This is a genomic window from Faunimonas pinastri (assembly GCF_900110915.1).
In the GTDB taxonomy this organism is placed as follows: Bacteria; Pseudomonadota; Alphaproteobacteria; order Rhizobiales; family Afifellaceae; genus Faunimonas; species Faunimonas pinastri.
Genome location: NZ_FOFG01000010.1, coordinates 54,745 through 150,469 on the forward strand (window position 1 = coordinate 54,745; position 95,725 = coordinate 150,469).

Annotated in this window: 91 protein-coding genes (1 of these 91 cut by a window edge); 29 read left to right on the forward strand and 62 right to left on the reverse strand. The window is 65.2% G+C overall.

The genetic code is table 11. The annotated features are described in order from the left end of the window. From BMY25_RS13640 to cysP, 6 genes are all read right to left on the reverse strand, one after another. Positions 1–545, reverse strand: the 5' portion of a protein-coding gene (locus BMY25_RS13640) for a HupE/UreJ family protein (protein WP_092497451.1). 46 nt of this gene lie to the left of the window's left edge; only the first 545 of its 591 coding nucleotides appear in the window; it begins with the start codon at positions 543–545; its stop codon lies off the left edge, out of view. 22 nt (positions 546–567) lie between these two features. Next, complete coding sequence (locus tag BMY25_RS13645) at positions 568–870, reverse strand: urease subunit gamma (protein WP_092497453.1); 303 nt, start codon at positions 868–870, stop codon at positions 568–570. A 22-nt stretch (positions 871–892) separates the two neighbouring features. Then, the gene (locus BMY25_RS13650) at positions 893–1,735 is read right to left on the reverse strand and encodes an urease accessory protein UreD (RefSeq protein ID WP_092497455.1); all 843 of its coding nucleotides are present in this window, start codon (positions 1,733–1,735) and stop codon (positions 893–895) included. 176 nt (positions 1,736–1,911) lie between these two features. Then, complete coding sequence (cysW, locus tag BMY25_RS13655; RefSeq protein WP_238858336.1) at positions 1,912–2,766, reverse strand: sulfate ABC transporter permease subunit CysW; 855 nt, start codon at positions 2,764–2,766, stop codon at positions 1,912–1,914. Further along, positions 2,750–3,559 carry a sulfate ABC transporter permease subunit CysT gene (gene cysT, locus BMY25_RS13660; protein WP_092497459.1) on the reverse strand — a complete coding sequence of 270 codons (810 nt, stop codon included), beginning with the start codon at positions 3,557–3,559 and terminating at the stop codon, positions 2,750–2,752. The genes cysW and cysT overlap by 17 nt, the downstream gene beginning before the upstream one ends. An 89-nt stretch (positions 3,560–3,648) precedes the next feature. Then, positions 3,649–4,659, reverse strand: a complete 1,011-nt coding sequence (cysP, locus tag BMY25_RS13665; protein WP_092497461.1) for a thiosulfate ABC transporter substrate-binding protein CysP — start codon at positions 4,657–4,659, stop codon at positions 3,649–3,651. A 508-nt stretch (positions 4,660–5,167) separates the two neighbouring features. On the opposite strand from cysP, the gene BMY25_RS13670 reads away from it, so the two are divergent. Further along, positions 5,168–6,223 carry a sulfate/molybdate ABC transporter ATP-binding protein gene (locus BMY25_RS13670; protein WP_092497627.1) on the forward strand — a complete coding sequence of 352 codons (1,056 nt, stop codon included), beginning with the start codon at positions 5,168–5,170 and terminating at the stop codon, positions 6,221–6,223. Positions 6,224–6,378: 155 nt separating this feature from the next. Further along, positions 6,379–7,269 carry a type 1 glutamine amidotransferase gene (locus tag BMY25_RS13675; protein ID WP_092497463.1) on the forward strand — a complete coding sequence of 297 codons (891 nt, stop codon included), beginning with the start codon at positions 6,379–6,381 and terminating at the stop codon, positions 7,267–7,269. A gap of 92 nt (positions 7,270–7,361) precedes the next feature. Here the strand turns inward: BMY25_RS13675 and BMY25_RS20855 are convergent, their stop codons facing one another. From BMY25_RS20855 to rpoZ, 17 genes are all read right to left on the reverse strand, one after another. Next, positions 7,362–7,529 carry a hypothetical protein gene (locus BMY25_RS20855; RefSeq protein ID WP_177176861.1) on the reverse strand — a complete coding sequence of 56 codons (168 nt, stop codon included), beginning with the start codon at positions 7,527–7,529 and terminating at the stop codon, positions 7,362–7,364. Between the two features lie 161 nt (positions 7,530–7,690). Then, positions 7,691–8,542, reverse strand: coding sequence for a pyridoxal kinase PdxY (gene pdxY / locus BMY25_RS13680; protein WP_092497465.1), 852 nt, complete (start codon positions 8,540–8,542; stop codon positions 7,691–7,693). 36 nt (positions 8,543–8,578) lie between these two features. Continuing rightward, a complete protein-coding gene (locus BMY25_RS13685) occupies positions 8,579–9,787 on the reverse strand; it encodes a lytic murein transglycosylase (protein WP_092497467.1) in 1,209 nt (402 codons plus the stop codon). A 113-nt stretch (positions 9,788–9,900) separates the two neighbouring features. After that, a complete protein-coding gene (locus tag BMY25_RS13690; protein WP_092497469.1) occupies positions 9,901–10,230 on the reverse strand; it encodes a hypothetical protein in 330 nt (109 codons plus the stop codon). A 414-nt stretch (positions 10,231–10,644) separates the two neighbouring features. Further along, entirely contained in the window at positions 10,645–10,956 is a 312-nt protein-coding gene (locus BMY25_RS13695) for a ribbon-helix-helix domain-containing protein (RefSeq protein ID WP_092497471.1), read from the reverse strand. Beyond that, on the reverse strand, positions 10,940–11,629 hold the full coding sequence (locus BMY25_RS13700; protein WP_092497472.1) for a ParA family protein: 690 nt from the start codon (positions 11,627–11,629) through the stop codon (positions 10,940–10,942). Before BMY25_RS13700 ends, BMY25_RS13695 begins: the two co-directional genes overlap by 17 nt. Before the next feature lie 247 nt (positions 11,630–11,876). Then, on the reverse strand, positions 11,877–13,355 hold the full coding sequence (gene gatA / locus BMY25_RS13705) for an Asp-tRNA(Asn)/Glu-tRNA(Gln) amidotransferase subunit GatA (protein WP_092497474.1): 1,479 nt from the start codon (positions 13,353–13,355) through the stop codon (positions 11,877–11,879). Continuing rightward, positions 13,355–13,642 (reverse strand): Asp-tRNA(Asn)/Glu-tRNA(Gln) amidotransferase subunit GatC, encoded by a 288-nt coding sequence (gatC, locus tag BMY25_RS13710; RefSeq protein ID WP_092497478.1) that lies wholly within the window; start codon positions 13,640–13,642, stop codon positions 13,355–13,357. Before gatC ends, gatA begins: the two co-directional genes overlap by 1 nt. Positions 13,643–13,784: 142 nt before the next feature. Further along, complete coding sequence (locus BMY25_RS13715) at positions 13,785–14,483, reverse strand: metal-dependent hydrolase (RefSeq protein WP_092497480.1); 699 nt, start codon at positions 14,481–14,483, stop codon at positions 13,785–13,787. A 35-nt stretch (positions 14,484–14,518) separates the two neighbouring features. Next, complete coding sequence (gene recO, locus BMY25_RS13720) at positions 14,519–15,253, reverse strand: DNA repair protein RecO (protein WP_092497482.1); 735 nt, start codon at positions 15,251–15,253, stop codon at positions 14,519–14,521. 32 nt (positions 15,254–15,285) lie between these two features. Further along, positions 15,286–16,326 (reverse strand): GTPase Era, encoded by a 1,041-nt coding sequence (gene era, locus BMY25_RS13725; protein ID WP_428976969.1) that lies wholly within the window; start codon positions 16,324–16,326, stop codon positions 15,286–15,288. Between the two features lie 2 nt (positions 16,327–16,328). Beyond that, positions 16,329–17,030, reverse strand: a complete 702-nt coding sequence (rnc, locus tag BMY25_RS13730) for a ribonuclease III (RefSeq protein ID WP_092497484.1) — start codon at positions 17,028–17,030, stop codon at positions 16,329–16,331. Next, on the reverse strand, positions 17,027–17,797 hold the full coding sequence (lepB, locus tag BMY25_RS13735) for a signal peptidase I (protein WP_092497486.1): 771 nt from the start codon (positions 17,795–17,797) through the stop codon (positions 17,027–17,029). The genes rnc and lepB overlap by 4 nt, the downstream gene beginning before the upstream one ends. 135 nt (positions 17,798–17,932) lie before the next feature. Next, positions 17,933–18,334: a holo-ACP synthase gene (gene acpS, locus BMY25_RS13740; protein ID WP_092497488.1), complete on the reverse strand. Its 402-nt coding sequence runs from the start codon at positions 18,332–18,334 to the stop codon at positions 17,933–17,935. Beyond that, complete coding sequence (locus tag BMY25_RS13745; protein ID WP_092497490.1) at positions 18,331–18,939, reverse strand: DUF2062 domain-containing protein; 609 nt, start codon at positions 18,937–18,939, stop codon at positions 18,331–18,333. The genes acpS and BMY25_RS13745 overlap by 4 nt, the downstream gene beginning before the upstream one ends. A gap of 45 nt (positions 18,940–18,984) precedes the next feature. Then, complete coding sequence (locus BMY25_RS13750; RefSeq protein ID WP_092497492.1) at positions 18,985–21,183, reverse strand: RelA/SpoT family protein; 2,199 nt, start codon at positions 21,181–21,183, stop codon at positions 18,985–18,987. A 244-nt stretch (positions 21,184–21,427) separates the two neighbouring features. Continuing rightward, the gene (rpoZ, locus tag BMY25_RS13755; protein ID WP_092497494.1) at positions 21,428–21,805 is read right to left on the reverse strand and encodes a DNA-directed RNA polymerase subunit omega; all 378 of its coding nucleotides are present in this window, start codon (positions 21,803–21,805) and stop codon (positions 21,428–21,430) included. Positions 21,806–21,975: 170 nt separating this feature from the next. Between rpoZ and BMY25_RS13760 the strand changes: the two genes are divergently transcribed. Together BMY25_RS13760 and BMY25_RS13765 are read left to right on the forward strand one after the other, a co-directional pair. Beyond that, complete coding sequence (locus BMY25_RS13760; protein ID WP_092497496.1) at positions 21,976–22,599, forward strand: LabA-like NYN domain-containing protein; 624 nt, start codon at positions 21,976–21,978, stop codon at positions 22,597–22,599. Then, a complete protein-coding gene (locus tag BMY25_RS13765; protein ID WP_092497498.1) occupies positions 22,596–23,309 on the forward strand; it encodes a uracil-DNA glycosylase in 714 nt (237 codons plus the stop codon). The genes BMY25_RS13760 and BMY25_RS13765 overlap by 4 nt, the downstream gene beginning before the upstream one ends. Here the strand turns inward: BMY25_RS13765 and BMY25_RS13770 are convergent. From BMY25_RS13770 to dapA, 3 genes are read right to left on the reverse strand one after another with little or no spacing between them, the layout of a single operon-like run. Further along, positions 23,261–23,839 carry a GNAT family N-acetyltransferase gene (locus BMY25_RS13770; RefSeq protein WP_092497500.1) on the reverse strand — a complete coding sequence of 193 codons (579 nt, stop codon included), beginning with the start codon at positions 23,837–23,839 and terminating at the stop codon, positions 23,261–23,263. The two genes, BMY25_RS13765 and BMY25_RS13770, sit on opposite strands and share 49 nt — an antisense overlap. Positions 23,840–23,862: 23 nt before the next feature. Next, complete coding sequence (gene smpB / locus BMY25_RS13775; RefSeq protein WP_092497502.1) at positions 23,863–24,336, reverse strand: SsrA-binding protein SmpB; 474 nt, start codon at positions 24,334–24,336, stop codon at positions 23,863–23,865. Between the two features lie 2 nt (positions 24,337–24,338). Then, the gene (gene dapA / locus BMY25_RS13780; RefSeq protein ID WP_092497505.1) at positions 24,339–25,217 is read right to left on the reverse strand and encodes a 4-hydroxy-tetrahydrodipicolinate synthase; all 879 of its coding nucleotides are present in this window, start codon (positions 25,215–25,217) and stop codon (positions 24,339–24,341) included. Positions 25,218–25,352: 135 nt separating this feature from the next. Here dapA and BMY25_RS21355 point away from each other — a divergent pair, with 135 nt between their 5' ends. Together BMY25_RS21355 and BMY25_RS13790 are read left to right on the forward strand one after the other, a co-directional pair. Further along, on the forward strand, positions 25,353–27,626 hold the full coding sequence (locus BMY25_RS21355; protein ID WP_177176862.1) for a lytic transglycosylase domain-containing protein: 2,274 nt from the start codon (positions 25,353–25,355) through the stop codon (positions 27,624–27,626). Between the two features lie 54 nt (positions 27,627–27,680). Continuing rightward, positions 27,681–28,568, forward strand: coding sequence for an alpha/beta fold hydrolase (locus BMY25_RS13790; protein ID WP_092497509.1), 888 nt, complete (start codon positions 27,681–27,683; stop codon positions 28,566–28,568). Between the two features lie 93 nt (positions 28,569–28,661). Here BMY25_RS13790 and BMY25_RS13795 read toward each other — a convergent pair whose 3' ends face one another. Both BMY25_RS13795 and BMY25_RS13800 read right to left on the reverse strand, forming a co-directional pair. Beyond that, on the reverse strand, positions 28,662–29,873 hold the full coding sequence (locus BMY25_RS13795) for a porin (protein ID WP_092497511.1): 1,212 nt from the start codon (positions 29,871–29,873) through the stop codon (positions 28,662–28,664). A gap of 408 nt (positions 29,874–30,281) precedes the next feature. Further along, positions 30,282–31,493 carry a porin gene (locus BMY25_RS13800; protein WP_177176863.1) on the reverse strand — a complete coding sequence of 404 codons (1,212 nt, stop codon included), beginning with the start codon at positions 31,491–31,493 and terminating at the stop codon, positions 30,282–30,284. 380 nt (positions 31,494–31,873) lie between these two features. On the opposite strand from BMY25_RS13800, the gene BMY25_RS13805 reads away from it, so the two are divergent. The 13 genes from BMY25_RS13805 to BMY25_RS13865 all read left to right on the forward strand — a co-directional run bounded on the left by BMY25_RS13805 (position 31,874) and on the right by BMY25_RS13865 (position 47,716). Continuing rightward, on the forward strand, positions 31,874–33,148 hold the full coding sequence (locus BMY25_RS13805; RefSeq protein WP_092497515.1) for an allantoate amidohydrolase: 1,275 nt from the start codon (positions 31,874–31,876) through the stop codon (positions 33,146–33,148). Positions 33,149–33,241: 93 nt separating this feature from the next. Next, entirely contained in the window at positions 33,242–34,174 is a 933-nt protein-coding gene (gene puuE, locus BMY25_RS13810) for an allantoinase PuuE (protein ID WP_092497517.1), read from the forward strand. Positions 34,175–34,321: 147 nt separating this feature from the next. Beyond that, a complete protein-coding gene (gene xylF / locus BMY25_RS13815; protein WP_238858338.1) occupies positions 34,322–35,374 on the forward strand; it encodes a D-xylose ABC transporter substrate-binding protein in 1,053 nt (350 codons plus the stop codon). Between the two features lie 75 nt (positions 35,375–35,449). Continuing rightward, positions 35,450–36,796 (forward strand): sugar ABC transporter permease, encoded by a 1,347-nt coding sequence (locus tag BMY25_RS13820; protein WP_428976970.1) that lies wholly within the window; start codon positions 35,450–35,452, stop codon positions 36,794–36,796. 11 nt (positions 36,797–36,807) lie between these two features. After that, complete coding sequence (locus tag BMY25_RS13825) at positions 36,808–37,620, forward strand: ATP-binding cassette domain-containing protein (protein WP_092497519.1); 813 nt, start codon at positions 36,808–36,810, stop codon at positions 37,618–37,620. A gap of 45 nt (positions 37,621–37,665) precedes the next feature. Further along, entirely contained in the window at positions 37,666–38,922 is a 1,257-nt protein-coding gene (locus tag BMY25_RS13830; protein WP_092497521.1) for an ROK family transcriptional regulator, read from the forward strand. A 14-nt stretch (positions 38,923–38,936) separates the two neighbouring features. After that, complete coding sequence (gene xylB, locus BMY25_RS13835) at positions 38,937–40,394, forward strand: xylulokinase (RefSeq protein WP_092497523.1); 1,458 nt, start codon at positions 38,937–38,939, stop codon at positions 40,392–40,394. Continuing rightward, a complete protein-coding gene (gene xylA / locus BMY25_RS13840; protein WP_092497525.1) occupies positions 40,391–41,704 on the forward strand; it encodes a xylose isomerase in 1,314 nt (437 codons plus the stop codon). The genes xylB and xylA overlap by 4 nt, the downstream gene beginning before the upstream one ends. 179 nt (positions 41,705–41,883) lie before the next feature. Beyond that, positions 41,884–43,401, forward strand: a complete 1,518-nt coding sequence (locus BMY25_RS13845; RefSeq protein WP_092497527.1) for a sugar ABC transporter ATP-binding protein — start codon at positions 41,884–41,886, stop codon at positions 43,399–43,401. Continuing rightward, complete coding sequence (locus tag BMY25_RS13850; protein ID WP_092497529.1) at positions 43,385–44,401, forward strand: ABC transporter permease; 1,017 nt, start codon at positions 43,385–43,387, stop codon at positions 44,399–44,401. The genes BMY25_RS13845 and BMY25_RS13850 overlap by 17 nt, the downstream gene beginning before the upstream one ends. Before the next feature lie 44 nt (positions 44,402–44,445). Then, positions 44,446–45,402 carry an ABC transporter substrate-binding protein gene (locus BMY25_RS13855; protein WP_092497531.1) on the forward strand — a complete coding sequence of 319 codons (957 nt, stop codon included), beginning with the start codon at positions 44,446–44,448 and terminating at the stop codon, positions 45,400–45,402. Positions 45,403–45,489: 87 nt separating this feature from the next. After that, a complete protein-coding gene (locus tag BMY25_RS13860; protein ID WP_092497533.1) occupies positions 45,490–46,545 on the forward strand; it encodes a sugar phosphate isomerase/epimerase family protein in 1,056 nt (351 codons plus the stop codon). A 10-nt stretch (positions 46,546–46,555) separates the two neighbouring features. Beyond that, positions 46,556–47,716: a Gfo/Idh/MocA family protein gene (locus BMY25_RS13865; RefSeq protein ID WP_092497535.1), complete on the forward strand. Its 1,161-nt coding sequence runs from the start codon at positions 46,556–46,558 to the stop codon at positions 47,714–47,716. 49 nt (positions 47,717–47,765) lie between these two features. Here BMY25_RS13865 and BMY25_RS13870 read toward each other — a convergent pair whose 3' ends face one another. From BMY25_RS13870 to uraH, 7 genes are all read right to left on the reverse strand, one after another. After that, a complete protein-coding gene (locus tag BMY25_RS13870) occupies positions 47,766–48,053 on the reverse strand; it encodes a DUF1467 family protein (RefSeq protein ID WP_092497537.1) in 288 nt (95 codons plus the stop codon). A gap of 88 nt (positions 48,054–48,141) precedes the next feature. After that, positions 48,142–49,365 (reverse strand): urate hydroxylase PuuD, encoded by a 1,224-nt coding sequence (locus tag BMY25_RS13875; protein WP_092497539.1) that lies wholly within the window; start codon positions 49,363–49,365, stop codon positions 48,142–48,144. 9 nt (positions 49,366–49,374) lie between these two features. Then, positions 49,375–49,854 (reverse strand): nucleoside deaminase, encoded by a 480-nt coding sequence (locus tag BMY25_RS13880; protein WP_092497541.1) that lies wholly within the window; start codon positions 49,852–49,854, stop codon positions 49,375–49,377. Then, positions 49,844–50,842, reverse strand: coding sequence for a xanthine dehydrogenase accessory protein XdhC (gene xdhC / locus BMY25_RS13885; protein ID WP_092497543.1), 999 nt, complete (start codon positions 50,840–50,842; stop codon positions 49,844–49,846). Before xdhC ends, BMY25_RS13880 begins: the two co-directional genes overlap by 11 nt. Continuing rightward, a complete protein-coding gene (gene xdhB, locus BMY25_RS13890; RefSeq protein WP_092497545.1) occupies positions 50,842–53,235 on the reverse strand; it encodes a xanthine dehydrogenase molybdopterin binding subunit in 2,394 nt (797 codons plus the stop codon). The genes xdhC and xdhB overlap by 1 nt, the downstream gene beginning before the upstream one ends. Next, positions 53,228–54,700, reverse strand: a complete 1,473-nt coding sequence (gene xdhA, locus BMY25_RS13895; RefSeq protein ID WP_092497547.1) for a xanthine dehydrogenase small subunit — start codon at positions 54,698–54,700, stop codon at positions 53,228–53,230. Before xdhA ends, xdhB begins: the two co-directional genes overlap by 8 nt. Beyond that, entirely contained in the window at positions 54,700–55,047 is a 348-nt protein-coding gene (gene uraH, locus BMY25_RS13900) for a hydroxyisourate hydrolase (RefSeq protein WP_092497549.1), read from the reverse strand. The genes xdhA and uraH overlap by 1 nt, the downstream gene beginning before the upstream one ends. 164 nt (positions 55,048–55,211) lie before the next feature. Here uraH and uraD point away from each other — a divergent pair, with 164 nt between their 5' ends. Further along, positions 55,212–55,700, forward strand: a complete 489-nt coding sequence (gene uraD / locus BMY25_RS13905; protein ID WP_092497551.1) for a 2-oxo-4-hydroxy-4-carboxy-5-ureidoimidazoline decarboxylase — start codon at positions 55,212–55,214, stop codon at positions 55,698–55,700. On the opposite strand, the gene BMY25_RS21200 is transcribed toward uraD, so the two are convergent. Continuing rightward, positions 55,697–56,344, reverse strand: coding sequence for a BA14K family protein (locus tag BMY25_RS21200; RefSeq protein WP_092497553.1), 648 nt, complete (start codon positions 56,342–56,344; stop codon positions 55,697–55,699). The two genes, uraD and BMY25_RS21200, sit on opposite strands and share 4 nt — an antisense overlap. 186 nt (positions 56,345–56,530) lie before the next feature. On the opposite strand from BMY25_RS21200, the gene BMY25_RS13915 reads away from it, so the two are divergent. Beyond that, on the forward strand, positions 56,531–57,448 hold the full coding sequence (locus BMY25_RS13915) for a bestrophin family protein (RefSeq protein ID WP_092497555.1): 918 nt from the start codon (positions 56,531–56,533) through the stop codon (positions 57,446–57,448). A gap of 49 nt (positions 57,449–57,497) precedes the next feature. Here the strand turns inward: BMY25_RS13915 and BMY25_RS13920 are convergent, their stop codons facing one another. Both BMY25_RS13920 and BMY25_RS13925 read right to left on the reverse strand, forming a co-directional pair. Beyond that, positions 57,498–59,555: a M3 family metallopeptidase gene (locus BMY25_RS13920; RefSeq protein WP_092497557.1), complete on the reverse strand. Its 2,058-nt coding sequence runs from the start codon at positions 59,553–59,555 to the stop codon at positions 57,498–57,500. Between the two features lie 200 nt (positions 59,556–59,755). Next, the gene (locus BMY25_RS13925; protein ID WP_092497559.1) at positions 59,756–61,012 is read right to left on the reverse strand and encodes a TIGR03862 family flavoprotein; all 1,257 of its coding nucleotides are present in this window, start codon (positions 61,010–61,012) and stop codon (positions 59,756–59,758) included. A gap of 212 nt (positions 61,013–61,224) precedes the next feature. Between BMY25_RS13925 and BMY25_RS13930 the strand changes: the two genes are divergently transcribed. The 4 genes from BMY25_RS13930 to minE all read left to right on the forward strand — a co-directional run bounded on the left by BMY25_RS13930 (position 61,225) and on the right by minE (position 64,941). Beyond that, positions 61,225–63,030: an ABC transporter ATP-binding protein gene (locus BMY25_RS13930; protein ID WP_092497561.1), complete on the forward strand. Its 1,806-nt coding sequence runs from the start codon at positions 61,225–61,227 to the stop codon at positions 63,028–63,030. Positions 63,031–63,131: 101 nt separating this feature from the next. Then, entirely contained in the window at positions 63,132–63,836 is a 705-nt protein-coding gene (minC, locus tag BMY25_RS13935; RefSeq protein WP_092497563.1) for a septum site-determining protein MinC, read from the forward strand. Positions 63,837–63,853: 17 nt separating this feature from the next. Next, complete coding sequence (gene minD / locus BMY25_RS13940) at positions 63,854–64,672, forward strand: septum site-determining protein MinD (RefSeq protein WP_092497565.1); 819 nt, start codon at positions 63,854–63,856, stop codon at positions 64,670–64,672. Next, positions 64,669–64,941: a cell division topological specificity factor MinE gene (gene minE / locus BMY25_RS13945; protein WP_092497567.1), complete on the forward strand. Its 273-nt coding sequence runs from the start codon at positions 64,669–64,671 to the stop codon at positions 64,939–64,941. The genes minD and minE overlap by 4 nt, the downstream gene beginning before the upstream one ends. A gap of 18 nt (positions 64,942–64,959) precedes the next feature. On the opposite strand, the gene BMY25_RS13950 is transcribed toward minE, so the two are convergent. Next, positions 64,960–65,757, reverse strand: coding sequence for a TrmH family RNA methyltransferase (locus BMY25_RS13950; RefSeq protein ID WP_092497569.1), 798 nt, complete (start codon positions 65,755–65,757; stop codon positions 64,960–64,962). A 119-nt stretch (positions 65,758–65,876) separates the two neighbouring features. After that, on the reverse strand, positions 65,877–66,065 hold the full coding sequence (locus tag BMY25_RS21205; RefSeq protein WP_092497571.1) for a hypothetical protein: 189 nt from the start codon (positions 66,063–66,065) through the stop codon (positions 65,877–65,879). Between the two features lie 199 nt (positions 66,066–66,264). Here BMY25_RS21205 and BMY25_RS13960 point away from each other — a divergent pair, with 199 nt between their 5' ends. Continuing rightward, positions 66,265–67,092 (forward strand): aldo/keto reductase, encoded by an 828-nt coding sequence (locus BMY25_RS13960; RefSeq protein WP_092497573.1) that lies wholly within the window; start codon positions 66,265–66,267, stop codon positions 67,090–67,092. Between the two features lie 21 nt (positions 67,093–67,113). Here the strand turns inward: BMY25_RS13960 and BMY25_RS13965 are convergent, their stop codons facing one another. The 3 genes from BMY25_RS13965 to BMY25_RS13975 all read right to left on the reverse strand — a co-directional run bounded on the left by BMY25_RS13965 (position 67,114) and on the right by BMY25_RS13975 (position 69,095). Beyond that, positions 67,114–68,043 carry a bifunctional methylenetetrahydrofolate dehydrogenase/methenyltetrahydrofolate cyclohydrolase gene (locus BMY25_RS13965; RefSeq protein ID WP_092497575.1) on the reverse strand — a complete coding sequence of 310 codons (930 nt, stop codon included), beginning with the start codon at positions 68,041–68,043 and terminating at the stop codon, positions 67,114–67,116. Positions 68,044–68,199: 156 nt separating this feature from the next. Continuing rightward, positions 68,200–68,370: a DUF1328 domain-containing protein gene (locus tag BMY25_RS13970; protein ID WP_092497577.1), complete on the reverse strand. Its 171-nt coding sequence runs from the start codon at positions 68,368–68,370 to the stop codon at positions 68,200–68,202. Positions 68,371–68,492: 122 nt separating this feature from the next. Beyond that, a complete protein-coding gene (locus BMY25_RS13975; protein WP_092497579.1) occupies positions 68,493–69,095 on the reverse strand; it encodes an NUDIX domain-containing protein in 603 nt (200 codons plus the stop codon). 145 nt (positions 69,096–69,240) lie between these two features. Here BMY25_RS13975 and pepN point away from each other — a divergent pair, with 145 nt between their 5' ends. Beyond that, positions 69,241–71,880: an aminopeptidase N gene (gene pepN / locus BMY25_RS13980; protein WP_092497581.1), complete on the forward strand. Its 2,640-nt coding sequence runs from the start codon at positions 69,241–69,243 to the stop codon at positions 71,878–71,880. A gap of 123 nt (positions 71,881–72,003) precedes the next feature. Next, positions 72,004–74,343 carry a PAS domain-containing sensor histidine kinase gene (locus tag BMY25_RS13985; RefSeq protein WP_092497583.1) on the forward strand — a complete coding sequence of 780 codons (2,340 nt, stop codon included), beginning with the start codon at positions 72,004–72,006 and terminating at the stop codon, positions 74,341–74,343. Between the two features lie 66 nt (positions 74,344–74,409). Here BMY25_RS13985 and BMY25_RS13990 read toward each other — a convergent pair whose 3' ends face one another. The 10 genes from BMY25_RS13990 to BMY25_RS14035 all read right to left on the reverse strand — a co-directional run bounded on the left by BMY25_RS13990 (position 74,410) and on the right by BMY25_RS14035 (position 86,622). Beyond that, positions 74,410–75,081 carry an EF-hand domain-containing protein gene (locus BMY25_RS13990; RefSeq protein ID WP_092497585.1) on the reverse strand — a complete coding sequence of 224 codons (672 nt, stop codon included), beginning with the start codon at positions 75,079–75,081 and terminating at the stop codon, positions 74,410–74,412. Between the two features lie 56 nt (positions 75,082–75,137). Continuing rightward, positions 75,138–78,155 (reverse strand): bifunctional [glutamine synthetase] adenylyltransferase/[glutamine synthetase]-adenylyl-L-tyrosine phosphorylase, encoded by a 3,018-nt coding sequence (locus BMY25_RS13995; protein WP_177176864.1) that lies wholly within the window; start codon positions 78,153–78,155, stop codon positions 75,138–75,140. Continuing rightward, complete coding sequence (locus BMY25_RS14000) at positions 78,148–79,590, reverse strand: sensor histidine kinase (RefSeq protein ID WP_092497589.1); 1,443 nt, start codon at positions 79,588–79,590, stop codon at positions 78,148–78,150. Before BMY25_RS14000 ends, BMY25_RS13995 begins: the two co-directional genes overlap by 8 nt. Next, a complete protein-coding gene (locus BMY25_RS14005) occupies positions 79,568–80,245 on the reverse strand; it encodes a winged helix-turn-helix domain-containing protein (protein ID WP_092497591.1) in 678 nt (225 codons plus the stop codon). Before BMY25_RS14005 ends, BMY25_RS14000 begins: the two co-directional genes overlap by 23 nt. 90 nt (positions 80,246–80,335) lie before the next feature. Then, positions 80,336–81,814 (reverse strand): Do family serine endopeptidase, encoded by a 1,479-nt coding sequence (locus BMY25_RS14010; RefSeq protein ID WP_092497635.1) that lies wholly within the window; start codon positions 81,812–81,814, stop codon positions 80,336–80,338. Between the two features lie 287 nt (positions 81,815–82,101). Next, on the reverse strand, positions 82,102–82,569 hold the full coding sequence (locus BMY25_RS14015; protein WP_092497593.1) for a cytochrome c-type biogenesis protein: 468 nt from the start codon (positions 82,567–82,569) through the stop codon (positions 82,102–82,104). Positions 82,570–82,595: 26 nt separating this feature from the next. Next, on the reverse strand, positions 82,596–84,593 hold the full coding sequence (locus BMY25_RS14020; protein ID WP_092497595.1) for a heme lyase CcmF/NrfE family subunit: 1,998 nt from the start codon (positions 84,591–84,593) through the stop codon (positions 82,596–82,598). Next, the gene (gene ccmE / locus BMY25_RS14025) at positions 84,593–85,051 is read right to left on the reverse strand and encodes a cytochrome c maturation protein CcmE (protein WP_092497597.1); all 459 of its coding nucleotides are present in this window, start codon (positions 85,049–85,051) and stop codon (positions 84,593–84,595) included. Before ccmE ends, BMY25_RS14020 begins: the two co-directional genes overlap by 1 nt. Then, complete coding sequence (gene ccmI / locus BMY25_RS14030; RefSeq protein ID WP_092497599.1) at positions 85,048–86,232, reverse strand: c-type cytochrome biogenesis protein CcmI; 1,185 nt, start codon at positions 86,230–86,232, stop codon at positions 85,048–85,050. Before ccmI ends, ccmE begins: the two co-directional genes overlap by 4 nt. Before the next feature lie 84 nt (positions 86,233–86,316). Further along, positions 86,317–86,622: an RT0821/Lpp0805 family surface protein gene (locus BMY25_RS14035; RefSeq protein WP_143061974.1), complete on the reverse strand. Its 306-nt coding sequence runs from the start codon at positions 86,620–86,622 to the stop codon at positions 86,317–86,319. Between the two features lie 258 nt (positions 86,623–86,880). Between BMY25_RS14035 and BMY25_RS21475 the strand changes: the two genes are divergently transcribed. Beyond that, positions 86,881–87,120: a twin-arginine translocase TatA/TatE family subunit gene (locus BMY25_RS21475; protein ID WP_092497603.1), complete on the forward strand. Its 240-nt coding sequence runs from the start codon at positions 86,881–86,883 to the stop codon at positions 87,118–87,120. A 42-nt stretch (positions 87,121–87,162) separates the two neighbouring features. Here the strand turns inward: BMY25_RS21475 and BMY25_RS14045 are convergent, their stop codons facing one another. The 9 genes from BMY25_RS14045 to BMY25_RS14085 form a co-directional block, all read right to left on the reverse strand. Then, positions 87,163–87,390, reverse strand: coding sequence for a hypothetical protein (locus tag BMY25_RS14045; RefSeq protein WP_092497605.1), 228 nt, complete (start codon positions 87,388–87,390; stop codon positions 87,163–87,165). Between the two features lie 34 nt (positions 87,391–87,424). Then, complete coding sequence (locus tag BMY25_RS14050) at positions 87,425–87,757, reverse strand: cell wall anchor protein (protein WP_238858340.1); 333 nt, start codon at positions 87,755–87,757, stop codon at positions 87,425–87,427. Positions 87,758–87,821: 64 nt separating this feature from the next. Next, the gene (locus BMY25_RS14055) at positions 87,822–88,529 is read right to left on the reverse strand and encodes a glycoside hydrolase family 108 protein (RefSeq protein ID WP_092497607.1); all 708 of its coding nucleotides are present in this window, start codon (positions 88,527–88,529) and stop codon (positions 87,822–87,824) included. 324 nt (positions 88,530–88,853) lie between these two features. Next, positions 88,854–89,633: a hypothetical protein gene (locus BMY25_RS14060; RefSeq protein ID WP_092497608.1), complete on the reverse strand. Its 780-nt coding sequence runs from the start codon at positions 89,631–89,633 to the stop codon at positions 88,854–88,856. Beyond that, entirely contained in the window at positions 89,633–91,960 is a 2,328-nt protein-coding gene (locus BMY25_RS14065; RefSeq protein ID WP_092497610.1) for a hypothetical protein, read from the reverse strand. The genes BMY25_RS14060 and BMY25_RS14065 overlap by 1 nt, the downstream gene beginning before the upstream one ends. After that, positions 91,953–92,300, reverse strand: coding sequence for a hypothetical protein (locus BMY25_RS14070; RefSeq protein ID WP_092497612.1), 348 nt, complete (start codon positions 92,298–92,300; stop codon positions 91,953–91,955). The genes BMY25_RS14065 and BMY25_RS14070 overlap by 8 nt, the downstream gene beginning before the upstream one ends. Before the next feature lie 32 nt (positions 92,301–92,332). After that, on the reverse strand, positions 92,333–93,325 hold the full coding sequence (locus tag BMY25_RS14075; protein WP_177176865.1) for a DUF2793 domain-containing protein: 993 nt from the start codon (positions 93,323–93,325) through the stop codon (positions 92,333–92,335). 10 nt (positions 93,326–93,335) lie between these two features. Further along, complete coding sequence (locus BMY25_RS14080) at positions 93,336–94,307, reverse strand: GTA baseplate fiber-binding domain-containing protein (RefSeq protein WP_092497616.1); 972 nt, start codon at positions 94,305–94,307, stop codon at positions 93,336–93,338. Then, positions 94,304–95,725: glycoside hydrolase/phage tail family protein (locus tag BMY25_RS14085; protein WP_177176866.1), on the reverse strand; the 1,422-nt coding region annotated here is incomplete at its 5' end. The genes BMY25_RS14080 and BMY25_RS14085, both read right to left, overlap by 4 nt.

The following is a 95,725-nucleotide window of genomic DNA, read 5'->3' on the forward strand; positions in this document are numbered from 1 at the left end:
CCGAAACGGATCACGTTGCGCCAGACCTGCCCGCGCGAAGCGAAACCGGCGGCGATGCCGACGCCGTGTAGAGCAGCGGTCGCGAGCGCGAAGCCGAGCGCATAATGGACCGCCTGGCCCGTGGCCGGCATCTCGGCGCCATGCGCATGACCGTGGAACAGCGCGAAGACGCCGATCAGCACCGCGCCGATGGCGACCGGCACTTCTGCCGCGCTGGCAACCAGCAGGCCCAGAACGACGATTGAAGCGGCGATGCCCGGCTCGACGAGCGGCATCGGAATGCCGGCCATGCCGAGCGCCCCGCCGACCAGCATGACGCCGACGAATGCCGCCGGCCATGCCCAGAGCGCCTTGCCGCCCTTCAGCGAGGCCCAGAGGCCGACCGCCACCATGGCGAGGATGTGGTCCAGGCCCGTCAGCGGATGCTCGGCGCCGGCCATGAAGGACATGACATGGTAGATCGCGGGATGGGCGGAAGCGATGCCGGGGATCGCGGCGGCGGTAAACGTCGCGCCGGCGAGGGTTGCGAGTTTGGTGCGGGTCATCGGGAGGTCCTTGATTCGGTTCTTAACGGATCGGCTGGTGCACGGTGACGAGCTTCACGCCATCCGGAAACGTGGCTTCGACCTGCACGTCATGGATCATCTCGGAGATGCCGTCCATGACCTGATCGCGGCCGACCACATGCGCGCCCGCCTCCATCAACTCGGCCACGCTGCGGCCGTCGCGCGCGCCTTCCACCACAAAATCGGTGATCAGCGCGATCGCTTCCGGGTGGTTCAGCTTGACGCCGCGTTCAAGCCGCTTGCGCGCCACGACGGCTGCCATCGAGATCAGCAGCTTGTCCTTCTCGCGCGGAGTAAGGTTCATGGTTTCGTTCTCTTCATGTCGTTCAGATGTGCCAGACTTTGGGAAGCGGCGCTCCGTCGGCAAGCACCGCGAGGAGCGGAACCAGAGCCCGCCGGAGGCTGAGCGTATCCATCGAGATGATCCTGGCAACAAGTTTGCCGTCGAAGGCGGTGACGCCGCCGGATTCGCCGACGGCCTCGCGCGCCCGCTCCAGATAATCTTCGGCGTTCTCAGCGACATAGACGACCGTCGCCACCGCACGCCCCCCCGCGAGCACCGCCGGGTGCGACGCGATGTCGGCAACCGACCCGTCGATTCGCGTGTCGTCGGCGAAGACCAGCCGGCCGTTGCGGCGGATGCGCCAGCGCTCGTGAAAGGAGCCGGAGGCCACGACCTCGCCCATCGCGATGCGCCCGAACACCACGGCTTCCAGCGCCAGCAGCGTCGCGCCATCGGCGAGGTCCGCCTCCAGGCGGCGGGACAGCCGGGCCCGATTGAAGAGAATCGTTTCCTGCGGCAGCCAGTCCAGCCGCGCATGGGCGCCGACACTGAGCCGCGACGCCACCTGCGCCGGGCCGGAGGACGACTTGTAGATCTTTTCGCAGGCCTGCGTGGTGACGACCGCATGGGCACCATCCGCCACCTCGACCTCGAACGCCATGGTGTCGCCGCCGGTCAGACCGCCCGCGGTGTTGATCAGCACCGCCTCTGGCGGCCGACCCGGCTCCGGCCTGGGCAGGCGGATCTTGGCCGCGCCCTGCTGATACAGACGGTCCAGCCGCGCCGCCCCGTCACGGACGTGAAAACGGATCCGGCTTTCCCCGGAGGTCCGCTGCATCCCAACGCCCTCGGGGACATTATCGACGATTTCGAGCGCAGTCCGCATGCATCCTCATCTGCCACGCCGGCTCACCCGCCGGCCTGTCCGCGATCACGCAATCACCGTGCCAGAAAGGATACAATTGTAAGAAGCTGCTTCATCGCCGGGCAATCGGGCCTCGGGCGGTGAAGTGTTCAGCGCGCGGGCAGGATCGCTGCCTGCTTCTTAGGCGAATGCCGAACTCAGTGCCTGCCGCGTGAAGCGCCGGCGCCGCGAATTTCGAGAACGTACTTCAGCACCAGCGTCACCATGGCGATCAGCGCCAGCACGGTGGAGGCGGAGAAGGCGCCTACGACGTTGTAATCGTTGAAGAGTTGTTCGATCTGCAGCGGCAGCGTGTTGGTCTGCCCGCGGATTGCGCCTGAGACGACGGACACGCTGCCGAACTCGCCCATCACGCGGGCATTGCATAGCACCGCGCCATAAAAGAGCGCCCAGCGCATGTTGGGCAGCGTGACGTGGAAGAACATCTGCCAGCCGCTCGCGCCGAGGCTCAGCGCCGCCTCCTCCTCGTTCCCGCTCTGTGTCTGCATAAGCGACAGGAGTTCGCGCGCGACGAACGGCGCGGTGACGAAGAGGCTGACCAGGAAGATCGCCGGCGGGGCGAACATGATCTGGATGTTGTGGGCGGAAAGCCATGGCCCGAGCAGGCCCTGCGCGCCGTAGAGAAACAGGTACGAGACGCCCGCCACGACCGGGGAAACCGAGAACGGCACCTCCACCAGCGTGATCAGCAGCTTGCGGCCAGGAAAGCTGAAGCGGGAGATCAGCCACGCGACCGCGACGCCGAAGACGATGTTGACGGGCACGCAGACCAGCGCCGTCAGAACAGTCAGCCAGACCGCATGCAGCGTTTCCGGCTCGATGATGCTGGAGGCCCAGGCCCCGACGCCGGTCCTGAGCGCCTCGGTAAAGACGATCGCCAGCGGCAGGCCGAGGAAAAGCGCGGAGCCGAGGATCGCCAGAGCGATCATCACGATCTCGCTGGTGGAGCGACGATGCCTGGGGGATGGGAGGGCTTCAGCGTGCGCCGACATAGCGGGTCTGCCAGATCTGGAGGCTGTTGGTGATGAAGAGCATCAGGAAGGCGGCAAGCAGCAGCACGGTCGCGAGCGCCGCCGCGCCGGCATAGTCGTATTCGTCGAGGCGGATCACGATCAGCAGCGAGGTGATCTCCGTCTTCATCGGCAGGTTGCCGGCGATGAACACCACGGCCCCGAACTCACCGATGCTGCGGGCGAATGAGAGCGCACAACCCGCCAGGAAGGACGGCATGATGGTGGGCCAGATCACCAGCCGGAAGATCTGCCAGGAATTCGCGCCGAGCGACTGCGCCGCCTCCTCAAGCTGCCGGTCCATGTCTTCCAGCACCGGCTGCACCGTGCGCACGACGAAGGGAATGCTAGTGAAGGCCATGGCGATCGCGATACCCGGCGGCGCATAGGCGACCTTCAAGCCCAGCGGTTCCAGCCAATGGCCGATCCAGCCGTTGCGGGCGAAAAGCGTGGTGAGCGCGAGGCCCGCGACCGCTGTCGGCAGCGCGAAGGGAAGATCCACCACCGCATCGAGGAAGCGCTTGCCGGGGAACTCGTAGCGCACCAGCACCCAGGCCAGCAGCAGCCCGAACAAGGCGTCGATGACGGTGGCGAAGAAGGCCGACTGGATCGTGATCCGGAAGGTCGCAAGCGCCCGTTCCGAACTGACGATGCGCCAGAAATCCGCAAAGCCCATGCTCGCCGTCTTCATCAGCATGGCGGCGATCGGCAGGAAGACGATGATGGCGAGATAGACGAGCGTGATGCCGAGCGTCAGCCCGAAGCCCGGCAGCACGCGCTTGCCTCTCGATCGGCGGAAGAACGGTATCAATGTGGTTGAGGCCCCGAGCAAAACCGGCGGCCGCTGCCGCCGGTCGTTCCGTTCTAGTGCTTCACGAAGACCTGATCCAGCAACCCGCCGTCGCCGAATTCTTCCTTGTTGGCCTTGTCCCAGCCGCCGAATACATCCTCGACGCGAACCAGCCGCACCTCGGGAAACTGCGAGGCGTACTTCGCCTTCACGCCCTCATCGACGACGCGATTGTAGCGCTTGGCCAGGATTTCCTGCCCCTCGGGCGTATAGAGGAACTTGAGGTAGTCTTCCGCCAGCGCCCGCGAGCCGCGCTGGTCCACGACCTTGTCGACCACGGTGACCGGGAACTCGGCCAGCAGGCTCATCGGCGGCACCACGACCTCGTACTGGTCCTTGCCGAACTGATCGCGCGTTCCGTAGCACTCCGCCTCGAAGGTGATCAGCACGTCGCCGATGCCGCGCTGGACGAAGGTCGTCGTGGCACCCCGGCCGCCGGTGTCGAACACGGGCACGTTGGCGAAGATCTTCTTCAGGAAATCGGTCTGCTTCGCCTGATCGTCCGGGAACTTCTCCTTGGCGAAGGCAAGCGCCGCCAGGAAGGTGTAGCGCGAATTGCCGGAGGTCTTCGGGTTCGGGAAGATCACCTGCACGTCGTCGCGGGCGAGATCCGACCAGTCCTTGATGTGCTTCGGGTTGCCCGCGCGCACCAGGAAGGCGGGCAGCGAATAATAGGGCGAGGAATTGTTGGGCAGGCGCTTCTGCCAGTCTGCCGGGATCAAACTGCCCTTGTCGTGCAGCACCTGAACGTCGGTCACCTGATTGAAGGTAACGACATCCGCCTGCAGCCCCTCCAGGATCGCCCGCGCCTGCTTGGACGAGCCGTCATGCGACTGCTTGACCGTTACGGTCTGGCCGGTCTCCGCCTGATGCTTGGCGGTATAGGCCTTGTCGATGTCGGCGTAGAGCTCGCGGGCGATATCGTAGGAGACGTTCAGGAGCGTATCCGGGCCGGAAGGCTGGGCGGCCCAGCCGGGGGCGTTTCCGAGAGCGGCCAGAACGGCCGCAAGGATCAAGCGACGCATCGAAACCTGCTGGTGTTGGCCGGCGGCGCTCCTGCGCCGCGCTGGCTGAAAAGAGGCTTCATTGTGGCAGCTGGCCCCGGCGCCAGCAAGGCAACGGACCTGAAACGAAAGGCTTTTCCGCTTTCCGGTCGCTCGCCGGAACCATCGTTCGGCCCGTCGCCCTGGAACGGGTAGAAAAGCCTTCCCGGGCGCTGGAACGAAGCAACGCGGCGCCCGACCAGAGGGATCGAGGGAGCCTACCGGCCCTGCCACCCGTCGCCGTATCCTGTGGATATGCTTGTTTCAGGCCCGCCTTGAGGAAATTCGTTCGCCTCCCTCGCGTGCGTGAAACAAAAGCCTGCCGGAAACCCGTTCGGCGCAAGCTCGGTCGGCCGAGCGGCCGGCGCTTCGGCCGTGAAGAGCGCTTCAGGCGCGCACTGGCGTCCTCAATGCTCCGTTGCCAGCCGCTGCAATTGTGTCCCGGCGCACTTCATGCATATCCATGTCCGAAGCATTCAACGGAAGCCGCATGGAAATCCGCATCAGCAACATCCGGAAGCAGTTCGAGCTTTACCCGGCCCTGCACCAGGTCTCGCTGGATATCCGCTCCGGCGAGTTGATCGCGCTTCTCGGACCCTCCGGCTCCGGCAAGACCACCCTGCTCCGCCTGATTGCCGGGCTGGAGATCCCGACCAGCGGCTCCATCTTCTTCGGCGACGAGGACGCGTCGCGCAAAAGCGTGCAAGAACGGAATGTCGGCTTCGTCTTCCAGAACTATGCGCTGTTCCGGCACATGACGGTCGCCCAGAATATAGGCTTCGGGCTGCGCGTCCGGCCGCGCGGACAGAGACCGGCGCGGACGGAGATCCGTCGTCGCGCCGAGGAGATGCTGGAACTGGTGCAGCTTCCGGGTCTCGGCTCGCGCTTTCCCTCGCAGCTTTCCGGCGGTCAGCGCCAACGCGTGGCCCTCGCCCGCGCGCTGGCGATCGAGCCGCGGGTGCTGCTTCTCGACGAGCCCTTCGGGGCGCTCGACGCGCGCGTCCGCAAGGATCTCCGAAAGGGTCTTCGCGATCTTCACGACCGCACCGGCCACACCACCGTCTTCGTCACGCACGACCAGGAGGAAGCGCTGGAACTCGCCGACCGCGTGGTCGTGATGAGCCAGGGCCGGATCGATCAGGTCGGCACGCCGGACGATATCTACGAGGCTCCCAACTCGGCTTCCGTCTTCTCCTTCATCGGCGAATCGGTCGAACTGCCTGTAACCGTCGGCAACGATACCGTGCTGCTTGAGGGCCGCTCCCTCAGCCTGCCGACCGGCGACGCCGCCAAGGGGCCCGCGCGGCTCTTCGTTCGTCCGCATGATTTCGAGATCGTACCGGACGGACCGGATACGATCGCCGGTACCGTGGTCGCGCAGCGTCCGCAAGGCGGGCTCCGACGCGTGGAGATGGCCATTGGCGGCGGGAACGGCCGGCGGATCGAGATCAACGTGCCCCGCGATTTCGATGAGCCGCTCACAGGAGAGATCCGGGTGCGGCCGAAACGCTTCCGTCTCTTCCCCGCCGAGGCCGCCACGTCCTGACGCGACTGTGACCGGCCTTGCCTGTTTCGTGAAAGCGGGAAAGGAACGACCGCACCATCTCATGGCTTGAGGGCTGGACGCGAGGCGGCGAGCCGCTGCCTCCTCCCTGCCGGCCACCCCTGCCGGTATTCCGAAACCCCGTCGGTGTCGATCCCATGAATGCTGCCGCTTCCCGTCGGGGCCGCCCGCTCCGCTTCCTCGTGGCCGACAGCGAGCCGCCGGAGGCCCGCGACCAGCGCCGCAGCAATGTCGGCTGCAGTTCCGGCGAAACCTATATCGAGACGTTGAAGGCGCTCGCGCCGGATGCGGTCTTCTGGCAGATCAAACCGGCCGACTCGGACGCGGTACTGCCAGATCGGGCGACCCTTGCCGATTATGACGGGGTGTTTCTGACGGGCTCGCCCCTGCATCTCTACGAGCCGACCCCCGAGGTTCGGCGGCAGATCGAGTTCATGCGCGCGCTCTTCGCGTCGGGCACGCCCAGCTTCGGCTCATGTGCGGGCCTGCAGGTTGCGACCGTGGCCGCCGGCGGTTCGGTTCAGCCGAACTCATCCGGCATCGAGGCGGGCTTCGCGCGCAAGGTGACGAAAACGCGGGAAGGCGCAGAGCACCCTCTCCTCGCCGGCAGGCCCATGGCCTTCGACGCGCCGGCAATCCACACCGACGAGGTCAAGGAACTGCCGGAAGGCGCGACGCTGCTCGCCTCCAACGCGATCACCTCGGTGCAGGCCGCAGAAATCCGGTCAGGAGAAGGTGTCTTCTGGGGCGTCCAGTACCATCCGGAAATCTCGCTCTACGAAGTAGCCGGCGCGCTTCGTCGCGATGCGGACAGTCTCGTCAAGAACGGAACGGTGCGCGACCGGGCGGACCTCGACCTCCAGATCGAGCGCATAGAGGCGCTGGATCGCGAACCGGATCGTCAGGATCTCCGATGGCTTCTGGCCCTCGACGATCAGGTCGCCAATCGCGATCTGCGCCAGGCAGAGATCCGAAATTTTATCGAGAAGCTCGTGAGGCCCAAGCGCACCGAGCGAGGGCGCGGCTGAGGAGTCGGGTTAGCTTTCGCCCGTAGGCTCAATTTTTTTCCGGGGGGCCGGAAGTGGCCGCAGCCACGGTACCAAAAGGATTGGTAACCCGATCAGCCGAACGAATGGGCCGTGGAATGCGCGGTGACATCGGCCGTGGGGAGCACGGCCCTCATGGCGGCGCCGGCGTGATCCGGCAGCACAATGAACAGAAAAGTCGGTGCGGCAACCGCAACCGAAAGCGTTGCGGCGGCAGCGCCCGCCAGCAGAAACTTCCGCATGGAACACATCCATCCTCAGACTGGATGGTTAACGGGGCAGAAGTGAAAGCGGTTCCGGCAGAGCCGAATCTATTGTTAACGCACTATAAGAAACAAACCCCGCGAAATATTTCCCGTGGTCCTTCTTTCCTGATGATCAGCCGGCAATAAACCTCGGCAGATCAGTCGAGCGACATTGCTTCGAACTGCGTCGTCGGCGTCACGAACTCATCCTGCGCCGCGATGGTCAGGATCTCCGGAGAATTCGCCTCCGCCGTCCGCCGCAGCAGGCCGTAGATCGAGGATCCCGCCTTTTCCAGCGCCGCCACGGGACCGCTGCCCTTCAGCAAGTGAACGAAGAACAGCGCCGCGATCGCATCGCCCGCGCCATTCACCTTGGCCGGCAGGAGCGGCGTGCGGATGCGGGAAATTCTCCCCTCGCCCGAAACGGCGATATCGATGGCATCGTCGGGCGTGCCATCGATGTGGAGGCTCGTCACCAGGATCGTCTTCGGCCCCTTCTTGTGGAGGGCGTCCATGGCGCGGCGGAGTTCATCCCGCGTGCGGATCTCGGTGCCGGTCAGGAACTCCAGCTCGAAATGGTTGGGCGTGATGACGTCGGCGCGGGTGATCGCGCGATCCCGCATGAATTCCGGAATGCCCGGCCGCACGAAGAAGCCGCGCCCGACATCGCCCAGCACGGGGTCGCAGCAATAAAGCGCCCGGGGATTTGCCGCCTTCACCTGCTCCACCGCTTCCACGATGGCCTCGCCGATGCCGACATCGCCCATGTAGCCGGAAAGCACCCCATCGCAGGAGGGCAGCACGCCGCGATCGGCAATGCCCGCCACCAGTTCGCGGATCGTGTCGCCGGCAAAGACCTGCCCGCGCCACGCGCCATAGCCCGTATGGTTGGAGAACTGCACCGTATGGATCGGCCAGACTTCCACGCCGAGCCGCTGCATCGGGAAGATGGCGGAGGCGTTTCCGGCATGGCCGTAGGCGACATGCGACTGGATGGAGAGGACGTTCATCGTTCGCGATCCGGGAGTTGGAAGAACAGGCGGCTTCTAGCGTCCGGACCGGAGCTTGGCCAGCAACTCGGCCGTGGGATAACCGTCCTGCGGCAGTCCGAAGCGGGCCTGCGCCTTCTTGACGCCGTCGCGGGTGGTCTCGCCCAGTCGGCCATCGGGCTCGCCGCCATCGACGCCCATACCCCGCAGCCGCTGCTGCACTTCCTTCATCTCCGCCGCGCTCAGGATCGCCGGAGCATGGCCGCGATCCAGCGCCGGCGCGCCCGCAAGCCGCGTCGCGAAATAAGCGGCGGCAAGCGTGTAATTGGACGACTGGTTCCACTTCCAGAAGATGCCGAAATTGTCATAGGCGAGGAAAGCCGGGCCGAGCCGGCCCATCGGCAGGATCAGCGAAGCCGGCAGCGAATCGCCAGGCAGCGGCCGGCCGTCAGCCTGGCGAATGCCTGCCTTTGCCCAGAAGGATCGCGGATGCCGGATGGCCCGTGCGGATTCGCCCCAAGGCACGGTGTCCGAAACGCGCACCTCCTCCAGCCACGGCTGGCCGCGCTTCCAGCCGAGGGAGCGGAGGTAATTGGCCGTGGAAGCCAGCACGTCCGGCACGCTGCGGACGAGATCGCGCCGACCGTCGCCATCATAGTCGACGGCGAATTCCAGATAGCGAGAGGGAATAAACTGCGTCTGCCCGAGTTCGCCCGCCCAAGCCCCCTTCATTTCCGCAGGGGAAAGATCGCCGCGGTCGATCAGGCGCAGCGCGTTCATCAGCTCGCCCGTGAAGAAGTCCGGTCGTCGGCAGTCGTAGCCGAGCGTCGCCAGCGCCCTCAGCGTATCGAAGCTGCCCTGGAAGGTGCCGAAATTCGTCTCGAAGCCCCAGAGCGCGACGAGCACCGGACCCGGCACCCCATAATCGCGCTCGACGCGGGACAGGACCTGCCGGTTCGCCGCAATCAGGCCGCGGCCCTTGGAGAGCCGGTCGGAGGTGACCATCCGGTCGGAGAACTGCAGGAAGCTTTGGGAAAGGCTCGGCTGGCCGCGATCCTGGTTCAGCACCTTGGGGTCGGGCGTCAGGCCGTCGAGGACCGCGAGCGTGCGGGGGGAGAAGCCCTGCCGGGCCGCCTGCCCCTTTATTTGGCCCAGCCATTGCGGAAAACCCGCGCCGCCGTGGCAGCTTGCATCAGCCCAGGCTGCTCCGGACAACGTCACGCCGATAAGCAGGATAGAGCTGGAAAGCAGGGACTTCAGGCGCATGGAGGGCTCCTCGACGTCGGATCGCCCGGTGTTCTGACCAGAGTCCCGCCGAAAAGGCCAGCTTTCGATCGTCGGCCGGACTCAGCCGACGAAGGCGCCAGCCCGTTGGCCGCTCAGTGGCAGCAATATTCCGGCGGCGGCGGAACGGCGCCCGGAAGCAGTGTCGTGCCGGTCACGCAGGTATAATAGGGCGTGCGCCCCGGCGCGGTGGGACGCCCCTCGGCGTCGGACAGCTGAACTTGCTCCAACGGCCGACCGCAACTGCCATAGGCAGGCCCGGCGACCCGGACTTCCTGATACTGCCCCTGGTAGCGGGCGACCTCCTGCTGCGGAAGATCCGCGGCGTGCGCGCCGCTCGCCGCGAGCATCGCGGTAATCGCCATGGCGGAGATCGCCGCCGTGGCCAGCACCTGTCGCGTCAGGTTCGAAATCGAATGTCGCATGGCTGCACCCCTTCCCGATAGCCAAGGGATAACGGTCTGCGGGCACGAGAAACGTTAAGCAAAACCGCCGGGATCAGTCGATTTCATCGCATGGTTAGTTTTGGCTGAAGCGCACGATGCCTGGCGCCTTTCCGGAAATTTAACCACGTCGCGGCAGAAGAACCTCCGAGCATGATGCAGCGGAGTAGGCTGTGTTGCCGACCGTCGGGTGAGGTTACGGCCCGGGTGGCCGCAACTCCGCGGGTTTTCTCCGCCCCCTGAGAAAATGATTGAGGCGCGCCGACTTTCGTCAACGCGCCCCGTGGCTTCCCGAGAACATCTCGTCTGGCGGATGAGGCTCTTCATCTTTCGGGAGAGCTTCAGCCAAGGCTTGCGTCATTTCAGAACAACGCGGCACAAGCTACTGATCTCGTTCTATCCGCGCTTTTCCAGTTCGCGAATGGAAGGAACGCCGCGCTGGGTGAAGAGCATGTCGAGCGCTTCCAGCATCAGCGTGTGGATCTTGCTGCGTTCCGTATAGGCGAGGTCGCGAAGCTGGTCGTAGACCGGCGGCTCCAGATAAACCGAGAGTTGCTTGGCGCGCTGCTTCAGCGTCGTCTTCGCTTTGTCCTGCGGCGCGGCTTCGGTGGCCGTCTGCAGCCGCACGACCGAGCTCTCGCCATGCAGCGGGATCGGCTGCGAGGCCGCGACGATGGATTTCAGGTTGGGCTTAAGCGGCTTGGGCATGCTTCGTTACCGTTCGTGTCTGCCGGGTCTTCGGCGCGGTGGCCGGCTTGGCCTTGTCGGCCTGGGCCCGCTTCTCCATCCACGACCAGAGGCGGCGGATCTCGTCGGCGGCGGCGCCGGTCGGGTTGAATTCGGTGACGCCCTGCCCCAACCCGATCGCGTCCTGATGATCGTTGCGGAGCACGATGTTCACGTCCGGGAGGATGCCGAGAACGGCGAGCCCTTCAGCCGCATCGCGGACGCGGTAGCTGCGCGGCGGAGTCTGGTTCAGCACGAAGGCGAACTTCTTTTCCAGCCGGTAGATCGCGGCGAGCGTCGGCCTGAAGGCGCGAAGATCGGCCGGCGTCGGCCGGCACGGGATCATGCAGAGATCGGCGGCGCGAATCGCAGCCAGCGTTCCCTTGCTGTCCACGCCGGGCGTGTCGATGAAGACGTAGTCGTAATGGCACTTCTGCAAGCGGCGAAGAACGTCTTCCACCTGCGTCTCGCCGACCTGCGCCACCTCGGGCTGCTCGCTCTCGCGATGCTCGGCCCACTCGCTGATGGTAGCCTGCCGGTCCATCTCCAGGATGCAGACGGAACGCCCGGCTTCCTGCGCGGCGATGGCCAGATTGATGCAGAGGGTGCTTTTCCCGCTGCCGCCCTTCTGAGTCACGAAGGCGATCGACTTCATGCTCCAACCCCCATTGCTGAACCCCGGAAGGGGTCTCTGTCACAGGATCACGTGATGCCCGGTTCTCCGGATCATGAGATCCTGTGGGCCGGTGATCCTGTTATGAGCAGCGATGGTTAACGTCGGGTTAACCAGCCTTAACGAAAGATGGCCGGCGCCGGCGGAAAGGCTGTTGCCAAAACGAAAACGCCCCGGTCGAAGCCGGGGCGCTGCAATCATTCAAGGGTAACTGTTCAGATCGGGCGGCTTACCACCATTTCGGCGCGGCGAAGCTCCCGGCTGCATCCTCGATCACCTGCCCCACGCGGAACAGGGTCTGCTCGTCGAAGGGGCGGCCGATCAGCTGCAGTCCGAGCGGCAGGCCGGAGGAGTCCAGCCCGGCCGGCACCGCGAGGCCCGGCAGGCCCGCCATGTTCACCGTCACCGTGAAGATGTCGTTCAGGTACATCTCGACCGGATCCGCGTCGGCCATGGCTCCGATCCCGAAGGCCGATGACGGCGTCGCCGGCGTCAGGATCGCATCGACGCCCGCCTCGAATGCCAGCTCGAAATCGCGCTTGATCAGCGTCCGAACCTTTTGCGCCCGGACGTAATAGGCGTCGTAATAGCCCGCCGAAAGCACGTATGTGCCGATCAGGATACGACGCTTCACCTCGCGCCCGAAGCCCGCGGCGCGCGTCTTTTCGTACATGTCGATGATATCGTCGCACTCGACGCGGAGGCCGTAGCGCACGCCATCGTAGCGGGCGAGGTTGGACGAGGCTTCCGCCGGGGCCACGATATAATAGGCTGGCAGCGCGTATTTCGTGTGCGGCAGGGAGATATCGACGATCTCGGCACCGGCCTGCCGGTACCAGTCGATGCCCTGCTGCCAGAGCTTCTCGATTTCCTCCGGCATGCCCTCGACCCGATACTCGCGGGGAATGCCGATCTTCAGGCCCTTCACCGTCTCGCCGATCGACTGCTCGTAATCAGGCACGGGCAGATCGGCGGACGTCGTGTCCTTGGGATCGACCGATGCCATGGACTTCAGCATGATCGCCGCGTCGCGAACGGTGCGGGCGATCGGACCGGCCTGGTCGAGCGACGAGGCGAAGGCCACCGTGCCCCAGCGCGAGCAGCGGCCATAGGTGGGCTTGATGCCGACGGTGCCGGTGAAGGCGGCCGGCTGGCGGATGGAGCCGCCGGTATCGGTAGCGGTCGCGCCGGCGCAGAGATGCGCGGCGACGGCCGAGGCCGAACCGCCGGACGAACCGCCGGGCACGATCTTCGCGTTCGAGCCTTCGCTCCGCCAGGGGCTGACGACCGGGCCGTAATAGCTGGTCTCGTTGGAGGAGCCCATGGCGAACTCGTCCATGTTCAGCTTGCCGAGCATCACCGCGCCGTCGGCCCAGAGATTGGCGGTCACGGTGGATTCGTACCCGGGCTTGAACCCGTCCAGGATGTGGCTCGCCGCCTGCGTGTGCACGCCTTCGGTGGCGAAGAGATCCTTGATGCCGAGCGGCACGCCTTCCAGCGGACGCGCCTCGCCGGCGGCAATCCGCGCATCGGAGGCGCGCGCCATGTCCAGCGCTTTGTCCGGCGTCACCGCGACATAGGCGTTGAGGCTGGGATTGGCTGCCTCGATGGCCGCGACATAGGCCTCGGCTACCTCAACGGCAGAGGCTTGCCTGCGGCCCAGCGTATCGCGAAGCTCGGCGATGGTGAGTGCTGTCAGTTCCGTCATTACTCGACTACCTTCGGCACCAGGAAGAAGTTGTCCTCGGTCGCCGGCGCATTGGCGACGACCGCCTCGGCCTTGGCGCCATCGGTGATGGCATCCGCGCGCTTGCGCATCGCCATGGGCAGGACCGATGTCATCGTTTCCACCCCGGACACGTCAACCTCGTTCAGCTGATCGACGAAGCCCAGAATGGCGTTGATCTCGCTCTGAAAGGATTTGGCTTCGTCATCGGTGACGCGGACGCGCGCGAGATGCGCGACACGCTTCACGGTCTGGATATCGACGGACATGGATTTCCCGGGATCGGCTGCGAAAACACTCTTCCCGCCTATAAACTGCCGGACAAGGGCAGACAAGGAAGGGCTGAGACGGCGGCTGTTCGTCGACCGCCGCCGCCCCCTCTCACGCCGGCCATTCAGACTTCGTCGGGCCTCAGACTTCGAACGGCTTGCCGTGCTGGGCCAGCACGACCTTCGAGGCGTCGTCGCCCATCTCGGACAGGAATTTCTCGGCTGTCTGGTCGATCATCGGAAAGGTACCGAAGTGGCAGGGCACGATCGCACGGAAATCGAAGAAGCGACGGCAGGCCAGAGCGGCACCGCGCGCGCCCATGGTGAAGCGGTCGCCGATCGGCACGAGACCGACCTCCGGGCGGTGAAATTCGTTGATCAGCGCCATGTCGCCGAAGACGTCGGTGTCGCCCATGGCATAGACGACCGGCTGGCCCTCGCCGCGGATGATCAGCCCCATGGGGTTGCCGAGATAGAGCGGGCGGCCGTCCACGTTGGAGCTGGAGGAATGCAGCGCCTGCGTGAAGGAGACAGTGAAACCGCCGCAATCCACCGTCCCGCCCATATTGCCGGGGTTGACGTTCTGGACGCCCTGGCCATGAAGATGGCCGCAGATTTCTGGATTGCTGACGAGCTGCGCGCCCGTTTCGCGGCAGATCGCGGCGGTGTCGCCGATATGGTCGTCGTGGCCGTGCGTCAGCAGCACATGGGTGCAGCCTTCCGCCGCCTGCAGCGCATCGCCGGAAAACACCGGGCTGCCGCTCAGGAACGGATCGATCATGATCACCGAGCCGGAGAATTCGAGGCGGAAGGCCGAATGGCCGAACCAGGTAATCTGCATGGGAAACTCCGTCACGAAGCTGGCGCCAGACTGCGTCAGCGTTGAGGTTTAGCCAGAACCGCGCGCTCGAAACTGGAGCGGACGTCCGGCAGGGAAAGACTGCGCGGTGCGAAGAGATGTCGCTCCAGAAAGAAAGCCGTCAGCCGCAGCGCGTCCGCGACCGCTTCAAGATCGGGCGCGGCATCTCTTCGCGCCTCCACGAGAAACGCCGGAAGCGGCAGCAGTCGGTCATGGTAGGCCCGGCCCGCGTCGTGGCTCACAGCGCGGCCGGACTTCGGCGAGACATAGCCGAGGTCCTCGGTCGCTCCGGTCGCGGCGCATTCCGACAGGTCCAGCCCGAAGCCCATTTCATCCAGAAGCAAAAGCTCGAATCGCGCCATCAGTTCGGCCGCGAGCGGTATGTCGTCCAGATATTCCACCAGAAGCGCAAGGGCTTCGTAGAGGCGCGGATGCGGATCGCGCTCCGGGATCAGCCGGAGATATTCGCCGAGGAGCTGCAAGCCGAAAATGGCCGAGCCGGAGGCCATCAGGGTGCCCGCCCGCTCGGCGATCGGCTCCACGCGAAAATTGCCGAGATGTTCGTCGAGCCGTGCCCGCCAGGTGACGGAGAGCGTGTTGCCTGGTTGAACCACGGGCCGAAGCCGGCGGGAACGCGCGCCCCGGACCATGCCGAGCCACCGCCCCTTGTCGCGGGTCATGACCTCCAGAATGGCGTCGGTCTCGCCGAGGCGGCGGGTTCCGATCGCGATCGCCTCCCCGCTCCATTCCACCCGCCGACCGCCTTTCCTGTTGCCTCAGATCCTCAGCGCGGAAACTCGATTCCCATCTCGCGGTAGCGCTCGGGATCGTTGGACCAGTTCTCGCGCACCTTGACGAACAGGAAGAGATGCGCGGGCCGGCCCAGCATCTCGGAGATCTCCTTGCGCGCGGCAGTCGAAATCGCCTTGATCGTCTGGCCGCCCTGCCCCAGCACGATCTTGCGCTGGCTGTCGCGCTCCACATAGATCGTCTGCTCGATCCGCGCGCCTTTCGGCGTTTCCAGCCACTGCTCCGTTTCCACGGTGGAAGCGTAGGGCAGTTCCTCATGGAGGCGGATCATCAGCTTCTCGCGTGTGATCTCTGCGGCGATCCAGCGAAGCGGCAGGTCCGACATCTGGTCTTCCGGATAGAGCCACGGTCCTTCCGGCATCGTGCCGGCGACGTAATCCAGGAAATCGTCGAGACCGCTGCCGGTCAGCGCGGAGACCATGAAGGTCCGATCGAAATTGACCTTCTCGTTCGCGGCAGCGGCCAGCCCCAGCAGCGATTCGCGCTTCGTGACATCGACCTTGTTGAGGATCAGGATCCGGGGCCTGCTCTTCGGATAGGTCGAAAGCCTTTCAAGGATGACCTCAACCTCTTCGTTCAGCCCCCGGCGGGCGTCGATCAGCAGCGCGATGAGGTCGGCATCCTGTGCGCCGCTCCACGCGGTCGTCACCATGGCGCGGTCGAGCCGGCGCTTGGGCGCGAAAATGCCGGGCGTGTCCACGAAGACGATCTGCGACTGGTCGTGGATCGCGATGCCGCGCACGAGGGCGCGGGTGGTCTGCACCTTGTGCGTGACGATGGAGACCTTGGAGCCGACGGCCGCGTTCAGCAGCGTCGACTTGCCGGCATTGGGCGCCCCGATCAGCGCCACGAAGCCGGCGCGGGTGGTCGGCGCGTCCTCAGCGGAGGCGTCATTTGCCGAAGCATCATCCGGCGCGGCATTCTCCGGAGAGGACGCATCCGTTGCGGTGTTCTCCAGCTCCGGCGTTTCCGCCTCGAAAGCCTCGTCGCCGCCTGTCTTGTCAGTCTCGCTCAAATTCAGCTCCACACGCCTTCACGGCGCAAAACAGATGCGGCCGCTTCGTGCTCCGCCTCCCGCTTGGAACGCCCGCGACCCTGCCCCGGCTCGAAACCGGTGCCCTTGACTTCGATTTCGAATTCCGGCGCATGGTCGGGGCCGGAACGCTGCAACTCGACATAGAGCGGCGTCTCGTGGCCTCGGCGATGAGCCCATTCCTGCAGTTCGGTCTTGGCGTCGCGCAGCGGTCCGCTCATCGTTTCCAGGCGCGCGCGCCAGAAATGCTCGATCACCCGGCGCGCCGGCTCCAGCCCGCCGTCGCGATAGATCGCGCCGATGACGGCCTCGCAAGCATCCGCCAGCACGCCGGCGGTCGCCTTGACCCCGTTGCGCTGCACGCTGCCGCCGGTCCTCAGATGCTTGCCGACCTCCATCTCCACGGCGACCTTGGCACAGGTCTGCCCGCTGACGAGGCGCGCAAGGCGGCGCGAGAGCTCCCCCTCCGGCGCCTTCGGGTAATGCTGGCTCAGCATGTCGGCGATCACCAGCCCGAGCACCCGGTCCCCCAGGAATTCGAGCCGCTCATAGGAGTTCAGCGCATCCGGGCCGACATTGGTGATCGCGCTGGCATGCGTCAGCGCCCGCACCAGGAGCGCGGGCGTCTCGAAGGAATATCCCAGCTTCTTCTCGAAGCTTTCCAGTTCGGTCGCGGGCAGGCTCATAGCTTGGTGAAGATGCGTCCCAGCCGCAGCGTCCAGGGCCAGCGCCAGAATTGCCAGGCCGGGGCCTTTTCCGAATCGACGGAGAAGAAGATCCGCTCGGCGCGGCCGACCAGGTTCTCGGCCGGCACATAGCCGACGACGTCGAGATAGCGGCTGTCTTCGGAATTGTCGCGGTTGTCGCCCATCATAAAGTAATGGTCCGGCGGAACCTCGTAGACGAGCGTGTTGTCCATCTCGCCATGGTCGGTCATGTCGAGGGTGTCGTAGCTCACGCCATTCGGCAGGGTCTCGCGGTAGCGCCGGATCTTGCCCTGCTGGCCATACTGGTTACGCCCGTCGAAATCGGCTTCCTGCTCGCGCTTCACCGGCTCGCCGTTGATGTAGAGCACGCTGTTGCGCATCTGGATCTTGTCGCCGGGCAGGCCGATGCAGCGCTTGATGAAATCGGTATCGGGGTGGCTCGGTTCGCGGAAGACCACGACATCGCCGCGCTTCGGCTCGGAGCCGAAGACCCGCCCGTGGATGAAGGAGAAGTCCACGGGGAAGGAATAGCGGCTATAGCCGTAGCTGAACTTCGACACGAACAGGTAGTCGCCCACCTTGAGGGTCGGGAGCATCGATTCAGATGGGATATTGAAGGGGTGGAAAAGAAAGGTCCGGAAGACCAGTGCGATGACGAGCGCCTGCACGATGACCTTGATGGTCTCGCCGATGCCCCCGCTGTTCTTTTTCGCCTCGGTGTCGGCACGACGTTCCGCCACGCTCATGATCCGTCCTGTTCTAATGCTGTTCCCGTTTAGCCGCATGCGGCGGCTGCCGCAATCGTCCCGAGACGGCAACCATCGACGGCAGGCACGCGAGACCCTGTCGGAGCGCTCTCTGGGCCCGCATAAAGGCACGAATTAGGCCTGCGGGACCGCTTCGATGATCACGAATGCCTGCGCCAGCGGAAAGTCGTCGGTGATGGTGAGGTGGACCACCGGCTGGTGGCCTTCGGGCATCATGCTGGCGAGGCGTTCGGCCGCGCCGCCGGTCAGCCGCATGGTCGGCTTGCCGGAGGGCAGGTTGACGACCCCCATGTCGCGCCAGAAGACGCCCTGGCTTAGGCCGGTGCCGAGCGCCTTGGCGCAAGCCTCCTTGGCGGCGAAGCGCTTGGCGTAGGAAGCGGCGCGCTCCTTGCGGCGGTCCGACTTGGCGCGCTCCACCTCGGTGAAGACCCGCTGCGTGAAGCGCTCGCCGTGGCGCTCCAGCGTGTTCTCGACGCGCCTGATGTCGATGAGGTCGCTGCCCAGTCCGATGATCATGTTCTGACCTGAAGTTCCGGCGGCTGGTCGCCCAGCGCCTTGTGCTTGTCGGCGATGCGTTTTTCCCGCGCCTTGGCGAAGCGCTCGCGGCGGCCTGCCTGATAAACCTTCACACCCTGGTAGACCAGGAGATAGACGAGCGCGCCGGCCGCCAGCCCGATCAGGCAACCGCCCACCGTCATCGGCTTGAGGATGGGCCACAGGCGGTCGAAGGACTGGTGCAGGAGGTGATGCTCAAGCTGCGGGGGAACATGCTCGCCACCCTCGCCGCCGCGCAGGATGAACTGTCCGAGTTTGTAGGAAACCGGCCAGAGCACGGCATAGACGACCGGGTTGCCGACCGTGGTGCCCATGATCCCGCCGATCATGTTGCCGCCCAGAAGCCAGCAGAGTGCGAAGGTAAGGACGAAATGGAGCCCCAGGAACGGCGTGCAGGAGACGAAGACGCCGATCGCCACCCCCATGCCGACGGCGTACGGGCTGGCGGCCAGCCGTAGCGTCCGCATCACGTAATAACGGGCGGAGCGCTTCCAGCTGACGCGAGGCCAGAGATGGGTGCGAAGCCGCTCCCAGGAAGTCTCCTTCTTGCGCCGCCTGAAAAGCATGTCCGCCCCGCTCCGGATGGCGCCCGCCGATGCGCCCTGCTTCGATCAACCGTTGACCCGATGCGCCTCGTTGACGACCGGCCTCGTCCTTAAATCGCTGATGATGCGATTTAGATGCTTCAGATCCCAGACGCCGAGATCGATTTCCATTTCCGTGAAGTCGCCACCAGGGGCGAACATCCGGACGTTCTCGATGTTCCCGGCCCGCGCCGCGATGGCCTCGGCCACGGCCGCCAGGGATCCCGGCTCATTGCGCACCAGGAGCTTGATGCGCGCGGGATAGCGCTCCGCCGTCCGGTCCGAGATATCCCAGCGCACGTCCAGCCAGCGGTCCGGCTCGTCGTCGAAGGCACCCAGCGAGGGCGAGTGGATGGGGTAGATCGTGATCCCCTCTCCCGGTGTCAGGATGCCGACGATGCGGTCGCCGGGCACGGCGCCGCCATTTGGCGCGAAGTGGACCGGGATCTCGGAATGGAGGCCGTGAAGGGGCACCGCTTCCGAATCACCGGTCTCCTGCGGAACACGGAAGCGCAGCTGCGACTGGGTCGAACCGACCCAGCCTTCCTCGCCGTCGAGCCTGTCGGTGACCGGCGTGGATTCTTCCGCCATCTCCGGATAGAGCGTGTTCAGAACGGTGTCCGCCGTCACGTCGCCACGCCCCACCGCCGCCAGCGCGTCCTCCACTTCCGTGAAGCCGAGACGGGGCAGGATCGTCTTCAGCGCCTCGTCGGAGAAAGTGCGGCTCGCCTGCGCGAAGCGACGGGAAACGGTGTGGCGTCCGAGTCCGGAATATTGCTTGCGCAAATGGTTGCGCGTGGCGCGGCGGATCGCGGCGCGCGCCTTGCCGGTGATCACCATCTGCTCCCAGGCGGGCGCCGGGCGCTGCGCGCTGGAACGGATGATTTCCACCTCGTCGCCGTTCTGCAGCGGCTGGATCAGCGGCATCAGGCGGCCGTTCACCTTGGCGCCGACGCAGCTGTCGCCGACATCGGTATGAACGGCATAAGCGAAGTCGATGGGCGTCGCGCCACGCGGCAGCGTGATCAGGCGGCCCTTGGGCGTGAAGCAGAAGACCTGGTCCTGGAAGAGCTCCAGCTTGGTGTGCTCCAGGAACTCCGCCGAGCTGCCGCCCTGCGCGATGTTCTCCACCGTCTGCCGCAGCCAGGCATAGGCGCGGCTTTCCGCGGTCAACCGGTCGCGGTCGCCGGCGATCCCGTCCTTGTAGAGCGGATGCGCCGCGATGCCGTTCTCGGCGATGCGGTCCATCTCCTCGGTGCGGATCTGCAGCTCGATGCGCTGCTTCTGCGGCCCGACGATGGTGGTGTGCAGCGAACGGTAGTCGTTCTGCTTGGGGATCGAGATGTAGTCCTTGAAGCGCCCCGGCACCATGCGCCACGTCGTATGCACGACGCCGAGCGCGCCGTAGCAATCCTGCAGGTCGTCGACCAGGATCCGATAGGCGATGATGTCGGAAAGCTGCTCGAAGCCGACGGACTTGCGCTGCATCTTCGAAAAGATCGAATAGGGCCGCTTCTGCCGGCCCTTGATCTTCGCGACGATGCCCTTCTCCTCCAGCCGCGCCAGCAGGTCGGAGTTGATGGTCTCGATCAGCGGCCCGGCCTTGTCGCTCAGTTCGGCGAGCTTGGCGGAAATCGTGGCATAGGCATCGGGATGAAGGACGCGGAAGGCGCAGTCCTCCAGCTCGTCGCGCATGGCCTGCATGCCCATACGGCCGGCCAGCGGCGCGTAGATATCCATCGTCTCTTCCGCGATGCGGGAGCGCTTGTCCTCGCGAACATGCTGGATGGTCCGCATGTTGTGGAGGCGGTCCGCCAGCTTCACCAGGAGCACGCGCACATCGTCGGAGACGGCGAGCAGCAGCTTGCGGAGCGTTTCCGCCTGCTGCACCTCGCGGGACATGAGGTCCAGCCGCTCGATCTTGGTGAGGCCGTCGACGAGCTTGGCGATCTTCGGGCCGAAGAGCTGGCCGATTTCGTCGCGGGTGGCGGACGTATCCTCGATCGTGTCGTGCAGCAGGCCGACCGCGACCGAAGCATCGTCCAGCTTCAGGTCCGTCAGGATCGCGGCGACTTCCAGCGGATGGGAGAAATAGGGATCGCCCGAGGCGCGCTTCTGTGAGCCGTGCTTCTGCATGGCATAGACATAGGCGCGGTTCAGCAGGTCTTCGTTGACCTGGGGATTATACGCGGCGACGCGCTCAACAAGTTCGTACTGGCGCATCATCGCCGAACAGTCCCATCGCAACCGGCCGAACCGGATCCTTCAATATAGGCAGGCGCAGGACTTAGCAAAGCCGCCTTAACAGCCTGACAGCGCCGGGCAAAACGTCGCTGAGACCAGTCTGGAGCGGCGGCGGCCGATCCCCATGCCCAAGGCCCGGAAAGCAGCCGCCCCGCGAGCAGGCTCGGCGGGGCGATCACATTCCTTGCTTGGCCGGGCAAAGTGCCCGGGCGGAACCGGCGGAGGATCAGTCCTCGCGACGCTCCGGCGGATCGAGGCTTTCCAGGCCGCGCAGCAGATCCTCTTCCGACATGCGGTCGAAGGTCATCTCGCCGTCGTCCTCGCCGGAACCGCCTTCCGCGTCGGCGGCAGCCGCAGCGGGTTCGGGCTCGTCCACCTCGACGTATTTCTGCAACGAGTGAATGAAATCCTCGTTGAGATCTTCAGGCGAGACGGTTTCCTCGGCGATCTCGCGAAGGGCAACGACAGGGTTCTTGTCGTTGTCGCGATCGATCGTCAGCGGTGAACCGGTCGAGATCATCCGGGCGCGGTGAGCGGCCAGCAGGACCAGCTCAAAGCGATTTTCTACCTTGTCCACGCAGTCTTCGACGGTGACGCGCGCCATGGACACACCTCCAGAATTTCGGGATTTCTACCCTGATAGGGATTTCGGGCCCGTTTTTCAAGAAGTTCGGTGCCGGGCACGCGTGCAGCTTGAATGCGCCGTGTCGATTGCCTAACGATGGCCGCTTGCCGCTCGCATCAGGTGGCCGCGTTGGGAGGCGTGAAGGCGGGATGTTCGACCCCCGGGAAAAGATCGCAGTTTTTATCGATGGCGCGAACCTTTACGCCACGTCGCGCGCGCTCGGGTTCGACATCGACTATCGCCGGCTTCTCAGCCACTTCAGCGAGAGCGCGTATCTCGTTCGCGCCGCCTATTACACCGCGCTCGCCGACGACCAGGAATATTCCTCCATCCGCCCGCTGATCGACTGGCTCGACTATAACGGCTACCGCGTCGTCACCAAGCCGCTCAAGGAGTTCACGGACTCGCAAGGACGCCGCAAGGTGAAGGGCAACATGGATGTCGAGATCACCGTCGACGCCATGGAGATTGCCGACCATATCGACCATCTCGTGCTGTTTTCCGGCGACGGCGATTTCCGTTACCTCGTAGAGGCGATCCAGCGAAAGGGCCGCAAGGTCACCATCGCCTCCACGGTGAAGACGCAGCCCCCGATGATCTCGGACGATCTGCGCCGGCAGGCCGATCATTTCATCGAACTCGCCCACGTGGCCGAACGCGTCCAGCGCGAAGCGGCGCAGCGGGCCGCCCAACAGTCGACCGAACCCGACCGGATGCCTTCCCGACCCGACGAAGAGCGCCAGAAAGAGACGGAAGTCGAAGACGAACCGTGACAGATACCGCTCTCGTAACCCAGTCGCCGCCTCCCGATTGCCCCCTTTGCCCCCGCCTCGTCGCCTTCCGCGAGGAATGGATCGCCCGCGAGCCAAGCTGGCACAACGCCCCCGTTCCGAGCTTCGGCTCGGCAGGTGCGCGGCTGATGATCGTCGGGCTGGCTCCGGGACTGCGGGGAGCCAATCGCACGGGCCGCCCCTTCACCGGCGATTATGCCGGCGATCTCCTCTACGCGACGCTGATCAAGTTCGGCTTCGCCGAGGGCGTCTACCAGCAGCGTCCCGACGATAGCCTGGTCCTGACCGACGCCGTCATCATCAATTCGGTCCGCTGCGTACCGCCGCAGAACAAGCCGACCCCCGCCGAGATCCGCACCTGCCGGCAGTTCCTGCAGGGGGAAATGGATGTGCGACCGCGCGCGACGGCTTTCATGGCGCTCGGCCGCATCGCGCATGAGAGTTTCCTGCGCACGATGGGCGTCAAGCAGAAGGACGCGCCGTTCGCGCACGGCGCGGTGCATGTGCTGCCCGATGGCCGGCGTCTTTACGACAGCTATCATTGCTCGCGCTACAACACGAATACCGGCGTGCTCACCACGGAGATGTTCGAGAACGTGTTCCGCCGTATCCGTGCCGATCTGGACGCCGGCGCTCGCGAGCTTCAGCGTTCGGCAGTCGCCGCCTCGAACTCGGCGCGGCCCAGGCGATAGAGCACATGCGGCCGGATCGGGTGATCCGGGGCCAGCGCCGGATGCAGGAAGTCGTCCGCCGGATCACGGCGCATGCCGAGCCGCGGCATAACGGATTGCGAACGGAGGTTCTTCACGGTGGTGAAGGATACGATTTCCGGCAGCAGCAACTCGCGGAAGCCGAAGGTCAGAGCCGCCCGTGCCGCCTCGGTCGCATAGCCTCTTCCCCGCCGGGGCCGATCGAGCCGCCATCCCACCTCGACGCAGGGCGTGAAATGCGCATCGAAACCGGACCGCAGCAAGCCGACGCAGCCGATGAATGGTGCCACTCCGGGAGCTTCCACGGCCCAGAACCCGAATCCATGCTCGCGGAAATGCGCCTGGATGCGCCCCATGAAGGCCGCGCTTTCCGCCGCGCCCAAGCGTCCGGCCATGTGCTCCATGACCTCGGGATCACCGTTCAACCTGGCCAGCGGCGCTGCATCTTCCTCGCGCCAGCCGCGAATCACCAGGCGCTCGGTATGCAGGACGGGAGCGTCGAACTCGGCCATCTCCCCTCCCCGCCTTCGCCGGTTTAGCCGTTTTCCTTGAGCAGACGCGACTTCTCGCGATTCCAGTCCCGCTCCTTCTCGGTCGCCCGCTTGTCGTGATCCTGCTTGCCCTTGGCCAGCGAGATCTCGATTTTGGCCCGGCCGCGATCGTTGAAGTAGAGCTTCAGCGGCACGATGGTCATGCCCTGGCGGTTCACGCCACCCATGAGCTTTTCGATCTGCTTGGCGTGCAGCAGCAGCTTTCGGCGGCGTCGGGTCTCGTGGTTGAAGCGATTGGCCTCCAGATATTCCGGAATATACGAGTTGATCAGCCAGATCTCCCCGCCTTCGGGGCTGACATAGGATTCGCCGATATTCGCCTTGCTTTGACGGAGGCTCTTCACCTCCGTCCCGGTCAGCTGGACCCCCGCCTCGAAGGTTTCGCCGATCTCGAAATTGTAGCGGGCCTTCCGGTTCTCGGCGACGATGTTGGAACGATGAGCGGGCTTCTTTGTCATTCTTAATTCAAAAGTCCTGCATGCCTGAGTGCGGCGTCGATCTCGCGGCGGGTCTCGTCGCCGATGGTGACCAGCGGCGAACGCAGATCTTCCGACATGTGTCCGAGAACCGAGAGGGCATATTTGGCGGGCGCCGGGCTCGGTTCAAGGAAGATTGCGCGATGCAGCGGCATCAGCCGGTCCTGATAGTCCAGAGCCTTGGTATAATCGCCTTCCAGGCACGCGGCCTGGAACTCGGCGCAAAGCCGGGGCGCGACATTGGCCGTGACGGAAATGCAGCCATGGCCGCCATGTGCCATGAAGCCGAGTGCCGTCGCATCCTCGCCGGAAAGCTGGATGAAGTCCGGCCCCATCGCGTGGCGCTGCAGGCTGATGCGGGCGAGGTTCGCCGTCGCATCCTTGACGCCGACGATGTTCTCGCAGTCGTCGAAGAGCTGCTTCATCGTCTCCACGCTCATGTCGACGATGGAGCGCGGCGGGATGTTGTAGATAATCAGCGGCAGGCTGATCGCTTCCGCCACGGTGCGGAAGTGCTGGTAAAGGCCGCGTTGGTTGGGCTTGTTGTAATAGGGTGTGACCACGAGCACGGCATCGGCGCCGACCTGCTCGGCATGGCGGGCGAGTTCCACCGCCTCGCGCGTGTTGTTGGAGCCCGCGCCGGCGATCACCGGCACGCGCTTGTTGGCGACCTCTACGCAGAGCTCGACGACCCGCCGATGTTCGTCATGGGAGAGTGTGGGCGACTCACCGGTCGTGCCGACGGGGACCAGCCCGGAACTACCTTCCCCGATCTGCCATTCAACAAAGGCGCGAAACGCCGCCTCATCCACTTCGTCGCCACGCATTGGGGTGACCAAAGCGGGAATGGAGCCCTTGAACATCGTTGCCTCTGCAGCATTCATCGAATTTGGCGCGGACGATAGTGACCTCACACGCTGCTCGCAAGCAGACCTGCAAAGCCTGCCTTGTTGCTGACAAAAGAACGGTGTCTAGTATTGCCAATGCAGAAACGCGTCGTGCTCAGCCTTCTCTTGCGTTCCACGAGTACCGTCATCGCGGTCTCCGCTGCGTTTCTTGTCGCTCTTCCCTTGTCGCAGGTATCGGGAACCGCGCTTGCCGCTTCCCATCACGCCCCTGTCGCCAAGCCGCACGCGGCGCCCAGGAAAGTCGCCCGCGAGGAACGCAAATCCTCCGCCAAGGCCGAAGCAAAGCCGGCGAAGACTGCCGAGAAGCCGAAGACAGACGAATCCGTAGCCGTCGCTCTCCCACGCGAAAAGCCTGCCGACCCCGTCGCCGTGCCCGCAGTGCAAGCGCCGCGGCAACGTCCCGAGGTCACCTCGGCAGCCCTGAACTCACCGGTGGACGGCGCTCCCTTCTTCGGCTTCAAGCCCGATTACGGTTTGCGCAACGCCTTGGATGAAGTGCGCGGCGGCCATTACGACAAGGCCGAGGACATCTCCAAGGGGCTTCCGGATCCCCTCGCCTTCCGTCTGGTTTCCTGGCTGGTCGCCCGTGCTCCCGATGCCAGCCCTTCGCTTTCCGAGATCGAAGCCGTCCGGGCAAGCCATCCGGATTGGCCCGAGCCGAACCGCCTGCGCGTTCGCGCGGAATCGGCGTTCTTCCGCACCGGCCCGGACGACGCGACGATCCTTTCGCGGTTCAGCGACGCTGCTCCCACGACGACCTACGGCACGGTCGCCTTCATCGCCGCGCTTTCCCATTCTGGGAAAACGGCGGATGCGGCGGCGCGACTCAGCCGGTTCTGGCGAACGGCCGATCTCGCCCCGGATCTCGCGGCACGGGTGAATACCGACCTGGGCTCGCTGCTCACGCGCGACGACCATCTCGCCCGTTTCCGCGCTCTCGTGATGAAGGGCCGCGGCCGGGATGCGCTGATCGAAGCACAGGCGCTCGGTGCCGGTTACGACGACCTGGCCCGCGTCACGCTCGCGGCGATGGGCGGCAAGGGTTCGGAAAACGATCTCGCCCCGCTGACGCAGCAATTTTCCGGCGAGCCGCTGTTCGTCTTCGCCAAGGCGCGTCTGCAACGCCGCGCGGGCAAGCTCGAAGAGGCGGCGAACACGCTCCTCAATATGCCCGATGGCATCGACGACATCGGTAATCCGTCCAAATGGTGGGACGAGCGGCGCGATCTTTCTCGCAACCTCCTCGATGCCGACCTGCCCAATGTCGCCTACGAGGTCGCCGTTCGGCAGAAGGGCGGCACCGACGAGGACCGCGCGGACGCCGCCTTCCATGCCGGATGGTACGCCCTCCGCTTCATGAACCGTCCCGATCTCGCGCTGCCCAACTTCAAGAAGCTGGCGGAACTGGCGACCAGCCCGGCCACGCAATCGCGCGCCTATTACTGGCTGGCCCGCACCTTCCTGGCCGAGGGGCGCGCGGTTTCCGCCACTGCTGCCTTCAACGAGGCGGGCGCGCAGGGCGCCTCTTTCTACGGCCAGCTTGCCCGCGAACGCGTCGGGCTCCGAACGACGGGACTGGAACGCAGCCCCGAGCCCACCGCCCTCGACCGCGTGCACTTCGCCGCCCGGGAAGACGTAAGAGTCATTCGCATGCTCGCCAGCGCGGGCCATGTCGAACTTGCCACGCCGTTTCTCCGGCATCTCGGCAGCAGCCTGAAGTCGCCGGGCGAGGTGGCGCTGGCCGTTTCGCTCAGCCGGCAGATCGGACAGCCCCGTGACGGCATGACGCTCGCCATCGCCGCCGGCCGCCGCGGTGTCCCGGTCGGCGCTTTGGCCCTCCCATTCATGGGTATTCCGAGCACCCTCACCGTTCCGGCCGGCATCGACAAGGCGATGGTCTATGCGATCGCCCGGCAGGAGAGCCGGTTCAATCCGACCGCCGCCAGCGGTGTCGGCGCGCGCGGACTGATGCAGTTGATGCCGAGCACGGCTCAGCACATCGCCCGCGCGCGGCAGATGCCCTATTCGCTCGCCCGCCTCACGAGCGACCCGGAGTACAACGCCACCCTGGGTTCGACGCTGCTCGCGAACCTGATGGACCGGTCCGACCAGTCCTATGTGCTGACCTTTATCGGCTACAATGCCGGTCCCGGACGCGCGCAGCAATGGGTCCAGACCTATGGCGATCCGCGCGACGGGGCCGTCGATCCCGTGGACTGGATCGAGCGTATTCCGTTCGACGAGACACGGAACTACGTCATGCGCGTGATGGAGAACCTGCAGGTCTACCGCTCGCGCCTCGGTCGGCCGCTTTCGATACGGCAGGATCTGGTTCGCGCGGTGTCGGTCGCCTCGGAAGGCTAGACCTCGGCGGCGTGATCCCCGAAGGTGCAGCCTTGCACGAGGGAACGCCGTCGAATGACACATCAGGATCTGCGCGAAGGACGAATCATCCGGTTCAGGGCACAGGACGATCTGCAGCTTGCCGCCCGCATCTTCGAGGCGCCCGACAGTCTTGAACTGCCGGTGATCTGCCTTCCCGGCTTTGCCCGGAACTCCCGCGACTTCATTCGGCTCGGTCAGTTCCTGTCGCAGGATGCGAACAGGCCCCGCACTGTCCTCGCCGTCGATTATCGCGGTCGCGGGCTCTCCGCCTATGACAGGAACTGGAAGAATTACACTCCCCTCGTCGAGGCGCAGGACGTCATGGCGTTGGCCACGAGCCTCGGCATCGAGAGGGCTTCTTTCGTCGGAACGTCGCGCGGTGGCGTCATCGCCATGCTGCTGGGCGTGCTTCGACCGGGCCTGATTGCCGGAGCCGCGCTGAACGATGTGGGCCCGGTGACGTCGGGAACAGGGCTCGCCCGCATGAAGCGCTATCTGCGATCCGCAAGGCCGGCCTCGAATTGGGACGAGGCGATTGTCCTCGTGCATCGGATGCTGGGCTCCGGCTTCACCGCACTCGATGACGACGACTGGCGATCGCTGGCTGAAGCCGTGTTCCGCGACATGGATGGATCGCTGCAGCCCGATTACGATCCGAACCTGCTGAGGACCTTGGAAGAGTTGGGCTACGAGGCTGCCATTCCGGTGCTCTGGCCGCAGTTCAGCACCCTGCGACGCGTGCCGGTTCTTTCAATCCGGGGAGAAAGCTCCGACTGGCTTTCGGAGGATACTGTCGCGCTGATGAGCGAGGGCCACCCGGACCTCACCGCGGTGACTGTCACCGGCCAGGGTCATGCTCCCCTGCTCCGCGATGCGGTAACATTGCAGACGATCTCCAGCTTCCTGGAACGCTGCCGGTAGATAGGGCGGCCTGTGCCTTCCCTGGAAGAAAGCTCGCCCCAAAAACAAAGAAGCCCGGCAGAGCCGGGCTTCTCGTTTCCAATCGAAGATCGATTAGAAGTCGCGCTGAACGCGGATCGCACCACCCCAACGGTCGCCGTCGCCGTAAGCGGCGGTCGTGCGGTCGAGGTTCTCGTACTCGACTTCGCCACCGATGGTCAGGCCGGCGATCGGCTGCCAGGCCAGCTGGAAGCCAGCGGTCCAGGTGTCGTAGTCGTAGGTGCTGCCCGAGTAATCCACGCTGGCGTAGGTGCCATCGAGGGTCGCGGTGATCTTCGGAGCCAGCTGAGCGCTGATACCGGCGCGAACGCTCCAGGAGTCAGCGAGGTCAAGGCTGCCGTTGACACCGTTGCTGAAGGAAGCATCGCTGAGCGGACCGCCGTTGCCGGTCGTGACGTAGCCCGTCGCGCCATGGCCGTAGGTTGCCTGCGAGTTCAGGGCGAACATCGTGCCCGGAACCTTGAGCTTCAGGCCAGCGCCGGCAGCCCAGCCGAGGTCGGAGTCGTTGTTGCCGTAGTCGTACGAGCCGTCCTCGTTGAACAGGCGGCTAGAACGAACCTGGTGCAGGGCGCCCATGATCTGGAACGAACCCCAGGCCTGGTCGGCACGAACGTTCGCGACGACATCCGGATACTGCTGGCCGGCGAGCGGGAACAGATCGTGGACGCGGCGAGCGACCGAGGACGAGTCCTCAACCGACACGGTAGCCGAGAGGCCCGAACCGAAGTTGAAGGTGTAGGCGCCAACCGTCGACTCGTTGGTCGGATCGTCGTTGCCGATGATGTCGGCGTACATGTCGGAGCCGTAGAAGTCGAAGAACGACGCCGTACGACCAGCCGTGAAGGTGCCGGCATCGTTCGAGATCTGAACGAAGGCATTCACGATGTAGGGATTGGTGTTGTAACCGTTGGTGATTTCGTCCGTGCCACCAATCGTCATACGCTCAAGAACGTAAGCGCGAACGAGGCCGATGTCGGTCTGCGTACGGGCGTCGAGGTTGATCTCGGCGCGGGCAAGAGCGGAGTAGTTGCTCTGGCTACGTTCGCTGTTGGCGGACGACTCAACCCAGTTGAAGTCGGCGCGAACCATGCCGCCAATCTTCAGGCAGGTCTCGGTGCCCGGAAGATAGAAGAAGCCAGCACCGAACGCGTCGCACACCTTGACGTATTCAACCGGCTCAGGAGCCGCAGGCAGATCGGCAGCGTGGGCGCCAGTAACGGCAGCGAACGCGGCGGCGGAGCCGAGGAAAAGGCTCTTGAGTTTCATGTAAAGACCTCCAGTCCCAAGTTACAACGAGTCGAGGTTTTTCTTCTCTGCTCGCTGCAATGCAGCGAGATCTGGAGATAAATCCCCTACCCCTCGTCTGTTCTGTTGAACAGTGGCGGCCCCGGAGGGCGCCTGAACCAGAGACTATTGATCCCCCCTGCCGACGCAACAGCGCTTTAGCAGAAACGTAGGCTTTGAAACCTCTTGTTGCAGTTATGTCACGAAACCGAGAGCAGCGGCCGCCGCCCACATGAACGAAATCGGAACTTATGGTTTACAGCCGTTAACCTTTCCAGTTCCTCAAGAAAACCAAGGATCCGAAAGATTCTGTTTTCGGTTCCCGAAGCCCACGAATCAAAAAAGCCCGGCAGTTGCCTGCCGGGCTTTCTGTTGAGAGGCGTAGTTCGATTAGAACTTGCGCTGAACGCGGAGCGTGCCGCCCCAGACGTCGCCCGAGAGGTTGGAGGCAAGATAACCGCTCTTGCCGTCCACATTCTCGTACTCGACTTCCGCACCGATCAGCAGACCGGCAACCGGCTTCCAGTCGAGCTGCGCCGCAGCCGAGTAGGTCTTGTAGTCGTAGGCGTCGCCGTAATGATCGACATCGGCGTAGGAGCCGGTCAGCACCGCCTGCCATGTCTTGGTCAGGTTGGCGGTGATGCCACCGCGAACGCTCCAGGCCTTGGTCAGGTCGATATCGCCGTCCGCATCGTAGCGGGCGTCCGCCAGCGGGCCACCGTTGCCGGTCGTGACGTAGCCGGTCGTGCCTTCGCCATAGGTCACCTGACCGCCGACACTGAAGATGGAGTGCGGGATCTTGACCGCGCTCAGCCCGGCGCCGACCGCCCAGCCCAGTTCATTGTCATCGCCGGAACGGTTGGAACGGACCTCGTGCAGAACGCCCATGATCTGGGCCGCACCCCAGCCAGACTTCGCGCCGATCGAGGCGACGAGATCAGGCAGCTCCTGGCCACCATAGTTGAAGTCGTTCGTGAGATTGGTGCTGGCGCGACGGTACGGCGAGGGGCTCGAAGCCGCATCTTCCAGCGAGACGGCCGCATAGAAGCTGCCGCCGAGCGCAAACTTGTAAGCGACGAGGTTGGTCGGGTTCGTCGGATCGTCGCCGCCGAGCACGTAGTTGAAGGCGTCCGTGCCGTAGACGTCGAAGTAGGAGTTCGCGCGACCTGCGGTGAAGGTGCCGAAATCGCTGATGATGTCGACGAAGGCGTTCTGCAGCGTCGATGCGGTCGAAGAAGCATCCCCGGAAGAAGTCTTCGAGTCGAGCGTCATCCGCTCTTCGACATAGGTGTGAATCAGACCGATATCGCTCTGCGTATTCGTCTCAAGGAAGAGATAGCCGCGAGCACGGGTCCGAAAGTTGTTGAAGCTACGGTCGTTGACCCCATCAAGGTGGTCGGCATAGGCGAAGTCGGCGCGAACCTGGCCACCGATCTTCAGGCAGGTCTGGGTGCCCGGAATGTAGAAGAAGCCAGAGCCGAACGCGTCGCAAACCTTGACGTATTCGACCGGCTCGGCTGCTGCCGGCAGGTCAGCGGCATGAGCGACATTGACCACCGCGAGAAGCGCGGCAGAGCCAAGGATAAGGCTCTTGAGTTTCATGGATCCATCTCCAGTCCAGTTCAGGCGAGTCCAGGATCTATTTTCACAACCTGGAGTATTACTACCCCCGTGCTGCGTTCTCCTGTTGAAGCGCGCCATCTCGTTAATCAAAGGGCGACTCTTCGTTCGCCTGCCCGCACACTATTTTTTTCCAACGTATGTTCAACGTCATAATAAGCTTTCGGACACGAGCCGTGTGCTTTGTGGCTTTTCGATCACTTCATACGAGTGACATATCATCGCTCGCGCCGCCCCCGACGGTGGCAGCGCACAGCGGCGATGAGATCGTGGGAGTTCCAGCAAGGGCGACCCAGCGCGGCAGCTTGCCAGCCGGAAGCGCGAGCGCCATTAGGAGGAGACCCATCATCCGGTTCCGAACGATGTCAGCCCTTCCTGCTTCCTTCTCTCCCGTTTCTTTCGATCGCGATGCAGCCACTCGAATCATGCGGCGCTGCCGGGAACTTCGAGCCATCAGCGCGAGCCCGGGGGCCTATACCCGTCTGTATCTGACGGATGAGCATCGGCGCGCCGCCGACCTCATCAGCCACTGGATGCGGCAGGCGGGGCTTGCGGCTCGCATGGACGCCGCGGGCAATGTGATCGGGCGGATCGACGGAACGGACGCAACCGCACCGGCGCTGGTCCTCGCCTCGCATCTCGACACCGTCCGCGACGCCGGCACCTATGACGGGCAGCTCGGGGTCGTTACGGCCATCGAAGCGGCAGCGGCCCTGATTCGACGGGCGGACAAGGAGCCGCTCCCCTTCCCCCTCGAGGTTCAGGCCTATGCCGACGAGGAGGGAACCCGGTTTCACACGATGCTGCTCGGAAGCGGGTTCGTGACCGGCCTCGAAGACGCATCGGTGCTCGCCAAAGCCGACAGCGAAGGCGTCACGATTTCGGAGGCCATGAAGGGGTTCGGACTGACGCCCGAGAGGATCGGCGACGCCCGTCGCCAGGCCGGCGATTTCCGCGCCTATATAGAAGTGCATATCGAGCAGGGTCCGGTGCTTGAGGCGGAAGGGCTTCCGCTGGGCACGGTGACGGCGATCGCGGGCCAAATCCGCGCCGTCGTCCGGGTCCGAGGGATGGCCGGTCATGCCGGAACGGTCCCGATGGCCATGCGACGGGACGCTCTGGCCGCCAGCGCAGAAGCGATCCTCGCCATCGAGGCTGTCGCGAAGGCCGGCGCGGACCTTGTCGCCACGGTGGGAGAGATCCAGGCCGGGCCGGGCGCCAGCAACGTCATCGCCGGCGAAACGCGCTTCACTCTCGATCTGCGCTCCGGGAACGGCCTGGCCAAGGCTGCGGCCTTCGAGGAGATAGAGCGGCGACTCCGGGAAATCGGCACGGCGCGCCGCGTGGTTTTCGAAATCGAGGTGGGCTCGAATACGGGAGCGACAGCCTGCGACCCTGGCCTGATCGAATGCATCGACGAGGCCTGCGAGGCCGTTCAGGGTCGATCGCTTCATCTGCTCTCCGGGGCGGGGCACGATGCGATCGCCCTTGCCGGCCTTTGTCCTATCGGCATGATCTTCGTGCGGTGCGAGGGCGGGATCAGCCACAATCCGGCGGAGAACATCACCGAGGCGGATGCGGGCGCGGCCTTCGCGGCACTCCTGCATGCCGCGCAAACTGTCATTCGGCGAGGCTGAACCTACCTGGCGACGAGCGGTCGAAGCCCGCGCCGGGTGGCAAAGTCGGGAGCCAACCCGAAATCGCCGGAGACTTCAGTACGGAGCACCACGATGAGCGAGAATCAGTATCCCCGTGACATGACCGGCTACGGCCGGACGCCGCCCGACCCCAAATGGCCCGGGAATGCGCGGATCGCGGTGCAGTTCGTCATCAATTACGAAGAAGGCGGCGAGAACAACATCCTGCACGGCGACGCCGCATCGGAAGCCTTCCTTTCCGATGTCCTCGGCGCCCAGCCCTGGCCGGGCATGCGGCACATGAACATGGAGTCGATGTACGAATACGGCTCTCGCGCCGGCTTCTGGCGGCTGTGGCGGATGTTCACCCGACGGGAAATCCCGGTAACCGTCTACGGCGTGGCGACCGCGCTGCAGAAAAACCCCGAAGCCGTCGCCGCCATGAAGGAAGCCGATTGGGAGATCGCCTCGCACGGCCTGAAATGGATCGAATACAAGGACTTCTCCGCCGAAGACGAGCGCGCGCATCTTCAGGAAGCGATCCGCATCCATACCGAGGTGACGGGAGAACGTCCCTATGGCTGGTACACCGGACGCTCCTCCGACAACACGATCGACCTCGTCGCCGAGGAAGGCGGCTTTCTTTACACCTCCGACGTATATGCCGACGACCTGCCCTACTGGATACCGGGCGGGAAAAAGGGCGAAGGCAAGCCGCTGCTGGCGATCCCCTATACGCTTGACGTCAACGACATGCGCTTCGTTGCCATGCAGGGCTTCAACTCCGGCGACCAGTTCTTCGCCTATCTCAAGGACACCTTCGACACGCTCTACCAGGAGGGCAAGCGCGGCCAGCCCAAGATGATGTCGGTCGGCCTGCATTGCCGGGTCGTCGGGCGGCCGGGCCGCGCGGCGGCGCTTGCGCGCTTCCTCGATTATGTTGCTGGCAAGAAGCGCGTCTGGCTTCCCCGCCGCGTCGATATCGCCCGTCATTGGCACGAAACACACCCCGCCGAGAGCCGATAACCGACACAGGTGGGTAGCTGCCAGACCCTCAGCGCATAGCTGTTGACACGTCTCCGATTTTGGCCCCAAGGTAATTTTCGAGGCTCAAATTAAAACTGGGCCGGGGGCGGCGCGAATACCGCCGTTGATGGGAAGGAGACGTCGTCTATGAAGAAGAACATGTCCCGTTCGCTGCTCACGGCAGCGGCGGTGCTGAGCCTTGTCGCGGGTGCTTCGTCGGCTCTTGCACAGAACAAGAAGATCACCGTCGGCGTAAGCTGGTCCAACTTCCAGGAAGAGCGCTGGAAGACTGACGAAGCCGCGATCAAGAAGGAACTCGCGACCGTTGGCGCCGATTACGTCGCCACCGACGCGCAGAGCTCCACCGCCAAGCAGCTTTCCGACATCGAGAGCCTCATCGCTCGCGGCGCCGACGTGCTGATCGTGCTGGCGCAGGATTCCCAGGCCGTCGAGCCGGGCGTCACCAAGGCGCTGAACGAAGGCATCCCGGTGATCGGCTATGACCGCCTCATCGAGAACCCGAATGCATTCTACCTCACCTTCGACAACAAGAAGGTCGGTGAACTGCAGGCCGAGTACGTCCTGAAGCAGCAGCCGAAGGGCAACTACGTCTACATCAAGGGCTCGTCGCAGGATCCGAACGCCGACTTCCTGAATTCCGGCCAGAAGGAAGTGCTCAAGCCTTCGATCGACAAGGGCGACATCAAGATCGTCGGCGAGCAGTACACCGACGGCTGGCTTCCCGCCAACGCCCAGCGCAACATGGAACAGATCCTCACGGCCAACAACAACAAGGTTGACGCCGTGGTCGCCTCCAACGACGGCACTGCCGGCGGCGCTGTCGCGGCTCTCGCCGCCCAGGGCCTCGCGGGCATCCCGGTCTCCGGGCAGGACGCCGACGGCGCCGGCCTGAACCGCATCGCGCTCGGCACCCAGACGGTCGACATCTGGAAAGACGCTCGCCTGGAAGGCAAGACGGCCGCCGATATCGCGATCCAGCTCGCCGGCGGCAAGAAGCTGACCGACATCAAGGACTCCGCGCCGTGGAAGAGCCCGAAGGGTCAGACCCTGCAGGCGATCTTCCTGCAGCCGCAGCCGATCACCAAGGACAACCTGAACCTCGTCATCGACGCGGGCTGGACGACCAAGGACGTGGTCTGCAAGGGCGTGCAGAAGGGCTCCGTGAAGGCCTGCGACTGATCTGAACGACCGTAACGGGCCGGACATGCAGCATGTCCGGCCCGTGTTTCCTCTTTTCGATATTGGATCGCGCTCATGAGCGACACTCAGCAGGCGGCCGGCGTGCCGACTCCGGTTCACGCCCGTAATCCCGTCCACGTAGATCAGAACCGGCCGCGCGGAGTGGGCGGCATGTTGCGGGCGATGGAAGTCGACGTGCGCATGATCGGCATGATCGTGGCGCTTATCGTGATCTGGGTCGTGTTCGACCTCGTCACCGGCGGCCTGTTCATCACGCCGCGAAACCTCTTCAATCTTTCCGTGCAGACCTCGTCCGTCGCCATCATGGCGACCGGTATGGTCTTCGTCATCGTCGCGCGCCACATCGACCTGTCCGTCGGGTCGCTGCTCGGCTTCTGCGCCATGATGATGGGCACGTTCCAGACCAACTGGCTGCCCGCCCATCTCGGCTTCAACTATCCCGCGACATGGATCCTGGCGATCGCCTTCGGCATCATCGTCGGCCTCGTGGTCGGCGCCCTGCAGGGCTTCATCATCGGCTACCTGTCGGTGCCGGCGTTCATCGTCACGCTGGGTGGTTATCTCGCGTGGCGCGGCGCTGCGTGGTGGGTCACGACCGGCCAGACCGTCGCCCCGCTCGACCGCAACTTCACCCTTTTCGGCGGCGGCATCGGAGGCACCCTCGGCGCGACCTGGAGTTGGGTCTTCGGTATAATCGCGGTCGCGGCGATCATTTTCTTCGCCTTCAACGGACGCCGGATGCGCAAGGCGTTCGATTTCCCGCTGAAGCCGATGTGGGCCGAAATCGTCAACGTCGTGGTGCTTTCCGCCGTCATGATCGCCTTCGTGATCGTCATGAACGCCTATCCCGTTCCGGAGCGGGCCGCGAAGATGTATCTCCAGGCCCGCAACATGCCGGTGCCGGATGAGCCGCTGAACTGGTCGCAGGGCATCGCGCTCCCCGTGGTCGCGGTGGCCGTCGTCGCGCTGATCATGACCTATGTCGCCAAGCGCACGAAGTTCGGCCGCTACGTCTTCGCGATGGGCGGCAACCCCCAGGCGGCTGAGCTTTCCGGCATCAATACGCGCCGCATCACCATGTATATCTTCATGCTGATGGGCGTGCTGGCCGCCATCTCCGGCGTCATCGCCTCAGCCCGCCTGCAATCGGCCGCGAACGATCTCGGAACGCTGGACGAACTCCGCGTCATTGCCGCGGCCGTCATCGGCGGCACCTCGCTCGCCGGCGGCGCCGGCACGATCTTCGGCGCCATCCTCGGCGCTCTGGTCATGCAGAGCCTGCAGTCCGGCATGGCGCTGCTCGGCGTTGAATCCTCGCTGCAGTCGATCGTGGTGGGCGTGGTCCTCGTGATCGCCGTGCTCGTCGACCAGATCTACCGCCGCCGCGTCGGCACAGTTTAGGAGAACGGGCCATGGACGCTCAGAACCGAGCCCCGCTCGTCGATATGCGCGACATCCACATCAGCTTCGGCGGCGTGAAGGCCGTCGACGGTGTGAGCATCGACCTTTATCCCGGCGAAGTCGTCGGGCTGCTCGGCCACAACGGCGCCGGCAAGTCGACCCTGATCAAGATCCTTTCCGGCGCGTACCAGCCGGATGCGGGCGAGATCTATGTGAATGGCGAGAAGGCGGACATCCATAATCCGCGCGACGCCCGCAAGTACAACATCGAGACGATCTACCAGACGCTCGCTTTGGCCGATAACCTCAAGGCCGCGGAGAACCTGTTCCTGGGCCGCGAGCTGACGAGCCGGACCGGCGCGCTGGACGACGTTCGCATGGAGGCGGAGACGCGCAAGATCTTGGCGCGCCTCAACCCGAACTTCCGCAAGTTCGCCTCGCCTGTTTCGGCGCTTTCCGGCGGCCAGCGGCAGTCCGTGGCGATTGCCCGCGCGGTCTACTTCAACGCCAAGATCCTGATCATGGACGAGCCCACCGCGGCACTCGGCGTGCAGGAGACCGCGATGGTGGCGGATCTCGTGAAGCAGCTGAAGTCGGAAGGCCTCGGCATCTTCCTGATCAGCCATGACATCCACGACGTGTTCGACCTCGCCGACCGGGTCGCCGTGATGAAAAACGGACAGCTCGTCGGCTCCGCCAAGGTGTCCGATGTCAGCCAGGACGAGGTTCTGGGCATGATCATTCTCGGAAAATGCCCTCCCGGCGCCATTCCCGGCCCGGGCGCCATTCCTGCCGAGAAGCTCGCCCGTATCGCGCACGTCTGAGACCGGCTTCCTCCGGTCTAACGCCGAAGCGAGAGGACCATCGAAGTGGATCTTCTGCGTGCCCTGAACCGGCGCAAGGTGCTCGACTGCATTCGCGATGCGGGCTCCATCGCCCGCATCGAAATCGCGGAACTGACGGGCGCCAGCCCCGCCACGGTTTCCGTCATCACGGCTGAATTGCTGCGGGACGGGCTGATCGAGGCCGAGGAACAGGTCGTTCCCGTCAATTCCGTCCGGCGTGGCCGGCCCAAGACCCTGTTGCGTCTGCGGGCCGAAGCGGCCTACGCCATCGGCCTCAAGATCTCGCTGCATCAGATCTCCGTTTCGCTGACGGATTTCCTCGGCGACGTGCTGGCCAGCCACATCGCCGCCGTCCAGACGAACCGGCGTCCGCCGGAAGTGGTCGCGGCCTTCTGCGAAGCGCAGATCGACGAGGTGATCCGCAAATCCGGCGTTCCGCGCGAAAAGATCAGCGGCGTCGGCATCGGGATTTCCGGCTTTGTCAGCTATCCCGACGGCGTCGTGCGCTGGAGCCCGATGTTCGGTTCGCGCAACGTCCCCTTCAAGCAGCTGATGGAGCAGCGGCTTGGGCTGCCGGTGGCGGTCGACAACGATTCCAACCTCGTCGGGCTCGCCGAGAAATGGTTCGGTCAGGGCCGCTATCACCGGACCTTTCTCGTCGTCACCGTCGAGCACGGCGTCGGCATGGCGATCATCCTGGACCGGCATCTCTTTCGCGGCACGCACGGGTTCGCCGGCGAGTTCGGCCACATCAAGGTGCAGCCGCAAGGGGCGCTCTGCCGCTGCGGCCAGCGCGGCTGCCTGGAAGCCTATGTGGCGGACTACGCCATCGTCCGCGAGGCCGCGACCTTCTACGACCCGACCGCGCTCGACGATCCGATCGCCGTGCACGAGACGTTGGACAAGCTGAAGCTCCGCGCCGATTCCGGCGAAACGGTCGCGCAGGATATCTTCGCTCGCGCCGGTGCGGTGCTGGGGGTCGGCGTCGCCAACGCGGTCAACATCTTCGACCCCCCGGTCATCATCATCTCGGGGGAGCGGACCCGTTCCGCGCAGGTTTTCTTTGACGCTATGCGCCAATCGCTTCAAGAGCACGTCATCGGGAACAGCGACACTCTGCCGCGAATCGAGGTGCACCAATGGGGTGACGTCCTCTGGGCGCGCGGCGCCGCGGCCCTCGTGCTGGAGGAGTTCACGCCCGGCGGCCCCGCTTCCCTGGAAGCCGAGACAGACATGCGAAGCGAGGTCGCAACCATCATCGCGGCAGAGGCCGCCTCATAAGAGTGGATTGATCGATGTATATCGGAATCGACCTGGGGACCTCCTCGGTCAAGGCAGTCCTGATCGACGAAAATCAGACGATCCTCGGGTCGGCCAGTTCGCCGTTGCAGGTTTCGCGTCCGGAGCCTGGCTGGTCGGAGCAGACGGCCGAAAGCTGGATCGCCGCCACGACCGCCGCCATGGACGAACTCGCGAAAGCCTATCCCCGCGAGATGACCGGCGTGCGCGGCATCGGCCTTTCCGGCCAGATGCACGGCGCCACCCTGCTCGATGCGGCGGACCGCCCTCTGCGTCCCTGCATTCTGTGGAACGACGTGCGCTCGGCGGCCGAGGCGGCCGAAATCGACGCCATGCCGATGGCGCGCACCATCACCGGCAACATCACCTTCCCCGGGTTCACCGCGCCCAAGGTCGTCTGGGTGCAGCGCCACGAGCCGGAGATCTTCGCGAAGGTCGGCAAGATCGTGCTGCCGAAGGACTATCTCCGCCTCTGGCTTTCCGGCGAGCACGGCACCGACATGTCTGACGCGGCGGGCACGTCGTGGCTCGACGTCGGCGCGCGGCGCTGGTCGGACGAGATGCTGGAAGCGACCGGCCTCACCCGCGATCACATGCCGCCGCTCTACGAGGGCACCGATGTCACCGGCATGCTGCGCGCGGAACTCGCGGAGCGCTGGGGCATATCCGGGCGCCCGGTGATCGCCGGCGGAGCGGGAGACAATGCGGCGACCGCTGCCGGGGTCGGCACCGTCGCGCCGGGGTCTGCCTTCATCTCGCTCGGCACGTCGGGCGTGCTGTTCGCGGCCAACGAGCGCTTCTCGCCCAATCCGGACAGCGCCGTCCACGCCTTCTGCCACGCGCTGCCCAACACCTGGCACCAGATGGGCGTGATCCTGTCGGCGGCCGCCTCCATCGAGTGGCTGGCGCAGACCTTCGGCACGACGGCCGCCGATCTCGTGGCGCCGCTGGAGGGTGCCGCCGGCGGTCCCGGATCGCTGCTCTTCCTGCCCTATCTCTCGGGCGAGCGGACACCGCACAACGATGCCCATATCCGCGGCAGCTTCATCGGCCTGTCCCATGACAGCGATCGCACGGCAATGGCCCGCGCCGTTCTGGAAGGCGTGGCCTACGCCTTTGCCGACAGCCTGGAAGCGCTGCGGGTGGCCGGCGCCACGGTGACGCGGGCGACCGCGGTCGGCGGGGGCTCCCGCTCGCAGGCCTGGCTACAGATCCTCGCGGACACGCTGGGCATCGTCATCGACATTCCGGCGGACGGCGACTTCGGCGCGGCCTTCGGCGCCGCCCGACTGGGCCTCATCGCGGCCGAAGGTGCAGATCCCGTGGCGATCTGCGCCCCGCCCGCCATTCGCAGCAGCATCGAGCCCGACCGGGCCCGTTCGGAACAATATCAAGGGGCGTGGCACCGGTATCGTGCCCTCTACCCCGCTATCAAGGAGGCGACAGCACTATGAGTTCGGGTTTCTTCAAGGACATCCAGAAAGTCACCTACAAGGGGCCGGACAGCAAGGATCCCCTGTCGTTCCGCTTCTACGACCCCGACCGGATGGTGATGGGCAAGCGGATGGCGGACCATCTGCGCTTCGCCGTCGCCTACTGGCACTCCTTCGCCTGGCCGGGCAGCGATCCCTTCGGCGGCCAGACCTTCGATCGCCCCTGGTTCCGCGGCGACGACATGGAGCATGCCAAGCTCAAGGCGGAGGTCGCCTTCGAGCTCTTCACGCTGCTCGGCGTTCCCTTCTTCACCTTCCATGACCGCGACATCGCGCCGGAAGGCAAGACGCTGGCGGAGTCCAACCGCAACGTCCGAGAAATCGCCGACATCTTCGCAAAGAAGATCGACGAGACGGGCGTCCGCCTTCTCTGGGGCACGGCCAACCTCTTCTCCAACCGCCGCTTCATGGCGGGTGCCGCGACCAACCCGGACCCGGACCTCTTCATCTATGCCGCGGCGCAGGTGAAAAACGTTCTGGAAATCACGCACGAGCTCGGCGGCGAGAACTACGTGCTGTGGGGCGGCCGCGAAGGCTACGAGACGCTGCTCAACACGGACATGGGCCGCGAGCTCGACCAGCTCGGCCGCTTCCTGACCATGGTCGTGGAGCACAAGAACAAGATCGGCTTCAAGGGCCAGATCCTGATCGAGCCGAAGCCCAAGGAGCCGACCAAGCACCAGTACGATTTCGACGTCGCCTCCATCTACGGCATGCTGCAGCGCTACGGGCTGGAGAACGAGGTGAAGACCAACCTCGAGCAGAACCACGCGATCCTGGCCGGTCATTCCTTCCAGCACGAAATCCATCTGGCGAATGCGCTGGGCCTCTTCGGCTCGCTCGACATCAACCGGGGCGACGACCTCCTGGGCTGGGACACCGACCAGTTCGCGATGAACGTGCCGGAGATGACGCTCGCCTTCTACGAGATCCTGAAGGCCGGCGGCTTCACTTCGGGCGGCATGAACTTCGACGCCAAGATCCGCCGCCAGTCGATCGATCCGGAAGACCTGCTCTACGCCCATGTCGGCTCCATGGACGCGATCGCGCGCGGCCTCGAAGGCGCGGCGAAGATGCTGGAGGAAGGCGATCTGAAGTCGTTCGTGGACGAGCGCTATTCCGGCTGGGACAGCGGCATCGGCCAGGAGATCCTGAAGGGCGAGAAGAGCCTGGACGACCTTGCCAAGTACGTCGAGGAGAAGAACCTCGATCCGCAGCCCAAGTCGGGCCGGCAGGAATACCTGGAAAGCATGGTCAACCGCTACAGCTGAGCGGACCATCCTTGACGACACCGGACGGGCCGCTCAGCGGCCCGTTCTTTTTTCAAGCTTCGGAATTAAATACGGCGTGGCCCCTTCTGCGGCGCTTGACGATCCTCGTCAGCCGCGAATACCTTCTTCCTCAATAAATAATACGAGACCGGAATCCCGGCTCACACGGAGGAAACGCCATGACCGGGGCACCCGCCCTCCTGGCGAGCGAGCGGGTGTCGAGGTCCTTCGGCCCCGTTCAGGTGTTGTTCGACGTCGATTTCGATCTGGTGCCGGGCGAGGTCCATGCGCTGATCGGGGAAAACGGCGCGGGCAAATCCACGCTGATGAAGATCCTTTCCGGCGCGCAGCCTCCGAGCGCCGGCACGCTGCGGCTGGACGGCGGGCCGATGCGGTTCTCCTCCACCGAGGAAGCCGAGGATCGCGGCATCGTCCTGATCCACCAGGAGCTGAACCTCGCCGACCAGCTCACCGTCGAGGCCAACATCTTCTTGGGCCGGGAGTTGAAGCGCGGCCCTTTCCTCGACGTGCGCGCCATGCGCCGCGAAGCGCACCGTCTTCTGGCCGAGCTGGAGACCGGAATCGACCCTGCCTCCCGCGTCTCCGACCTTTCCGTTTCCGACAAGCAGATGGTGGAGATCGCCAAGGCGCTGTCCCGCAGGGCACGGGTCCTGATCATGGACGAGCCGACGGCCGTGCTCACCGCGCGGGAATCGCAATCGCTGTTCCGGCAGATCGCCCGGCTCAGGGCGCAGGGCGTGGCGATCCTCTATACTTCGCACAAGCTGGACGAGGTCAAGGCGATCTCCGACCGGGTCACGGTGCTGCGCGACGGACGCATCGTCCAGACCACGCCGACGGCGGCTATCGACGAGGACGGCATGGCTCGCGCCATGGTGGGCCGCGACCTGAACGACCTGTTTCCCGACAAGGCGCCCTCCCCCGAGGCGGAGATCGTGCTGGAGGTGCGGGGGCTCGACGTGCCCGGTCATGTGCGGGGCGCGAGCTTCACCCTTCGCCGGGGCGAGGTTCTGGGCCTTGCCGGTCTTGTCGGCTCGGGCCGGACGGAACTGATGGAAGGGCTGATGGGCCTGCGGCCGTCCACGGGCTGGATTCGTCTTCGCGGGCAGACGGTGCGTATCCATTCCCCCGGTCAGGCGGCGAAGTTGGGGCTCGCCTATCTGACGGAAGACCGCAAGGGACGCGGACTGCTCCTCGACAAGACGATGCGGCCGAACCTGACCCTGCTCGGTCTCGACCGTTTCTCCAACATCTTCATCAATAAGCGGGCCGAGGAGCGCGCGCTGGACGACGCCATCGCCCGCTTCGACATCCGCGCGCGGCGTCGCGACGTCCGGGTCGGAAATCTTTCCGGCGGCAACCAGCAGAAGCTTCTGCTCGCCAAGACCATGCTGGTGGAGCCGGAGATCGTCATCGTCGACGAGCCGACGCGCGGCATCGACATCGGCACCAAGCAGCAGATCTACGGCTTCATCGAGAAACTCGCGGCCGAGGGAAAGAGCGTGATCGTCATCTCCTCGGAAATGGCTGAGGTGATCGGCCTCTGCCACCGCGTGCTGGTCATGCGCTCCGGCCGGATCACCGGCGAACTCACCGGCGACGCCATCGCCGAGCACCAGATCGTCCGCCATGCCATGGGGCTGGAAGGAAGCGAGATCCATGACCGTCAGCACTGAAGCCCCCGCCCCCTCCGCGTCCCCGCCGAGACGGCGACCGGGTGTGAACTTCCACGTGCTCGGGCCGCTTCTGGCGCTGATCCTGCTGGTGGTGCTCGGGGCCCTTCTGAACGACCAGTTCCTGAGTTCCGGCAACATCAGCAACGTTCTGGCCCGCTCATCCTTCATCGGCATCATCGCGGTGGGCGCGACCTTCGTCATCACGACCGGCGGCATCGATCTTTCCGTGGGCTCCATGGCGGCTTTCATCGCGGGCTCGATGATCCTGGCGATCAACTACCTGCTGGCGGGCATGGGCGCGGGCTGGCCGCTGGTGCTGGTCGGCATGGCGGTCGGGCTCGGGCTCGGCCTCATCTCAGGCGCGGTGAACGGTCTTCTCACCACGCGCGGCAGGATCGAAGCCTTCATCGTCACGCTCGGCACCATGGGCATTTTCCGCGCGCTGGTGACGTGGCTTGCCAACGGCGGCACGATCTCGCTGAACTTCGAGGTCGGCGACATCTACCGCCCGGTTTATTACGGCGGCGTCGCCGGCATCACCTGGCCCATCATCGTCTTCGCGCTGGTCGCGATCATCGGCGAGGTCGTCATGCGCCGGACCGCCTTCGGACGGCATTGCTCGGCCATCGGCTCCAACGAACAGGTGGCACGCTACTCGGCGATCCACGTCGATAACGTCCGCCTCCTCACCTACGTGCTGCAGGGTGCGCTCGTCGGCGTGGCGACACTGCTCTACGTGCCGCGCCTGGGATCGGCTTCCAGTGCGACCGGCGTTCTCTGGGAACTGGAGGCGATCGCCGCCGTCATCATTGGCGGCACGACCCTGAAGGGCGGCTACGGCCGCGTCTGGGGCACGGTTATCGGCGTCGTCATCCTCAGCCTCATCGACAACATCCTGAACCTGACGGACGTGGTCAGCCCCTATCTCAACGGGGCGTTTCAGGGCGTCATCATCATTCTCGCCGTGCTCCTGCAGAGGAGCCGGAAGGGAGAACGCTGAACACGAGAAAACCGGATCAACCGGAACTCGAAGGGGAGGAAGACATGAAGTGGAAGCATCTGTTGGCCGCGGGGGTGCTCGGCGCCTCGACGGCAATGTCCGGCGCGGCGTTCGCTCAGGGCAAGACAATCACGATCGGCGTATCGGTGCCGGCGGCCGATCACGGCTGGACGGGCGGCATCGACTATTTCGCCCAACAGGCCGTGGCCCGGCTGCAGAAGACCTATCCCAATCTGAAGTTCGTGCTCGCGACCGCCGGCGATCCCGGCAAGCAGGCATCAGACCTTGAGGATATGGTCGCCACCCGCAACATCGACGCCCTTGTCATCCTGCCGACGGAATCCGATCCGCTGACCGGGCCGATCAAGCGGGTGAAGGACGCCGGCAAGTTCGTGACGGTGGTAGACCGCAAGCTCTCGCAGGAGGGGATCGAGGATCTCTACGTCGCCGGCGACAATCCGAATTTCGGCCGGGTCGCAGGCGAATATTTCAAGAGCAAGCTGCCGAACGGCGGCAACATCGTCATCCTGCGCGGCATGCCGCTGCCGATCGACAATGAGCGCGTCGATGCCTTCCAGGACGCGATCAAGGGCACGAACGTCAAGGTGCTCGGCATCCAGTACGCCAACTGGAACCGGGACGACGGCTTCAAGGTGATGCAGGACTTCCTGTCCCGCTTCCCCAAGATCGACGCCGTGTGGGCGCAGGACGACGATACGGCGCTCGGCGCAATCGAGGCGATCCGGCAGGCCAAGCGCGACAAGGACATGTGGATCGTCGGGGGCGCCGGCATGAAGCAGATGATCAAGCGCGTCATGGACAAGGACACGCTGGTCCCGGCCGACGTCGCCTACGATCCCGGCATGATCGCCACCGCGATCGAACTCACCGCGCTGAAGTTCGAGGCCGGCATCCCCGTGCAGGGCCGCTTCATTTTGCGCTCGCCGCTGATCACGCCGGAGAACGCGCAGGTCTTCTACCACCCGGACTCGCCGTTCTAGGCAGCGAACTGCTCCCGCCGCTTTGCGGCGGGAGTCCCCCGTCGACCGAAAACGTTTACGCTCCAGAACCAGCTCAGGACAGTTCTCATGAAGACGATGAAAGGCCCCGGGATTTTCCTCGCCCAGTTCGCCGGCGATCAGGCTCCGTTCAATTCGCTGAAGTCGATTGCCCAATGGGCGGCCTCGCTGGGCTACAGGGGCGTGCAGATCCCGACCTGGGACGCCCGGCTTATCGACTTGGCCAAGGCGGCCGACTCAAAGGATTATTGCGACGAGATCACCGGCATCTGCCGCGAGGCGGGCGTCGAGATCACCGATCTCTCCACCCATCTCCAGGGCCAGCTCGTTGCCGTTCATCCCGCTTTCGACGAGGCTTTCGACGGCTTCGCCGCGCCGGAAGTGCGCGGAAATCCGAAGGCGAGGCAGGAATGGGCCGTCGACCAGATGATGAAGGCGGCGAAGGCGTCGCAGCATTTCGGCTTCAGGAGCCATGTCACCTTTCCCGGCGCGCTTGCCTGGCCCTTCGTCTATCCCTGGCCGCAGCGGCCCGCAGGACTGGTGGAGACCGCCTTTGGGGAACTGGCGCGGCGATGGAAGCCGATCCTCGACCGCTTCGACGAGGCCGGCTGCGATGTGTGTTATGAAATTCATCCCGGCGAGGATATTTTCGACGGCGCGACCTTCGAGATGTTCCTTGAAGAGCTGAACGATCATCCGCGCTGCTGCATCAACTACGATCCCTCGCACTTCATCCTGCAACAGCTCGACTACATCGAGTTCATCGACATCTACCACCAGCGCATCAAGGCGTTTCACGCAAAGGACGCGGAGTTCAACCCGACCGGGCGGCAGGGCGTCTATTCCGGCTATCAGCCCTGGGTGAAACGGGCCGGCCGCTTCCGCTCGCTGGGCGACGGACAAGTCGATTTCGGCGCCATCTTCTCCAAGCTCGCCGCCTACGATTACGATTCCTGGGCGGTTCTGGAATGGGAATGCGCCCTGAAGCACCCGGAGGACGGAGCGGCGGAAGGCGCACCCTTCATCGACGCACACATCATCCGGGTGACGGAACACGCATTCGACGATTTCGCCGCAGGCGGAACGGACGAGGCCGCCAACAAGCGCATGCTGGGAATTTCCTGAGGGGGACGGAATGGCAATCGAAGGACGCAGCGAAACCCATGAAGGGCGCATCCGGCTGGGCATGGTGGGTGGCGGACAGGGTGCCTTCATCGGCGCGGTGCACCGCATCGCCGCCCGGCTCGACGACCGCTATACGCTTGTTGCCGGTGCGCTCTCATCCGACCCGGAGCGCGCGAAAGCCTCGGGCCTGGAACTCGGGCTGGCGGAGAACCGCTGCTACGGCTCCTACGAGGAAATGGCGCGGCGGGAAGCGCGGCTGAAGGACGGTATCGAGGCGGTGGCGATCGTCACGCCGAACCACATGCACTTCCCCGTCGCGCAGGCTTTCCTGAAACGCGGCATCCATGTCATCTGCGACAAGCCGCTGACGACGACGCTGCGCGATGCGAAGCGGCTGGCCGCGCTCGTGGAGCAATCAGGCAAGGTCTTCGCGCTTACCCATAATTACACCGGCTACCCCATGATCCGGCAGGCCCGGGCCATGATCGCCGATGGCGAACTCGGTGAGCTCAGGCTGGTGCAGGCGGAATATGTGCAGGACTGGCTCTCGCAGGAGGTGCACAACAAGCAGGCCGACTGGCGGACGGACCCTGCCCGATCGGGCGCCGGCGGCTGCGTCGGCGACATCGGCACGCACGCCTACAACCTCGCCTGCTTCGTCACCGGCATGCAGGCGGAGAGCCTCGCCGCCGATCTCACCACGTTCGTGGAAGGTCGCAAGCTCGACGACAACGTGGCCGTGCTGCTGCGCTATGCGAGCGGCGCGAAAGGCATGCTCTGGGCAAGCCAGGTCGCGGTCGGCAACGAGAACGCGCTGACGCTCCGGGTCTACGGCACCAAGGGCGGACTGGAATGGGACCAGGAGCACCCGAACGTCCTCTGGTTCACCCCGCATGGCGAGCCGAAGAGGATGATCACCCGCAACGGCGCCGGCGCCGGGCCGGAAGCGGGCCGCATGTCCCGCATCCCTTCCGGCCATCCCGAAGGCTATCTGGAAGGCTTCGCCAACATCTACAGCGAGGCGGCGCGGGCGATCGTGGCGGCCAGGAACAACGAGGCGCCCGATCCGGACGTGATCTATCCCACGGTGGAGGACGGCGTTCGAGGTGTCGCCTTCATCGAAGCCTGTGTGCGCTCCAGCGGCCGGAACGCGGGCTGGGTCAAGCTTTAGGGCGCGAGGCGCATCGCGGAAAAACAAAAGGGGCCCGCGCGGCCCCTTTTCATCGCGGAAGGCTGGGATCCGACCAGCAGCGCAGGCAAGGCGTCACGTCTTCCAGCGTCAGGTGGTAGACCGAGATCGCGACATAGATAATCGCCATCAGAACGCCCGAGATCAACGTAGTCGCGATCACCTTGCGGAGCAGGAAGGTCGCATGGGGCGCACCACGCTCCGTGCCGAGCGTGACCTCGCCCATTTCCTCCTGGGTCCGGATGCCGAACGGCAGGGTGACGAAAAGCGACAGCCACCACAGCACGAAATAAACGGCGCAGATAACGAACGGTCTCATTCAAGGCTCCCGGACTTGCCTGCCGGCGTCTCCCTCGGGACTGGAGCCCCGGAGCGATCGAAGACGCGTCCGGAGATCACCCATCCCATCAGGGAATCTTGGCCCCCTGATCGATCCACGCACCGAGCAGCTTACGCTCGTCCGGCGTCATGTTCGTCATGTTTCCGAGCGGCATATTGTCGGAGAGGACGGCCTGCTGCTTCATCTCCTGTGCATGAAGCTTCATTTCCTGGGGCGTGTCGAACATCAGGCCCTTGGGTGCCTCGGTGAAGTCCTGGCTGCTCGGCGTGGCGGAATGGCAGACCACGCAGCGCGTCTGCACGACATGCTGCACATCGGCGAAGGCGACACCCTGGGCCGCCGCGGCAGCACCTGACTGGTCCTTGCCGGCCACGTTGGTCCGGTCCGGCCGATAGTAGGAGACGACCGCCAGCACGATAATCAGCAGGATCGAGGCGGGGATGGCGGCCTTGGCCTTCCAGTCGACCTTACCGGCGTCGACCATATTGAAATAATGCCGGACCAGCCCGCCCGCGATGACGATGCCCAGCGCCAGGAACGGCGCCCAGGGATGGCCGAAGATCACGGGATAATGGTTGGAGATCATCATGAAGATGACCGGCAGCGTCAGGTAGTTGTTGTGCAGCGAGCGCTGCTTCGCCTGCATGCCGAGGCGAGGATCCGGCGTCTCGCCCTTCATCAGCGAGGCCACGACCTTCCGCTGGTTCGGGATGATCACCATGAAGACGCTGGCCGCCATGATCGTGCCGATGAAGGCGCCGAGATGCAGGAAGGCGGCACGGTCCGTGAAGATCGCATGATAGAAGAACGCCGCTATCGCGATCAGGATAAAGACCGCGATGGCGAGCGGCACGGTCCGGGTGCTCAGCAGACGGACCAGCGTATTGTAGATCAGCCAGCCCGCGGCCAGGGAAATCACCGAGATCGCGATTGCCTCGGCGCTGGTCAGATCGACCTTGTTGCGGTCGATCAGGAAGGCGTGCGCGCCGAAATAGTAGATGACCGCGAGCAGCAGGAAGCCAGTCACGAAGGTGAAGTAGGCCTCGTACTTGAACCAGTGCAGCTCCTCCGGAAGATGCTCCGGCGCGACCTTGTACTTCTCCACGCGGTAGAAACCGCCGCCATGCACCGACCAGCTCTCGCCGGCCAGTTGCTCCGACATGCCGGCCTTGCGGCGCAGGCTGTAGTCCAGCCAGATGAAATAGAACGATGTCCCGATCCAGCCGAAGCCGACCATGATATGCGCCCAGCGCAGAATGGCGTTCAACCACTCGAGAAAAACGGCAAGCATCGAGAGTCCTCAGTAACGGATCTTGTCGGGCTTCGACTGCCACTCGGAGAAAACGGCTTCCGCTTCCGGCAGGTCGAGCTTGATGATAGGCACGAGACGCTTGTCGAGCGCCTTGGGAATTTCGTCGTAGATCAGGGAATCGTCGAAGCCTATGGCTGCGGCGTCCGCCCGGCTGTTGGCGAAATAGATGCGGTCGATCCGCGCCCAGTAGATCGCCGAGAGGCACATCGGGCAGGGTTCGCAGCTCGTATAGATCTCGCTTCCCTCCAGCGAGAAGGACTGCGTCGCCTCGCAGGCGCGACGGATCGCCGTCACTTCCGCATGCGCCGTCGGATCGTTCGCCGAGGTCACGCAGTTCCAGCCCTCGGCGATGATCTCGCCGTCACGCACGACCACAGCCCCGAACGGCCCACCGGAGCCTCCGCGCATATGCTCGGCGGAGAGCTCGATCGCCCGCCTCATGAAATCGTCGCGGCGGTCAGCCGTCATGCCCTGAAACCTTTTGCTGGCGAAGGGCGGGGAATGCCTCCCGCCTGATGAGAAGATCGGCGGCAACGGAGGCCGCGATGATGGCAGGCTCCTTGGAGCGGATGCCTGGAACACCGATCGGGCAGATCATCCGGTCGAAACGGCTGGCGGAAAGCCCGTGTTCCGCCAGATGCTTGCGAAAGCGGGCTCGCTTGCTGTCCGAACCGATCAAGCCGAGATAGCCGAACTCGCCGCGCCGCAACACCGCCTCGCAGATGAGTTCGTCCAGCGAATGGCTGTGCGTCATGACGAGGTGGAAGGCGTCGTCCGGCGCTTCCTCCACCGCGAGTTCAGGCATGGCAAGGGACAGTGCCCGCGCGGTTTCCGCCCCGGCTCCCGTCGCCACATCGGCGAATGCGTCGGGGCGGCTGTCGATCCAGGTGATCGCGAAGTCCAGTGGTTCGAGTGCGCGGACCAGAGCGCGACCGACATGGCCCGCGCCATAGATCCAGACCGGCTGAACCGCCTCGTTCATGTGCTCGGCGAGGCGAATTCCGTCGGGTCCGACCTTCGCGGCAAATGCATCCGGTGTCCCGCCAACCACTTCCCAGTCGCGGCGCATTCCGCCGGTGGCGGAAACCTCGACGTGGCGGAGCAGCGGCAACGGTTCGGCCGCCATGACGGACAGCTTTCGCACCCATGCAAGATCGGCCACCGCGAAGGGCTCGAAGACCAGCGTCATCGCCCCGCCGCAGCACTGATCGAGATCGGGGCCGAGCGCCCAGCGCCGGAACGCGGCGGCGGCGCCGGGCAGGAGATGACGCGCCAGCCGGATCGCCTCGACCTCGAGCTCGCCCCCGCCGACCGTGCCCTCGACGGCGTGCTCGGTGACCAGCATCTGCGCGCCCACTTCACGCGGGCCGGAGCCGCTGAGACCCGCCACGTGGACCAGCGTCGCGGGTTGCCCGCGTTCCAGGCAGGCCAGCAAGGGGGCGAGCCAGAAGCGCATCAGCTTTCAAGCGCGCGGACGCGCGTCTTCACGTCCTCAACCGCCATCAGGATACGCTCCGGCGTGGCCGGCGCATCGAGGTGCGGGAAGACGCGGTAGCCGCCAGCCGCCGCGACGGCATCGGTCAGCGCCGAGAATGCGGAAATCGCCAGCATCAGCGGCGGCTCGCCGACAGCCTTGGACCGGTAGATGGAGTCGACCTTGTTGTAGCCCTTGTCCCACAGTTCGATGCGGAGATCGTCCGGTCGGTCATTCGCGGTGGGGATCTTGTAGGTGGACGGCGCGTGGGTACGCAGCCGCCCGCTTTTGTCCCACCAGAGCTCCTCGGTCGTCAGCCAGCCGAGCCCCTGGATGAAGCCACCCTCGATTTGCCCGAGATCGATCGCGGGGTTCAACGAGCGGCCGACATCGTGGAGGATATCGGCGCGGACGAGCCGGTTCTCGCCGGTCAGTGTGTCGATCACGACCTCGCTGATCGCGGCGCCATAGGCGAAATAGAAAAAGGGCCGGCCGCTCGCCGTCTCGCGATCGTAATGGATGCCGGGCGTCGCGTAGAACCCGGCGGCCGACAGCGAAACCTGGTTGAGATAGGCCTCCTGCACCAGGTCCGGAAAGGCGATCTCCTCGTTGCCGACGCGAACGCGATTGGGCAGGAAGACCACCTGCTCCTCCGGCACGCTGTATTTCGCGGCGGCGAAGGCGATCAGTCGTTGCTTGATGGCGCCGGCCGCGTTCTTCGCGGCCATGCCGTTGAGGTCCGTGCCCGAGGAAGCGGCGGTCGCTGAGGTGTTCGGCACCTTGGCGGTCGTCGTCGCCGTGATCTTCACGCGGTCGAGGTCGATCTGGAATTCCTCGGCGACCACCTGCGCCACCTTGATGAAGAGCCCCTGCCCCATCTCCGTGCCGCCGTGGTTCAGGTGAACGGAGCCGTCCTTGTAGACATGCACCAGCGCGCCCGCCTGATTGAGGTGCGTCGTCGTGAAGGAAATGCCGAATTTCAGCGGCGTAACGCCGATCCCCTTCTTCAGGATCGGGCTGGTCGCGTTGAAGGCGCGGATGGCGCGGCGGCGCGCCCGATAGTCGGAGCTCTCCGCCAGTTCGTCCATCATCTCCAGGATGACGCTGTCGGTGACCTCCATGTGGTAGGGCGTCACCTTGCCGCCTTCGGCCGGGTAGTAGTTGGCGCGGCGCACGTCGAAGGGGTCGAGGCCGAGCCCGAAGGCGATCTCGTCCATCATCCGCTCGGTCGCCAACAGGCCCTGCGGGCCACCGAAACCGCGAAAGGCCGTGTTCGATACCGTATGCGTCTTCATGCGCCGCGAGGTGACGCGCGCCGCCTGCAGGTCGTAGGCATTGTCGGCGTGGAACATGGCCCGATCGGTGATGCCGCCGGAAAGGTCGGCGGAATAGCCGCAGCGCGCCGCCTGATCGAACTCGGCCCCGAGAATGCGGCCGTCCCCGTCGAAGCCGACAGCATAGTCGATGCGGAAATCGTGCCGCTTGCCCGTCATCACCATGTCGTCGTCACGGTCGAGGCGCAGCTTGGCCGGACGGCCGGTGAGGCGCGCGGCCAGTGCTGCGACGTTCGCCATCAGCGCCGGCTGGCTTTCCTTGCCGCCGAAGCCGCCGCCCATGCGCCGCACTTCCACCGTTACCGAGTGATCGGCGATGCCCAGCGCCTTGGCGACGTTGTGCTGCACTTCGCTCGGATGCTGGGTTGAGGAATAGACGAACATGTCGTCGCCCTCGCCCGGAATGGCGTAGGCGATCTGGCCTTCAAGGTAGAAGTGGTCCTGCCCGCCCATGTGCAACGTGTTGGCCAGCCGGTGCGGCGCCGCATCGATCGCGGCAGCGGCATCGCCCAGTCGCATTTCGTGGCGGGGAAGCAGATCGAGATCGGCGGCAAGCGCCTCGTCGACCGTCAGCACGGCCGGCAGCGGCGCGTATTCGATCTTGGCCAGAAGAGCTGCCTGGAAGGCCGCCTCCCGGCTCTCGGCCGCCACCGCGAAGAGGCACTGGCCGACATACTGAACGAGACCTTCGGGGAAGATCGGATCGTCGCCGAAGAACGGGCTGTAGTCGTTCTTGCCCGGAATGTCGTCCAGGGTGAGGACGCGGACCACGCCCGCCGCCTGCCGCACGGCATCCAGATCCATCGACAGGATCGCGGCATGGGCATGCGCGCTCATCGCGAGATGCAGGTGCAGCGTGCCCGGCAACTCGGGGATATCATCGGTATAGATTGCCTCGCCCGCCACATGCCGGGGGGCGCTGTCATGCTTCACCGACCGGGCGACGCCGCCCTTGATGGCGCCGTCGTGCGGCGGCTCGGAATGGGGAACGCGGCTGAAGGTGGCGGAGATGCCGCGGTCCTGGATGACGGTCTCATCCATGGGCGATCTCCAGCACGCGCGTGGCAACGGGCCTTCCGGCCGGAGCGTTCTCCAGCGCGAAGCGACGCAGCAGGTTCTGTGCGGCGAGCAGGCGGTATTGGGCGCTCGCTCGCATGTCCGTCAGCGGCTGAAAATCCTCGGCCAGCGCCACGGCGGCCGCCTCGAACGCTTCGAGGCCGAAGGCACTGCCCATCAGCGCCGTCTCCGCCGCCTTGGCACGTTTCGGCGTCGCCGCCATGCCACCGAAGGCCAGCCTTGCCGAAGCGATGCGACCGGCCTCGACGGTCACGCTGAACGCGGCCATCACGGCGGAAATATCGGAATCGAAACGCTTGGAAAGCTTGTAGCAGGCAAAGCGCGTATTCGGCCGGAGCTTCGGCACCGTGACGCTTTCCACGAACTCTCCGGGCGCACGATCCTGATTGCCATAGGCGACGAAGAAATTTTCCAGCGCGATCTCGCGTTGCTCGCGGCCCTTGCGGAGTTGCAGCCGGGCATCCAGCGCGATCAGCGCCGGGGGCAGATCGCCGATCGGCGACCCGTTGGCGATGTTGCCGCCCACCGTGCCGGCATTGCGGATCTGCACGGCGGCAAAGCGGGTGAGCAGCTTGCCGAGATCGGGATGGAGGGCGGAGAGCGCCTCCATTGCGGCGCTGTGCGTGACGCCGGCGCCGATCGCCAGTTCATTGCCGGTATCCCTGAGCGCCGCTAATTCGGGAATGCGCGTCACGTCGATCAGCGTGGCCAGATGGCGATGCTGCTTGGTGACCCAAAGGCCGACATCGGTCGCGCCCGCGACCAGCACGGCGTCGGGATGGGCGAGGTAGATCGCGGCCAGTTCGTCGACGCTGCGGGGCGCGAACCATTCCTGCCGGCCATGCGGTCCGTCATGCGCGAGATGCAGCATTTCGCCGTGGCCAAGCGCTTCCAGCCTTTCGGCGAGCGCCGTCGTTTCCGCCGTTCCCGGCCGCTCAGCATCAAGGGCCGCCAGACCGGCATCGATGATCGGCCCATAACCTGTGCAGCGGCAAAGATTGCCGGCGATCCAGTTCTTCACCTCCGGCCGTTCGGAATAGTCCTGGCCGAGCCAGCCGGAATAGAGCTGCATGACGAAGCCCGGCGTGCAGAAGCCGCATTGCGAGCCATGCCGATCGACGATCGCCTGCTGCACCGGATGCAGCGTCCCGTCGGCGGCCTTCAGGTCTTCCACGGTGAGCAACTGCCGGCCGTCGAGCACGGCCACGAACTGGATGCAGGAATTCACGGCGCGGCGACGCAGGCCGCCCTGCCCGTCCGGCTCCTGCAGCACCACCGTGCAGGCGCCGCAATCGCCTTCCGCGCAGCCTTCCTTGGTGCCGGTCCGGCGCTCGTGGCGGCGCAGATATTCCAGCACGGTCAGCGTCGGCGGCACATCGCGGAGAACGCGCTCCCGATCGCCAAGCAGAAAACGGATCGCATCCGACATCAGCTCCCCCGATAGGTCGAATAGCCGAAGGGCGAAAGCAACAGGGGGACGTGATAATGCGCGCCGGTATCGGAGATGCCGAAGCGGATGGTCACGACCTCCAGGAACTTGGGTTCCGGCAGGGACAGGCCCAGCCCATCAAAATACGTGCCAGCATCGAAACGCAGCTCGTAGACACCAGCCACCATCGCGTCGCCCTCCAGCAGAGGCTGTTCGCAGCGCCCATCGGCATTGGTGACCGCGCGTTTCAGCGGCGTGTCGTCGCCAAGTCTATAAAGCCGGATGGAAAGGTTGCCGGCGGGGCGACCGCGGGCGGTGTCGAGAACGTGAGTAGTAAGCCGACCCATCTTCTTCCCCGGCGGCCCGCTAAACGGCAGACCACGCCTTTTCTTTTTGCAAACCGATCCATTATTCCTGTCTTGCGCCTTGCGGCAAGGGGAAGATGCGTCATGCCGGGAGGGTGCGTCAGAGATGAACGAGGACCGCTTTGCTGAACCCGAGACCGAGTGAGATGGAGAGGGACGCGTTCGTCGCCCGCTTCGCCGATATCTACGAACATTCCGCCTGGATCGCGGAAGCCGTCTACGATCGGGGACTTTCCGGGCGGGAGGATTCGGCCGACGGTCTGGCCGAGGCCATGGGCACAGTGCTGGCCGGAGCGGATGACGAAGCGAAGCTGCGGCTGATCCGCGCCCATCCGGATCTCGCCGGTCGCGCCGCGATCGCCGGGGATCTCACGACGTCATCGAAGTCGGAACAGGCCGGCGCCGGGCTCGACCAGTGCACGCCCGACGAGTTCCGCCGCTTCCAGGGGCTAAACGACGGCTACAAGACGAAGTTCGGCTTTCCCTTCATCCTCGCCGTCGCCGGCCGCGACCGGCATCAGATCCTCGACGCGTTCGAAGAACGCATCCGCAACGATCCCGCCGAGGAATTCCGGGAGGCGCTGAGGCAGATCGATCGCATCGCCCGCCTCAGGCTGCAGGCGATGGAGGGCTAAAGCTCGCAGCGCCGATATTCGCCGGTATAGGCGCGGTAGTTGCCGGTGGCCGGGTCGAAGGACTTGTACTTGGCGGCGCAGCGCGCTGCCCAGTCGGCATCTCCCCCAGCGCCCGGCTCGCCCCCTGCTTCCGGCACGGGCCGGGCGTCGTCGTATCGCGAGAAGCCCTGCGGCGGCTGTTGTGCAGAGCCGTCATCCTGCCCGAACTGCGCTTCCGGCACCGGGCCACCATCGGGCTGCTGGGCAAAGCCGCCGGACTGCGGCGCGGGAGCCCGCCGGGTCGTAAAGGTCTGCTGGGGCTGGGGCTGGGGCTGGGACTGGGGTTGGGACTCGGATTGCATCTGCGGCTGCGCGCCGGCGTCATCGGCCGGTGCCGGCTGGGCCGCCTGCATCTGCGGTGCGGCTCCTGCCGGCAACACGTCGCCGTCGGCATCGATCTGCACGCCGAAAAGCCCGGCCACTCCGACATCGCCCTTGAAGTGGCGGCGGTACCAGTCGGCATAGTCCTGGTCGGTCCAGTTCTTGCGCTGGCGCCAGCGGTCGTAATCCTGATCGGGCGACTTGCCGTTGTAATAAAGCTGCATAAAGTCGTCGCGCTGGTCGGCAAGAGCGGGCGTCACAGGCGCGAGAACGCCCGAGACCATCAGGAGGGTCACAGAAAGGGCAGCTGCAAATTTTCCAAGCCGTGTCACTGAATCACTTTCCTCACTCCGCCGTCCGACAACTGCCACCATAAGTGCCATCTGCGCCGAAATGTGGCGCTCTCTTCACGCGACAAGCCTAGCCGCAGGCCGTAGAACGCGTCGCACCTCCAGGCAAGACACCGTTCCATGATCGTCCGCGACAGACCTTCCGCCTTTCAGCTGCTCTTTCTCATGCGCGGTTCCATTCTGCCCCGCATAAAGTGGCAGCTCCTTTCCACCATGCTGCTGGCGCTCGCCGTCGCCTGGCTGCGCGGCACACCCTTCGACAAATCGTTCACGCTCACGCCCATCCCCTTTAGCCTGATCGGGCTGGCGCTGGCCATCTTTCTCGGCTTCCGGAACAGCGCCAGCTACGACCGCTGGTGGGAAGGCCGCAAGCTCTGGGGCGCGCTGCTGATCCAGGCCCGCGTGCTCGGACGGCTGATCCTGAACCATCTCCGCGCGGACGGGGACCCCGATCTCGGACGGCGCTCCGTCCGCCGGATCATCGCCTTCACCTACGCCCTGAAGCATCACCTCCGTGGCACGTCCGACGATGAAAGCCACCGCTTCCTGGACATCGCGGACAACGAAGTGGTCGCCGCCTCCGCCAACCGGCCCGAGGCGATCCTCCGCGTGCTGAGCCGGGACCTCTCGGCCGCCGCTCGCGCCGGGCGCATCGATCCCATGATGATCGCGCAGATGGAAGAAGCGATCAGCCAGATGACGGCGATCCAGGGCGGCTGCGAACGCATTCGCTTTACGCCCCTGCCCTTCGCCTACACCCTCCTCCTGCATCGCACCGCGTATCTCTACTGCCTGGCGCTGCCCTTCGGCCTGGTGGACGTCACGAGATACGCGACCGTCTTCGTGGTGGGGCTGATCTCCTACACCTTCTTCGGGCTGGACGCGCTGGGCGACGAAATCGAGGAGCCGTTCGGTCTTCTGGCAAACGACCTGCCGCTTCACACGATCTCGACGCGCATCGAGATCGATCTTCGCGATGCATTGGGCGAGACGGATCTTCCCGCCATGCCGCAGCCCGTGGATCACTGCCTGATGTGAGCCGCCGCCGCCCGAGGCAAACCCGGGTGGCAGCGTCCGGTGGGTCCGCTCAGGCCGCGCCGGCGGCGGTGATCTCCACCAGCCCCCGCTGGCGGAGCAGCGCATCCGGCAGCGCCTGCCGGCCTCGAAAGGCCTCGTAGGCATCCTCGGGATCGCGCAGGTCGCCGGCGGAATAGACGAAGCTGTAGAGCCTCTTCGCGGTTTCCGGATCGAAGATGTTTCCGGCTTCCTCGAAGGCGTTGAAACCGTCGGCGTCCAGCACTTCCGACCAGAGGTAGGAATAATAGGCCGCCGAATAACCGCCGGAGAAGATGTGCGTGAAGTGCGTCGGCCGGTGTCGCATGGTGATCGCGCGGGGCATGCCCATCCGCTTCAGGGTTTCCCGCTCGAACTCGGTCGCATCCACGCCGTTCGCGTCGGCCAGCAGGTGGAACTCAAGATCGACCATTGCGGAAGAGACGTATTCCACCGTGGAGAAGCCCTGATTAAAGGTCCGGGCTGCCATCAGCTTCTGCAGCAAGGCCTCCGGCATCGGCTCGCCCGTCCGGTGATGCAGGGCGAACTGGCGCAGCACCTCCGGCTGCTCCAGCCAGTGCTCGTAGAGCTGCGAGGGGAATTCGACGAAATCGCGCGAGACGCTGGTGCCGGCGAGCGTCGGATAGGTCACGTCGGAAAGAAGCCCGTGCAGCGCGTGGCCGAATTCGTGGAAGAGCGTCCGTCCGTCGTCGAAGCTCAGCAGCGTCGGCTCGCCGCCGCTGGCCTTGGAGAAATTCATCACGTTGACGATGATCGGCCGGATCTCGCCCTCCAGCTTCTGCTGGCCTCGGAAGGCGCTCATCCAGGCGCCGCTATGCTTGGAGGACCGGGCGAAATAGTCGCCGAGGAACAACCCGACATGGCGGCCGTCCCTGCCCGTCACGTCCCATACGCGAACGTCGGGATGGTAGACCGGCAGGTCGCGGCGCTCGGCGAAACTGACGCCGAAGAGCCGGCGCGCGGTGTCGAAGGCCGCTTCGATCATGCGGTCGAGCTGGAGATACGGCTTGATCTCGGCGTCATCGAGGTCGAACTCGGCCTTGCGCCGCTGCTCGGCGTAATAGCGCCAGTCCCAGGGCTCCAGCTCGAAATTGCCGCCCTCGGCGCCGATCAACGCCTGCAGCGCCTCCGCCTCGCGAAGGGCGCGGGCCTGTGCCGGCTGCCAGACGGAATTCAGGAGATTCATCGCGGCTTCCGGCGTCTTCGCCATGGAATCGTCCAGCCGGAAATGCGCGAAGGTCGGGAAGCCCAGGAGCTTCGCCCGCTCGGCGCGGAGCGCGACCATCTCGGCGATCAGCGCGCGATTGTCCGTCGCGCCCGCGTTCTCGCCGCGCGCGATCCAGGCCTTGAATGCCGTCTCGCGGAGGTCGCGGCGACTGGAGAATTGCAGGAACGGCACGATGCTGGAGCGCGACAGCGTGATGACGTGCTTGCCCGGAAGATCCCGGTCCGTCGCCGCCTGCGCCGCCGCGGCGACCAGTGAAGCCGGAAGGCCCTGCAAGTCCGCCTCGCCTTGCAGCACCAGCGCATAGGACTTCTCGTCCGCCAGAACATTCTGGCCAAACTTCGTGCCGAGTACGGAGAGGCGCTCCGTGATCTCCGTCATCCGCTGGCGCGAGGCCTCGTCCAGCGCCGCTCCGGAGCGCACGAAGATCCGGTGGAAGCGTTGCAGGAGCCGGCTTTGCTCGGGGTTGAGCCCAAGGCCGGCTTCCGCTTCCGCCAATTGCCGGACACGAGCGAAGAGATCCTGGTTCAGGTATATCTCGTTGCCGTGCCGCGTCAGGACCGGCGCGACTTCAAGTTCGATCGCTTCCAGTTCGTCCGACGTATTGGAGCCCGTCAGATTGAAGAAGACGCGCGACACGCGGTGCAGGGTGCGGCCGCTGCGCTCCAGTGCTTCCACGGTGTTGGCGAAGGTCGGCGGCTCGGCCGAGGCAGCGATCGCCAGCACCTCGGCCCGCTGCTCCTGCATGCCGTTGTCGAAGGCGGGACGGAAGTGCTCGGGCAGGATCTGGTCGAAGGGCGGGATGTCGAACGGGGTCGACCATGTCTGAAGAAGCGGATTGCTCATGTCGCTCGGGCCTTCGCTTGAATGGAATCGGACGGAAACGTTGCAGTGATCTTAGGGCAGCATCGCGGCGTGGCGAAGGCGCCCCCGCCGGGAGCGCCGGGAGCGCAAGTGAAGGCCCGGAGATGCAGCGGGCCGGCGCGAAACAAGCAGTGAGGCTCAATCGTCGGATCTTGGTGCCCGGCAGCAACCCTACTTACACCTTAGTCGCTCCGCTTCGACCGCTCCTCCCCCAGCCAGCGCAGCGTGCCTTCCGCCGCCGCCACGCCGGACGCGAAGCTCGCCTGCAGGAGATAGCCGCCGGTCGGCGCTTCCCAATCCAGCATTTCGCCGGCCACGAAGGTGCCGGGCACTTTGCGCAGCATGAAATCCGCGTCCACCTCGCTCCACCGGACCCCACCGGCGCTGGAAATGGCACGCGCAAGCGGCTGCACCCCGACAAGCCGCAGCGGCACGGCCTTGATCAATGCGGCCAGCGAAGCAGGATCGCGCGGCAGGGCCGCACCAGCGGTTTCGCGCAGCAGATTTGCGGCGAGCGGCGACAGCCGCAGCGCCTTCCTCAGACGATTGGCGAGCGATTGGCTTTCCGGCGTTCGGGCAAGGCGCTCGGCCAGTGCGTCCGCCGGCATGTCCGGCCGGAGATCGATGTGCAGCACGGCCTCGCCATTCGCTTCCACCGCGTCACGCAGGGCTGAGGACAGCGCGTAGACCACGCCCCCCTCGATGCCATAGGCGGTCACCACCGCCTCCCCGCGCGCCGCCTGCCCGCCGAAGCTCGCGGCAATGCCTTTCAGAGGCTCACCGGCGAAACGATCGCGAAAGATCTCGCTCCAGACGATATCGAAGCCGCAATTGGCAGACCGGAACGGCGTCACCTCCACGCCACGCTCGCCAAGGTCAGGCACCCAGGCCGCATTCGAGCCAAGCTTCGGCCAGCTCGCGCCGCCGAGCGCCAGCAACGCGGCGGCCGGCCGGACCGTTTCCACCGGCCCGTCGGTCCCGGCAAAACGAAGCGCGCCGGTGTCATCCCAGCCCTGCCATTCCGAGCGGAAACGGAAGCTCACGCCCGCTGCCGACAGACGGGAAAGCCACGCGCGCAGCAGCGGCGATGCCTTCAGCGCGCGCGGAAACACCCGCCCGCTGGTGCCGACAAAGGTTTCCTGCCCCAGCGCCTCCGCCCACGCGCGCAGGGCGTCCGGGGAAAAGCGGTGGATCGTTGGATCGAGCCTCTCCCGCGCCGCGCCGTAGCGCCCGAGGAAACGGTCCAGCGGCTCGGAATGCGTGAGGTTCAGCCCGCCGCGCCCGGCCATCAGCAGCTTGCGTCCCGCCGTGGGCATGCGGTCGTGGACGGTCACGCGCGCACCGGCGGCGCTCAGCACCTCGGCCGCCGCGAGCCCTGCCGGTCCCGCCCCGATGACAACGATTTCGGCGTCGGTCGCCCTTGTTGCAGTCTCTATCATGACTGCTTTTCGGCTGGATCGTCATCGGGGGCAAGCTCTGTCTGGCCCTCGCGCCAACGGTGTCGGGAAGCCCTCTTCGACTTGCCGTGCGCCGCGTCCTTGCCTACCTTTCAGGCATTCACGCAGTGACGGCTCCGCGGTCCCTGCTTCCCGGCGCCCGCCGCTCCCCGGATCGGCCGCGGCGCCAACCTGCTTCGGCAAACAGGATCGACATGGCAGCGGCATCGCGCGGCGGGGCGGAGAGTTTCCGATCCGTCCTCACTTTCACTTTCCGTCACTGGCGCCGCCAGGCCCCGCTGGTCGCGCTGGTCGCCTCCGCCATGCTGCTATCCACGCTTGCGGACGTCTTCATGCCGGTCTTCGCCGGGCGGATCGTGGATGCCGTCGCGCTGGACGGCGCGGACAAGGCGGCCGGCCTCCACAAGGCGCTTTGGGCGCTGGGCGCGATGGTCGGCCTCGGCGTGCTGATGGCGGGCCTGCGCTACGTCGGCTTCGCCGGCATTTCGGAGATGACGCTGCGCATCATGACGCGGGTCGGGCAGGATGCGTTCTGGCGCATCCAGCGCTTTTCCACCGACTGGCACGCCAACAATTTCGCGGGTTCGACCGTGCGAAAGATCACGCGCGGCATGTGGGCGCTCGACCTCATGGACGACACGCTGCTGCTGTCGCTGTTGCCTTCGCTGGTCGTTCTCCTCGGCTCCACCCTGCTTCTCGGCTGGCACTGGCCGGTCATGGGCCTGCTCGTGGCGCTCGGCAGCATCGGCTACATCGCGCTTACGGTCTCGCTCTCCATCCTCTATGTCGCGCCCTCCGCGCGTCTCGCCAATATCTGGGATACGCGGCTTGGCGGCCTGCTGGCCGATGCGGTCAGTTGCATCTCCGTGGTGAAGGGCTTCGGCGCGGAGTGGCGCGAGGACGCCCGGCTCGCCAGCCTCCTGGGCAAATGGCGCGGCCGAACCTATCGCAGCTGGATGCGCGGCACCTCCAACAGCACGCTGCAGACCCTTGTCCTGCTCGTGCTGCGCGTTGCGGTGATAGGGCTGGTGCTTTGGCTCTGGTGGCAAGATCGCGCCAGCCCCGGCGACATCGCCTACGTGCTGACCACCTTCTTCCTGATCCAGGGTTACCTGCGCGACATCGGCCTGCAGGTCCGTAACCTCCAGCGCTCGGTGAACGACATGGAGGAACTCGTCGCCTTCCACGCCGATCCCCTTGGCGTGGCCGACGCGCCGGGCGCCCGGCCGATCCGCATCGCTGCCGGCGGCATCGTCTTCGACCACGTGAACTTTCATTACGGAAAGCACGAGACGCCGCTCTACAGCGATCTCGACGTTGCGATCAGGCCGGGCGAGCGCGTCGGGCTGGTCGGCCATTCCGGCTCCGGCAAGACTACCTTCGTCAAGCTGATCCAGCGGCTCTACGACCTGAGCGGTGGCCGTATCCTGATCGACGGACAGGATATCGCAGACGTCACGCAGGCTTCCCTGCGCCAGCAGATCGCCATCGTGCAGCAGGAGCCGATCCTGTTTCACCGCAGCCTGGCGGAGAATATCGCCTATGGCCGGCCGGACGCCTCACAGGGCGAGATCGAACACGCGGCACGGCTGGCCAACGCGCACGACTTCATCCTGCGGCTGCCCAAAGGCTACGGCACGCTGGTGGGCGAGCGCGGCATCAAGCTTTCCGGGGGAGAACGCCAGCGGGTGGCGCTCGCCCGCGCCTTTCTGGCGGATGCGCCGATCCTGATCCTCGACGAAGCCACGGCAAGCCTCGATTCGGTGTCGGAGGCGCTGATCCAGGAAGCGATGGAGCGGCTGATGCAGGGACGCACCACCATCGTCATCGCCCACCGGCTTTCCACCGTGCGAACGCTCGACCGCATCCTCGTTTTCGACCGCGGCCGCATCATGGAGGAAGGCACCCATGGCGAGCTCGTCGCCCGGGAAAGGGGGATCTATCGCAGCCTTTTCGAGCGCCAGGCGATGGATCTGGCAGCCGGTTTGCAGGTCGCCTGAGCACTGTGATCTCGAAATGGCCGGATTGTTGCGAATCTGTTAAAAATGTGCGCGACGGTCGGTGGGGCCCGTCGCCTTTCATTGCGAGCAGAGCCATAATCTTGGTCACCGACGAAACGCGTACCCGACCTACTCTTCGATTCAAGGGTCGTTCCTTCTTGGCCCTCGTCCTCGCGCCGGAAGCGCCGCTTGAGGACTGGTTTACCGATCTCGACGTTCTGGCGGAGCGATCGCCGGGATTCTTCGCCGGTCGCCCGGTGATCCTCGACGTCGCCGCCGTGACGCTGGAAAAGGCGGAGCTTACCAAGCTCATCGCCGACCTCAGCGAGCGGAACGTGCGCGTCATGGCGATCGAGGGCGCCGAGCCGCAGATGCTGGGCCTCGGCCTGCCGCCGCCCCTGACGAGCAACCGCCCGGACAGCGAGGTGGAAGTGCCGGATCTTTCGCCGGACGAGCCGCCTCCCCCGCCGCCGAAACCCTCCACGCTGTTCGTCGAGACTACCGTGCGCTCCGGCCAGACAGTGATGCACTCGCATGGCGACGTGACCGTGCTGGGCGCGATCGGCTCCGGCGCGGAAGTGATCTCCGGCGGATCGATCTATACGTTCGGCGCCCTTCGCGGTCGCGCCATTGCCGGCACGACGGGCGATATCGACGCGCGCATCGTCTGCCGCAAGCTGGAAGCAGAGCTTGTCTCGATCGACGGCTTCTATAAGACGGCTGACGATATGGATTCAGCGTTGCGCGGGCGTCCCGTCCAGATCTGGCTGGAAGGCGACGCGATCAAGATGGCAGCACTGGACTAACGGAAAGAGGTGGGACGATGGCCAAGGTTCTGGTCGTGACATCAGGCAAGGGCGGCGTCGGCAAGACGACGTCCACGGCGGCTTTGGGTGCAGCACTGGCGCAGAATGGGAGCAACGTCGTCGTCATCGACTTCGACGTCGGCCTCCGCAATCTCGACCTCGTCATGGGCGCGGAACGTCGGGTCGTCTACGACCTGATCAACGTCGTGCAGGGCGATGCGAAGCTCGCGCAGGCTCTGATCCGCGACAAGCGGCTGGAAAACCTGTCTCTGCTCCCGGCCTCGCAGACGCGCGACAAGGACGCGCTGACGGAGGATGGCGTGGCGCGCGTGATCGAGGAGCTTCGCGAGAAGTTCGACTGGATCATCTGCGACAGTCCCGCCGGCATCGAACGCGGCGCGACGCTCGCCATGCGCCACGCGGACATGGCCGTCGTGGTCACCAATCCGGAAGTGTCGTCGGTTCGCGATTCCGACCGAATCATCGGCCTGCTCGATTCCAAGACGGCGCGCGCTGAGTCCGGCGAGCGCATGCCCAAGCACCTCCTGCTCACCCGCTACGACCAGGGACGGGCCGAACGCGGCGAGATGCTGAAGGTCGACGACGTGCTGGAGATCCTCTCCATCCCGCTGCTCGGCATCATTCCGGAAAGCGAGGAAGTTCTCCGCGCCTCCAATGTCGGCTCTCCCGTGACGATCAACAGCCCGACCAGCGCTCCGGCGCGGGCCTATGCGGAAGCCGCGCGCCGGCTGGCCGGCGAGGACATCGCCGTCACCGTTCCTTCGGAGAAGAAGGGCTTCTTCGGCAAGCTCTTCGGGCGGAGGGCTGCTGCATGAACCTGCTCAGCATCTTCAACAAGCGCACTTCCGCGCCGGTTGCCCGTGATCGCCTGCAGATCCTGCTGGCTCATGAGCGCAGCTATTCCGGTCAGTCGGATCTCGTGACCGCGTTGCGGGAAGAGATCCTCGCCGTGATCGCCAAGCACGTGAATGTCGATCGGGACAAGGTGCTGGTGAAAATGGACCGGGGCGATGCGGTCTCGACGCTCGAGGTCGATATCGAAATCCCGACGCCGACCAAGCCGAAGCTGGCGGCCAGCGCCTGAAGGAACTTCGGCGCGGGGTCAGCCGGTGAGCTGATGCAGGACGATGCCGGACGTCGTGGCGACGTTCAGGGAATCGAACCCTGTCGCCATGGGAATGCTCACCGTCTTCGTGCGGGCGAGCACTTCCGGCGAGAGTCCCGGCCCTTCCGCGCCGAAGATCACGGCCGTTCGACCTGACCTGACGAACCGGCGCAGCGGCGTTGCTCCGGCCGGGCTGAGGGAGACCGCCTCGAAACCGTGCCGCTCGATCAGCGCGATCCCGTCCTCGCCCTGGCCGAGCCGGGCATAGGGCACGCTCAGCGTCGCGCCGACGGAAACGCGCGTCGCCTTGCGATAAAGCGGATCGCAGCAGGTTTCGTCCAGCAGGAGGCCGTCCGCGCCGAACGCCGCGGCGTTGCGGAAAATACCGCCAATATTATCGTGGTTGGCAATGCCGAAAAGCACCACGATCAGCGCGTCGGGCCGGGCATTGGCGCAAAGTTCGTCGGCTGTCGGCGCTGCCATGCGCCGCCCGAGCGCCAGGATACCCCGATGGAGGTGGAAGCCTGCAATCCCGTCCAGAACAGCTTGCCCGGCGGTGTAGACAGGTATCGTGTCAGGCAATTCCGAGAGGATCGGCATCAGGCTTGTCAGCCGCTTCTCGGCGATCAAAACCGAGAGCGCCTCGTGATCCGGGCTGCGTGCGAGCATGCGCAGCACCACTTCGCCCTCGGCGATGAACAGACCCTGCCGGCCGACGAGATCGCGTTCGCGGATGTCGCGATAGCCGGCGATCCGCTCGTCAGCGGCGTCCTCGATTGCGATGATGTCGGGCATATAGAACCGCGTCCTGGTGACAGGCCCGGAATGGGCGACTTGGCGCGGCGAACAGACAAGATTGCGCCGCGACGGGTCAACCCGCCGCGGCCGGAAACTGACGTCAGGTCAGCGCAAGATCAATAGTGGCGCGTCTTCTTCGTCGTGGTCGTCGTGGTGGTCTTTGCCGGAGCCGGAGCCGGGGTCACGGCATCCACCGCATTGTTGGTATCGCGAGCGGCGCCGCGGAAGGTGTTGGCGCAGCCAGCCATGCTGAGGCCGGCGAGCGTCAGGGCGAGAAGAACGGAACCAGTGCGAATTGTCGTCATTGTATGCTCCCCACAAAAGGTACGGCCCGAACTGCGGGCGGCCTCAAGGCGGGACATCAACGTTCAACAAGCCTGACTGTTCCCGGCTTACTTTTCGGTCAGATTGTCACAGACACCGACACCGCCGCATCGTGCCGCGAACGCTCTTGGCCTGGAGGGCTGAGGCCCTAACTCATGTCCGAGCAAAGGATGCAGGCTGATGCGCAAGATCGATTTCGCGGGAAAGAGCGTGCCCGTCCTGGGCCAGGGCAGTTGGAAAATGGCGGACCGGCCGGCTGACCGGCAGGACGAGATTGCCGCGATCCGACGCGGCCTCGACCTTGGGATGACGCTGATCGACACGGCGGAAATGTATGGCGAGGGGGAGACGGAGACCTTGCTCGGGGAAGCCCTGGAAGGACGACGGGACGAGGTCTTCCTCGTCAGCAAGGTCTATCCGCACAATGCCGGTCGCCGCGAGGCTGTGAAGGCCTGCGAGCGCAGCCTTCGCCGGCTCGGGACGGATCGGCTGGACCTGTATCTCCTGCACTGGCCCGGCAGCATCCCGCTGGAGGACACCGTGGCCGCGTTCGATGAACTCATGCAGGCCGGCAAGATCGGCCGCTGGGGTGTCAGCAATTTCGACGTGGAGGACATGGAGGATCTCTTCGACGCGGGCGGAGAAGCCTGCGCGACCAACCAGATCCTCTACAACCTGACCCGCCGCGGCCCCGAGCGCGACCTGCTGCCCTGGCTTTCCGAACGCAACATCCCGGCGATGGCCTACAGCCCCGTCGAGCAGGGCCGGCTCACTCGCTCGCGTGCGCTGGGGGAAATCGCCGAGAGCCGCGGGGCCACGCCGGCCGAGATCGCGCTCGCATGGGTACTCCGCCGGCCCGACATGGTCGCGATTCCGAAAGCCTCGCGCATCCCGCATGTGGAGGAAAATCGCGGGGCGGCGGATCTGGAATTGACGTCGGCCGATTTGGAAAAGCTGGACAAGGCCTTTCCAGCGCCCTCGTCACGCAAGGCGCTGGAGATGCTGTGATGCGATCGCCGGTTCCACCGATCAGACGATGATCGGCGCGAGTTCCGGCCGGCCGAGAAGGCGAGCAGCGGCGGTGACGGTATTGGCCATCAGCAGCGCGATCGTCATGGGGCCGACGCCACCCGGCACCGGCGTGATCGCACCGGCGACCTTCACGGCACCGTCGAAATCCACGTCACCGACGATGCGCGTCTTGCCCTCACCCTTTTCCGGCGCGGCGATGCGGTTGATCCCGACATCGATGACGCAGGAGCCGGGCTTCACCCAATCGCCCTTCACCATCTGCGCCTGACCCACCGCCGCCACCAGGATATCCGCCCGCCGGCAGATCGCCGGCAGGTCGCGGGTCCAGCGGTGCGCCACGGTCACGGTGCAATTCTCCTGCAGGAGAAGCTGGACCACCGGCTTGCCGACGATATTGGAGCGTCCGATCACCACGGCATCGAGCCCGGAAAGATTGGGGCCGAGCGCATGCTTCATCAGGATGATGCTGCCGGCCGGCGTGCAAGGCATCAGGGCCTCGTCGCGAGCACCGGCGGACAGCCGTCCGACATTGATGGGGTGGAAGCCGTCGACATCCTTCTCCGGACTGACGGAGAGCAGCACCTTCTTCTCGTCGATATGCTTGGGCAGCGGCAACTGGACAAGGATGCCGTGGACGGCCGGATCGGCGTTGAGCCGCTGGATCAGCGCCAATAGATCGGTCTCGCTGGTTTCCACCGAGAGCGAATGCTGCTCGGAATGGAAGCCGCATTCCTCCGCCTTCAGGCTCTTGTTGCGGACATAGACGCGGCTTGCCGGATCTTCGCCGACCAGCACCACCGCCAGCCCCGGACGGACTCCGGTCTCGGCCTCCAGCTGGTTGCGAGCGCCCTTGACCCTCTCGATCACGCCGGCGGCCACCGCCTTGCCGTCGATGATGTCAGCCGTTCCGTTCGCTTCTCTTTCCACGTCCTGATCCCGATATCCGCCGGTCCGTCTTGCGGCGCACAATGGCCATATCCGGCTCGCCTCGCAACCTCCAGCGGAAGCCCGCCGGCGGCGGCGGCGCACAAAAAAGCTGCCGGCTTTCGCCGACAGCTTTTTCCTCCCGAATGAACAGGAGCGTTAGACGCGTCGTCCGCGAACCGCGCCGAAGATAGCGGAGATCAGGAACAGGACGATCGCAACGAAGAAAATGATCTTGGCAATCCCAACGGCAGTACCGGCGATACCACCGAAACCGAGAACAGCGGCGATCAGCGCGATCACCAGAAACGTCAGAGCCCAACCGAGCATAGCACCCTCCATCTCACGGCACGATCATCGTGCCTTCGCGAGACAAACGCGGAAAGCCGGCTTTGGTTCTCCCTTCAGACGAAATCGACTGCATCAATGTCTCCGAAGCTGTGGAAAAGTCCTCACGCACTCGCGTCAGCCGCCCTTTCCAGGCGTTCCAGCATCATGGACTGCACGAGGATCAGCGTCTTGGCATCCTCGATCGCGCCGGCTCGCGCCATGCGGAAGAGCTCGGGGATCGGGATCTCGACGATCTCGATGTCCTCTCCCTCATCCTCCACGCCGCCGCCCTTGCCGACGCGGTCGGTGGAGGAAACTTCCGCTATATAGAGGTACATCCGCTCGGTGAGCGTGCCCGCGGACGGAACGACGGAGCCGTGGGCCTTCAACTCGCGCAGGCGGAAGCCGACCTCCTCCTCCGCCTCGCGGCGAGCGCATTCCTCCGCGCCCTCGCCCGGATCGATGATGCCCGCGCACGCTTCCAGCAGGAACGGACCGTCGCCGACGCTCATCAGACCGGAGCGCCATTGCCGGACCAGAAAGGCCACGTCGCGGTCCGGGTCGATCGTCAGCACCACCGCCGCATGGCCGTGATCGACGACCTCTCGATCCGTCGTCCGCCGTTCTCCGTGCGCATCGGTGGTTTCGAAGACGACCTTCTCGACCGTGTTCCAGCCCTTGAAGATGAGCTCGCGGGAGACGATCCGGGGAGGAATGACGGTCATGGGGAACGATCCGGAAGAGGATGAAGGGAGGCCTGTCCTGATTGTCCGGATCGCGCCGCAAAGGCAACAGCCATATTGATGCGGGACCGTCCGCCGCCTTTCATTCGCCTTGGCCTGCCGCTAAACGAATGGTGAGGAGAGGCACATGCGTCCTGAAAGCAACGTCGTCGTCCGTCTGGAAGATTATCGCCCGACCGATTACCTCATCGAGCGGGTTTATCTGGACATCCAGCTTGAGCCGGAAGCCGCAACGATCACCTCGCGCCTGTCCCTGCATCTGCGCGAGGGGACTGCGCCCGGTACGCCGCTGGTGCTGGACGGCGACGCCCTCGTGCTTCGCAGGGCCGCGATCGATGGCGTCGAGCTTGCGCCGGACGCATTCGAGGCGAGCGCCGACCGCTTCACCCTCCGCGCACCGCCGGCCGAGCCTTTCGAGCTGCAGATCGTCACGGAGGTGAACCCCACCGCCAATACGGAGTTGATGGGGCTCTACCGATCCGGCGGCAATTACACCACGCAATGCGAGGCGGAAGGCTTCCGCCGCATCACCTACTTCCTCGACCGGCCGGACGTTCTCGCCGTCTATACGACACGCATCGAGGCCAGCAGGAGCGAAGCGCCGATCCTGCTCGGCAACGGCAACCCGGTGGAAACCGGAGATGTTGCGGGCACCGGCCGTCACTACGCGATCTGGCACGACCCCTTCCCCAAGCCGAGCTATCTCTTCGCCATGGTCGGCGGAGATCTCGCCTCCATCCATGACACCTTCCGCACCCGCTCCGGCCGGGAGGTGAAGCTCGCCATCTATTGCGAACGCGGCAAGGAAAGCCGCTGCCACTACGCGATGGACTCTCTGAAGCGGTCCATGAAGTGGGACGAGGATCGCTTCGGGCTGGAATACGACCTCGACGTGTTCAACATCGTCGCCGTGTCCGACTTCAACATGGGCGCGATGGAGAACAAGGGGCTCAACGTCTTCAACGACAAGTACGTGCTGGTCGATGCGGAGACGGGCACGGACTGGGACTACGCCCATGTCGAAGGCGTGATCGCCCATGAATATTTTCACAACTGGACCGGCAATCGCATCACCTGCCGCGACTGGTTCCAGCTTTGCCTGAAGGAAGGGCTGACCGTCTTCCGCGACCAGGAATTTTCCTCCGACATGCGTTCGCGCGCGGTGAAGCGCATCTCCGACGTGGCGAAGCTGCGGGAGCATCAGTTCCCCGAAGATGCCGGCCCGCTGGCGCACCCGGCGCGCCCGACCGCTTACCGCGAGATCAACAACTTCTACACGACGACGGTCTACGAGAAAGGCGCCGAGATCTGCCGCATGTTGCAGACCATCCTGGGGGAGGATGGCTTCCGCGCCGGCATGGACCTCTATTTCAGGCGCCACGACGGCGACGCGGCGACGATCGAGGATTTCCTCGCCTGCTTCGCCGACGCGACCGGCACCGACCTTTCGCAGTTCGCGCTCTGGTACCACCAGGCGGGCACGCCGATCCTGATCACGGAGCACGATTACGATGCGGCCGATGAAACGCTGACGCTCCGCCTGAGGCAGATCCTGCCGGAAACGCCGGACCGCCAGCGCAAGAGCCCCATGCACATTCCGGTCGCCTTCGGGCTCGTGGGCCCGGACGGTCAGGACCTGTCCTTCTCCCGCGCCACCGGCGCGCGGGTGGACGGCTCGGTGATCCACCTCACCGACCTGCAGGCGGAAGTGAAGCTCGAAGGGGTGAAGGCCCGGCCGATCCCGTCGTTGCTGCGCGGCTTCTCCGCGCCCGTCCGGCTGGAAACCGACCTCGGCATGGACGACCTGCTCTTCCTGGTCGGACACGATGCCGATCCGTTTAACCGCTGGGAAGCGGCGCAGACCATCGCGATGGATCTCCTGAAGCGTGCGACGGAAGAGATCCGGCAGGGCGCGACGCCGGTATTCGACGGCCGCTTTGCCGAAGAACTCGGACGGCTTGCGAGCGCCACGGAGCTCGATCCGGCTTTCCGCGCCCTCGCGCTCACCTTGCCCAGCGACATGGAAGTCGCTCAAGCCATTCGCACCAATGTCGACCCGGACGCGATCTTCGTCGCCCGCCGGGCGCTGCAGACGCATCTCGGCGATCGGATCGCGGACGCGCTCGCCGCTGCGGCACCCGCTGCCGATGCGAGCTACCGCCCGGATGCCGAAAGCGCCGGACGCCGCGCCTTCCGCCACGCGGCCTGGGCCTATGGTCTTGCCGCCGGCCGCATCACTTCCGCCGATCTCGCCGAAGCTTTCCACGGCGCCGGCAATCTCACCGATCGGCTGGCGGCCCTGCGCCTTGCCGTACATCGCGACCTCGATGATGCACCCGCCCTGCTGGAGGCATTCTACGAGCGCTACCGCGACGATCCGCTGGTCCTGGACAAGTGGTTCTCCGTGCAGGCGACCGTTCCGCAGCATTCCACGCTGGAGCGCGTGCAGGCGCTCAGCCGCCATCCCGCCTTCTCGATGAAGGTGCCGAACCGGGTATACGCGCTGATCCGCACCTTTGCGGCTGGTAATCCCGTCGCCTTCAACCGCCCGGATGGCGAGGGCTACCGGTACATGGTGGACATGGTCGCGGAGGTGGACCGGCACAATCCCTCGGTCGCCTCGCGGCTGACCACCGCGTTCCGCTCGTTCCGCATGATGGAGCCGTCGAGACGAGCAGCGGCCGAGGCTGCGCTCAAACGACTGGCCACGGTGCCGGAGCTCTCCAGAGACGTTTCCGACATCCTGATCCGGACGCTGGAGGGCTGAAAAGCCACAATCCTGAACCGTCTTAACAATTGGTTACGGCGAACTGGACAACGGGAATCGGCTCGATTCAAATCAGGCTGATTCGGGGAAGCGCCGCCCCGTTTCAGCCACAAAGGAGGGGGGATGGCCTTGGGTCGATGGGCCATAGCGTCTGGAGTGAAGAACGATCACGGGCTCAAGCGCCCGGAGCGTCCTGCGCTGGCCGGACATGCGCGGCTCTTCGTGCATCCCGCCTATCAGCGGCTCGTGGTCAACGAGCCCTTCATCAAGCGTTTCATCCCCTTCCTGATCATTCTCTTCGTGCTCGCGCTCGCGCTGATGCGCGTGATCGCGCTTTATGACATCCGGCAGGACATCAGCGACGCGGGTCAGGCGAAGCTCAGCCTGATCGCGAAGTCCGTCGCCACGGATCTCTTCGATACCGACCAGATCCAGACGAAGTCGCCGGAAGTCATGCAGGGCGAGCTGGAGACCTCTGCCCCCCCGGACGCTGCCAAGACGGGACGCCTCGTCCTTGCGGTGAACTCCGAAGAAAAGATCGTGGCCGCGGTGCCCCCGCAGCCGGACCTGCTGAACCGTTATCTCGACGACTGGATGGGGCCGGGCCAGCCGCTGACGACGCTGGGCGAGCGCGCCGGCGTGCTGCAGCTCACCCTGCCCTCGGGCGAGGACGTGATCGCGACGGTCTATAACGGCAAGAACAGCGCCGGATCGATTGCCGTGGTGCAGCCGGTTTCATCGCTCTATTCGGGCTGGCGGCGTCAGGTCTCGCGCGAAACCATCGTCTTCATCGCCACCAGCATCGTGCTGGTAATCCTCGGATTTGCCTTCCATGCGCAGGCCGCGCGCGCCCAGGAAGCCGACTCCATCTACCTGGAAACGGAGACGCGTTTCCACATGGCCCTTCGCCGTGGCCGCTCGGGCCTCTGGGACTGGGACCTCTCGCGCGGCGCGATCTTCTGGTCGCAGTCCATGTTCGAGATCCTGGGCCTTGCTCCGCGCGACGCCCTGCTCTCGATCCGCGAGGTCGCGCAGCTCGTCAATCCCGAAGACACCGACCTGATCGAACTGGCAAACGGACTCGTGCGCACCGGCGAAGGCCAGGTGGATCGCGAGTTTCGCATGCGCCACGCCGACGGGCACTGGGTCTGGGTTCGCGCCCGGGCGGAAGTGGTGCTCGACAAGCAGGACGACCCGCATCTCGTCGGGATCGCGGTAGACGTGACCGAACAGAAGCGCATGGCCGAAGCCTCGCGCATGGCGGACCTCCGGCTGCGCGACGCCATCGAGGCCATTTCGGAAGCCTTCGTGCTCTGGGATGCCAGCGACCGGCTGGTCATGTGCAACAGCAAGTACCAGCAGCTCTACGGCCTGCCCGACAATCTCGTGCGGCCGGGCACCGCCTACGAAGAGATCGTCAGCGGTGGCCGGCGACCTATCATCGCCAACGCCTTCCCGGCCTCCGGCTCGGATGTGGGCGCACGCTCGCTGGAAGCGCGGCTCGACGACGGGCGCTGGCTGCAGATCAACGAGCGCCGCACCAAGGATGGCGGCTTCGTCTCGGTCGGCACCGACATCACCACGCTGAAGGAAAACGAGAAACAGCTTCTGGAGAACGAGCGCGCGCTGACCGATACGGTCGCCGACCTCCGCCATTCCCGGCAACAGCTGGAGAAGCAGGCGCAGCAGCTCGTGGATCTCGCCGAGAAATACGCCGAGGAAAAGAACAAGGCCGAGGATGCCAGCCGCATCAAGTCGGAGTTCCTGGCCAATGTCTCGCACGAACTCCGAACGCCGCTGAACGCCATCATCGGCTTTTCCGAGATGATGCTGTCCGGCGTCTTTGGTGACCTGGGCGACGAGAAATACGCCGAATATTGCCGGGACATCCGGGAAAGCGGTCGCTTCCTGCTCTCCATCATCTCCGACATTCTCGACATGGCGCGGCTGGAGTCAGGGCGGCTCGACCTGGCGCCAGAGATCATCGAGGTGGGTAATCTCGTGGCCGAAGCCGTCGTTTCCCACGCGGACGAGGCCGAGCGTGGCCATGTCCAGATCATGACTGATGTGGTGCCCGAACTCGTATTCCAGGCCGATCGTAAGGCGGTGAGGCAGATCCTCTTCAACCTCGTGTCGAACGCGATCAAGTTCACGCCCTCGGGCGGCGCGGTAAAGGTTTCCGCCAGCCGTATGAAAGACGGTGTCTGCCTCATGGTGGAAGACACGGGCATCGGCATTCCGCAGACCGCCGTCGCCAAGCTTGGCCGCCCCTTCGAGCAGGTGCAGAGCCAGATGACGCGGAACCACAAGGGCTCCGGCCTCGGCCTCGCCATCGCCCGCTCTCTGGCCGTCCTGCACGGCGGCTACATGGAGATCGCTTCGGCGGAGGGCGTGGGCACAAAGATCTCGGTCTTCATGCCGATGCGGCCGCAGCAACCGCCGAAGGCATCGGCGGCCGCCTGAGCCATCCGGCATCCGTCGGCTGAGCGATCCGACTGATGCCGGATCGTCGTTGATAGGGTTTTGTTCTTACTGCGCCGCCGGCTTCGGAGCCGGGGCCACGTTCCCCGCCGGCAGCATGCCGCCCCGTGCAAAACGAGCCGTCAGTTCGGACGCATCGAGCTTGCCGTCGCCGTTCTTGTCAGCCTGCTTGAACAGCGCCACGGCCTGGGCATCTGCCTCTTGCCTGGAGATCCTGCCGTCCTTGTCGGTGTCGAAGCGCCGCATCACCGAGGCTGCGTAACGCTGGACCTGTGCCTGCCGCAGAGAGCGGAATTCGTCCATGCTGATCGAGCCGTCACCATTGGTATCGGCCCGCTTCATCATGGCCTCGGGCCGCTTGATCCGTGTCCCGGCGAGTTCGGCGGCCGAGATCTTACCGTCGCCGTTGGTGTCGAAGCGCTTGAAGCTGCGCTCGATGCCGCGCTGGCGCATCGCCGTGATGCGATCGGTCAATTCCTGCAGGCTGACGAAACCGTCGCCATTGGCATCGGTTGCCTTGAAGGTCGCTTCCTTGGACGCCAGGAACTCCTGCTGATCGACAAAACCGTCCTTGTTGGTGTCAAGCCGCTTCATCATTCCGGCCGCCCCGCGCGGCGGCTGCTGGCCGGCACCTGCTGTCTCCGTCTGCGCCAACGCGGCCGAAGCGCTTACACCCCCCAGAATGGCCGCCAGAATCGTCACCTTGAAACGCGAACCCATAAACTTCTCCTGTTTCCGGCGCACTTCGCCAACTCGCTCTCTCGCCCTTTGTAGGCTCAGGCGGATCCGTGAAGCTCACCCTTTGCTACGAAGGCGAGCGATTTCCGGTAGGCCTCCCGGGTTGCCGACTGCACCGCCGCAAGCGCGGACTGGAATACATCGAAGGCGAGCCTTTCCCCAGCGCCGGCAGGATCCTGCGCAAAGAAGGTTTCCTCCGCCAGGATCGACGGCAGCGCCCGTTCCGAATTCCACCGGGCCGTTGCACCGGCCGCGAGCTTGACGATGAGACGCTTCACGTCTTCCGGAGCCGCACTCGGATCGGCGAGAGTGTCGCCGACAATTCGCATCGCCTGCAAGATGGCGGTCTGCCATTCGTCGGAAAAGGCGAGCAGGTCGGCATCTCGAAGGGCAAGCGCACCCGTCTCCCCTGCCCGTACCAGCGTTTCGGAGGTCGTTTCCCCATCCCGCTTGGGCAGGCCCGCGAGCAGTGCGAGCTGCGCGATGAACTCGCAATCCATGATGCTGCCGATCCCGGTCTTGAGATCCCAGGCGCCGGCCCCGCGCGCATCCTCCACCCGGCTTCGCATGGACGCGACGTCTTCCACCAGCTTGCCCCGTTCGCGCTGCTGGGCGGTGACCTCGGCAATCGCCTGATCCACACGCAGGCAAAGCGCCGTGTCGCCGGCGACGGGACGCGCCCGCGAGAGCGCCATGTGCTCCCATGTCCAGGCTTCCTCCCGCTGATATCGCTCGAAAGCATCGACATGGGTCGCCAGCGGACCGGATCGGCCCGAGGGTCTGAGCCGGAGATCGACGAAATAGGCGATCCCCTCCGAGGTTGGAGCAGAGAGCGCGGAAACGAGCCGCTGCGTGAAGCGAGCGTAATATTGCGAGGGCGGAAGACCTCGAGCCCCATCGGAAATTGCGGCGCCGGCATCGTGATCGTAGATGATCAGCAGATCGAGGTCGGAGGTCGCCGTCATCTCTCGGCTGCCAAGTCGTCCCAGTGCAAGCACCAGTTCGCAACCGCCCGGGATAACGCCGTACTGGCGCCGGAAATCGGCGCGCGTCAGGTCCAGCAACTCACAGAGGGCGGCCTGCGCCAGATCGGAGAAGATCTCCGCGGCGTCGACGGAAGCAATCTGGCCGGTGATCAGCCGCACCGAGATCATGAAGCGCTGCTCGCCCACAAACAGGCGCACGCGATTGAGCGCATCCTCATGATCCCGGGACGCGGTCGTCGCCTCGTGCAGCTGTGCCCGGAACACCTCCAGCGTGCCGTCCTGCGCAAGGGATGCGGGATTGATCAGGGCGTCCACGACATGGGGGCGGCGGGCGAAGGTTTCGGCAAGGCGCGGCGCAGCTCCCAGAACGAAGACCAGCATATCGAGCAAAGCGGGATTGGAGGCGAGCAGCGAAAAGAGCTGCGCTCCAGCCGGCAAAGCGCGCAATAGCGCGTCGAAAGCTCCCAACGCCGCATCCGGATTGCCGCCGCGCGACATCGCGGTCAACAATCCCGGCGTGATTTCCGTCAGGCGCTCGCGCGCCTTGGTGGAACGCATGGCCGGAAAACGGCCGAAATGCCATGAGCGGATCGTTTCCGTGACCCGCTCCGGTTTTTCGAACTGCATGCGCCGCAGCGTCTCGAGCGTTTCCGGGTCGTCCTCCCCGCCGGTGAAGACAAGGCTGCCGACATCGGTGTCCAGCTCCGGAGCATTCTCGAAAAGCTCGGAGTAGAAGCGCGCGACGGTGGTAAGCGTGGCACGCATGCGTTTTTCGAAAGCTTCGGGATCTTCGAAGCCCATCAGACGGGCGATGCGGGCGCGCTCTTCCAGCGCGGTGGGATAGAGATGCGTCTGCTCGTCCCGCACCATCTGCAAGCGATGCTCGACGGTGCGGAGAAAGACGTAGGCTCCGTCGAGCTGGTCGCGAACGTCGCCGCTGAACCATCCCTTTTCAGCCAGCCCCGACAGCATGGGACGGGTCGCGCGCCCCCGCAGGGCGCGGTCGCGGCCGCCGGCGATAAGTTGCTGGGTCTGGGCGAAGAACTCGATCTCGCGAATACCCCCGCGTCCGCGCTTGATGTCGTGCCCAGCCACGGCGATCGCACCATGTCCCCGATGGGCATGCATCTGCCGTTTGATGGAATGGATGTCGGCGATCGCCGCGAAATCGAGGTATTTGCGCCAGATGAAGGGCGCGACCTCGCTCAGGAACGTCTCGCCGCACGCATGATCGCCGGCGCAGACGCGCGCCTTGATCATCGCCGCACGTTCCCAGTTCTGGCCCATGCTTTCGTAATAGATCAGCGCCGCCGGTAGCGAGAGGGCGAGGGGCGTCGCCCCGGGATCCGGCCGCAGCCGAAGATCGACGCGGAAGACGTAACTGTCAGCGGTACGCTCCTGCAGCAAAGCCACCAGTTGCCGGACGATCCTGACCCAGAACACCGAAGGCTCGATGCCCTCGGCAACCCCCGGCCGCTCGGGATCGTAGATCAGGATGATGTCGATATCGCTGGAGTAGTTCAGCTCGCGGGCGCCGTGCTTGCCCATCGCGAGGATCGCGAGGCCGCTTTCCGCTGGCAAAGCACCCCGCCAGCGGCCCTGCCGCTCGGCCTCCGAAAGCGAAAAGCGCAGCGCAGCGTCCAACGCCGCATCCGCAAGATCGCTGAGGCCGCCGGTTACCGTCTCCAGGTCGATGGCGCGGCCGAGATCGGCAAGGCCCAGCGTCAGCGCGACATCCTGCTTGGCGCGGCGCAGCGCCGACATGACGGCGCTCTTCTCTGTCCAGGATCCGGTCGAGATTTCGCGGATCAGTCTTGCGACACGTTCCTCGGGCGCTTCCTCGACGATGGCGAGCAGACGCAAAACATCCTTGGCCGCGAGGTCACAAAGGTAGGGGCAATCACCCAGCGCGCTGCCGAGAAACGCGGCGAGACGCTCGTCGGCCAGCACGCCTTCCATTTCCGCGACAAGACCCTGCTTCGCCGAGGCCTCGCGCAGGTGAACGAGCGCCCCCTCCGCAAACGGAGAAGCGGGCAAGGATTGCAGGCGCTGGCGGAGATCATCAGGCATCGGCGACGGCATCGCCGGCAGGAAACGACACAATGGCTCGCAAGCCCGGCTGATTGTCTTCCAGTTTCAAGCTTCCCCCGTGCAGTTGCGCCACGGCCGAGACGAGACTGAGGCCCAGCCCGGCGCCCGGCTTGGAACGGCTCTTCTCCAGGCGAACGAAGCGTTGCGTCACACGTTCCCTGTCCTCTGCCGGAATGCCGGACCCGTTGTCGGCAACCACCATCTCCACCCGGCCGCGATCCTGCCGGACGGTGATCGAAACTTTCGGTTCGCCACCGGCTTCATGGGCGTATTTGATCGCGTTATCGACCAGATTGGCAAGCGCCTGGCTGACGAGCTCGCGATTGGCTCGGATCTCGACCGCCGGGCAATCCTCCAGACGGAGATCGACGCCCGCTTCTTCGGCAAGCGGTTCGTAGAGTTCGAAGATGTCTCCCGCGATGGTCCCGAGCGGGATCCTGTCGAACTCCGCGTTGGAAGATCCCGCCTCGACACGCGCAATCATCAGGAGGGCGTTGAAAGTGCGGATCAGTTGATCCGCGTCCTCGATCGCAGCCTGCAGGGCTTCGCGATAGGCCGCTTCCCCGCCGCCCTGCGCCAGTGCCGCCTCCGCGCGGCTTCGCAGGCGGCTAAGCGGCGTCTTCAGGTCATGCGCGATGTTGTCCGAAACTTCCTTCAGCCCGACCATCAGCCGTTCGATGCGCACCAGCATCGCGTTGACGCTTTCCGCGAGACGATCGAATTCGTCGCGCGTGCCCGTCACTTCCAGCCGGCGGGAAAGATCGCCTGCAATGATGGTGCGGCTCGTTTCAGACATGGAATCGATGCGCCGCAGCACCCGCCGGGACACGAAGAGCCATGAGGCAAGGCCCAGCACAACCATCATGCCGAGCGTCAGGATCAGCGCCCGTTTGATGACGTGGGCGAGATAGTCACGCTCCCCGATGTCGCGCCCGACCAGCATCCTGAATCCACCGGGCAGTTCGACGACACGGACAAGCGCGGAATGGGAGCCGCTGCGATCCCCCTCGTCCAGCCGCGCATAAGGCACGGTCTGGACGCCGGTTCGCACCCCGTTCAGCACGCTTTCCGGCACGGCGGAGACATTCCCGGCGATCTTGTCGCCGTTCGCGTCCGCGATCAGATAAAGGCTGGCGCCAGGCTGGCGACTACGCCGGTCGATCACCAGAGCGAGGCGCGGAATGCCGCCCTGGCGGTACTCGTCCTCCAGCCCCTTCAACTCGGTATCGACCGCCTCGCGCATCTGGCTGGTCAGAAGCTGGGTCGTGGAACTCGCGATATAGCCGATCAGGAATGCGGCGAAGACGGAAAAGACCGCGAAATAGATGACGGAAAGCTTGAACGCCGTCGTGCGGAACAGGCGAAGTCGGGGATGATGCGGGCGGCCGATGTCAACCATCGTCGCGGATGACATAGCCGGCGCCGCGGACCGTATGAATCAGCGGCCGCTCGAATCCCTTGTCGATCTTGGAGCGCAGGCGCGACATGTGCACGTCGATCACGTTGGTCTGCGGATCGAAGTGGTAGTCCCAGACCTTTTCCAGCAGCATGGTGCGGGTCACCACGGTGCCGGCATTCTTCATCAGATATTCCAGGAGCCGGAACTCGCGCGGCTGCAGCAGAATCGGCTCGCTGCCCCGCACGACCGAGCGCGACAGGCGATCGAGCTGGAGGTCGCCGACCCGGTAGACTGTCTGCGCTTCCTGCGGGCTGTTTCGGCGCGCCAGGACCTCGACGCGGGCGAGCAGTTCGGAGAACGCATAGGGCTTTGGTAGATAATCGTCGCCACCGGCTCGCAATCCGGTGACGCGGTCGTCGACCTGGCCGAGCGCGGAAAGAATGAGAACCGGCGTCCGGTTCCCCTCGCCTCTCAAGCTCTCGATGACGGAAAGCCCGTCGCGACGGGGCAACATCCGATCGATGACGAGAACGTCGTAGATGCCTTCCCGAGCGATCGCCAGCCCGGTATCGCCGTCGCCGGCCTGATCGGCCACGTGACCGGCTTCCTTGAGAGCTTTCACCAGATAGGCGGAAGCCTCCTGATCGTCTTCGATGACGAGAACACGCATACTTGAATCGCCCTGGAGAAAGCGGGCCAATGAGGCGATCGGCGGGCACTGAATGCCCGCCGATCGTTCGATTTCAGAGGGGACGGACGATCAGCCCTTGTCGGCGCTCAGCGGCAGGGCTACGAAGCGCGAGCCGCGGTTGCTCTGGATCTGCATCAGCACCGCGCGGCGACCGGACTTCTTGGCATCGGTGATCGCGGTTTCGACACTGCGCACGTTGTTGACCGGCTTGCCGTTCACCGCGGTGATCACATCGCCGACGCGCAGGCCCTTTTCGCTGGCCGAGCTGCCGTCGTCCACGCCGCTGACCTGCACGCCATCGCCATCCTTGCTCGGAGCCAGGGTGAGGCCGAGGCCGGAGAGCGAATCCGGCTGGACGTCATTGTCATTCTGGTCGGCGGAAGCCTGCTGGTTGCCGAGCTTGCCCAGATGGACGGTAACGTCCTGCTCCTTGCCGTCGCGGACATAGGTGAGCTTGACGTCCGTATCCGGGCGATAGCCGGCGATCATGCGGGCGAGTTCACGCGGGCCGGCGACCGTGGTGCCGTTGACCTTAGTGATGACGTCGCCGGCCTTGATGCCGGCCTTGGCGGCCGGGCTGCCGTCCTGCGGCTCGGCGACAAGCGCGCCGTCGGTGCCCTTCAGGCCCAGGCTGTCGGCGATGTCCTTGTTGACGGGCTGGATCTGAACGCCGATCCAACCACGGGTCACCGTACCGTTCTCCTTCAGGCTGCTGACGACCTGCTGCACCGTGCTGGCCGGGATGGCGAAGGCGATGCCGACGCTGCCGCCGGACGGCGAGTAGATCGCGGTGTTCACTCCGATCACCTCGCCCTGCATGTTGAAGGTCGGGCCGCCGGAATTGCCGCGGTTCACCGGCGCGTCGATCTGCAGGAAGTCGTCGTAGGGACCGGCGCCGATGTCACGGCCCTCCGCCGAGACGATACCGGCCGTGACCGTGCCACCGAGGCCGAAGGGATTGCCGACGGCGACGACCCACTGGCCGACCTTTGGCTGGGACTGCGAGAGCTTCACGAACTTGAAGCCCGTGCCTTCCACCTTGAGAAGGGCAAGGTCGGTACGCTCGTCCGTGCCGATCAGCTTGGCCGTCAACTCGCGCTTGTCGTTGGTGACGACGGTGAATTCCTTGCCGCCCTGGACGACATGGTTGTTGGTGACGATGAAGCCGTCATCGGAAATGAAGAAGCCGGAGCCCTGCGCCATGCCGAAATGGTGCTGGCGAGGCGAGTTCTGGTGGTCACCGCCACCCTGTCCGTTACCCTGGCCATGCTGCTGGCCGAAGCGGCGGAAGAACTCGTTGAAGGGGCTGTTTTCCGGAAGGTCCGGGAAGGGAAGCGCGTTGCTGCCGCCGCCGTTTCCGCCACCACCATTGCCGCCGCCCTGATCGTCATCGTCCTGGTCGCTCGCCGAGGCTTCGTCCATGTCCGTCTTCACGCGGACACTGACGACGGCAGGAGCGACCTGTTCGACCAGACTGGAGAAGTCGGCAGGACCGGAAGGTTGAACCTGCAGCTGGTCGGCATGGGCGACCTGGCTATTGGTCATCATGATGCCGGACGCGGCGGTGCCCGCCACGCCAAGCGTCAGAACGCTCGCGAGCAGCGCGTTGCGCAGGCGTCGGGAGCGCGAAGGCGACTGGGAATTTTGATCGGTCAATGTCCTGAACTCCGGTTGAGCCGGGACCGCTCCTCGCAAGGAGCGGTCCCGATCCTGACAGGTGCGACGCCGGGGGGCAGGTGCGCCGCTCTGTGCTGATAGAGATAGGAGCCTCAGACTTACGATCCCGTGTCCCGCCGATTAATTTTGCGTAATGTGGAGGCGGCCCATGCGACGCTTCAGCCGGGCTGGTCTTCCCGGGACAGTATCCGCTCCAGCGCCGCCTCTTCCTCGGCACTCAGCGCGAGCGTTCGCGGCTGACGCCGGGGGCGGCGCGAAAGCAGGATCAGCCCGCCCACCGCGAGCACCATGATCGGCGTTCCCCAGAGGAGCAGGTTCTCCGGGCTGAAGCTCGGCTTCAGCAGCACGAACTCGCCATAACGCGCGACGAGATACTGGCGGACCTGCGCGTCCGTATCGCCGGCCTTCAGCCGGTCGCGGACAAGCATCCGGAGATCGTGGGCCAGCGGTGCGTTGGAATCGTCGATGGATTCGTTCTGGCAGACCAGACAACGCAGGCCTTCCGAAATAGCCCTAGCGCGCGCTTCCAGCGCAGGATCCGGCAGCATCTCGTTGGGCTGAACAGCGAATGCCGGAGCCGCGACTGCGCACAGAAGCGCCAGCGCGAGCAACGAGCGCCTGATCACCCCAAGCCCGATTACGCCAGCCCCGATCAAGTCGAGACCGGCTCGGCGGCAGGCTTGCGCGCCCTCGCCTTTCGCGGCGCACCGACGCGCAGCCGACGGTCGCTGAGCGAAATAACACCACCGATCGCCATGACCACGCCACCCAGCCAGATCAACGTCACCAGCGGCTTGTAATAGGCCCGCACCACAAGCGAACCGTCATCTGAACGGTCACCCAGCGACAGGTAGATCTGCGATAGCCAGATCGTCTTGAGCGCCGATTCCGTAGTCGCGCTCTGTCGCGCGGAGAAGAAGCGCTTGGAGGGCGCCATGGTGAAGCTTCGGCCATTGTCGCCGGTCACCTGGAAGCGGGAAACCTCGGCGCGGAAGTTCGGTCCCCGCCCGTTGGTCGTCTCCACATAGGTCAGCTGGTAATGGCCGAGCGGGATCGACTGGCCGGGCTTCACCGAGGTGATCGCCTCGATCTGCCATGACGAGACGAAAGTTATGCCGAGCACCGTCAGGCCAAGGCCGGCATGGCCCAGTGCCGAACCGAATGCGGATCGGGGAAGCCCCGTCAGGCGGGCGAAGCTCGTCGACAGCGATCCCCGGAAAAGCCTGGCGCGCTCCGTCAGATCGACGACGCTTCCGGCGATGAGCCAGATGCCGAGCCCTACAGCGAGGGGGGCCAGCACGCCCTTTGCTCCGGAGAGGAAGAGCGCGAGGACCACCGCGATGACGGATAGCACCATGGCGACGGCAAGGCGCTGCGCCGCTCCCTTCAGGTCACCGCGCTTCCAGGCCAGCATGGGGCCGAACGGCACTGCCAGCAGCAGCGGCACCATCAGGGGCGCGAAGGTGAGCTGGTAGAACGGCGATCCGACGGAGATCTTGCGGCTGGTCAGGGTATCCAGCGCCAGCGGATAGAGGGTGCCGACGAGCACGGTCGCCGTCGCCGCGATGAGGAAGAGATTGTTGAAGACCAGCGCTCCCTCGCGGCTGATCGGCGCGAAGATACCGCCCTGCTTCAGGCCCGGCGCACGCCAGGCGAAGAGTACGAGTGCCCCCCCGATAAAGGCCGTGAGGATCGCCAGGATAAACACGCCGCGCGTCGGATCGGAGGCGAAGGCATGCACCGAGGTCAATACCCCGGAGCGGACGATGAACGTGCCGAGCAGCGACAGCGAGAAGGTCAGGATCGCCAGCAGGATCGTCCAGATCTTCAGCGCACCGCGCTTTTCCATCACGACGGCGGAGTGCAGCAGCGCCGTGCCGGCGAGCCAGGGCATGAAGGACGCGTTCTCCACCGGGTCCCAGAACCAGAAGCCGCCCCAGCCGAGTTCGTAATAGGCCCAGTAAGAGCCCATTGCGATTCCGAGCGTCAGGAAGAGCCAGGCAAGCAGCGTCCAGGGCCGCACCCACCGCGCCCAGGCCGCGTCGATCCGGCCGTCGATCAGCGCAGCGATGGCAAAGGAAAAGGCGATGGAGAAGCCGACATAGCCGAGATAGAGCATCGGCGGATGGATCGCGAGGCCGATGTCCTGCAGCACCGGATTGAGGTCCTGCCCCTCCATCGGAGCCGGGTTGAGCCGGGCGAAGGGGTTGGAGGTCAAGAGCAGGAACAGCAGGAACGCGGTGCCTATCCAGCCCTGCACCGAGAGCACGCGCGCCCGCAGCGTGTCCGGAAGATTGGAACTGAATAGCGCGACCAGCGCCCCGAACAAGGCGAGGATCAGGATCCAGAGAAGGATCGACCCTTCATGGTTTCCCCAGACGCCCGTTATCTTGAAGAGCAGCGGGATCTGCGAGTTGGAATTCTCGTAGACGTTGGCGACGGAGAAATCCGAAGTCACGTGAACGGCGACGAGCGCGGCAAAGGCGAGCGCGACATAGCCGAAGTTCACCACTGCGACCACGGGACCGACGCTCATCAGGCGTCCGTCGAGACGGTGCGCGCCCCAGAGCGGCACGAAGGACTGCAACAGGGAAAGCGCCAGAGCGAGCACCAGCGAGTAATGGCCGATTTCGGCGAAGGACAGGTCCATCACGGCGTCTTCTCCGCTGTCTGCTTGTCACCCTCCCAGACGCCCTGCTTCTTCAGCGCGGCGGCCACTTCGGGCGGCATGTATTTTTCGTCATGCTTAGCCAGCACGTTGTCCGCGGTCACCATGCCGTTCGCATCGTAGACGCCTTCCGCCACGACGCCCTGCCCTTCGCGGAAGAGATCCGGAAGCAGGCCGGTATAGGTCACCTTGGTCTGGTGTTGCGTGTCGGTGACGCTGAAAGCGACCCGTCCATTGTCGCCGTGCTGAACGGAGCCATCCTCCACCAGTCCACCGAGCCGCACGCGCGTTCCCGGCGCGATCGGATGGGCGGCGATGTCGGAGGGAGTATAAAAGAAGACTATCTGCCCCGTGAGAGCATAGAGCACGAGTCCGACCGCGACCGCGAGAACGCCGCCCGCCGCGCCGATAAAGCTCAATCGCCTCTGCTTGCGTGTCATGGCTGGCCAAGCTCCCCAATTTTCAGGCCGAGGTCACTGGCCAAAGCGACGATCTTCTGCCGTGCGTCCTCTGCCCTCAGCGATGTCATGGCGGTGCGGACGGCCTGGGCGGCATCGTCCTGCCGGCCAAGCACGCTGTAAGCGCGGACAAGTCGCAGCCAGCCTTCCACATCGTCAGGCTGCGCATGCAGGCGATCCGCGAGGCGGCCCACCATGCCGTTGATCATGGCCTGCCGGTCTTCCCCCGACATGGAAGAGGCCGCGGCGACATCCGCTTGCGACGGACCGGGCTGTCCTTCAGCCGCGGGTGGCGCAGCCCCAGACGCAGACCCCATCGGCGGGATACCGGTGGCGGGAGCCTTGCCCTCAAGCTGGGCCAGCGACGTCTCGACGAAAGGCCGCCATGGCGCATCGGCGGGCGTATCGGCCAGGAGCTTGTTCCAGCGATCGGCAGCCGCGACCTTGTCGCCGTGCTGCTGGTCGGCAAGACCGAGATAGAAGCGGGCCTTCGGGGCTTTTGGGTCTGCCTGCAAAGCCGCATCGAACGCAGCCTTGGCATCCGCCGTAACGACGGCGCCCTGCTCCGCGACCAGAACTTCGCCAAGATTTGCCTGCCGATCCGCCGAGGAGCCGAGCACGTCGATGGCGGTGCGGTAAGCATGTTCCGCATCGGGCAAGCGACCCATGCGGACGTAGACGGGGCCGAGGATCTCCCAACCATGGCCGTCCTTCGGATCCTGCGCCAGATGCTGCTCGACACGCGCGACAAGCACGTTGATGTCGTTCGGCGCACTGGAATCGAGTCGCGCCTGCAACGGTTCGCCGGGCATGCCGGGCGAACCGAGGAGCAGGTAGAGCGGAATGGAAAGAAGCGGAATGCCGACCAGCGCCACCATGGCGATGAGGCGGCGCGGCGCCGGGCTCTCTGTCGACGCAATGGCGCGGCCGGAGCCGTGATCGGCGGCGATAAGGCGCCGCGCGATCTCAGCCCGCGCGGCTTTCGCGTCTTCCGAAGAGATTTCTCCGCGTGCTTCCTCGGTGGTGATTTCGGAAAGCTGGTCGGTGTAGACCGCGCGATCATGGCTGGCGAGTTCGCCCACATGCCCCCGTCGACCAAGCGGAATCAGCACGGCAAGCACAGCCGCCGCCGTCAGCAGGATAAGGATGATCCAGAAAAGCACGTGCCAAAACGTCCTGTTTGACGCTCGTCCTAATCCGGAAACAGACCGGCAGCAATGCGACGGAGCGCGCCGCGTGCCGGCACATCAATTATTGATCAGGCGCCAGCTTCCGTTGATCTGGCGGCAAGCCGTTCCGCTGCCGACCTGCGGCCGCCCGAGAATATAGACGGTGTGCGTGTAGCGGCGGCAGGTCAGGTCGTTGATGCGGGAGGTATCGCCCGCCACAACCTTTCCGTGGCTGTCGTCGATCGTGCTGTGCCATTCCACCGCAGAACCGCGGCTGAATTCCAGCGCGCGGAACTCCGCCGCTTCGCCCTTTGCGATGTCGTCATCGGCAAGCGTTCGGCCGACACGCTTGCCCACCAGCCCCTCAACGGTGGCGTGGGACATGCGTCCCAGTCCGACGGGCGGGTGGACGCGTCCGCAGTCGCCGCACGCACACCCTGTCAGGATCAGCCCGAAAGCGGCTGCAAGCACTTTATGCATCGAATCTCTTTCGCCCGGCGAATGCGGTCCCTATCTTGGCAGCGACCGCGCCCGCCAGCAAGCCGTGACCCCGGCGGATGGACCGAGCCGGAACGGGGTTGCCGCCCGGGGATTAGTCCGAATAATGAAGCGGCAACGCGGCGTCACCTGAGGGAGAGCACTATGGGTATGAGTTTCTGGCACGTGGCCATCGTGGTCCTGGTCGTCGTGCTTCTCTTCGGGCGAGGCAAGATCTCCGACCTGATGGGCGATGTCGCCAAGGGCGTGAAGAGCTTCAAGGAGGGGCTGGCGGACGAGCCGACGGAGCCGACCCGCATCCAGCCCCGGCAGGAAGAGACCTATGTGGTCAATCCCGAGACCAAGGTGGCCGAGCGGGCGAAGACGCCACCCACGGTCGGCTGACCTCCTGATCACTCGAAAGGTCGGCCGAGACATCCCGGCCGGTTATGGGCTTTTGCTGGACGCCGGACCTTCGGCGTCCCCCGAGGCGATCTTGCCTTGTCCCACCGGCGTTCTCGTCAGCGTCCTCAGCACGAGCATGACGACGCCGATCGCGGAGATGATCCAGCCGGCATAGGTGGCGTTCGGAATCAGATTGGCCCAGTCCAGTCCCTGCAGAGCGCCGAAGATGGCGATCAGTGCGGAGATCGTGACGGTTTTCCAGCCTTGCATGTTTCTGCTCCTGTCTTTGAAAGCTTTTTCCCGGTCACTTCGCCGAGTGGGCCTCGTTCAGCGCCTTGATCACCGCCACGTAGGCTTGCGCCGCCGTTTGCAGCGCGGCGGCGGGGCTGCTGACCGTCGTCGGATCGGCGCAGATCGCGTTAATTGCGGCCATGGCGACGGTTTCCTTCTCCATCGTCGACTTGCCCACCGTCCCCGTGGCGATGACCGTCTGGAAAGCGGCATCCGCGGTCGTGATGGCAGCGCAGGCGGTCGGCAGGTTGTCGGCGATTGCCGCGTCGATGCTGGTCGTGCTGTCGGCCGCGCAGCCTCCTGCGACCATCGCTACGCCGAGCGCCGCGAATGCGGAAAGTCTCATCGAAATGCCTCCTGAATGTCGGCTTGCCCCGCCGCGGGGATGGGATCGGGTCCGGCCGAAAGGCTCAGGCGAGCGCAGCCGGAAAGCGGTTGGCGACGGCGGTCAGCTGGCCCACGGCGGCCATGAGATCGGAGCGCAAGACGAGGTAGTCCGGGCCTTCGGGCCACGCCTTTCCGGGCGCGGGGTTAATTGGGCCGCCGAAGCTGAGATCGTTGCGCGCCATCATCGTGGCATAGTCGAGCACCCCGCTGTCGCTCGGCTGGAAGCCGGCCTGCGAGCCCACTACCCGCCGCTTCCAGCCGGTGCCGAAGGTCCGCCAGGTGCCGAGGGATTGCATGAAGGCGAGCCGATCCTCGCAGATCGCCCGGATCACGGCTTCCTCGTCCTTCCTGGCGGCGTCCTGAACCGCCGCAAGCGTAAGGTTGCCGACGACGCCGTCGGCGCCCGTCCCGACCGCCTTCTGCAAGCCCTTCACCGCCCGCGCCGGGCCGGAATTCACGGCGAAGTCGAAGACGGCGAAGTCGATCCCGGCCGGCAGGTCGTCCCCGCGGATGACGGACCAGTATCCGTCACGGTAGATCGCGCGGATCTCGGCATCGGCGATCGACGTCACGCTGCGGGTGGCGAGCTTCTGAAGCTTGCGCCAGGCATCGTAGGTACCCTGCGTCACCCCTGCCTTGGTCAATCCGCCGGGGTCGAGCCGGTGGTCAGAGACCCCGCCCTCATAGGCGAGCGTCACCCTCAGCGATGGCTCGAAATCGGCCGCTGTCATGGAAACCTCCGGGCATGAAAAAGCCCGCGCGAGGCGGGCGGGCAATAATCCGAAACAAAAATCAGCGAGACACGACGAGCGCCGCAACTAACCTGCGTGAAGCTTCGCCAACACTCCCCGTGTCCGAAGTCAGGCCATTCGCCCACCCAAAACCCTGAGTGGCCGAAGCGGCGGCAGTTGATCCATGCTCAACTGCCGCCGTCTCAATCGAGTGACCTGATGCGCGATCCGCAGCCGGAGCGGCTGGTCCGCGAGCAGCGCCGCCCGCTGCAGAAAGAACCACGGTCGACAAGAAACCTTGTCAAGGATCTGGAGCATCCCTGATCAAATCGCGAACCGCGCCTGCAGGTAGGCCATCACTGCCGCAAGATCGTCGGCATGCGCGTCGGCGAGCAGATCCGCGTTGAACACAAGCACCTCCGCCACATCTCCCGCGAGCGGATAGGTCGGCGTTTCGCTTGCGCCGAGATACATGGTCGTGTTGAAGCCCGTCGCGGTCATGGCGCCGGAGGTGACCGCACCTTCATCGAGCTTCACTCGTGCCAGCTTGTCCGCGAAATCCTGCGACCCCGCGACGACGTGGAATGCGGATGCGTCCAGCGCGGTCGGATAGGACAGGTTGCCGCTTGTGTTGCCGTTCGCGGTTTGCAGCGTGGCATTGTTGACCTGCAGAACATGCTTCGTGGCCGCCGGCACCAGATCGGTCAGGATCTGCTGCACGCCGCCTGCCGTCGATGCGAGCTTGAGCACGGCGATCTTCGTCAGGTCTCCGGAGGAAGGCAGCGCACCCGTGAAATCGAGCCGGTTGAAGACGGAGCTTGCCGCACTCCCGGCAAACCGCGCCACGGGGCGATCGTTGACGACGCCGTCCACCCATTTCGGTCGATAAGCGGCCGTCGCCTGGGCAAAACCACGGCCGTTCCCGCTCTGGTCGGTGACAGCCTGGATCAGCCCGCTGGCATCGAGCGTGACGGAGTCCTCATCGAACGTCACCCAGGAATAAAGGCTCGAAATCGCCTTCACCTTCGAGGACAGGTCCGCGATGACCGGACGGGTCGGGTCCGTGATCTTCAGCCCAGAGAGCTTGATGATTCCGATAGGCATCAGGAAACGACCTTCTTGAAAATGACGAGAGGGTTCTTGAGGACGAGGCCGGGAAAGAACCGGCTTTCCGGGACGAGACCGCCCAGCGTGCCGCCATCGTCGAAACAATTGCCCCACGCCCCGCTGTGCTTCAGCGAGCCCGGCCCGACATAGGCGTAGTCGAGCTGTCCTCCGGCATCCGCGGCGATCGCGATGTCGTAGCCGTCGCCCGGCACAAGGTCGCTGGAGAGGCTGACACCGGTGCAGATATCGCTGCCTGAGACCATGTAGCGAAAGCCGTAATGACCGCCGGGCACGGCTTCGCAGGTCTCCAGCTTCTCCCCGTTCAGCCCCGTCGCGTTGAAGAAGCCGGTCGTGTCGAAGTTCGCCCCGCCCCAGGGAACGGTGCAGGCCGCGTCTTTCCAGATGCGGACCTTCACGGTCCGGGCCGAGCGGGTCACCGTCATGTATTCGCCATAGGCGACCCAGCGCGTGCCCGTATACTCCTCCGTCAGGCGCGCCTTGAAGACGTACTCGTATTCAAGGAGGTAGCTCTGCGGCGCATAGTGGAAGCTGTTGTGCTGGGCTGTGTCGGCGTCGTCCTCCTGGTCCATCCGCAGGATGTAGCGGGGGTAGACGAGGCGGGAGATCGCGGGATTGGCGCGGACGAAGTCCAGAACCGCCTGCTGCGCCTCCGGTGTGTCGTTCTGCCCGTCCTGCGGCGTCGCCTTGTTCATGCAGGGCGCGCCCATCTGGGTGCAGGCGAGGACCGGGCCGCTCTCCTGCCCCGTCGCCGCGGTGCATTGGGCGGCGTAGGCGGCCTGCAGGCTCGCGAACATTGCCGGGATCCTGGCAATCGGCGCGGCGCAATCGATGGCCGTTCCGCTCGGCAAGGCCGCTGTCAGCGCCTGGTTTAGGGTGATCGTGGTGGAGGTGTAGCCCGCCACGATTGTGCCGGCCGGAATGGCATCCGCACCCGTGACGATCTCGCCCAGATGGCAGTTGGTCGTGGCTGCCACGATGAGCGTGGTGGACCCGGAGGCGGCATCGGCGGTGGTGGCGGTGGAGCAATATTCGCGATCGTGACCGGTGCTATGCAGCGCGATCCAGTCCGCCTTCACCGCGCCGCCATATCTGCCGGTCAGGGCGACGGCCGCGTTGATCTCCTTGACGAAGTTGCTGAAGGGGTTCTGGCCGGGCCCGACCTCGAGCGTGGACTTGCCAGGGGCGCCATGGGTGCGGACGATATAGTTTTTCCACGGCATCTTCAGACGATCGCGCCAGAGCGAGGCCCAGGCGAGGCCGCCGGCCAGCCCCGTTTCCCCCTGCTGGGAGTTCGGCACCGCATTCTCGATCGCCGGCACCAGGTCTGTGAGTTCGACCGATTGGAGCACGTTGTTGGCCGCGCCCCGCGCCCCCGTGCCGAGTTGCGGGCTCGATGACGGCGTGAAGGAAAAGCCGACATGGCGGATTTCAGCCGGCGGCACCGTGTCGATCACCTTGGGCCCGCTCTGCCCGTTGGTACCGGTCGACGTGGAATCGCCGTTGACGCCGAAGAATTCCCAGTCGAGCGGTGTGTCTCGGGGAGTGGACGAAGACGCGATGTCGCTCCGCTGCCGGTAACCCATGGTGACCGGATAGGGATTGCCGCCCCAGCCGCTCTCGATCGTCGCGGAAAAACGCGAAAGAGTTGGCGTGATCGCCTGCACCGCGAAAGGATTGTCGACGCCCTGGATCACGGAGGGATTGGGAAACAACGCCAGATCCGTCTCCAAGTCGGCCACCGCGTCGTCGGAGAGGCGGAGGAAGGCCGTGCCATCCTGCTTGAGGCCGAGCGCGACCTTTCCCTCCTCGTCCGTCAGTCCCCAGACGAAGCCGCCGGACAGAAGCGTGCCATCAGCGAATTGCTCCTCGTTGTCGCGAACGAGGTTCACCTTGCCCACGCCGTCGATACCGAGGAGCACGGTGCCGTTCTCGTCGGTAATGGCGAAGGGGAAGTCCTCCCCGGCGTCGGCGGAGCCTACGAACAGCGTCTCCGAGGCCGAAAGCACGCCATTCACGACGCCGGAGCCGTTCTTCCCCGCCGGTCCGGAAGGACCCCGGAGGCTGGCGGGAGCATCACTCCAGAACCCGGAGGCTTTCGGTGGATACAGGTTTCCGCCAGCATAGTCGAAGTAGCTGTCGAGGTCGTCACGGCCGATCGCTGCATCCGGAGCACCGGTGCCCACCAGCAGCGATCCACCCTGCTCGCCGGCTTCCCCCTCGGCGCCCGGCAGGCCGGGCACCTGCACCTCGATCAGGATCGCATCGGGCGCCTCGGTAACTTCGACGGAGATCTGCTCAGTCATCGTTCAACCCTCCCACGCCATTGATCGTCCCGGCCAGCACCACCCATTGCTCGCCGTTGCTCCAGCGGAATTCGAGTTCGTAGCTGTTGACACGCCCAGCCGGCAGCGACCGGGTTTCGGCCGCCGTGGGGAGCCAGGTGACGGTGCCGTCCTCTGCGCGGGTCAAGCCGCCGTCCTCGGTGGAATAGCGGACGGAAAAGTCGGGTCCGACGATGCTGAGGACGGCGCTGTCCCAGGTCGCGGAAACCGTCGTTGCGCCGTCCGTGATGGTGGAAAGACTGAAGCGGAGCGGCACGCTGCTGCCGCGCACGATCTCGAAATCCCTGGTTGCGGGTTGCATGGGTCCTCGTCGCGTAAGGGTTGGGGATGGCGTCATGCTGCGGTTTGCCCGTCGAGGGTCCAGACGGCGGCGGTGCCTGTGCTGTTTTCGAAGACGGCCAGCCGCGCCACGGCTTTCTGGCCGGCGGTTCTGGTATGGCCGGCATAGCTTTCCAGCGTCGCGCCGGAAGCTGGGGCGAAGGTCACCTGCCCGGCCCCGCTCTGCTTGACGGTGACGGCGAAGCCCGCCGGCGCATCGGCCGGCAGCGTCAGCGTCGTGGCGGTGGCCTTGCTGATCGAGACGAGCGAGCCGCTGTCGCCGGGGAGCAGCGTGTAATCGGCCGTGGCGGCGATCACGGGCCGCAGCAGCGCCAGCCTTGCCCGACCAGATGCGGCTTCGATGCGGATCGCCTCCGTCCAGGCCAAGCCGTCGTTCGAGACCTTGACGTGGAAATCGTCGTCGCCGGTCAGCCCCATCTCGGCGCGGCCGGAATAGCCGGTCTGGAAGAGCAGCGAAGCCGTGTCGGCGGCCGTTTCCTTGTTGACCTTGAACTGGATGTCACCGGTGCCGCCGCTCGCTGCTTCGAGCGCGGTGAAGAGGACCGCGTTGAGCTTGGCGGCGAGGAGGTTGGCATCATCCGCCGCCGTGCCGATGCCGAGCTTCGGGATCCCGGCGGCGAGCTCCGCCTCGGTGAGCGAGGCCGTGCCGGACGCGGCGGACACCCAGGCCGAACCGTTCCAGACCAGCAATGCGTTCTCGTCCTCGACCCAGACGAGCCAGCCCGCGACGGGCGCGAAGAAGGACCATGCGCCGTCGGTCCAGCTGGCAAGGTTGAGGTCTTTGCCCGCCCAGGCGCCGGTGGCATCGGCGGCGACGATATAGCGGTCGCCATCGGTTGGAGCGTCAGGCGGCGCCGTGAGGTCGCGGCTCTTGACGGCAAGCTGCACCAGCGCATCCAGCATCCCGAGCGCCTCGTTCAGGGTGACGTGCTTCTGCGCCTGCGCCGCTTCCAGAAAGGGAAGCTTCAGGTTGGTCGTCTCGGACATGGTGACTCCGTCAGAGGGAGAGAGTGGCGGTGCGGCTCTGGCCGCGCCCGAAGGTGATCGAGACCTGGACGACGGCGACGGTGAGCGTGGCCGGCAGGACATCGCCCCAGTCGGCCAGCTGGTCGGCGGCGCTGTAGAGGACGGAGGATTCGGCAGCCGACAGCGTCCGCTTGACGGAGTCGCCGCCGAGAATGTCCACTGCGTAGGCTTCGCGCTCTTCCGCCAGCGGCACCTCGATCTGCGTCCAGCTATCGCCGTTCCGCCGCGTGCGGCGGATCCAGGAGAGCGTGATGTCGCCTGTCACAGCATCGCGCCGTGCCCGGATATGCACCGGCGAGAGTGGTCGCAGCCCTACGCCTTCGAAAGCGCGCGTGGCGCTCTGGAAACTGGCGGCGGACAGATCGGCGGCAGCCGGTCCCCACTTCCAGTTGAAGGGCAACTCGCGTTCGTCCGGCACCAGCGTCGCCTGCTCGCAGGCGCTATCCAGCAGCACGATCCTCGCACCGCTGGCGACGGGATCGCGCAGCGCGCCTTCCGTCCCCGCCTGCCCGCGCAGCAGCCGGGAAAGCCTGTAAGTCTTGCTGCCCGTCAGCTCGGCATCGGCGAACTGCAAAACCTCCCATTCGCCGTCGGCATTCTCGACGCAGAGGACATTGCCGCCGTCGAAGACCAGCAGATCCTCCTTGGCGGAAAGCTGGTCGTCGTCGCCGTAAAGCCTGACATAGACCGAGTTGCCCCGATCCCAGCGGCTCGTCGGGCCGGAATAAAGCGGCGCGGTCAGTTCGCCCATGGTGGCGGGTTGCGTCAGCCGCGTGTTCAGCGCGAAGCCGGTGGCTGTTGGCGACCGATAGACAGCCACATCGCGCCAGGGGCTGGCATAGGCGGCAAGCGTTGGTGCCGCCTCCGCCTCGTTCCCCTTCAGCAACGGCAGGTCCATGAAGGCGAGTTCCGCCGGCCCGTCGGTGGTTCGAAGCCGTCTCATGCGCCGCCTCCCGTAGGTCCGTAATCGCGCAGCGCGCCGGGCTTCAGCTGGTAGACCGAGCGGTCGGTGCGCTCCGCCTCAAGGTCGCGCTGCGCCGCGTCCGAGATCGTGCTGACGCGAAGACGCCAGTCGCGACCGCCGAGGGTGAAGTCGGCGACATCGCCGGGCTCCAGCGCCAGCGCGCTCGGCGGCAGCGACAGCGTCCCCGCCTCGCGCTTGACGTAGGCTTCGATCAGCATGGCCTCGGCGAGGCCGATCGCGTCCGCCTGCTCCATGACGAAGGGCACCGAGGTGCTGGTCACCCGCGCCGATTGCGAGGAGAGCCGCCGGCCGTAAGCATTGGCCGAGCGATAGTCGGACGCCGCGTCGGTGTAGCTGAGCCGGACGGAGAGCGGCAGGTCCGTCTCCTGCGCCCGCGTCAGCTGGAAGGCTGCCGCGACCGTTCCGTCGCTGCTGTCGCTGGCCGTCACCGCGAGATCGTCCTCGGCATAGCTCACCACCGACGGCCGGTCGCGGCGGCGGAAGACGATTTGGCCTTCGCTTTCCACCCCGTCGAAGAAGAAGGCCGTGCCCAGCGCCTCGATGGCGTCTCGGGCGCTCGGCGCATCGTCCAGCACGTAGCCGGTAACAAGACCGGCGAGTTCATCGGTGTCGAAACGGGTAAAGTCCTGCCGGGACAGGATGTCGGCGATGACGAGATCCAGCGGCGCCAGCCCGGCCCGTCCGTTCAGCCAATGGCCGTAGGTCCAGTTCGGCGTGTCGCGCCAGAAATCCGACGAGGACGGGTAAAACGGAAAAGGCCGCGCATCCCAGGTCCAGATGCAGATCCGGTCGGTGTCGAGCATCGGTCCGCCATAGACAGAGGAGACCGGATTATGCCCGGCCGATGCGTCCCAATAGCTCAGCTGCGCTTCCAGGAAGGCGCGCTGGGCCAGGTCGTCGCGCCAGCCATTGGAGTAATACGGAAAGGCGCTCTCCGACGACTTGGGATCGACGAAGACATTCGGCTGGTTCGGCCCCTTGTCCGCTGCCGGACAGCCGAGTTCGGTGAACCAGATCGGCTTGGATTGCGGCACCCAGGCGGTTGCGGTGCCATTTTCCACGCCGCCCGGCCGGTCGTAATGGGGATTGGACCACCAGGAGCGGATATCCTTGAAGCGGAAAACCCAGGGCTTGCCGGCCCCGCCGTCAGTGATCGCAGCCCGGTTCTGCGCGTCGCGGTCGGCTGACGAGGCATAGTACCAGTCGAACCCCTCCCCGCCCTCGATGTTGGACTGCAGGTAATCGCGGTCGCTGATCCGCCGCATCGGCTGCCAGTCGCGGTGATCCTCGCCGTCGCGCCAGTCGGCGAGCGGCATGTAATTGTCGATGCCGACGAAGTCGATGTTGTCGTCGGCCCAGAGCGGATCGAGGTGGAA

Bases quoted from the DNA above. Each gene is read 5' to 3' on its own strand.
- BMY25_RS13850 (WP_092497529.1), top strand. From the start codon at position 43,385: ATGACCGTCAGCACTGAAGCCCCCGCCCCCTCCGCGTCCCCGCCGAGA.
- BMY25_RS13860 (WP_092497533.1), top strand. From the start codon at position 45,490: ATGAAGACGATGAAAGGCCCCGGGATTTTCCTCGCCCAGTTCGCCGGC.
- pdxY (WP_092497465.1), bottom strand. From the start codon at position 8,542: ATGAACGTCCTCTCCATCCAGTCGCATGTCGCCTACGGCCATGCCGGA.
- lepB (WP_092497486.1), bottom strand. From the start codon at position 17,797: ATGAGCGTGGCGGAACGTCGTGCCGACACCGAGGCGAAAAAGAACAGC.
- BMY25_RS13675 (WP_092497463.1), top strand. From the start codon at position 6,379: ATGAATGCTGCCGCTTCCCGTCGGGGCCGCCCGCTCCGCTTCCTCGTG.
- BMY25_RS13805 (WP_092497515.1), top strand. From the start codon at position 31,874: ATGTCAGCCCTTCCTGCTTCCTTCTCTCCCGTTTCTTTCGATCGCGAT.
- BMY25_RS14080 (WP_092497616.1), bottom strand. From the start codon at position 94,307: ATGAGACGGCTTCGAACCACCGACGGGCCGGCGGAACTCGCCTTCATG.
- xylF (WP_238858338.1), top strand. From the start codon at position 34,322: ATGAAGAAGAACATGTCCCGTTCGCTGCTCACGGCAGCGGCGGTGCTG.
- BMY25_RS13690 (WP_092497469.1), bottom strand. From the start codon at position 10,230: ATGCGACATTCGATTTCGAACCTGACGCGACAGGTGCTGGCCACGGCG.
- BMY25_RS13695 (WP_092497471.1), bottom strand. From the start codon at position 10,956: ATGCCCAAGCCGCTTAAGCCCAACCTGAAATCCATCGTCGCGGCCTCG.
- xdhC (WP_092497543.1), bottom strand. From the start codon at position 50,842: ATGCGCTTCTGGCTCGCCCCCTTGCTGGCCTGCCTGGAACGCGGGCAA.
- BMY25_RS21205 (WP_092497571.1), bottom strand. From the start codon at position 66,065: ATGACGACAATTCGCACTGGTTCCGTTCTTCTCGCCCTGACGCTCGCC.
- BMY25_RS13800 (WP_177176863.1), bottom strand. From the start codon at position 31,493: ATGAAACTCAAGAGCCTTATCCTTGGCTCTGCCGCGCTTCTCGCGGTG.
- BMY25_RS14075 (WP_177176865.1), bottom strand. From the start codon at position 93,325: ATGTCCGAGACGACCAACCTGAAGCTTCCCTTTCTGGAAGCGGCGCAG.
- BMY25_RS13995 (WP_177176864.1), bottom strand. From the start codon at position 78,155: ATGCCTGATGATCTCCGCCAGCGCCTGCAATCCTTGCCCGCTTCTCCG.
- ccmE (WP_092497597.1), bottom strand. From the start codon at position 85,051: ATGACACGCAAGCAGAGGCGATTGAGCTTTATCGGCGCGGCGGGCGGC.
- BMY25_RS14000 (WP_092497589.1), bottom strand. From the start codon at position 79,590: ATGTCATCCGCGACGATGGTTGACATCGGCCGCCCGCATCATCCCCGA.
- xylB (WP_092497523.1), top strand. From the start codon at position 38,937: ATGTATATCGGAATCGACCTGGGGACCTCCTCGGTCAAGGCAGTCCTG.
- BMY25_RS14035 (WP_143061974.1), bottom strand. From the start codon at position 86,622: ATGTCCCACGCCACCGTTGAGGGGCTGGTGGGCAAGCGTGTCGGCCGA.
- BMY25_RS13985 (WP_092497583.1), top strand. From the start codon at position 72,004: ATGGCCTTGGGTCGATGGGCCATAGCGTCTGGAGTGAAGAACGATCAC.
- BMY25_RS13870 (WP_092497537.1), bottom strand. From the start codon at position 48,053: ATGAGACCGTTCGTTATCTGCGCCGTTTATTTCGTGCTGTGGTGGCTG.
- BMY25_RS13950 (WP_092497569.1), bottom strand. From the start codon at position 65,757: ATGCCCGACATCATCGCAATCGAGGACGCCGCTGACGAGCGGATCGCC.
- xdhA (WP_092497547.1), bottom strand. From the start codon at position 54,700: ATGTCGGATGCGATCCGTTTTCTGCTTGGCGATCGGGAGCGCGTTCTC.
- puuE (WP_092497517.1), top strand. From the start codon at position 33,242: ATGAGCGAGAATCAGTATCCCCGTGACATGACCGGCTACGGCCGGACG.
- BMY25_RS13970 (WP_092497577.1), bottom strand. From the start codon at position 68,370: ATGCTCGGTTGGGCTCTGACGTTTCTGGTGATCGCGCTGATCGCCGCT.
- BMY25_RS13880 (WP_092497541.1), bottom strand. From the start codon at position 49,854: ATGACGGCTGACCGCCGCGACGATTTCATGAGGCGGGCGATCGAGCTC.
- BMY25_RS13700 (WP_092497472.1), bottom strand. From the start codon at position 11,629: ATGAAGTCGATCGCCTTCGTGACTCAGAAGGGCGGCAGCGGGAAAAGC.
- BMY25_RS14010 (WP_092497635.1), bottom strand. From the start codon at position 81,814: ATGATGACCAATAGCCAGGTCGCCCATGCCGACCAGCTGCAGGTTCAA.
- BMY25_RS13645 (WP_092497453.1), bottom strand. From the start codon at position 870: ATGAACCTTACTCCGCGCGAGAAGGACAAGCTGCTGATCTCGATGGCA.
- gatA (WP_092497474.1), bottom strand. From the start codon at position 13,355: ATGACGGAACTGACAGCACTCACCATCGCCGAGCTTCGCGATACGCTG.
- BMY25_RS14050 (WP_238858340.1), bottom strand. From the start codon at position 87,757: ATGAGACTTTCCGCATTCGCGGCGCTCGGCGTAGCGATGGTCGCAGGA.
- BMY25_RS21200 (WP_092497553.1), bottom strand. From the start codon at position 56,344: ATGGTCTCGGGCGTTCTCGCGCCTGTGACGCCCGCTCTTGCCGACCAG.
- BMY25_RS13875 (WP_092497539.1), bottom strand. From the start codon at position 49,365: ATGCTTGCCGTTTTTCTCGAGTGGTTGAACGCCATTCTGCGCTGGGCG.
- BMY25_RS14070 (WP_092497612.1), bottom strand. From the start codon at position 92,300: ATGCAACCCGCAACCAGGGATTTCGAGATCGTGCGCGGCAGCAGCGTG.
- xdhB (WP_092497545.1), bottom strand. From the start codon at position 53,235: ATGGATGAGACCGTCATCCAGGACCGCGGCATCTCCGCCACCTTCAGC.
- BMY25_RS13825 (WP_092497519.1), top strand. From the start codon at position 36,808: ATGGACGCTCAGAACCGAGCCCCGCTCGTCGATATGCGCGACATCCAC.
- BMY25_RS13715 (WP_092497480.1), bottom strand. From the start codon at position 14,483: ATGCAGATTACCTGGTTCGGCCATTCGGCCTTCCGCCTCGAATTCTCC.
- BMY25_RS14065 (WP_092497610.1), bottom strand. From the start codon at position 91,960: ATGACTGAGCAGATCTCCGTCGAAGTTACCGAGGCGCCCGATGCGATC.
- BMY25_RS21475 (WP_092497603.1), top strand. From the start codon at position 86,881: ATGGGTATGAGTTTCTGGCACGTGGCCATCGTGGTCCTGGTCGTCGTG.
- BMY25_RS13920 (WP_092497557.1), bottom strand. From the start codon at position 59,555: ATGAGCAATCCGCTTCTTCAGACATGGTCGACCCCGTTCGACATCCCG.
- BMY25_RS13975 (WP_092497579.1), bottom strand. From the start codon at position 69,095: ATGACCGTCATTCCTCCCCGGATCGTCTCCCGCGAGCTCATCTTCAAG.
- BMY25_RS20855 (WP_177176861.1), bottom strand. From the start codon at position 7,529: ATGCGGAAGTTTCTGCTGGCGGGCGCTGCCGCCGCAACGCTTTCGGTT.
- uraH (WP_092497549.1), bottom strand. From the start codon at position 55,047: ATGGGTCGGCTTACTACTCACGTTCTCGACACCGCCCGCGGTCGCCCC.
- BMY25_RS14045 (WP_092497605.1), bottom strand. From the start codon at position 87,390: ATGCAAGGCTGGAAAACCGTCACGATCTCCGCACTGATCGCCATCTTC.
- BMY25_RS13790 (WP_092497509.1), top strand. From the start codon at position 27,681: ATGACACATCAGGATCTGCGCGAAGGACGAATCATCCGGTTCAGGGCA.
- BMY25_RS13855 (WP_092497531.1), top strand. From the start codon at position 44,446: ATGAAGTGGAAGCATCTGTTGGCCGCGGGGGTGCTCGGCGCCTCGACG.
- rpoZ (WP_092497494.1), bottom strand. From the start codon at position 21,805: ATGGCGCGCGTCACCGTCGAAGACTGCGTGGACAAGGTAGAAAATCGC.
- BMY25_RS13670 (WP_092497627.1), top strand. From the start codon at position 5,168: ATGGAAATCCGCATCAGCAACATCCGGAAGCAGTTCGAGCTTTACCCG.
- BMY25_RS13915 (WP_092497555.1), top strand. From the start codon at position 56,531: ATGATCGTCCGCGACAGACCTTCCGCCTTTCAGCTGCTCTTTCTCATG.
- BMY25_RS13745 (WP_092497490.1), bottom strand. From the start codon at position 18,939: ATGCTTTTCAGGCGGCGCAAGAAGGAGACTTCCTGGGAGCGGCTTCGC.
- BMY25_RS13925 (WP_092497559.1), bottom strand. From the start codon at position 61,012: ATGATAGAGACTGCAACAAGGGCGACCGACGCCGAAATCGTTGTCATC.
- gatC (WP_092497478.1), bottom strand. From the start codon at position 13,642: ATGTCCGTCGATATCCAGACCGTGAAGCGTGTCGCGCATCTCGCGCGC.
- BMY25_RS13750 (WP_092497492.1), bottom strand. From the start codon at position 21,183: ATGATGCGCCAGTACGAACTTGTTGAGCGCGTCGCCGCGTATAATCCC.
- BMY25_RS14020 (WP_092497595.1), bottom strand. From the start codon at position 84,593: ATGGACCTGTCCTTCGCCGAAATCGGCCATTACTCGCTGGTGCTCGCT.
- cysP (WP_092497461.1), bottom strand. From the start codon at position 4,659: ATGCGTCGCTTGATCCTTGCGGCCGTTCTGGCCGCTCTCGGAAACGCC.
- BMY25_RS13795 (WP_092497511.1), bottom strand. From the start codon at position 29,873: ATGAAACTCAAGAGCCTTTTCCTCGGCTCCGCCGCCGCGTTCGCTGCC.
- cysW (WP_238858336.1), bottom strand. From the start codon at position 2,766: ATGTCGGCGCACGCTGAAGCCCTCCCATCCCCCAGGCATCGTCGCTCC.
- BMY25_RS13930 (WP_092497561.1), top strand. From the start codon at position 61,225: ATGGCAGCGGCATCGCGCGGCGGGGCGGAGAGTTTCCGATCCGTCCTC.
- BMY25_RS13820 (WP_428976970.1), top strand. From the start codon at position 35,450: ATGAGCGACACTCAGCAGGCGGCCGGCGTGCCGACTCCGGTTCACGCC.
- BMY25_RS13770 (WP_092497500.1), bottom strand. From the start codon at position 23,839: ATGGCCGAGTTCGACGCTCCCGTCCTGCATACCGAGCGCCTGGTGATT.
- BMY25_RS13990 (WP_092497585.1), bottom strand. From the start codon at position 75,081: ATGGGTTCGCGTTTCAAGGTGACGATTCTGGCGGCCATTCTGGGGGGT.
- minD (WP_092497565.1), top strand. From the start codon at position 63,854: ATGGCCAAGGTTCTGGTCGTGACATCAGGCAAGGGCGGCGTCGGCAAG.
- acpS (WP_092497488.1), bottom strand. From the start codon at position 18,334: ATGATCATCGGACTGGGCAGCGACCTCATCGACATCAGGCGCGTCGAG.
- BMY25_RS13650 (WP_092497455.1), bottom strand. From the start codon at position 1,735: ATGCGGACTGCGCTCGAAATCGTCGATAATGTCCCCGAGGGCGTTGGG.
- BMY25_RS14055 (WP_092497607.1), bottom strand. From the start codon at position 88,529: ATGACAGCGGCCGATTTCGAGCCATCGCTGAGGGTGACGCTCGCCTAT.
- pepN (WP_092497581.1), top strand. From the start codon at position 69,241: ATGCGTCCTGAAAGCAACGTCGTCGTCCGTCTGGAAGATTATCGCCCG.
- BMY25_RS13845 (WP_092497527.1), top strand. From the start codon at position 41,884: ATGACCGGGGCACCCGCCCTCCTGGCGAGCGAGCGGGTGTCGAGGTCC.
- BMY25_RS14005 (WP_092497591.1), bottom strand. From the start codon at position 80,245: ATGCGTGTTCTCGTCATCGAAGACGATCAGGAGGCTTCCGCCTATCTG.
- BMY25_RS13760 (WP_092497496.1), top strand. From the start codon at position 21,976: ATGTTCGACCCCCGGGAAAAGATCGCAGTTTTTATCGATGGCGCGAAC.
- uraD (WP_092497551.1), top strand. From the start codon at position 55,212: ATGGAGAGGGACGCGTTCGTCGCCCGCTTCGCCGATATCTACGAACAT.
- xylA (WP_092497525.1), top strand. From the start codon at position 40,391: ATGAGTTCGGGTTTCTTCAAGGACATCCAGAAAGTCACCTACAAGGGG.
- dapA (WP_092497505.1), bottom strand. From the start codon at position 25,217: ATGTTCAAGGGCTCCATTCCCGCTTTGGTCACCCCAATGCGTGGCGAC.
- smpB (WP_092497502.1), bottom strand. From the start codon at position 24,336: ATGACAAAGAAGCCCGCTCATCGTTCCAACATCGTCGCCGAGAACCGG.
- rnc (WP_092497484.1), bottom strand. From the start codon at position 17,030: ATGAGCCTGCCCGCGACCGAACTGGAAAGCTTCGAGAAGAAGCTGGGA.
- BMY25_RS14060 (WP_092497608.1), bottom strand. From the start codon at position 89,633: ATGCCTATCGGAATCATCAAGCTCTCTGGGCTGAAGATCACGGACCCG.
- BMY25_RS13685 (WP_092497467.1), bottom strand. From the start codon at position 9,787: ATGCGCCTGAAGTCCCTGCTTTCCAGCTCTATCCTGCTTATCGGCGTG.
- BMY25_RS13960 (WP_092497573.1), top strand. From the start codon at position 66,265: ATGCGCAAGATCGATTTCGCGGGAAAGAGCGTGCCCGTCCTGGGCCAG.
- minE (WP_092497567.1), top strand. From the start codon at position 64,669: ATGAACCTGCTCAGCATCTTCAACAAGCGCACTTCCGCGCCGGTTGCC.
- BMY25_RS13865 (WP_092497535.1), top strand. From the start codon at position 46,556: ATGGCAATCGAAGGACGCAGCGAAACCCATGAAGGGCGCATCCGGCTG.